Source organism: Riemerella columbina (assembly GCF_030517065.1).
Taxonomy (GTDB): domain Bacteria; phylum Bacteroidota; class Bacteroidia; order Flavobacteriales; family Weeksellaceae; genus Riemerella; species Riemerella columbina_A.
In genome coordinates this window covers 1,095,759-1,211,101 of record NZ_CP103950.1, presented here as the reverse complement: position 1 = coordinate 1,211,101, position 115,343 = coordinate 1,095,759, and the positions used below count along the sequence as shown (strand labels likewise).

General features: G+C 40.3%; 101 protein-coding genes, 1 tRNA gene, 1 other RNA gene, 1 pseudogene and 1 CRISPR repeat array (2 of these 105 cut by a window edge). Of the genes and pseudogenes, 47 read left to right on the top strand and 57 right to left on the bottom strand.

Translation table 11 applies throughout. The annotated features are described in order from the left end of the window. Positions 1-1,565, bottom strand: partial view of a DNA topoisomerase IV subunit B gene (locus NYR17_RS05770; RefSeq protein ID WP_302504784.1) — the 5' portion only. It extends 289 nt beyond the left edge of the window; the window shows 1,565 of its 1,854 coding nt (coding positions 1-1,565); it begins with the start codon at positions 1,563-1,565; the stop codon falls past the left edge of the window. A 179-nt stretch (positions 1,566-1,744) separates the two neighbouring features. Between NYR17_RS05770 and NYR17_RS05765 the strand changes: the two genes are divergently transcribed. Beyond that, on the top strand, positions 1,745-2,764 hold the full coding sequence (locus tag NYR17_RS05765) for an asparaginase (RefSeq protein ID WP_302504783.1): 1,020 nt from the start codon (positions 1,745-1,747) through the stop codon (positions 2,762-2,764). Between the two features lie 114 nt (positions 2,765-2,878). Beyond that, positions 2,879-3,523 (top strand): pyridoxamine 5'-phosphate oxidase, encoded by a 645-nt coding sequence (pdxH, locus tag NYR17_RS05760; RefSeq protein WP_302504782.1) that lies wholly within the window; start codon positions 2,879-2,881, stop codon positions 3,521-3,523. Between the two features lie 44 nt (positions 3,524-3,567). Here the strand turns inward: pdxH and NYR17_RS05755 are convergent, their stop codons facing one another. Continuing rightward, entirely contained in the window at positions 3,568-3,852 is a 285-nt protein-coding gene (locus NYR17_RS05755) for a rhodanese-like domain-containing protein (RefSeq protein ID WP_302504781.1), read from the bottom strand. Positions 3,853-3,934: 82 nt separating this feature from the next. On the opposite strand from NYR17_RS05755, the gene queG reads away from it, so the two are divergent. Next, positions 3,935-4,885: a tRNA epoxyqueuosine(34) reductase QueG gene (queG, locus tag NYR17_RS05750; protein WP_302504780.1), complete on the top strand. Its 951-nt coding sequence runs from the start codon at positions 3,935-3,937 to the stop codon at positions 4,883-4,885. Positions 4,886-4,901: 16 nt separating this feature from the next. Further along, on the top strand, positions 4,902-5,582 hold the full coding sequence (locus tag NYR17_RS05745) for a TIGR02117 family protein (RefSeq protein WP_302507010.1): 681 nt from the start codon (positions 4,902-4,904) through the stop codon (positions 5,580-5,582). Here NYR17_RS05745 and NYR17_RS05740 read toward each other — a convergent pair whose 3' ends face one another. After that, the gene (locus NYR17_RS05740) at positions 5,583-6,548 is read right to left on the bottom strand and encodes a Gfo/Idh/MocA family protein (RefSeq protein ID WP_302504779.1); all 966 of its coding nucleotides are present in this window, start codon (positions 6,546-6,548) and stop codon (positions 5,583-5,585) included. A 120-nt stretch (positions 6,549-6,668) separates the two neighbouring features. On the opposite strand from NYR17_RS05740, the gene NYR17_RS05735 reads away from it, so the two are divergent. Beyond that, the gene (locus NYR17_RS05735; protein WP_302504778.1) at positions 6,669-7,316 is read left to right on the top strand and encodes a protein-L-isoaspartate(D-aspartate) O-methyltransferase; all 648 of its coding nucleotides are present in this window, start codon (positions 6,669-6,671) and stop codon (positions 7,314-7,316) included. 98 nt (positions 7,317-7,414) lie between these two features. Here the strand turns inward: NYR17_RS05735 and NYR17_RS05730 are convergent, their stop codons facing one another. The 3 genes from NYR17_RS05730 to NYR17_RS05720 all read right to left on the bottom strand — a co-directional run bounded on the left by NYR17_RS05730 (position 7,415) and on the right by NYR17_RS05720 (position 11,372). Next, positions 7,415-9,424 carry a S9 family peptidase gene (locus NYR17_RS05730; protein WP_302504777.1) on the bottom strand — a complete coding sequence of 670 codons (2,010 nt, stop codon included), beginning with the start codon at positions 9,422-9,424 and terminating at the stop codon, positions 7,415-7,417. Between the two features lie 67 nt (positions 9,425-9,491). Next, on the bottom strand, positions 9,492-10,271 hold the full coding sequence (locus tag NYR17_RS05725) for a zinc ribbon domain-containing protein (protein WP_302504776.1): 780 nt from the start codon (positions 10,269-10,271) through the stop codon (positions 9,492-9,494). A gap of 3 nt (positions 10,272-10,274) precedes the next feature. Beyond that, a complete protein-coding gene (locus tag NYR17_RS05720; protein WP_302504775.1) occupies positions 10,275-11,372 on the bottom strand; it encodes a Nif3-like dinuclear metal center hexameric protein in 1,098 nt (365 codons plus the stop codon). A gap of 85 nt (positions 11,373-11,457) precedes the next feature. Here NYR17_RS05720 and NYR17_RS05715 point away from each other — a divergent pair, with 85 nt between their 5' ends. Then, entirely contained in the window at positions 11,458-12,291 is an 834-nt protein-coding gene (locus tag NYR17_RS05715; protein ID WP_302504774.1) for an ion transporter, read from the top strand. Positions 12,292-12,345: 54 nt separating this feature from the next. On the opposite strand, the gene NYR17_RS05710 is transcribed toward NYR17_RS05715, so the two are convergent. The 3 genes from NYR17_RS05710 to NYR17_RS05700 form a co-directional block, all read right to left on the bottom strand. Further along, on the bottom strand, positions 12,346-13,350 hold the full coding sequence (locus NYR17_RS05710) for a peptidylprolyl isomerase (RefSeq protein WP_302504773.1): 1,005 nt from the start codon (positions 13,348-13,350) through the stop codon (positions 12,346-12,348). A 90-nt stretch (positions 13,351-13,440) separates the two neighbouring features. Then, positions 13,441-13,956, bottom strand: coding sequence for a hypothetical protein (locus NYR17_RS05705; protein WP_302504772.1), 516 nt, complete (start codon positions 13,954-13,956; stop codon positions 13,441-13,443). An 82-nt stretch (positions 13,957-14,038) separates the two neighbouring features. Beyond that, on the bottom strand, positions 14,039-15,112 hold the full coding sequence (locus NYR17_RS05700; RefSeq protein ID WP_302504771.1) for a branched-chain amino acid aminotransferase: 1,074 nt from the start codon (positions 15,110-15,112) through the stop codon (positions 14,039-14,041). 84 nt (positions 15,113-15,196) lie between these two features. Between NYR17_RS05700 and mnmD the strand changes: the two genes are divergently transcribed. Next, positions 15,197-15,871, top strand: coding sequence for a tRNA (5-methylaminomethyl-2-thiouridine)(34)-methyltransferase MnmD (gene mnmD / locus NYR17_RS05695; protein ID WP_302504770.1), 675 nt, complete (start codon positions 15,197-15,199; stop codon positions 15,869-15,871). Here the strand turns inward: mnmD and rlmN are convergent, their stop codons facing one another. After that, entirely contained in the window at positions 15,872-16,900 is a 1,029-nt protein-coding gene (gene rlmN / locus NYR17_RS05690; RefSeq protein ID WP_302504769.1) for a 23S rRNA (adenine(2503)-C(2))-methyltransferase RlmN, read from the bottom strand. Between the two features lie 77 nt (positions 16,901-16,977). Beyond that, the gene (gene queA, locus NYR17_RS05685; protein WP_302504768.1) at positions 16,978-18,027 is read right to left on the bottom strand and encodes a tRNA preQ1(34) S-adenosylmethionine ribosyltransferase-isomerase QueA; all 1,050 of its coding nucleotides are present in this window, start codon (positions 18,025-18,027) and stop codon (positions 16,978-16,980) included. Positions 18,028-18,270: 243 nt separating this feature from the next. Here queA and NYR17_RS05680 point away from each other — a divergent pair, with 243 nt between their 5' ends. Then, positions 18,271-18,516 (top strand): YtxH domain-containing protein, encoded by a 246-nt coding sequence (locus tag NYR17_RS05680; RefSeq protein ID WP_302504767.1) that lies wholly within the window; start codon positions 18,271-18,273, stop codon positions 18,514-18,516. 84 nt (positions 18,517-18,600) lie between these two features. Here NYR17_RS05680 and NYR17_RS05675 read toward each other — a convergent pair whose 3' ends face one another. The 6 genes from NYR17_RS05675 to NYR17_RS05650 form a co-directional block, all read right to left on the bottom strand. Further along, positions 18,601-19,029 (bottom strand): hypothetical protein, encoded by a 429-nt coding sequence (locus tag NYR17_RS05675; RefSeq protein ID WP_302504766.1) that lies wholly within the window; start codon positions 19,027-19,029, stop codon positions 18,601-18,603. Positions 19,030-19,099: 70 nt separating this feature from the next. Then, positions 19,100-21,034 carry a DNA topoisomerase (ATP-hydrolyzing) subunit B gene (gene gyrB / locus NYR17_RS05670; protein WP_302504765.1) on the bottom strand — a complete coding sequence of 645 codons (1,935 nt, stop codon included), beginning with the start codon at positions 21,032-21,034 and terminating at the stop codon, positions 19,100-19,102. An 84-nt stretch (positions 21,035-21,118) separates the two neighbouring features. Beyond that, positions 21,119-21,799: a metal-dependent hydrolase gene (locus tag NYR17_RS05665; RefSeq protein ID WP_302507008.1), complete on the bottom strand. Its 681-nt coding sequence runs from the start codon at positions 21,797-21,799 to the stop codon at positions 21,119-21,121. A 32-nt stretch (positions 21,800-21,831) separates the two neighbouring features. Further along, positions 21,832-22,758, bottom strand: coding sequence for a 1,4-dihydroxy-2-naphthoate octaprenyltransferase (gene menA, locus NYR17_RS05660; RefSeq protein WP_302504764.1), 927 nt, complete (start codon positions 22,756-22,758; stop codon positions 21,832-21,834). A 318-nt stretch (positions 22,759-23,076) separates the two neighbouring features. After that, a complete protein-coding gene (locus NYR17_RS05655) occupies positions 23,077-23,913 on the bottom strand; it encodes a 1,4-dihydroxy-2-naphthoyl-CoA synthase (protein WP_302504763.1) in 837 nt (278 codons plus the stop codon). 111 nt (positions 23,914-24,024) lie between these two features. Further along, entirely contained in the window at positions 24,025-24,708 is a 684-nt protein-coding gene (locus NYR17_RS05650; RefSeq protein ID WP_302504762.1) for a PhzF family phenazine biosynthesis protein, read from the bottom strand. A 162-nt stretch (positions 24,709-24,870) separates the two neighbouring features. Here NYR17_RS05650 and NYR17_RS05645 point away from each other — a divergent pair, with 162 nt between their 5' ends. Then, positions 24,871-25,206 (top strand): DUF2752 domain-containing protein, encoded by a 336-nt coding sequence (locus NYR17_RS05645; RefSeq protein WP_438826599.1) that lies wholly within the window; start codon positions 24,871-24,873, stop codon positions 25,204-25,206. Between the two features lie 12 nt (positions 25,207-25,218). Further along, on the top strand, positions 25,219-25,554 hold the full coding sequence (locus NYR17_RS05640; RefSeq protein WP_302504761.1) for a CCC motif membrane protein: 336 nt from the start codon (positions 25,219-25,221) through the stop codon (positions 25,552-25,554). A 41-nt stretch (positions 25,555-25,595) separates the two neighbouring features. Here the strand turns inward: NYR17_RS05640 and NYR17_RS05635 are convergent, their stop codons facing one another. Further along, positions 25,596-26,822 carry a hypothetical protein gene (locus tag NYR17_RS05635; protein ID WP_302504760.1) on the bottom strand — a complete coding sequence of 409 codons (1,227 nt, stop codon included), beginning with the start codon at positions 26,820-26,822 and terminating at the stop codon, positions 25,596-25,598. Positions 26,823-26,824: 2 nt separating this feature from the next. Then, positions 26,825-27,406 carry a Crp/Fnr family transcriptional regulator gene (locus NYR17_RS05630; protein ID WP_302504759.1) on the bottom strand — a complete coding sequence of 194 codons (582 nt, stop codon included), beginning with the start codon at positions 27,404-27,406 and terminating at the stop codon, positions 26,825-26,827. Positions 27,407-27,578: 172 nt separating this feature from the next. On the opposite strand from NYR17_RS05630, the gene ppk1 reads away from it, so the two are divergent. The 4 genes from ppk1 to NYR17_RS05610 all read left to right on the top strand — a co-directional run bounded on the left by ppk1 (position 27,579) and on the right by NYR17_RS05610 (position 31,279). Further along, positions 27,579-29,642 (top strand): polyphosphate kinase 1, encoded by a 2,064-nt coding sequence (gene ppk1, locus NYR17_RS05625; protein WP_302504758.1) that lies wholly within the window; start codon positions 27,579-27,581, stop codon positions 29,640-29,642. Between the two features lie 6 nt (positions 29,643-29,648). After that, a complete protein-coding gene (locus NYR17_RS05620) occupies positions 29,649-30,536 on the top strand; it encodes a Ppx/GppA phosphatase family protein (RefSeq protein ID WP_302504757.1) in 888 nt (295 codons plus the stop codon). Positions 30,537-30,716: 180 nt separating this feature from the next. Beyond that, positions 30,717-30,968: an AbrB/MazE/SpoVT family DNA-binding domain-containing protein gene (locus NYR17_RS05615; RefSeq protein ID WP_302504756.1), complete on the top strand. Its 252-nt coding sequence runs from the start codon at positions 30,717-30,719 to the stop codon at positions 30,966-30,968. Next, entirely contained in the window at positions 30,956-31,279 is a 324-nt protein-coding gene (locus NYR17_RS05610; protein WP_302504755.1) for a type II toxin-antitoxin system PemK/MazF family toxin, read from the top strand. Before NYR17_RS05615 ends, NYR17_RS05610 begins: the two co-directional genes overlap by 13 nt. Before the next feature lie 175 nt (positions 31,280-31,454). Here the strand turns inward: NYR17_RS05610 and NYR17_RS05605 are convergent, their stop codons facing one another. The 3 genes from NYR17_RS05605 to NYR17_RS05595 all read right to left on the bottom strand — a co-directional run bounded on the left by NYR17_RS05605 (position 31,455) and on the right by NYR17_RS05595 (position 33,704). Continuing rightward, positions 31,455-32,276, bottom strand: a complete 822-nt coding sequence (locus tag NYR17_RS05605) for an aminotransferase class IV (protein ID WP_302504754.1) — start codon at positions 32,274-32,276, stop codon at positions 31,455-31,457. Between the two features lie 88 nt (positions 32,277-32,364). After that, positions 32,365-32,751: an START-like domain-containing protein gene (locus tag NYR17_RS05600; RefSeq protein WP_302504753.1), complete on the bottom strand. Its 387-nt coding sequence runs from the start codon at positions 32,749-32,751 to the stop codon at positions 32,365-32,367. A gap of 92 nt (positions 32,752-32,843) precedes the next feature. Continuing rightward, the gene (locus NYR17_RS05595) at positions 32,844-33,704 is read right to left on the bottom strand and encodes a GH25 family lysozyme (RefSeq protein WP_302504752.1); all 861 of its coding nucleotides are present in this window, start codon (positions 33,702-33,704) and stop codon (positions 32,844-32,846) included. 63 nt (positions 33,705-33,767) lie between these two features. Between NYR17_RS05595 and NYR17_RS05590 the strand changes: the two genes are divergently transcribed. Together NYR17_RS05590 and NYR17_RS05585 are read left to right on the top strand one after the other, a co-directional pair. Next, entirely contained in the window at positions 33,768-34,238 is a 471-nt protein-coding gene (locus tag NYR17_RS05590; protein WP_302504751.1) for a BON domain-containing protein, read from the top strand. Between the two features lie 6 nt (positions 34,239-34,244). Then, on the top strand, positions 34,245-34,667 hold the full coding sequence (locus tag NYR17_RS05585) for an SH3 domain-containing protein (protein ID WP_302504750.1): 423 nt from the start codon (positions 34,245-34,247) through the stop codon (positions 34,665-34,667). Between the two features lie 172 nt (positions 34,668-34,839). On the opposite strand, the gene rsmG is transcribed toward NYR17_RS05585, so the two are convergent. The 9 genes from rsmG to NYR17_RS05540 form a co-directional block, all read right to left on the bottom strand. Continuing rightward, positions 34,840-35,466: a 16S rRNA (guanine(527)-N(7))-methyltransferase RsmG gene (rsmG, locus tag NYR17_RS05580; protein ID WP_302504749.1), complete on the bottom strand. Its 627-nt coding sequence runs from the start codon at positions 35,464-35,466 to the stop codon at positions 34,840-34,842. Between the two features lies 1 nt (position 35,467). Further along, positions 35,468-36,490 (bottom strand): UDP-glucose 4-epimerase GalE, encoded by a 1,023-nt coding sequence (galE, locus tag NYR17_RS05575; protein ID WP_302504748.1) that lies wholly within the window; start codon positions 36,488-36,490, stop codon positions 35,468-35,470. An 18-nt stretch (positions 36,491-36,508) separates the two neighbouring features. After that, complete coding sequence (locus NYR17_RS05570) at positions 36,509-37,636, bottom strand: DegT/DnrJ/EryC1/StrS family aminotransferase (RefSeq protein WP_302504747.1); 1,128 nt, start codon at positions 37,634-37,636, stop codon at positions 36,509-36,511. Between the two features lie 61 nt (positions 37,637-37,697). Then, positions 37,698-40,130, bottom strand: coding sequence for an alpha-ketoacid dehydrogenase subunit alpha/beta (locus NYR17_RS05565; protein ID WP_302504746.1), 2,433 nt, complete (start codon positions 40,128-40,130; stop codon positions 37,698-37,700). Between the two features lie 110 nt (positions 40,131-40,240). Continuing rightward, positions 40,241-40,912 carry a (d)CMP kinase gene (cmk, locus tag NYR17_RS05560; RefSeq protein WP_302504745.1) on the bottom strand — a complete coding sequence of 224 codons (672 nt, stop codon included), beginning with the start codon at positions 40,910-40,912 and terminating at the stop codon, positions 40,241-40,243. Positions 40,913-40,942: 30 nt separating this feature from the next. Next, the gene (porQ, locus tag NYR17_RS05555) at positions 40,943-41,938 is read right to left on the bottom strand and encodes a type IX secretion system protein PorQ (RefSeq protein WP_302504744.1); all 996 of its coding nucleotides are present in this window, start codon (positions 41,936-41,938) and stop codon (positions 40,943-40,945) included. Positions 41,939-42,272: 334 nt separating this feature from the next. Continuing rightward, positions 42,273-42,593: a hypothetical protein gene (locus NYR17_RS05550; protein ID WP_302504743.1), complete on the bottom strand. Its 321-nt coding sequence runs from the start codon at positions 42,591-42,593 to the stop codon at positions 42,273-42,275. Between the two features lie 387 nt (positions 42,594-42,980). Next, complete coding sequence (gene rclC / locus NYR17_RS05545; protein ID WP_302504742.1) at positions 42,981-43,583, bottom strand: reactive chlorine resistance membrane protein RclC; 603 nt, start codon at positions 43,581-43,583, stop codon at positions 42,981-42,983. 105 nt (positions 43,584-43,688) lie between these two features. Then, positions 43,689-44,501 carry a helix-turn-helix domain-containing protein gene (locus NYR17_RS05540; RefSeq protein ID WP_302504741.1) on the bottom strand — a complete coding sequence of 271 codons (813 nt, stop codon included), beginning with the start codon at positions 44,499-44,501 and terminating at the stop codon, positions 43,689-43,691. A 205-nt stretch (positions 44,502-44,706) separates the two neighbouring features. Here NYR17_RS05540 and pyrH point away from each other — a divergent pair, with 205 nt between their 5' ends. The 4 genes from pyrH to NYR17_RS05520 all read left to right on the top strand — a co-directional run bounded on the left by pyrH (position 44,707) and on the right by NYR17_RS05520 (position 48,375). After that, entirely contained in the window at positions 44,707-45,414 is a 708-nt protein-coding gene (gene pyrH / locus NYR17_RS05535) for a UMP kinase (RefSeq protein ID WP_302504740.1), read from the top strand. 51 nt (positions 45,415-45,465) lie between these two features. Beyond that, on the top strand, positions 45,466-46,020 hold the full coding sequence (gene frr / locus NYR17_RS05530) for a ribosome recycling factor (protein WP_302504739.1): 555 nt from the start codon (positions 45,466-45,468) through the stop codon (positions 46,018-46,020). Positions 46,021-46,199: 179 nt separating this feature from the next. After that, complete coding sequence (locus NYR17_RS05525) at positions 46,200-47,363, top strand: THUMP domain-containing class I SAM-dependent RNA methyltransferase (RefSeq protein WP_302507003.1); 1,164 nt, start codon at positions 46,200-46,202, stop codon at positions 47,361-47,363. 10 nt (positions 47,364-47,373) lie between these two features. Next, complete coding sequence (locus tag NYR17_RS05520) at positions 47,374-48,375, top strand: glycosyltransferase (protein ID WP_302504738.1); 1,002 nt, start codon at positions 47,374-47,376, stop codon at positions 48,373-48,375. A 4-nt stretch (positions 48,376-48,379) separates the two neighbouring features. Here the strand turns inward: NYR17_RS05520 and NYR17_RS05515 are convergent, their stop codons facing one another. From NYR17_RS05515 to nadE, 4 genes are all read right to left on the bottom strand, one after another. Further along, entirely contained in the window at positions 48,380-48,661 is a 282-nt protein-coding gene (locus NYR17_RS05515) for a barstar family protein (RefSeq protein WP_302507002.1), read from the bottom strand. Positions 48,662-48,682: 21 nt separating this feature from the next. After that, a complete protein-coding gene (locus NYR17_RS05510) occupies positions 48,683-49,156 on the bottom strand; it encodes a ribonuclease domain-containing protein (RefSeq protein WP_302504737.1) in 474 nt (157 codons plus the stop codon). A 1-nt stretch (position 49,157) separates the two neighbouring features. Then, a complete protein-coding gene (locus tag NYR17_RS05505) occupies positions 49,158-50,420 on the bottom strand; it encodes a porin (RefSeq protein ID WP_302504736.1) in 1,263 nt (420 codons plus the stop codon). 85 nt (positions 50,421-50,505) lie between these two features. Further along, entirely contained in the window at positions 50,506-51,300 is a 795-nt protein-coding gene (gene nadE, locus NYR17_RS05500) for an NAD(+) synthase (protein ID WP_302504735.1), read from the bottom strand. Positions 51,301-51,408: 108 nt separating this feature from the next. On the opposite strand from nadE, the gene NYR17_RS05495 reads away from it, so the two are divergent. Genes NYR17_RS05495 through NYR17_RS05475 form a run of 5 tightly spaced genes read left to right on the top strand, consistent with a single transcriptional unit; the run spans position 51,409 to position 56,021 of the window. Next, positions 51,409-52,383, top strand: coding sequence for a gliding motility protein GldB (locus NYR17_RS05495; protein WP_302504734.1), 975 nt, complete (start codon positions 51,409-51,411; stop codon positions 52,381-52,383). Positions 52,384-52,407: 24 nt separating this feature from the next. Continuing rightward, positions 52,408-52,734 (top strand): gliding motility protein GldC, encoded by a 327-nt coding sequence (gene gldC, locus NYR17_RS05490; RefSeq protein WP_302504733.1) that lies wholly within the window; start codon positions 52,408-52,410, stop codon positions 52,732-52,734. 11 nt (positions 52,735-52,745) lie between these two features. Then, positions 52,746-53,309 (top strand): L-threonylcarbamoyladenylate synthase, encoded by a 564-nt coding sequence (locus tag NYR17_RS05485; protein WP_302504732.1) that lies wholly within the window; start codon positions 52,746-52,748, stop codon positions 53,307-53,309. A gap of 1 nt (position 53,310) precedes the next feature. Next, complete coding sequence (locus NYR17_RS05480; protein ID WP_302504731.1) at positions 53,311-53,868, top strand: GNAT family N-acetyltransferase; 558 nt, start codon at positions 53,311-53,313, stop codon at positions 53,866-53,868. Positions 53,869-53,900: 32 nt separating this feature from the next. Next, positions 53,901-56,021, top strand: coding sequence for a S46 family peptidase (locus NYR17_RS05475; RefSeq protein WP_302504730.1), 2,121 nt, complete (start codon positions 53,901-53,903; stop codon positions 56,019-56,021). A gap of 54 nt (positions 56,022-56,075) precedes the next feature. On the opposite strand, the gene NYR17_RS05470 is transcribed toward NYR17_RS05475, so the two are convergent. After that, positions 56,076-56,678, bottom strand: coding sequence for a SanA/YdcF family protein (locus NYR17_RS05470; RefSeq protein WP_438826611.1), 603 nt, complete (start codon positions 56,676-56,678; stop codon positions 56,076-56,078). Positions 56,679-56,683: 5 nt separating this feature from the next. After that, on the bottom strand, positions 56,684-57,787 hold the full coding sequence (locus NYR17_RS05465; protein ID WP_302504728.1) for a 2Fe-2S iron-sulfur cluster-binding protein: 1,104 nt from the start codon (positions 57,785-57,787) through the stop codon (positions 56,684-56,686). Between the two features lie 25 nt (positions 57,788-57,812). On the opposite strand from NYR17_RS05465, the gene NYR17_RS05460 reads away from it, so the two are divergent. From NYR17_RS05460 to NYR17_RS05430, 7 genes are all read left to right on the top strand, one after another. After that, positions 57,813-58,361 (top strand): TlpA family protein disulfide reductase, encoded by a 549-nt coding sequence (locus tag NYR17_RS05460; protein WP_302504727.1) that lies wholly within the window; start codon positions 57,813-57,815, stop codon positions 58,359-58,361. A gap of 61 nt (positions 58,362-58,422) precedes the next feature. Then, complete coding sequence (locus NYR17_RS05455) at positions 58,423-59,346, top strand: FecCD family ABC transporter permease (protein ID WP_302504726.1); 924 nt, start codon at positions 58,423-58,425, stop codon at positions 59,344-59,346. Positions 59,347-59,350: 4 nt separating this feature from the next. Then, positions 59,351-60,292, top strand: a complete 942-nt coding sequence (locus tag NYR17_RS05450) for an ABC transporter ATP-binding protein (protein WP_302504725.1) — start codon at positions 59,351-59,353, stop codon at positions 60,290-60,292. 149 nt (positions 60,293-60,441) lie between these two features. Continuing rightward, the gene (locus tag NYR17_RS05445) at positions 60,442-60,888 is read left to right on the top strand and encodes a MarR family winged helix-turn-helix transcriptional regulator (protein ID WP_302504724.1); all 447 of its coding nucleotides are present in this window, start codon (positions 60,442-60,444) and stop codon (positions 60,886-60,888) included. 15 nt (positions 60,889-60,903) lie between these two features. Beyond that, positions 60,904-63,303, top strand: coding sequence for a 3-hydroxyacyl-CoA dehydrogenase/enoyl-CoA hydratase family protein (locus NYR17_RS05440; protein WP_302504723.1), 2,400 nt, complete (start codon positions 60,904-60,906; stop codon positions 63,301-63,303). Between the two features lie 63 nt (positions 63,304-63,366). After that, positions 63,367-64,545, top strand: a complete 1,179-nt coding sequence (locus tag NYR17_RS05435) for a thiolase family protein (protein ID WP_302504722.1) — start codon at positions 63,367-63,369, stop codon at positions 64,543-64,545. 25 nt (positions 64,546-64,570) lie between these two features. Beyond that, positions 64,571-66,343, top strand: coding sequence for an acyl-CoA dehydrogenase family protein (locus NYR17_RS05430; protein WP_302504721.1), 1,773 nt, complete (start codon positions 64,571-64,573; stop codon positions 66,341-66,343). Between the two features lie 157 nt (positions 66,344-66,500). Here the strand turns inward: NYR17_RS05430 and purF are convergent, their stop codons facing one another. From purF to NYR17_RS05405, 5 genes are all read right to left on the bottom strand, one after another. Continuing rightward, on the bottom strand, positions 66,501-67,982 hold the full coding sequence (purF, locus tag NYR17_RS05425) for an amidophosphoribosyltransferase (protein WP_302504720.1): 1,482 nt from the start codon (positions 67,980-67,982) through the stop codon (positions 66,501-66,503). 16 nt (positions 67,983-67,998) lie between these two features. Then, positions 67,999-68,721, bottom strand: a complete 723-nt coding sequence (gene purC, locus NYR17_RS05420; protein WP_302504719.1) for a phosphoribosylaminoimidazolesuccinocarboxamide synthase — start codon at positions 68,719-68,721, stop codon at positions 67,999-68,001. 22 nt (positions 68,722-68,743) lie between these two features. Then, the gene (locus NYR17_RS05415; protein WP_302504718.1) at positions 68,744-72,433 is read right to left on the bottom strand and encodes a phosphoribosylformylglycinamidine synthase; all 3,690 of its coding nucleotides are present in this window, start codon (positions 72,431-72,433) and stop codon (positions 68,744-68,746) included. Between the two features lie 67 nt (positions 72,434-72,500). Then, entirely contained in the window at positions 72,501-73,928 is a 1,428-nt protein-coding gene (gene purB, locus NYR17_RS05410) for an adenylosuccinate lyase (RefSeq protein WP_302504717.1), read from the bottom strand. Positions 73,929-73,999: 71 nt separating this feature from the next. Then, on the bottom strand, positions 74,000-75,049 hold the full coding sequence (locus NYR17_RS05405) for an ABC transporter substrate-binding protein (protein WP_302504716.1): 1,050 nt from the start codon (positions 75,047-75,049) through the stop codon (positions 74,000-74,002). A 43-nt stretch (positions 75,050-75,092) separates the two neighbouring features. Here NYR17_RS05405 and NYR17_RS05400 point away from each other — a divergent pair. Then, a tRNA-Arg gene (locus NYR17_RS05400) sits at positions 75,093-75,166 on the top strand. A gap of 396 nt (positions 75,167-75,562) precedes the next feature. Beyond that, positions 75,563-75,660: signal recognition particle sRNA small type (ffs, locus tag NYR17_RS05395), an RNA gene on the top strand. Between the two features lie 152 nt (positions 75,661-75,812). Here the strand turns inward: ffs and NYR17_RS05390 are convergent. The 9 genes from NYR17_RS05390 to NYR17_RS05350 all read right to left on the bottom strand — a co-directional run bounded on the left by NYR17_RS05390 (position 75,813) and on the right by NYR17_RS05350 (position 85,739). Further along, the gene (locus NYR17_RS05390) at positions 75,813-76,736 is read right to left on the bottom strand and encodes a mechanosensitive ion channel family protein (protein ID WP_302504715.1); all 924 of its coding nucleotides are present in this window, start codon (positions 76,734-76,736) and stop codon (positions 75,813-75,815) included. Positions 76,737-76,795: 59 nt separating this feature from the next. Further along, positions 76,796-78,325 carry a glutamine-hydrolyzing GMP synthase gene (guaA, locus tag NYR17_RS05385; RefSeq protein WP_302504714.1) on the bottom strand — a complete coding sequence of 510 codons (1,530 nt, stop codon included), beginning with the start codon at positions 78,323-78,325 and terminating at the stop codon, positions 76,796-76,798. Between the two features lie 99 nt (positions 78,326-78,424). After that, the gene (gene purD / locus NYR17_RS05380; RefSeq protein WP_302504713.1) at positions 78,425-79,663 is read right to left on the bottom strand and encodes a phosphoribosylamine--glycine ligase; all 1,239 of its coding nucleotides are present in this window, start codon (positions 79,661-79,663) and stop codon (positions 78,425-78,427) included. Between the two features lie 188 nt (positions 79,664-79,851). Further along, a complete protein-coding gene (locus NYR17_RS05375) occupies positions 79,852-81,231 on the bottom strand; it encodes a nucleoside permease (protein WP_302504712.1) in 1,380 nt (459 codons plus the stop codon). 11 nt (positions 81,232-81,242) lie between these two features. Then, entirely contained in the window at positions 81,243-81,830 is a 588-nt protein-coding gene (locus tag NYR17_RS05370; RefSeq protein ID WP_302504711.1) for a bifunctional nuclease family protein, read from the bottom strand. A gap of 73 nt (positions 81,831-81,903) precedes the next feature. After that, complete coding sequence (locus NYR17_RS05365) at positions 81,904-82,854, bottom strand: electron transfer flavoprotein subunit alpha/FixB family protein (RefSeq protein WP_302504710.1); 951 nt, start codon at positions 82,852-82,854, stop codon at positions 81,904-81,906. A 36-nt stretch (positions 82,855-82,890) separates the two neighbouring features. After that, entirely contained in the window at positions 82,891-83,637 is a 747-nt protein-coding gene (locus NYR17_RS05360; protein ID WP_302504709.1) for an electron transfer flavoprotein subunit beta/FixA family protein, read from the bottom strand. Between the two features lie 98 nt (positions 83,638-83,735). Next, a complete protein-coding gene (locus NYR17_RS05355; protein WP_302507001.1) occupies positions 83,736-84,443 on the bottom strand; it encodes an SDR family oxidoreductase in 708 nt (235 codons plus the stop codon). Between the two features lie 24 nt (positions 84,444-84,467). Continuing rightward, positions 84,468-85,739: a replication-associated recombination protein A gene (locus NYR17_RS05350; RefSeq protein ID WP_302504708.1), complete on the bottom strand. Its 1,272-nt coding sequence runs from the start codon at positions 85,737-85,739 to the stop codon at positions 84,468-84,470. A gap of 201 nt (positions 85,740-85,940) precedes the next feature. Here NYR17_RS05350 and yidD point away from each other — a divergent pair, with 201 nt between their 5' ends. The 3 genes from yidD to pruA all read left to right on the top strand — a co-directional run bounded on the left by yidD (position 85,941) and on the right by pruA (position 88,806). Continuing rightward, a complete protein-coding gene (yidD, locus tag NYR17_RS05345) occupies positions 85,941-86,198 on the top strand; it encodes a membrane protein insertion efficiency factor YidD (RefSeq protein WP_302504707.1) in 258 nt (85 codons plus the stop codon). Positions 86,199-86,201: 3 nt separating this feature from the next. After that, on the top strand, positions 86,202-87,053 hold the full coding sequence (gene lgt, locus NYR17_RS05340) for a prolipoprotein diacylglyceryl transferase (protein ID WP_302504706.1): 852 nt from the start codon (positions 86,202-86,204) through the stop codon (positions 87,051-87,053). 127 nt (positions 87,054-87,180) lie between these two features. Next, the gene (gene pruA, locus NYR17_RS05335) at positions 87,181-88,806 is read left to right on the top strand and encodes an L-glutamate gamma-semialdehyde dehydrogenase (RefSeq protein WP_302504705.1); all 1,626 of its coding nucleotides are present in this window, start codon (positions 87,181-87,183) and stop codon (positions 88,804-88,806) included. 60 nt (positions 88,807-88,866) lie between these two features. Here the strand turns inward: pruA and NYR17_RS05330 are convergent, their stop codons facing one another. The 5 genes from NYR17_RS05330 to NYR17_RS05310 all read right to left on the bottom strand — a co-directional run bounded on the left by NYR17_RS05330 (position 88,867) and on the right by NYR17_RS05310 (position 97,403). Further along, on the bottom strand, positions 88,867-89,406 hold the full coding sequence (locus tag NYR17_RS05330) for a hypothetical protein (protein ID WP_302504704.1): 540 nt from the start codon (positions 89,404-89,406) through the stop codon (positions 88,867-88,869). A 158-nt stretch (positions 89,407-89,564) separates the two neighbouring features. Continuing rightward, complete coding sequence (gene typA / locus NYR17_RS05325; RefSeq protein WP_302504703.1) at positions 89,565-91,370, bottom strand: translational GTPase TypA; 1,806 nt, start codon at positions 91,368-91,370, stop codon at positions 89,565-89,567. Between the two features lie 115 nt (positions 91,371-91,485). Next, the gene (locus tag NYR17_RS05320) at positions 91,486-91,722 is read right to left on the bottom strand and encodes a YdcH family protein (RefSeq protein ID WP_302504702.1); all 237 of its coding nucleotides are present in this window, start codon (positions 91,720-91,722) and stop codon (positions 91,486-91,488) included. A gap of 86 nt (positions 91,723-91,808) precedes the next feature. Beyond that, the gene (gene uvrA / locus NYR17_RS05315; protein ID WP_302504701.1) at positions 91,809-94,649 is read right to left on the bottom strand and encodes an excinuclease ABC subunit UvrA; all 2,841 of its coding nucleotides are present in this window, start codon (positions 94,647-94,649) and stop codon (positions 91,809-91,811) included. 87 nt (positions 94,650-94,736) lie between these two features. After that, entirely contained in the window at positions 94,737-97,403 is a 2,667-nt protein-coding gene (locus NYR17_RS05310) for a PD-(D/E)XK nuclease family protein (protein ID WP_302504700.1), read from the bottom strand. A 335-nt stretch (positions 97,404-97,738) separates the two neighbouring features. On the opposite strand from NYR17_RS05310, the gene cas9 reads away from it, so the two are divergent. The 3 genes from cas9 to cas2 (NYR17_RS05295) are packed head-to-tail and all read left to right on the top strand — an operon-like array spanning position 97,739 to position 103,618. After that, positions 97,739-102,370: a type II CRISPR RNA-guided endonuclease Cas9 gene (gene cas9, locus NYR17_RS05305; RefSeq protein WP_302504699.1), complete on the top strand. Its 4,632-nt coding sequence runs from the start codon at positions 97,739-97,741 to the stop codon at positions 102,368-102,370. Positions 102,371-102,387: 17 nt separating this feature from the next. Beyond that, entirely contained in the window at positions 102,388-103,299 is a 912-nt protein-coding gene (gene cas1 / locus NYR17_RS05300; protein ID WP_302506999.1) for a type II CRISPR-associated endonuclease Cas1, read from the top strand. Next, positions 103,280-103,618 (top strand): CRISPR-associated endonuclease Cas2, encoded by a 339-nt coding sequence (gene cas2 / locus NYR17_RS05295; RefSeq protein ID WP_302506998.1) that lies wholly within the window; start codon positions 103,280-103,282, stop codon positions 103,616-103,618. Before cas1 ends, cas2 (NYR17_RS05295) begins: the two co-directional genes overlap by 20 nt. 116 nt (positions 103,619-103,734) lie before the next feature. Continuing rightward, a CRISPR array of direct repeats spans positions 103,735-105,245; the repeat unit is 47 nt; unit sequence GTTGCGAACTATCCGCAAAAATAATAAAATTGAAAGCAATTCACAAC. A gap of 101 nt (positions 105,246-105,346) precedes the next feature. On the opposite strand, the gene NYR17_RS05290 is transcribed toward cas2 (NYR17_RS05295), so the two are convergent. Beyond that, complete coding sequence (locus tag NYR17_RS05290) at positions 105,347-107,128, bottom strand: AMP-dependent synthetase/ligase (protein WP_302504698.1); 1,782 nt, start codon at positions 107,126-107,128, stop codon at positions 105,347-105,349. A gap of 124 nt (positions 107,129-107,252) precedes the next feature. On the opposite strand from NYR17_RS05290, the gene NYR17_RS05285 reads away from it, so the two are divergent. From NYR17_RS05285 to ychF, 7 genes and pseudogenes are all read left to right on the top strand, one after another. Beyond that, complete coding sequence (locus tag NYR17_RS05285; protein WP_302504697.1) at positions 107,253-108,395, top strand: acyl-CoA dehydrogenase; 1,143 nt, start codon at positions 107,253-107,255, stop codon at positions 108,393-108,395. A 189-nt stretch (positions 108,396-108,584) separates the two neighbouring features. After that, positions 108,585-109,748 (top strand): iron-containing alcohol dehydrogenase, encoded by a 1,164-nt coding sequence (locus tag NYR17_RS05280; RefSeq protein ID WP_302504696.1) that lies wholly within the window; start codon positions 108,585-108,587, stop codon positions 109,746-109,748. A gap of 81 nt (positions 109,749-109,829) precedes the next feature. Further along, complete coding sequence (locus NYR17_RS05275) at positions 109,830-110,597, top strand: TatD family hydrolase (RefSeq protein ID WP_302504695.1); 768 nt, start codon at positions 109,830-109,832, stop codon at positions 110,595-110,597. A 181-nt stretch (positions 110,598-110,778) separates the two neighbouring features. Next, positions 110,779-112,191 (top strand): CCA tRNA nucleotidyltransferase, encoded by a 1,413-nt coding sequence (locus tag NYR17_RS05270; RefSeq protein ID WP_302504694.1) that lies wholly within the window; start codon positions 110,779-110,781, stop codon positions 112,189-112,191. 83 nt (positions 112,192-112,274) lie between these two features. Further along, positions 112,275-112,547: pseudogene (cas2, locus tag NYR17_RS05265) on the top strand (CRISPR-associated endonuclease Cas2); the annotation flags it as partial. Between the two features lie 519 nt (positions 112,548-113,066). After that, positions 113,067-114,347: a M64 family metallopeptidase gene (locus tag NYR17_RS05260; RefSeq protein WP_302504693.1), complete on the top strand. Its 1,281-nt coding sequence runs from the start codon at positions 113,067-113,069 to the stop codon at positions 114,345-114,347. A 176-nt stretch (positions 114,348-114,523) separates the two neighbouring features. Next, positions 114,524-115,343, top strand: partial view of a redox-regulated ATPase YchF gene (gene ychF / locus NYR17_RS05255; RefSeq protein ID WP_302504692.1) — the 5' portion only. Its footprint extends 272 nt past the window's final position; 820 of the gene's 1,092 nt are visible here — the first part of the coding sequence; its start codon is at positions 114,524-114,526; its stop codon lies off the right edge, out of view.

Sequence of the window (115,343 nt, the reverse complement as noted above, 5' to 3'; positions counted from 1 at the left end):
AACAAAGGCGTTTGCAGGATATAAAGGTGTCCATTTTTAATTAAATCTGGGAAAAACTGAAGGAAGAAAGTAATCATCAGCAAGCGGATATGCATACCATCCACATCGGCATCGGTAGCGATAATCACTTGGTTGTATCTTAAATCTTCTAAACTTTCCTCAATGTTGAGCGCCGCTTGTAATAGGTTAAATTCCTCGTTCTCATAAACCACTTTTTTAGTTAGTCCATAGCAATTCAGGGGTTTTCCTTTGAGCGAGAATACGGCTTGGGTCTCCACATCTCGGGACTTGGTAATGGAGCCAGAAGCGGAATCGCCCTCGGTGATGAAAATCTGTGTTTCCGACTTTCGTTCGGCTTTTTGCTCGTTATAATGCTGGCGACAGTCCCTCAGTTTTTTGTTATGTAGAGAAACTTTTTTGGCTCGCTCTCGCGCTAATTTCTGGATGCCAGAAAGTTCCTTCCGCTCCCGCTCAGAAACCAATATTTTCTTATGAATAGCCTCGGCTATTTCTGGATTTTTATGGAGGAAGTTGTCCAATTTGGTCTTTAAAAAATCAATCACAAAAGTCCGCACCGTTGGGCCCTCAGGACCTACATCATTAGAGCCTAATTTGGTTTTGGTTTGAGATTCAAAAACGGGTTCTTCCACATTGATCGAGATGGCAGCAATGATAGATTTTCGGATATCCGAAGCATCAAAATTTTTATTAAAAAACTCTCTGATGGTTTTCACATAAGCCTCCCTAAACGCATTGAGGTGCGTGCCGCCCTGCGTGGTATTTTGCCCATTAACAAAGGAAAAATAGGTCTCCGTTTGAGATTTATCCGAGTGGGTAATCGCCACTTCTATATCTTCGCCTTTAAGGTGGATAATGGGGTAAAGCGCCTCGGTTTCCATCTCTTCTTCGAGAAGGTCTTTTAGTCCATTTTCGGAATAATAAGTCTCGCCGTTGAAGATGATTTTAAGCCCTGGATTAAGGTAAGCATAATTGCGCAACATCCGCTCTATATACTCCTTTCGGAACTTAAAATTGAGGAAAATCTCTTGGTCAGGGATAAAGACAATCTCGGTACCATTGCGGTCAGAAGATGGCTCTTCGGGGTGATTTTCAATGATGTTTCCACGCGAAAATTCTGCCGTTTTGGACTGTCCATCTCTCACGGATTTCACTCTAAAATAGTCGGAAAGGGCGTTCACCGCCTTGGTCCCCACACCGTTAAGCCCCACCGATTTTTTGAAGGCTTTGCTATCGTATTTACCGCCGGTATTCATTTTAGAAACCGCATCTACCACCTTGCCGAGCGGAATGCCTCGCCCATAATCTCGGACGGTCATTTTCTTATCATCTAACTTAATTTCTATGCGTTTTCCGGCTTTCATTCGGAACTCGTCGATAGAGTTGTCCAAGATTTCCTTCAGGAGGATATAAATACCATCATCCGCAGAAGAGCCATCTCCCAATTTTCCAATATACATCCCCGGACGAAGGCGTATGTGCTCCTGCCAATCTAATGTTCTGATGTTGTCCTCAGAATAGTTTACTTGTTGCGATGCGTTACTCATAAAAATAAAGAATGCTTATATAAAAACAATAACCCACAAATTTACGCAAACCTATTTTAAGATAAAAATTTTTGGGTAAATTTGTTTGTGGCGACTGATTTTTTGGGTGTATTTCCTCTCGATAAGGGTTCGTATTAAAATTATTATGTAAGTTTGTGCCAGTCAAAAAACCACTTTAAATGAAAAGAAGCGTATTAGCCATTTATACGGGCGGCACGATCGGTATGGAAAAAAACTACCAGACAGGAAGTTTAGAGCCTTTTGATTTTGAAAATATCTTCAATAAAATCCCTGAAATTAAACTCTTAGACTGCGAGGTAGTGGTTTCTTCATTTGAAAAACCTGTAGACTCCTCCGATATGGGACCGCACGAATGGAAAAAAATTGCAGAAGAGATAGAAAAACACTACACCCAGTTTGATGGTTTTCTTATTCTACACGGTACGGATACGATGTCTTATACTGCATCTGCCCTTAGTTTTATGCTCAAAAATCTGGAAAAACCCGTGATTTTAACAGGCTCTCAACTGCCCATCGGCGATTTAAGAACCGATGCCAAAGAAAACCTCTTGACCAGCCTCTACTACGCCAGTTTGTATGAAAATAACGAAGCGGTGATTCAAGAAGTGGCTATTTATTTTGAATATAAATTGTTGCGTGGCAACCGTACTTTAAAGTATTCCGCAGAGTATTTTGATGCCTACCAAAGTCCCAATTATCCCATATTAGGGCAGTCTGGCGTTCATCTCAATTATGATAAAGAAGTCTTGCTGAGACCTAAAAAAGCAGCTGATTTCCATATAGATACCCACCTTTCTGAACAGGTTTTTCTATTGAGAATTTTCCCTGGGATGAGCTGGCACACTCTCCCCGATTTATCCAATACCCGAGTGCTGATATTACAAGTTTTCGGCTCAGGGACCATTTTCAATTCCCAAGAAACGGCAAAAACTTTGAAAAAAATACGAGAAAACAACACCGAAATTGTGGTCATCAGCCAGTGTATTTCTGGAGAAATCACCATTGGGAAGTATGAAAATAGCAATATATTCCACGCTGTGAGGGCAATTAGTGGCAAAGACCTCACCGCCGAAGCCGCCATTACTAAAGCAATGCACCTGATAGACAACCCTAATTATCAACAAGATTTTAGAACACTATTTTCCGAAAATTTATGTGGCGAAATAAGCACACATTAGAAATATTAACCCAAATCCTTTCATCAAAATTGAAAAAATAAGCTATAAAAAACACGAATTTACATCATTAAAGAATCAATTTTGATAAAATAACAAAATAGAAGTTTAAAATTTATGGAAGACCTACACGATAAAAGACAAGTTTATGAAAAAGGCTGTTTGTTAGAATCTCAAGCCAAAGAAAATCCGATAGAGCAATTTAGAGATTGGCTTTTGGAGGCGGAAGCCCACCCAGCCATTGCTGAAGCCAATGCGATGGCGGTTTCCACGATAGATGCTGATGGCTGCCCACGCACTCGGATGGTGCTACTAAAAGCCTACACTTGGGAAGGTTTTATTTTCTACACCAACTATCTGAGCCAAAAAGGAAAGGCGATAGAGCGCCTGCCTATGGTGTGTTTGCATTTTTTCTACCCTGCATTAGAGCGACAAATCATCATCAAAGCTAAGGTGGAAAAAATCCCAGAAAATTTGAGTGATGGCTATTTTGCTTCTCGCCCAAGAGGAAGCCAGCTCGGTGCGGTGGTCTCGCCTCAAAGTGAAGAAATTCCCAACCGAGATTATCTGGAACAAAAACTCAATGCTTTAGAGAAATCCTACGAAGGGCAGGAAATTCCACGCCCTGAGCATTGGGGTGGCTACATCGCAAAGCCTTATGAAATAGAGTTTTGGCAAGGGCGCCCCAACCGACTGCACGACCGCCTAAGGTACCGCTTAGATGAGGATTACCAATGGCAGTTGTCACGGCTGGCACCATAAAATTAAAACCGTTTCAATCTTTGGGTTGAAACGGTTTTTAAGGTTTAAATGGTATCCAAAAGCGCTTGTAAATCGGCGTAGCCACCACCATTATGCACTTTTTCTACCCCTTCGGACTGAAGAAATTCTACCGCTTTGCCGCTTCTATTACCGCTTCGGCAGAAAAAAATTTTATCGCCATCCAAAGCGATGATTTCCGCCTTTCTATCCTCCAAACTTCCCAACGGAATGTTGATAGCGCCCTCTATTTCGCCATCCATCATCAGTTCCATTTCTTCTCTCACATCAATCAGATGGTATTGCCCTGATTTTAAAATATCTTTTATCATATTTAATTTTTTAAATCTGTAAAGATAAACGAGAAATAATGAATATCAAAATTTTTAATAATTAAATTTCTATTTTTGCAAAATGAATCTCAGAGAGCAACATACGCAACTGATAAAAACCAAAGCCAAAGCAATGGGGTTCCAGAATTGTGGCATTTCTAAAGCCGAATTTTTGGAGTCCGAGGCTCGCCCTTTGGAAGAATGGCTGGCGAAAGGCTACCACGGGCAGATGAGCTATATGGAGAATTATTTTGATAAACGCTTAGACCCTCGGCTGTTGGTGGAAGGCGCCCGCTCTGTGATTTCGTTATCTTACAATTATTTCCCAGAGGAAGAGCTTCCGACTTTGGACAACTATAAAATCTCCAAATACGCCTATGGCAAGGACTACCACGATGTGATTAAAGCTATATTAAAAGACTTGGTGGAAGAGCTACAGCAAGAAATTGGAGCGTTTGGATGTCGTGTTTTTGTAGATTCTGCTCCTGTTTTGGAGCGCGCGTGGGCGAGGAAATCGGGCATCGGTTGGGTTGGAAAAAATGCCAATCTCATCACCAAAAAAAGTGGCTCTTTCTTTTTCCTTTCCGAAATTATCTGTGATTTAGACTTAGAACCCGACCACCCCACCACCGATCATTGCGGCAAATGCACCCGATGCATAGATGCCTGCCCCACCAACGCTATCGTTTCCGATAGAATTATTGATGGCAGCAAATGCATTTCCTACGCCACGATAGAACTTCGGGATAGCCTACCCCATTCGTTTCAAGATAAAATGGAAGATTGGATGTTTGGCTGTGATATTTGTCAAGATGTATGCCCTTGGAACCGCTTTTCTAAGCCACACCAGCAACCACTTTTTAAACCCAATGATTACCTGATGACTTACCAGAAAAAAGATTGGGAAGAGCTTACACAAGAGTTGTTTTCGGAGATTTTTAGAAAATCACCTGTCAAGCGGACTAAATTTGCAGGGCTCCAGCGGAATATTCAATTTCTAAGTGAAGAAGTTGCCGAAAAAATAGTATTTTAGCCCTAAATTTTTTATGATGAAAAGCATTTTTCGTTTTCTCCTCAAAGCTTTAGGTGTCTTGCTCGGTATAGTGGGCATTTACATTTTGCTGAGCTTATTACTGCCGTTGATTCCTGTTGCGCCAGAAAAAACTGCAGAACCTAAGCCGATTTCAATTTATATTCTGACCAACGGCGTACATACCGATTTGGTGGTGCCTACCCAAACGCCCATCATTGATTGGAGCCAATATATTCCTTATGAAAATACCATTGCTCAGCAAAAAAATATGCCTTATTTAGGTATCGGCTGGGGCGATAAAGGTTTTTATTTAGACACGCCAGAATGGTCAGATTTAAAGTTTTCCACCGCGTTTAGCGCCACTTTTGGGTTGGGAGGCTCCGCGATGCACTGCACTTATTATCCCACGATGACGCCCAGCAAAGATTGTGTACAAATCCGCTTGACCAATGCACAATATCAGCGTTTGGTTCATTATATTCAAAATCAATTTAAAACCGATGCTTCTGAGCGCTATATTCCCATTAAAACCGATGCCGTTTATGGCAAAGATGATGCGTTCTATGAAGCTAAAGGGCGATACAACTTCACGCAAACTTGCAATACTTGGGCAAACAATGGGCTGAAAGCCTGCGGACAAACAGCGGCGCTATGGACACCTACAGATTTCGGGATTTTTAGGCATTACCGAGAATAATTAGGCGCCGATTTTTTCCATAATCTCTAACGCCACTTTGAGCGCCTCCGTGCCATCTTCTAACGAAACTTCCACATTTTTGTCTTCTGCAATGGCAGTGGCGAATGAATTAAGTTCATCTAAAATAGCGTTATTAGGCTGTATATTAGGATATTCAAAGATGATTTGAGATTTTTCGCCCTCTGCATTTTCAATAATCATATCAAAATCAGAAGGGTGCTCTGGTGCTTCTTTTAGTCTAATTACTTCGGCTTTTTTCTCTAAAAAATCTACGGAAATATAGGCATCTTTTTGGAAAAAACGGCTCTTGCGCATCGCTTTCATTGAAATCCGTGAGGTGGTCAAATTGGCCACACAACCATTTTCAAATTCTATTCTGGCATTGGCAATATCAGGCGTTTTAGAGACCACACAAACCCCCGAAGCGTGGATATTTTTCACTTTGGATTTGACCAAACTCAGCAAAATATCCAAATCGTGAATCATCAAATCTAAAACCACAGAAACATCGGTGCCACGCGGGTTAAACTCCGCCAAACGATGGATTTCTATAAACATAGGATTCTTGATGAACGATTTTGTGGCGATAAATGCAGGGTTGTAGCGCTCCACATGCCCCACTTGGGCTTTAATATTTTTCTCCCTACACAGGCGGATAATGTCTTCCGCTTGCGCCAAAGTCTGCGTGATTGGCTTTTCAATAAAGAAATGTTTGCCGTTTAAAATGGCTTTTTTAGCATAGTCATAATGAAAAAGCGTAGGCGTAACAATGTCTAACATTTCAATTTTTGATAATAAAACATCAAAATCTTCATAAAAAGTACAACCTAATTCTTCGGCTATTTTCTTGCCATTTTCCACATCGGCATCGTAGAAACCGACCAAATCATAGCGTTCCGATTGTTGTAATAATTTAAGGTGTATTTTTCCGAGATGCCCTGCACCTACCAAGCCAGCTTTAATCATTATGGTTCTTTTTTCAGCCTTCAAAGATAATCAAGAATTCTTAAATAGTCAATTTTAAATGGTAATTTTTTGCGTATTCACCTCTTGTTTATCTCAAATCTAATGTTTATTTTTGCTGTAATGCAAGACACATTTGTACACCAAGGCAAACGGCGAATTTTAGTGAACTACTTGAGGGAAAAAGTAGGCATTTCTGATGAGCGCGTGCTATCCGCCATCAACCAAGTGCCTCGGCATTTCTTTATGGAAAGTATTTTTGAGGATTACGCCTATGAAGACCGAGCTTTCCCTATTGCCGCACAGCAAACCATTTCGCACCCTTCTACCGTGGCGGAACAAACCGAATTGCTCCAACTAAAACCCAAAGAAAAAGTTTTAGAAATAGGGACAGGCAGCGGCTATCAGACGGCGGTGCTCATCGCAATGGCAGCACAGGTTTATACCATTGAACGGCAGCAAGATTTGGTGCATTTTTCTAAACAAATGTTCCAAAAACTCAACCTCAGACCGTGGTACCAAACCTTAGGTGATGGCTTTAAAGGGCTTCCTAATTTGGCTCCTTTTGATAAAATTATCGTGACTTGTGGCGCCGAAATACTCCCTGTGGAACTTCTAAAACAGCTCAAAATAGGTGGTAAAATGGTCATTCCCTTAGGTCCCACCGAAGAGCAAACGCTTTACCGCTTTACCAAAATATCTCCTACCGAAATAGAAAAAGAGAGCTTTGGCAAGTATAAATTTGTACCGATGCTCGGGCGTACGGAATAATGAATGAAAGTTCATCTTTTTTACGATTTTAATAATACAAAAATAAAACCCTCATTATCTAACGATAGCGAGGGTTTTGCTTATGAAAAATTAAGGCTTTACAAGGTCTCTTTCAACCATTGGAAAAACTCCCGTTGCCATACCAAACCATTTTGAGGCTGCAGCACCCAGTGGTTTTCATTTGGAAAATAGAGAAATTTAGACTTTAAACCTTTTAGCTGTGCCGCTTGGAAGGCTTCTTGCCCCTGTTCATACCCCACACGGAAGTCTTTGCCACCTTGGATAATCATAATAGGTTTGTTCCAACGGTTCACAAAATTGCTCGGATTGTAGTCTGTATAAGATTTCGGAAGTGGTGTATCATACGGAGAACCGCCCAAATCCCAATTGGCAAACCACAATTCTTCGGTGGTCAAGTACCAAGATTTCATATCAAACAAGCCATCATGAGCGATGAATGTTTTGAAACGATTTTCGTGAATTCCTGCCAACATCAGCACGCTATAACCGCCATAGCTGGCGCCCACCGCCGCCATACGCTCGCCATCTACATAAGGTAGCGTTTTAGCAAAATCGGCAGCGGCTAAATAATCTCGCATAGGTTGTCCGCCCCAATCTTTGGAAATCGCAGCGTTCCACTCCGTTCCCCAACCAGGCATTCCTCGGCGGTTAGGAGCGACCACGATATAGCCTTGAGCCGCCATCAGTGCAAAATTCCAGCGGGTAGAGAAAAATAAAGTCAATGCCGACTGCGGTCCACCTTGGCAATACAACAAGGTTGGATATTTTTTTGTTGGGTCAAAATCTGGCGGATAATGGAACCACACGCCCATCTCCTTACCATCGGAGGTTTTGACCATTTTCAATTCTGATTGAGAAGGCTTTATTTTCGCATAAACTTCTTGATTTACAGCTGTTAATGGTTTCATTTCGCCATTTTTAGGCTGAACGGAAAATAAATCGGTGTTGTGGTTGATATCCGTACGCCCCACGATGATTTGGCTTTTATCCACCGTGATAATTTCGTTGACATCAAACTGCCCTTGGGTGAGTTGTTTGACTTTTTTCGTACTTATCGGCAAGGCAAAAAGTTGCTTTGTCCCTCGGTAAGCAGCGGTAAAATAAAGCGTTTTAGCATCTTGCGACCAGTAGAAATTGCCATCCACCGTTTCATCCCAATGTTTCGTTAAATTGGTGATCGCACCCGTTTTCCAATCCATTATTTTGAGGTCGTTTTTGTCCGCCTCATAGCCGTCTGTAGTCATACTTTGCCATGTGAGATAACGCCCATCAGGACTAAATTTTGGATTGACATCATAACCTTTATTGTCTTGGGTTAGATTTTTGGTCTCGCCAGTGCCAATGTGGTAAGCAAAAATATCGGTATTGGTGGAAATGGCGTACGCCTTACCACTCAAAGGTTTCATCACAAAGAGCAATTGCGAAGAGTCGGGGCTGAAGATAAAATCCTCTCCGCCACCAAATGGACGCTGTGGGCTATCCCAGGCTTTGCCTTCTTGCAAGTCTTTTGGCGCTTGGCTACTGCCTACTTCCACTAAGAAAATATGGTTGTACTTCCCTTCGTTAAAGTAATCCCAATGGCGATGGTTCAGGTCGGTATAAACATAGCCCGTGGTTTTCGGTAAATCTGGATATTTATCCTTAGCTTGCACTTTTTCCACTAAAACTTCCTTACTAAACGCTATTTTTTTAGCATCTGGCGAAATCATAATATTATCAGCATCGGCATCTTCTAATTTATAAAAAGTTGTCCAAGTTTCACCTTGATCTTTTGAACAATAAATCGTTTGATTTTCAATAGCATAAATGCCATTACGATCCCATTGTATCAATTTTTTATCGCCCCACGCTACGGGTGTGCTCGCTGCCGAGCGGAGGTTGAGGAAATACTGTTGTGCATTGGTTTTCTCGGTTTTTAAGTCTACCTGTCCTACCTTATAAACCAAAGCCGAATGGTCTGGAGCCACGGCTTTCACGCTGAGTTTTTTCAAAGTCCAGAGTTGCTCTGGCGTCATCACTTGTTGTTGTGCATTCATTAACCATGTGGTGCCTACCGCCAAGGTAAGTCCTATTTTTTTTAAATTCATAGTTGTTTAATTTATGGGCTAAAATAAAAAAATCCGCTCAATAAGGCGGACTTTTTTGATATTTTTTTTAAAATTTGATGATGTCTTTCATTTTTTCATTTTCTTCCATCACCAAATCATCATCTACTAAAATTTTCCCAGAATGTTCATCAATAATGATTTTCTTTCTTTGGGCAATTTCCATTTGTTTTTGTGGTGGAATGGTAAAATAAGACCCCTTAGGCGCGCCTCTTTCTATGCCTACCACAGCCAAACCGTTAGATGAACCTTTTCTGATTCTTTGGTAAGAAGCCAAAAGTCTTTGGTCTATTTTGCTTGCAAATTCTTCAGATTTCTGAGTTAAGAACTCTTCTTCTTTTTGCGTTTCTGCAATCAGATTTTCTAACTCTTCTTTTTTATAATTAAGGTGGTTCTGGAGTTCTTCTATTTTGGCTTTCAGCTGGTTAAGGTTCTCCGTTTTGAAGTCTTTTTTAGCTCCAAATTCTTTGATTTTCTTCTCCGCCAATTGAATTTCTAAATCTTGATATTCAATTTCTTTGGCAAGCGCTTCAAACTCTTTGTTATTTCTTACATTATCTTGCTGAGATTTATATTTCTCCATCAGCCCTTGGGCGTGGTTAATAAGTTCTTTTTTATTTTTAATCTCAACTTCTTGATCTTTAATATCTTGAGCAAATTTTTCGGCTCTTTTGTTAAGCCCTTCTATTTCATTTTCCAAATCTTCTACCTCAATTGGGAGCTCGCCTCTGGTATTTCTTATTTCATCTAAACGCGAATCTATAAACTGTAAGTCATAGAGCGCTCTTAGTTTCTCTTCTACAGAAATGTCATTTACTTTCTTAGCCATATTTTATATAAAATAGTTTACTGGGTTAGTATTTTGGGTTGTCTTTGAAATTGCAAATTTAGTAAAATTTTCTGATAAAATTTCAAATAATTGTTGAACAACAAATTGTTCAGATTCAAAATGACCGATGTCGCATAATAAGATTTGGTTTTCGGCTTGGTAGAAGTCGTGGTATTTGAGGTCTGCAGTGATATAAGCATCACAATTCTGAGCCATAGCCGCCTTGATGCCATCTGCGCCACTCCCCCCCAACATAGCCACGCGCTGGATCGTTTTCCCCAAGGTTGGAGAGTGTTTAATGACTTTCAAATTAAACTTTTCTTTGAGCAAATTCAAAAAATCAGGTTCCGAAAGTGGTGTTTGCCATTCACCATATTGCCCTAAGCCCAAATACTGATTTTCGTTTTCTAAGGCGTAGATTTGATAGGCTACTTCTTCGTAAGGGTGGGCTTGTTTCATCGCGGTGATGATGTTACTTTTCTTATATTTTTCAAAGATGACCGAGAGCATTATTTCTTCCACCTCTGTTCTTTCATTTACACTGCCAATATAAGGCTGAGCGCCCTGTTTTGGGCGAAAAGTACCCTGCCCCGAAATACTGAAACGGCATTCATCATAAAACCCAATTTGCCCTGCTCCAGCCTCAAAAAGTGCTTGCTCCACGGCAGCGGCATTGTCCTTAGGCACATAAACCGACAATTGATATAAATCTTGCGTTTTCGGCATTAAAGTTTTTAAATTCTGCAAGCCCAGCACCTGCCCTATTCTATAATTAACACCCAAGAAATCATTATCTAAAGCCGTGTGTATGGCAATGATGGCTATCTTATTTTCCAGCGCTTTCATCACGCTCCGTTCCACATAATTTTTGCCCGTGATAGACTTGAGCCCAGAGAAAATAATCGGATGAAAAACCACCACCACATTGGCTTTTATGTTTATGGCTTCCTCAATCACGGTTTCCAAGGCGTCGTGGGCGATTAGGATGCTCTCCACCTCTCGGTTTGGGTTGCCACAGAGCAAACCTACATTGTCAAAACTTTCCGCCTGTGCCAGCGGTACCAAAGTGTTCAGTTGAGATAAAAATTCTTTAATATTCATCGCGGTAAATCCTATAAATAAGCCACGAATTTAAGCATTATTATTTAATTTTCTTATTTTCGCCTTTTGTATAAAACACCAAAAGATGTCAAAACAAGAGAGTAGACTGCACCCTGCCCAAGGTTGGCGGAGGAAATTATTTAGAATCATCTATGCGGCAGATACGCCTATGGGTAAGACTTTTGATATTGTTTTGCTCATTCTTATCATCATCAGTACGCTCACCATTATTTTAGAAAGTTTGAGCGCTGTAGACCGAAAATACCACGCTATTTTTCTCTGCATAGAATGGATTATTTCCATTTTGTTTAGTATAGAATACATCCTGAGAATCATCACGGTAAGGAATAAGCGGGCGTATATTCTGAGCTTTATGGGGATTATAGATTTCCTCTCCATTGTGCCGTTTTTTCTGAGTTTGCTGTTTCCTTTCGTTAAATTCTTTATGATTATCCGCTTGCTTAGGATTTTGAGGGTTTTTAGAATTCTCAACCTGATGGATTATATGAAAGATGGACGGTATATTGTTTTGGCTTTGAAAAGAAGCTCTCGGAAGATTTATATTTTTATGCTGTTCATCATCGTGATTGTGGTGCTGGTGGGCTCTCTGATGTATGTGGTGGAAGGCGGCAAAAATGGCTTTGTGGACATCCCAACCAGTATTTATTGGGCAGTGGTTACGCTGACGACAGTGGGCTATGGCGATATTTCTCCCGTAACGCCGCTCGGGCAATTTCTTTCTGTGGTGCTGATGCTCTGCGGTTACAGCATTATTGCCGTGCCGACAGGGATTGTCACTTCCGAATTTAAAACCAAAGCTTCTCATCATAACGAATGCCCCAGATGTGGCAATAACGACCACGATGCCGATGCCAGATATTGCAAACAATGCGGCGAGCGCATCCATCTTCAGCCTTAAATAAGAAAAGCCTCCGTTGATACAGAGGCTTTTTTACTATCAATTATGATATTTTTATTTGATTTTGACTAATTCCACATCAAAAATAAGGGTGGCATTTGGTGGAATAACGCCACCAGCACCTCTCTGTCCATACGCCAAATCTGATGGAATTAAAAGGGTGGCTTTTTCACCTTCTTTAAGGAGCATAATACCTTCATCCCAACCTTTAATCACGCGCCCTGTTCCCACTGGAAACTCAATAGGCTCGCCTCTTTTGAATGAATTATCAAACTCTTGACCGGTTACCAATCTGCCAGCGTAGTGTACCGCTACCATATCGCCAGCCTTTGGTGAAGCACCGTTGGTAGACTGCGTTATTTTGTACATTAAACCGCTATTGGTAGTGGTCATTCCTTCTTTTAGAGCTTCTAATTTTTTAGCTTCTTCGGCTGCCTTTTTGGCTTCGTAGGCTTTATTTTGCTCTTGGATTTTCACTTTACCTTCGTTGAAAATCTTAGCGGCATCGTAGTGTTTGTAAACCTCTCCTTTGGTAAAGATTTCAATGTTTTTAATCACTACATCTTCTTTCGGTTTATCCTGAGCACCTTTTTCTACATTGGCAATGGCATCAATAACTTCTAAACCTTTTACCACTTTACCGAAAATGGTGTGTTTGCCGTCTAACCACGGTGTAGCCACTTCTGTGATGAAAAACTGAGAACCATTGGTGTTAGGTCCAGAGTTTGCCATAGATAAGAAGCCTTTGCCCTCGTGTTTTAGATTGTTTTTTTCATCATCAAATTTGTAGCCAGGGTCGCCCATACCCGTTCCAGTAGGGTCGCCACCTTGGATCATAAAATCTTTAATCACCCTGTGGAAAATAATGCCGTTATAATAAGGTTCTCCTTTTTTCTTGGCTTTGTTGTCTATAGTCCCCTGTGCTAAGCCCACGAAATTGGCTACTGTAACTGGAGATTCTTGGTCAAAAAACTGGATAATCATATCCCCTTTTGAGGTTTCCATTTTAGCATAAACGCCATCTGGTAAGGCATTGTAAAATTCTTTGTCTAAGTTCATTTTTTTGTATATTGGATTACAATTGGTTAGTGAAATCAGTGCGCCAAACGCAAGGCACAAAAATAAGATTTTTTTCATTGTTTATCAAGTTTAATTCATTTTAAGTTTAATGATCATCGGCATATCGCCAGAGATTTTATCGCCATCGCCATAAGTCCCAAACGCTAAAACCGAAGGTATTAAAAGTGTGGCTTTTTCTTGTGGTTTTAGGTATCTCACGGCATCTTCTACGGCTTTTAATTCTTGGTATTTCCCTAAAATTTGCTGTGTGACTACCTTTGGTTTGGAGTAAATTTTACCCTCCTCAAAGTCATAAATTTCATATTCGTAAGAGACCGGCGTGTTGAGCGGCTTTTGCGCTCTCTCAGAAAGTTGAGGAACATCTATCCAATAGTTAAGCCCCATAGGATAAAACGGCTGATTTTGTTGTTTTATCCACGCTTCTATTTGCTGTCGCTCTATTTCGTTCTGATGTTTGGAACGCTTTTGAGAGCGGATTATATCTTGGTTTTCAGTGGGTGTATTCATTGGTAAATGCACTTCGGGCTGGTGCTGACAGTGGAGCATCATCCCTAAAATTATCCAACTATAAAACCTCAATTTCATCTCAACTATCGCCTTTTATATTAAAACAAAACCGAGAATGACCGCCTCGGTTTTGCTGTTTATATTTGACCAAAAATACGATTTATAAAGTATCTACAAAGCCTTTTTCCACTTTTTGGCGCCATCCGAAAGGATCCTCCAACTGATTGGTTTGGATGCCCACCAATTGATTTTTGAGTTTTACGGCAAAGCTTTCCTCATCGCTCAATTGTGGTAATTGCAACTTTTCATCTTTGTAACCCAATGCTTGGAATACGCTAAGCACCACGGCAGTTCCCACGCCCCAAACTTCCTTCAGCGTGCCTTGGCGGTGCGCTTCTACCACTGCCTTCACACTAACAGGCTCTACTTTCACTTCTATGCTGTTGTTTTTCGCCAATTGGATAAAGCTGTCGCGGGTAACGCCATCTAAAATTTTATCCGAAGTTGGCGGCGTAAAAATGGTATCATTGATTCTTACAAAGACATTCATCGTTCCACTTTCTTCAAAATATTCGTGGGTGGCATCATCTGTCCAAATGATTTGCTCATAGCCTTCCTCATTGGCTAATTTGGTAGGATAAAAAGAGGCTGCATAGTTCCCCGCCGCCTTGGCAGAACCCACGCCACCACTGGCTGCGCGAGAGTAATAATCTGCAATTTTAACCGAAACAGGTTCATTATAATAAGACTTGGCAGGTGTTGCCACAATAGCGAACATATATTGGTTGGCAATCCGTGCTTTTAGCGCCTCTTCTGTCGCAAATAGCACAGGGCGAATGTATAGCGAAGTGTCTTTACCATTAGGGATCCAATCTCTATCCATATCTATCAAGGCTTTCAGTCCGTTCATAAACACCGATTCTGGAAGCTCTGGAATAGCCAATCTCTTCGCTGATTTATTCATCCTTGCAAAGTTTTTTTCTGGACGAAATAAAAAGACCTCGCCCTGAGCATCTTTATAAGCTTTCATCCCTTCAAAACAAGCTTGTCCATAATTAACGCCCATCATAGCTGGGGTAAAGCCCAACGGACCGTAAGGCATCAATTCTGGCTCGCCCCAAGCGCCGTTTTCGTACCGACAAATTACCATATGGTCTATAAAGGTATTCCCAAAACCGAAGTTGTTAGGGTCAAAGCTTTTAATGCGAGGATCTTCTGATTTTTTAATTTTCATTTTTAAAATTTTTATCGTTGTTTACAAAGATAATATAATTTTTGGAAATCGCAATTTTTAATTTATCTTCGCCAAAAAATTACGATGCATAGAGAAATAAAAACCACCTCAGACGGCTCTAAAACACTATTTATCAATGAATTAAATGAAGGCTACCACTCTCATCATGGGGCTATGCAAGAGGCTTATCATGTTTTTATAAAAAACGGAATAGAAAAGATACAAAAATCAGAAATCAATATTTTAGAATTGGGTTTCGGTACAGGGCTTAATGCCTTAGTAACACTGGATTATTTATTGAAAAATCAAAATATAAAGCAAGTTAATTACTTTACATTAGAAAAATACCCTATAAATTCCGAAGAGATAAAACATTTAGCCTATTACGAGTTATTTAATGATTCTCGTTTTGAGGCTATAAATAACGCAATTCATCAATCGGAATGGGAAAAAGCGGTGGAAATCCTCCCCTCTTTCAATCTCACAAAAATCAATACCGATTTTTATGAATTAGAAAACCTACAACTCCCCCCTATTGATTTGGTTTATTTTGATTGTTTTGGCGCTCGTGTACAACCTGATTTATGGGAAGAGCCTTTGGCAAAAATGGTCGCTAACAAAATGACAACCAATGGATTGCTCACCACCTATTCTTCTAAAGGAAGTTTCCAACGGGTGCTAAAATCTTTAAATTTTAAAGTGGAAAAAGTGGAAGGTCCAAAAGGTAAAAGAGAGATGCTCAACGCGTGGAAATTATAATTAAGACTTATTTGCCAACTGTCCACAAGCGGCATCAATATCGCTGCCTCGGCTGCGGCGAATCATCACAGTAATGCCATTTTTCTCCAATTGGCGCACATAATTCTGCGTTGCCTGAGGGTTGGAACGGTCGTATTTCCCCTCGCCAATAGAATTATACTCAATAAGGTTGACTTTGGTGGGTACTTTTTTGCAAAATTTAATCAGTGCTTTTATGTCTTCATCGGTATCGTTAATGCCCTTCCATATGCAATATTCCAAAGTGATGATGCTGCCCGTTTTTTGATACCAATACTGCAGCGCCTCCAAAATATCCGTTAATGGAAACTTGGTGGAAAAAGGCATAATTTCATTCCTTTTGGCTTCTATTGCAGAGTGAAGAGACAGGGCTAACTTAACTTTTAAATCCTCATCCGCTAGCATTTTTATCATTTTCGGAATGCCTGATGTGGAAACCGTGATGCGCCTTGCGGACATCCCCAAACCTTCGGGCTGCGTGATTTTTCTGATGGCTTCTACTACATTTTTATAGTTCATCATCGGCTCGCCCATACCCATAAACACGATGTTAGAAAGCGGTCGGTCAAAATATTCTTGGCTCTGTTGGTCTATCAGTGCCACTTGGTCTATAATCTCTGCCACTTCTAAATTTCTCATCCGCTTCAGCTTTGCCGTTGCGCAAAATTCGCAGTTGAGAGAACAGCCTACTTGCGAGGACACACACGCTGTGGTTCGGCTTTCGGTAGGAATCAGAACGCTCTCCACCATCAGTCCATCGTGGAGCTTTACGCCGTTTTTGATGGTGCCATCTTTACTTTTTTGAAAAACATCTACCGCCACTGGCTTTATGTTAAAATCCTGAGCTATTTTCTCTCTTAGCGCTTTAGAGAGGTTGGTCATATCCTCTATGCTATGCTCGTTTTTGCTCCATAGCCAATCATAAACTTGCTTGGCACGAAAGGGTTTTTCGCCAATGGAAACAAAATAGTCTTTTAACTCCTCTAAACTGAGCGTGCGGATGTCTTTCATTGTTTGTTTGATAAAATAAAAATAGATTTGGTAACAATTTTCATCATTACCAAATCTTCATTATAAAGGGTTATTTTTTAGAGAATAAGCATCGCATCTCCATACGAATAGAATTTGTATTTTTCTTTTACCGCTTCTTCGTAGGCGTGCATTACAAAATCTTTACCTGCAAAGGCGGCAATCATCATAATCAGTGTAGATTTAGGCGTGTGGAAGTTGGTAATCATCGCATTAGCAATACCGAAATCATACGGCGGATAGATGAATTTATTGGTCCATCCATGGTAAGGGCTCAGCCTTCTATTGGAAGATACGGAAGTCTCTATGGTCCGCATAGTGGTGGTTCCCACGGCACAAATTCTGCGATCCTCCTCTATCGCTTTATTGATGATATCCACATTTTTTTGGTCAATGATGGCTTCCTCACATTCCATTTTGTGCTTAGATAAGTCTTCCACTTCTATCGGGTTAAAAGTCCCTAAGCCCACATGCAAAGTCACTTCAGCAAAGTTGATACCTTTGATTTCCAGACGCTTCATCAAGTGTTTAGAAAAGTGCAAACCTGCCGTAGGAGCTGCCACAGCGCCTTCATATTTTGCATAAATGGTTTGATAGCGCTCCGCATCTTCTGGCTCTACTTCTCTTTTAATGTATTTAGGCAGTGGTGTTTCGCCCAATTCTTTGAGCTTTGCACGAAATTCTTCATAACTGCCATCGTACAAAAATCTTAGTGTTCTTCCACGAGAAGTGGTGTTATCAATCACTTCGGCAACGAGGGATTCGTTTTCATCAAAGAATAATTTATTGCCAATTCTTATTTTTCTTGCGGGGTCTACCAAAACATCCCAAACACGGGTTTCCTTATCCAACTCTCTTAAAAGGAAAACTTCTATTTTAGCGCCAGTTTTTTCTTTATTTCCGTATAACCTTGCTGGGAATACCTTGGTATTATTAAAGATAAATAAATCATTTTCATCAAAATAATCTACCACATCTTTGAATAGTTTATGCTCTATGGTTTGGTCTTTTCTGTTGAGAACCATCAGCCTTGCTTCATCTCTGTGTTCAGAAGGATGCTCGGCTAAAAGTTCTGCAGGTAAGTCAAAATTAAAATCAGAAGTTTTCATTCAAAATATTTAATGTTAAAAAATATAAAAATTAGTAAAAATGAATTAAAATCATTTTTTATTTTGCAAATATACGATTTAGAATACCCCTTTGTCAAGTTTTTATTTCAATGAAAAACTAAGTCTATTATTATCAAATAGTTATAATGTAAAATCGGTGTAATTATTTTCATCAATCATACGATTGGATAGATTGGCACGATTTTTTCCTCTCATTCTTATATAACTCAAAAACATCTAATTATGAACAAGACAAAAAGAAACGGACTTTTAGCATTACTTGGTTTGGGCGCTTTTGCTTTTTGGAAATGTAAAAAATCAGCTCCTAAAAATACATTAGACAGCAAATTGGACGAAGCGAAAGACCAATTGTCTCGCTTAGGAAATGAGGCGAAAGCCAAAGCCAGCGATTTAGCCGACCAAGCACAAGAAAAAGCCCAAGAACTAAAATCTAAAGTGGAAGATTTTACTAAAGACCACTTGAAATAGTTCTCTATTTCTGCTTTATTTTTTCCAAAAAGACCGCCACTCGCTAAGCGAGTGGCGGCTCTTTGTTACATAAGATTGAATTTCTTATTTTACAGCTTTTTTAATTTCTTTAGCCGCTTCTTCTATATTGTCGGTTTGGGCTTCTGCCGATTTCACGGTGTTGTCCAAAACCTTATCAGCATTTTCAGCGGCGCCATTAACCCCTCTGATTTTTTTTCCTGCTCTGGCTTGGATTTCATCTAACTTCCACTGCAACTCATCTACTTTTTTCTGAGCCACATCAACCAAAGTTGGGTTGCCTTCTTTTTTGGCTTTGTCTAAAGCGTTTTGAGCCTCGTTTAATGCATTTTGTGCATCAATCACTTCTTGATTTAAATCCTGCTGTGCATCAGCAACATTTTCGCCTTTTACTGTGGTTACTTCGCTGGTTACGGCATGTTTTTCTGAATTTTTATCGCAAGAAACTGCCAGTAATCCTAAAATCCCACAAGTTAAGAATAATTTCTTCATCATTTTAAATTTTTAAGTTACTATTGTTATGAATTGCTGTGAGATTTGCTAAAACTATGCCAAAACAAGGCCTTTAAGCATCAATATTGGCATAAACGGCATTTTTCTCGATAAATTCTCTCCTTGGTGGCACTTCATCGCCCATTAACATAGAGAAAATTCTATCCGCCTCGCCAGCGTTATCAATATTCACTTGCTTTAAAATTCTATTTTCTGGGTTGAGGGTGGTTTCCCACAACTGCTCAGGGTTCATTTCCCCAAGACCTTTATAGCGCTGCACCTCTACCCCTCTACCATCGGCAGACATTTCTAAAGTTTTTTCCTCGCGTTCTTTTTCGTTCCACGCATATACTTTTTTGTTGCCTTTTTTCAATTGATATAATGGTGGCGATGCAATATACACATAGCCTTGCTCTATCAACTCCTTCATATAACGGAAGAAGAAGGTCAAAATTAAGGTAGAAATATGCGAGCCATCAATATCGGCATCGGTCATAATCACAATTTTATGATATCTTAACTTACTTAAGTTCAACGCTTTACTATCTTCTTCTGTCCCCACGCTTACGCCCAATGCGGTGTAGATATTTTTAATCTCTTCATTATCATAGACTTTGTGGATCATAGATTTTTCCACATTGAGGATTTTCCCTCGTAAAGGAAAAATGGCTTGGAAGTGTCTGTCTCGCCCTTGTTTGGCGGTTCCACCTGCGGAATCCCCCTCCACTAAGAAGATTTCGGAGATTTCTGGATCTTTAGAAGAACAATCCGAAAGTTTACCAGGCAATCCCACACCTCCCATCGGAGATTTGCGCTGTACCATTTCTCGGGCTTTCTTCGCGGCTTGTCTTGCCTTGGCTGCCAATACCACTTTTTGAACGATTTGTTTAGCTTCGTTAGGGTTTTCTTCAAGGAAGTTGGTCAGCATTTCGCCCACGATTTTATCCACAGCACCAGAAACTTCAGAGTTTCCTAATTTCGTTTTGGTCTGTCCTTCAAACTGAGGCTCCATTACTTTAACGGAAATCACGGCGGTTAAACCTTCGCGGAAGTCGTCTCCCGTTACTTCCACTTTTTCCTTTTGAGGAATGCCTAAATCATCGGCGTATTTTTTAAGCGTTCGCGTTAAAGCCCTTCTAAAGCCCGTTAGGTGCGTACCGCCTTCGTGGGTATTGATGTTATTGACATAGGAATGTAGATTTTCGGTGAAGGAAGTATTGTATCTCATCGCCACTTCCACAGGGATATCGTCACGCTCGCCCTCCATAAAAATCACATTGCCCATAATGGCTTCTCTATTGCCGTCTATAAATTCTACAAATTCCTTGAGACCGCCTTCGGAGTGGAAAGTTTCTTGCAAAAACTGACCGTTTTCATCTTTTTCTCTTTCATCAATAATGGTAATCGTAATACCTTTATTAAGGTATGCCAATTCTCTCAACCTCGCTGAAAGTGTGCTGTAATTATACACCAATTCATTAAAAATGGTATCATCAGGTTGGAAGAAAACTTCCGTACCTCTATCTTCTGTGATGCCTAATTCCTGCACATCTTCTAAGGCTTTACCTTTAGAATATCTTTGTTGATAGATTTTACCATCTCTATAAACGGTCGCTATTGTACTGGTAGATAGCGCATTAACACACGAAACCCCCACACCGTGGAGCCCCCCAGAAACTTTATAAGAGTCTTTATCAAATTTACCACCAGCACCGATTTTGGTCATTACCACCTCCAACGCTGATTTTTGTTCCTTTTCGTGAAAATCCACAGGAATACCACGCCCATTATCTCTCACACTGATGGAATTTCCCTCGTGAATGGTTACGGTAATGGTGTCACAAAAACCGGCTAAAGCCTCATCAATAGAGTTATCCACCACCTCATAAACCAAATGATGCAAACCTCTTACGCCCACATCTCCAATGTACATTGACGGTCTTAACCTCACATGTTCTATCCCTTCCAAAGACTGGATACTACTGGCTGTATATTGTTTATTACTCATAATTTTTTCGTATTTTAAAAAGAATACAAATGTACGATTTTATATTGTAAAATCCAAGATTTCTCCTGTCGATATGGCGTAATTTTAAAACTCAAAAACCTCGCCCAATTTAGGAAGAACCAGCGTTACATCTCGGTCTTCAAAGTATTGTTTGGCATTCTGATGGTCTATGCTAATCGGTGGAAACGTATCAAAATGACAGCCGATGACTTTCTTGGTTTTTAGGAGTTCGGCGGCGGCAAAACTGGCTCTATTAGGACACATTGTATAATGTCCGCCAATCGGTAAAATGGAAAGCTGAATCTCGCCAAAGATTTTGGGAAACAACGCCATATCCGCCATTACGCTTGTATCGCCTGCCAAATAAAGGGTTTGGTCGCCCAGTTGGAACATATATCCTGCAGGTTCGCCACCATACACACCATCAGGAAAAGAGCTGGTATGCGAGGCAGGCACCATGGAAATTCTAAGGTTATCAATCGTGGTAGAACCGCCAAAATTGAGATCTATATTGTGGGAATGTCCATAATAGCCGCAAATTTCTGGTTGGGCAATGAGTACCGCTTCGGGGTGATGTTTGAGGACTTCCTGCACATCGGCAGTGTGGTCGCCATGAGCGTGGGTAATCAACACATAATCAATCTTTTGCGCTGAAATATCAAAGCCTGATTGTTCTTTCTGAAAGTTGTAAAAAGGGTCGGTAAGAATGGTTTTTCCATTGTGGTTGAATAGAAAACAGTTTTGTCCGAGAAATTGTATTGTCATCATTATATTTTTAAGGTTAATGGATTTAAATTTTAAAAATAATTCAATCCGAAAGCCAACAATATCGCCATCATCAGCGTGATGATGCCCACTTGTTTTAGAAAGGGATCTAAGGCTTTTGGATCTTGAGTTTGGAGGATTCTACGGCGAAGCGCCATCATTGGGAAGAGCAAAATCATCACGATAAAAGGGTAATAGTTGCCCGTTTTGAAAAAGCCTTTGAGTCCCAAAAATAGCAAAATCAAAATCAGAGGCAATTGCATTAAAACCATTTGATAAATCATTGCTTTGCGAAATCCTAAACGCAGAGCCAAGGTTTTTTTTCCGCTCATTCTATCGCTCTCGATGTCCCGCATATTATTAAGGTTGAGCACCGCAGCACTCATCATTCCGACCGCTGTGGCAGGGAGCAAAATCGCCCAATCCCAAGTTTTGGTAAAGAGAAAATAGCTGCCACCCACCGATACCCAGCCGAAAAATAGAAACACCATCGCATCGCCCAAACCGAGGTAACCATAGGGTTTTTTGCCCACCGTGTAGCCAATGGCTGCCAAAATACACGCTACGCCCAAGCCAATAAACACGAAAAACGCCTGCATATCATCAGGGTAAAAAGCCGACCAGAGCAATGCCACTGTCGCCACGAAGGACAAGGCCGCCGTGATGCCCATCGCCAACTTCATTTGCTGTGCCGTAACCTTTCCTGATGCCACCGCTCGAGCCTCCGCTTCGGTGCTGCGTTGGGCATCGGTACCTTTGATGCCATCGCCGTAATCATTGGCAAAATTGGACAAAATCTGATACAATAAAGTAACGATAATCGCCAAAATAAAGGTGCTGAGTTGCCAAGTTTTGCCTTCCTGCACGAGCTGCCACCGAGCGATGAAAGCGCCCATAATAATGCCACTCATCGAGAGCGGGAGTGTACGCAAGCGTGCGGCTTGTATCCAAGTTTTCATTCTGTTTATCTTTTTTTGATTTAAAGATTCAATGATTAAAAAATTTAATGATTGGAAGTATTAAATCTCCAACTTATTTTGTTTTTTTTTATTGTTTTGTTAAAATTGATTTCGGCGAAAATCAACTTTCAATGAACTCAATTCGTTTTATCAAATTATCAAATAATAATACTTTATTTTGATTTTTTACTTATCAATATCCTATGGATTTTTTAGAGTTTGCTCGGCATCAATTTTCCACCAACGCTCTATTTTTATGTTGAAGCGTGGCAAGGATAAAAGCGTTATGCTCTCTTGTTCTAAACGCGGTTTATAGCGTTACGAAATCCATTGATTTTCCCCAAAATCGGGTTTTCTTTTTTCCAAAAAGGCATTGCGACCTTCCTTGGCTTCGTCGGTCATATAAGCGAGGCGCGTGGCTTCTCCAGCAAAAACTTGCTGTCCCACCATACCATCGTCGGTGAGGTTCATCGCAAATTTGAGCATCCGAATAGAGGTCGGTGATTTGGCTAAAATCTCTTGTGCCCACTCGTAAGCGGTGTCTTCCAGCTCGGCGTGTGGCACCACTTTATTGACCATTCCCATCTCAAACGCCTCTTGTGCCGAGTAATTTCTACCTAAGAAAAAGATCTCTCGGGCTTTTTTCTGCCCCACCATTTTGGCTAAATACGCCGAACCATAACCGCCATCAAAGCTGGTTACATCGGCATCGGTTTGTTTAAAAATAGCGTGTTCTTGGCTCGCCAAAGTGAGGTCGCAAACCACATGCAACGAGTGCCCGCCACCCACTGCCCAGCCTGGCACCACGGCAATCACCACCTTCGGCATAAAGCGAATGAGGCGCTGCACCTCCAAAATATTGAGGCGATGCCTGCCATCTTCCCCCACATACCCCTGATGTCCACGGGCTTTCTGGTCGCCACCGCTACAAAATGCCCAACCGCCATCTTTGGAACTCGGACCCTCGCCAGAGAGCAAAACCACGCCGATGGAGGGATCTTCGTACGCATCATAAAACGCATCGTAGAGTTCTGAGGTGGTTTTGGGGCGAAAAGCATTGCGCACTTCGGGTCTATTAAAGGCAATCCGAGCCACGCCATTGCATTTTTTATAAGTGATATCTTCGTATTCTTTTGCGATTTTCCAATCAATCATAATTCTAAAATTTGCGGTAAAGTTACGGATATTTTTTGATTTTGGCATTATGAAACCTCAGCACTTAGACTGTGCCAAGCTCCGTTTTTCCATCTCCCAATTTAACTTTTTTTAAATAAAAATTTCTCCTTTAAGATAAAGGCGTGCTTCACCGCTTAGCGCTACCCTATCGCCCAAGTTTTTCCATTTTAAAAAGCCTTGTCGCTGAGAAAGTTGCAGAGCCGTAAGTTCATTTTTACCCAAGCACTTCGCCCAAAATGGCGTTAGCAAAGTATGAGCCGATCCGCACACAGGGTCTTCATTTACACCCACTCGAGGCGCAAAAAAACGAGATACAAAATCTGTATTTTCACCCTTGGCAGTTACAATAACCCCTCGTGTTTTCAATTTTGAAACTTGTTGAAAATCAAGGAATAAATCTTTTATTTGACCTTCATTTTCGTATAAAAATAGATAATCATCTTTACCTCTATAAGCCGCTATTGGCGCTATGTTAAAGCCTGCAATCAGCTCATTGGTCAGCGGTACTTTGTGGTAGTGGTCAGTAGGAAAATCAAGCGTTAAGCCATCTTCCGTTTTTGTAACCGCCAACGCTCCAGACCTCGGCGACTGAAACTGAATGAAGTCTGCCGTATGATTTTCGCATTCCCAAAGCACAAAAGCCGTTGCCAAAGTGGCGTGCCCACACAAATCCACCTCCGTAGTTGGCGTGAACCATCGGATTTGATAATGGTCTTTTTCTTTGGTATAAAATGCCGTTTCGGAGAGGTTATTTTCGGCGGCTATATTTTGCAATAGCCTATCGGACAGACTGCCGCAGGATTTCCTTAAAATACACGATTGGTAAAGGCATCAGCCTGATAGATTTTAAGTTTCATATTTTTAAAATAATTGAGGTTATTGGTCCATATTTTCACAAAAGTACATCAAAAATAAGCGTTTGGATTATACAAACTTATGAAAAATAATGATAAGTATTGGTCACAAATTTTTATCTTTGTGGCAAAAACCATGGCGATAGAAGATTATATGCTCCCCTGCCCCACCAAAAAATTATTCGGGCTTGATTGCTTGGGATGTGGCTCCCAGCGGGCATTTGTTTTATTATTAAAAGGCGATTTTTCGGCGGCTTTTCAGATATTTCCTGCCATTTATACTTTGGTGCTTTTTGCGGTATTTGGCGGCATCAGTTTGATTGACAGAAAGCGAAAATATGGCAATATTTTAACTTTTTTAGCCATTATCAATGTGATGATTATGTTAATTTCCTATATTTACAAACATTATTATTAAAATTTTAAATTTATGCAAAAACAAAATTTACCCAATGCTACAGCGGTTCTCATTTTGGGAATTCTGTCTATTTTAGGCTGTTGTTTTTATATTTTTCCTGGAATTATCTGTGGTGTGATTGCCCTTAGATTGTACAAAAAAGATATTCAACTCTACCAAACCTCGCCTGAACTTTATCAAAATTATGAACTTCTCAACACGGGGCGCATCCTCTCTATTATTGGGATTACCTTGAGTGTTCTAAATTTGATTTTCATACTCTATGCCATTTCATTAGTGGGTGTAGATGTTCTTTTCAATCAAGAATTAATGAAAGAACACCTCAACGATTTAACAAGAAGTTATTAAAATCATTTATTTTACATCAAGAGGCTGGCTTTTTTATGAAGTCAGTCTCTTTTGTTGAGGTGATAAGTACTCTTTAAAATCATTAAAACCGATAGCAATATCCCCAAAGATATGATAACCAAAGCCTCGGCGGCATAAGGAATGCTGACATAACGGATAGAAAAAATGCCCATACTTCCTAAAATCAATTCGTTTAAAAAGACAAAAATTAAAAAGGAAATAATGCTATAACGCTGCAGTTGGGTCGCTTTAAAATAGCCTTTAGAGAATATTTGTGCCAATAAAAATACGGAAATACACATCAGCAATATCAAATGCAAATAAGCAATCACAATATTTCTAAAACCAAATGCAAACTGGCTTATCGCAGGGCTGTTAGAACCTAATTGAAGCCCTATTTTTATGGCGAAAGCCACGCCTGCATAGCACAGCATCCAGCGGTATAATGGGGAAAAATGCTTTTTTACTAAATGCCAATTTCTCCTCACCCAAGTTAAAATTTGAAAAGCTCCCAAGGTTTGGGTCAAGCTCGCTATTAGCACGATGATGAATAGCCACCACGGCAAATCCAGCCACAGCACCGAGAGCCCATACCCCAATAAACAACCCCAAAACATCAGCCTAAACAAGCGCCGATTTTGCTTTGGAGTGAGCGAAATCCCCTTGCTGGTCAGTTGCGCAATAAGCCAACCAATACAAGACATCAAGAAAAACCCATTATACTGAAAATGAAGATAATAATAAGTAGAAGCCAAATACCATTGCTGGTGGATGTGCCCGCTCGCCATCATATAACTGAGTGAAAAAATACCAAGCGCAGAGAACATCGCGAAGAATAACCCACCCAAAAGCCAAGGTTTCGCTAAATCTTTTATGCCTTTTAAATCTCGGTAAACCAAGAAAAACATCACAAAACTCAACGATAGCGACAGCGTAGAAATACCAATAGTCAGCCAAAAATAACCGCCCCACAAAAATCCCACAAGCATCATCAAGGCTAAAATATAGTTTAGATTGATGATTTTAGGGTAAATCTGAAGTGCCGTTTGAGGTTTAAATTTGAGGAGATACTGATAGATTAAAAGATAGAGCATTTGGGTAATCCAACCATAAAAAGCGAAATGAGAATGCGCTTCTTGCATATGTTTTTGATCTAAAAAAGGTAATGAAAAAGCCATTTTATACCGCATAAGTACCCCAAAAAACGCCACTAAACTAAGGCTCACCAGCGCCCTGCGAAACCATTGTATTTCATGCCGCTGCATCATTATCAAAAATGTATTTTTCGGTTAATAATTTTCAATTTTCCATCTTTTTCCATTTTTTTAACGGTTCTAATGACCGTTTCTGTGCAAAGCCCTGTAATCTGCGCCAATTCTTTTCGGGTGTGCGGAATTTCTACATCCTCCACCGCGTCACCTTTAAAGTGTTCTAACGCTGAGAGCAACTTTTCTTCTGGTGTGCCGTAGATTAGATTTTTTAATTTCATTGACTTTTCTACCGCTTTTTGGGCAATTTCTTTGGTTAATTGCAATAAATCTTCTGGATATTGGCGGATATAAGCCATAAATTGCGCCCTACCGATTCTAAAAATTTCGGAAGGCTTGGTCACGAGTGCAGAGGCAGGATAAACCGCTTCCAATATAAAAGGTGCCTCGCCGAAAAAATGTTTTTCTAAGACCTGAAGCTGGATAAAATCTCGCCCTTCCGCATCAGAATTAACGATGCTCACACCGCCCTCTATCAAGTAATGAAAATGCTGAGAGCGGTCGCCTTCGTGGTAAACATAGTCGCCTTCTTCTAATTTTATAATGTTGCCATACGCCATCATATTATCTATTAGTGCACTCATCTCTATTTTTTTTACAAAAGTAATGTTTTAAATTGATATAATATATAAATCTTGTATGATAAAAATTTTATTAAAGACTGAAATATCTTATTTTTTTAAACTTAATGCCCTAAGCATAAGGTTTTCTCACTTATTTTTTTTTATTTTTGAAACATCAAGCCAATATAACCTTATGCCACAGTTTAACCCCAGAGATATCACTTGGTTAGCCTTTAACGAAAGGGTCATGCAAGAAGCGATGGATCCCAAAGTGCCCCTCCACCTCAGAATCAAATTTTTAGGTATTTTTTCTAATAACTTAGACGAATTTTTTAGAGTGCGCGTGGCTGGACTTAAAAGAACTTTGGACTTTAAAGCCAAACACCGTAGCACTTCTTTTTTTGAAGACCCTCAAAAAATACTGGATAAAATTAACAAAATCGTTATTAGACAACAAAACCACTTCAACACCGCTTGGCAACAGATCCAAAAAGAGATGGCGGAAGAGCGCATTTTCATAAAAACCGCTCGTGACCTCTCGGAAGCGCAAAAAAAGTTTGTAGAGCAATATTTTGATGAAGAAGTGGAAGCCAATGTCATTCCCATTCTACTAAGAGAAGACACACCAATGCCCTATTTAAGGGATAAAAGCCTCTATTTAGGCATCGCGATGCGAAAAAAATCTTGGCAATACGAGAGCCGCTATGCCATTATAGAAGTACCCTCAAAACTCAACGGACGGTTTGTGCTCTTGCCCTCGGAGAAGGACGGAACTTGCGTAATGCTTTTAGAAGATGTGATCACTTATAACTTGCCTCATATTTTTTCTTATTTCGGTTATAATGTCTTTGAAGCCCACGCTTTTAAGGTGACCAAAGATGCCGAGTTTGACCTTGATAACGATATAAAAACCACGCTGGCAGACAAAATTAAAAAAGGAGTAAAAAGCCGCAGAAAAGGCAAACCCACGCGCTTTGTTTTTGACCAAGATATGGACAAAGCCCTATTAGAACTCTTGATTAGGAAACTCAATCTGAGCAAAAAAGATAGCATTATCCCTGGGCAGAAAATCCATAATTTTAAACACTTTATGGACTTCCCCAATGTTTTTAAAGCCTACCAAACGCCCATAGAACGGACTTCGTTTTTACATCCTCATTTTGTAGGGCGACAGCGCATCACGGAGGTCATTACCAAAAAAGATGTATTGCTCACTTTTCCGTACCACAGCTATATGCCCGTGATAGACCTACTGCGAGAAGCAGCGATGGACCCAGATGTGAAATCCATCCAAATTACCGCTTACCGCTTGGCTTCTAACTCCAAAATTGCCAATGCCCTGATTAACGCCGCGAGGAACGGCAAAGAGGTAACCGTGATGATAGAGCTGAGGGCTCGTTTTGATGAAGAAGCCAACCTAAAATGGAAAGAAAAACTGGAGTTAGAAGGCATCAAAATACTGGTGGGCATTCCTGATAAAAAGGTGCACGCCAAGCTCTGCGTAATCAAAAAACGCGCTGATAATAAGACCATTCAGTATGGTTTTGTGAGCACAGGGAACTTCAACGAGAAAACCGCCCGTGTCTATGGCGACCACCTCCTGATGACCAGCAATCGTGCCATTATGGCTGATATTAACAAGGTGTTTAATTATTTCCGAAAGCCGACCTTGGACCCTGTAGCAGCCCTCAAAAATTGCAAAACCCTGATGGTCTGTCCGCACTTTATGCGAGAGAAAATAGAACAGCATATCGATAGGGAAATAGCGGAAGCCAAGGCAGGGCGAAAAGCCAAAATCATCTTAAAAGTCAACTCCTTGAGTGATAAAGAACTCATCAAAAAACTCTACCAAGCGGCAGAAGCGGGCGTGGAAATTCAAGCCATTGTGCGGGGAATTTTCTGCGCTGTACAACAGAAAAAATTCAAGAAACCAATACACGCTATCAGCATTGTTGATGAATATCTGGAACACGCCCGCGTGATGTATTTCTACAACAAAGGCAGCGAGGATGTTTACATCTCTTCCGCCGATTGGATGACGCGCAATTTGGACTACCGCGTGGAGGCTGCCGTAAAAATTACCGCTCAGGAACTTAAGCAAGAACTCATCGACTTGCTCCACATCCAGCTTAAAGACAATGTGAAAGCCAGAATCTTAGACAACGAGATGAAAAATCACTATGTAAAAGGTTCCAAGAAGGAAAAAATCCGTTCACAAATAGAAATTTACCATTACCTAAAAAATAAAACCTACTAAAATATTATGAGATTAGCCGCAATAGACATTGGGAGTAACGCCGCCAGATTACTCATCAACGAAGTGAAAACCAACCCGAATAACGAGCCCGAATTTACCAAACTCAACCTCCTTAGGATTCCGCTACGGCTGGGGATGGATGTTTTTACCAAAGGAAAAATCGGTAAAGAGCGGAGCCAAATGATGCTGGATTCCATTAAAATCTTCAGCGATCTGATGAAGGTTTATCAAGTGGAACATTACCGCGCCTGTGCCACCAGTGCAATGCGCGATGCCAAAAACGGCGCAGAACTCATCAAGAAAATAGAGCAAACCTCAGGGATAAAAATAGACATCATCTCTGGGAATGAAGAAGCCAATTTGGTCTATGAAAACCACATTGCCGAAGGTTTGGATGATCAATTTGATTACCTTTATATTGATGTGGGCGGCGGCTCCACGGAGCTTACTTTCTACGAAAATGGCAAGGTGAAATATGAACATTCCTTTAACATCGGTACAATCCGACTACTGAATAATCTGGTGACAGAAGCCCATTGGCGCGAAATGAAAGAGGCGATAAAAACCCACATCAACAGTAAAAAACCAATTTTAGCTATTGGCTCTGGTGGCAACATCAACAAGGTGTTCTCTATAAGCAAAACCAAAGATGGCAAAGCCTTGCCCGCCTCCACGCTGAAGAAATATTATAAAGAATTTTCTAAACTCTCGGTGCCAGAGCGGATGGCAAAATATAAAATCCGAGAAGACCGTGCCGATGTTTTGGTGCCTGCCCTCCAAGTCTTTAATAATGTGCTCCAATGGGCGGATATTGATAAAATCTTAGTTCCAAAAATTTCTGTGGCAGACGGACTTATCCACCAGATTTATGAAAGGGTAACCCAGAAAAAATAATCGGTTGAAGTACTGGAATTTCATTCAACAAAGAGGCTTTTTTACATTAAAAAATGATAAAATAATGCAAAGAAAGCCTCTTCATCATTAAAAATAAAAAAGCCAATGAGCACAACAGAAAAATCCAATTGACTGTAATAAAAAATTGCGAATGTTATAATTTTGTTATAATTTTGTCTTATGATTACAAAAGTGAGAAAAATAGGAAATTCTTATGGTATCATCCTCGGTAAGAAACTATTAGAACAAGCTAAAATGGAAAATGAGGTGATCTTATCTCTCTCAGATAACAAAATCATTATAGAAGCTGTGAATAAAAATCCACGAAAAGGTTGGGAAGAAATGCTTTTAAAAGCGGGTTCATTGGAAGATCAGGAACAGCCTTATGTAGATTTTAACAACCAGTTTGATGAAGAGGAATGGACGTGGTAAATAGATTTGATGTATTTTTTATTGATTTAAACCCTACCATTGGGAGCGAAATCAATAAAATAAGACCTTGTGTGGTCATATCGCCTAAAGAGATGAACCGCGCTCTAAATACGGTCATCATTGCACCATTGACTTCCACCATAAAAAATTATCCAATGCGAGTGAATTGCATCGTTCAAGAAAAACAAGGTCAAATCGCTCTTGACCATTTAAGGTCAGTGGATAAAACAAGATTAAAAAATAAAATCGCTTGTTTAGATGAGCAGGCGCAAAATAAAGTGGTAGAAACTTTAATCGCAATGTTTTCTTAAATGATTTTAACCTTTTATTATTCAGTACTTTATTGGAAATAAAAACTCTAATGCAAGAAAAATTTTTCCCAAGATTGAAAAATATCTAAGTGAGTATTTTTTCTTTATATGAAACTTTGCCCCCTCTATTTTAACAAAAAAATAAACCGCTTATATGATGATAAGCGGTTTTTTGTTATAAAGAATTAAGATGTTCTGCCCATTGGGAAACCATTTCTTGTATCCGAAGGTTGGGGAAGGTTTTGTTCCTAATTTGTGCCACAGAAAACAGCCCTTTTTGGTCAGAAATCATTAAAATTTCTTCGGCTTTTTGGCTCTCAAAGGCAATCATCTCTGCCTGATCTATCTCTGCCAATCGGTTTTTATAAACGAAAGTGATAAAATGTTCCATCAGCGGCGATATATAGGCACCCTCGGTTTGTTTAGGCACCTTCAATGTGTTGTTTTCCAGAAATAATAAATTTCCGAAAATACTTCTGGCAATTCGTTTTTGTGGATTGAGCAAAATCACATCATCTAAATCGTTTTCGTAGGCATAGATTTCGGCATAAGTATTTTCTGGGCCATGGGTATAAATATTACTCAACAAATGGGTATTTACCGAAATTTCTTTAATAATATCTAAATTAATGCCTTTTTTTATACGATACCAATATTCATCTTCCTCCACCTGATACCAAAAATGAACAGGCGTTTTGGCGGTCAGATTTTCGGTCGTATCTCGGAAAACAACCACAGCAATGCGCCCTGTGTTGGCCTCTTGCTCTTGGATGGCTTTTGTGAACAAATCAACAAAAAATTCTAAGGTAAAAGTGAGCGGTATATTCATCCTCATCTTCCTCATAGAAGACATTAGAAAGAAATAAACCTCTTCCGCCAGTAGGATTTTTTTATCCTTAAAGAAGAAATACACGCGCACGGCATCTCCATTTAAAAACGCTCTATTATTATAGATTTCAGATTCTTCATTAGATAATAAAACACCATCTAAATACATAAATATCTGTTTTTTATAAGAAAAAATGAACGATATACCAATAACCGCTCATTATTATTCAATTTAAATTAAGTGACTGAAAATCAATTTAGGCTGCCCCTAATTTTATTCTCAAATTTTCTATTAAATTTTCCCAATATAGTTTGTTTTCCTCCTCGTCTCCTGGCTCGCAAAAGTCGGTGATGTTAAGAGAAAGGTCGTCCGTAATCTCATCAATCACGATGGACATTTCAAAATAGTTTTTTGTGCCCTCATCTTCTTCCCATCTAAATCTAACAAAAGATTCTGGCTTATAGCGAATTAGCGTGGCTTTCTCAGCGGGACCTCCGCCCCAACTAAAATAAAAATCGTCGCCTTTTTCTTCTACTTCATCTGCAAACCACTCTCCCAATCCTTCTTCCGTAGCCATATATTCATACAATATCTCTGATAAACAGTGCATTGGAAACTCATAAGTTACTTTATGTTTTGCCATAATTTTTGATATTAAATATAGTCCTGCAATATAGAAATTATTTTTTGATAACCAATCATTTTCGGTTATAATTTTTTAAATACTGATTTATATTAGTCTAATTTCATTTTTTGAAAATCCCGAGCTTCACCATTAAAGACATCAAGGTCTACTTTAACATCTACGCCTTTTACAATGCCTTGTTCTGTAAACTGCCAAAAATGCCAATCATCAATAGGACTCGGCTTCAGCACGGGGTTGTAATTGGCGAGCCATAGTGGATATGTGCTAAAATGACCTTTCAAATAATCTTTATAAAAATGATAATAAGTATAGATAATCGGCTTAGTGCCATAGGCTTTTTCCACAATTTTGAGCCAAACTTTTATGTCTTCTATATATTTTTTACGGGGTTTTCTTTTCGGAACTTTCTCCAAATCCAAAATAGGGCGAAGATCCCCCTTTTCTAATCGGACGCTGGCCAAGAAGTTATTAGCCTGATAAACAGGATCTTCATCTGGGCGATAAAAATGATAAGCACCCCTTGTGTAGCCGTGTTTTTTAGACTGTTGCCAAAACTCATTAAAATGTCGGTCTTTGGCGGCGTTGCCCATTGTCGCGCGAAGCACCACAAAATCCAAAGGAATATCCCCATTCACAATGCTTAGACTATCCCAAACGATGTCTTCCTTCCTTTGATAATGAGAAATATCCATTCCAAAAATTTTTCCCTGATGTTCCACCATAATGGCATTGATGCGCTGCGTTTCATAAACGCTATTGGTCAGGGTTTTATGTGACTTTCCCCACAATAACGCATAGTAAAAAGTCAGTTTGTTTTTGAGGTAAAACCCCGTGCCCACCATAGCGACCAATAACACTGCAAACAAAATCCAACGGCGCAAGTGGTTCCTCTTGGCTCGCTTCTGGTGTCTTTTTTTATTGATTTTTCTCGGGTTCCTTTTCTTTGGCATAGCAATTGCAAAACTAAGAATAATTATGATGTTAAAACATACTAACTTAAAAAATAAAATTCTATGAAAAAATTGTTTCAAACTATGGCATTAGCCGCTATGGTGTCTTTAACTTTGGCCTCTTGCAAGAAAAAGCCTAACGATGCAGAATTAACCACACAAGCGACCCAAGTGGTGCAAGCCAATCCTCAAGCTTCTGTAGAGGTAAAAGATGGACAAGCGCATCTTTCGGGAACTTTTGCTTCTCAAGAAGAGAAAGACCAAATGATCGCTTCGCTAAAAGCGATCCCAGGGATTAAAGAGGTTCACGATATGGCAAGCGTAGAAGCGCCAGTTGTAGTGAATGCGGTAGATGCGGAGGTTCTACAAAAAGTAAAAGATGCCACCAAAGATTTCCCAAGCGTAAAAGTGGAAGATACTAATGGCGAAATTACCTTAACTGGTGAGGTTTCTCCTACACAAGCCAGAAAAATTAAAGAGTCTATAGATGCTCTTAAAATCGGAAAATACAACAATCAACTTACTGTAAAATAAGAAATTATGTCACAACTTACTGATAAATATGCTGCCGTAATTGCAGCGGCACAAAATGCTAATATTGACAACCTTTCGGTGCAAGAGCAAGATGGTATTCTCTACATTTCTGGAACGACTAACTCTACCGACACTAAAGATTTGGTTTGGAACGCTTTAGAGACTGTAGATGCTACTTTTACCGCGACAGATATCAATGTAGACATCCAAGTAACGGGAATTCCTGCGGGGACTAATCTCACTGTGGTTACTGAGCAATCTAACCTGAATATCCGCAAAGAACCTTCTACGGAAGCAGATGTTGTGGGCAAAGCTGGGAAAGGCGAAATCGTGACTTTGGTAGAGGTTGCCACTGGCGATTGGTGGAAAATTAAAACCAAAGATGGCGAGGAAGGCTACGCTTATGCCAGATATTTGAAAGTCAACTAAAATTTGATAAAATATAATGCAAATCTCCGCCGCACCGAAGGTGCGGCGGAGATTTTTTGTGCTATCTTTTTTGAGCTATCTTATTAAATTAAAACTTTCATTTTGATTTGTTAAATGCTTTCATTTTGATTTGTTAAATGCTTCATTTTGACTTGCGTGATTTTGCTAAGCATTATTTAATTTCTCGCTGTGGGAGATATACCACTTTCTTAGTTTCAAAAAATGGAGAAGAAAAATAATCTTTTAGCTCAAATATTTCGCAGTTTAAGCCTGCCAACTCTTCGGATAAATCGCCGCCTTTGAGGTAGAGCACTCCATTGGACTTAGCATTCCATTCTTCTTTTTCAAACTTGCCTTTTATCCATTTTAAAAATACAGGCATCTGAGTCACAGCCCTACTCACCACAAAGTGATAACGCGCTTTCAATTGCTCTGCACGCCCATGGATAGGCGTTACATTCTTCAAGTCTAAAGCCTCAGCCACCGCTTGAACCACCTTGATTTTCTTCCCAATAGAATCAATTAAAGTCCACTGCACTTCTGGAAACAATATCGCTAACGGAATCCCAGGGAAACCGCCGCCAGTGCCAACATCTAAAACTTTGGTTCCTGCAGCAAACGGCATTACTTTGGCAATCCCCAACGAGTGCAAGATGTGTTTTTCATACAAACTGTCCATATCTTTACGAGAAATCACATTGATTTTCTCATTCCAATCTTGATACAGCGGCGCCAATTGTTCGAACTGTTGTTTCTGCCTTTCTGTCAGTTCAAAATGTTGGGAAATCATCTCTACCATACTACGCCTTTTTTCTACTATCCAAATATTGTTGCCATTGCCAAGTGGTACGAAGCGCCTCTTTCAACGGAGTGCGAGATTTCCAACCGAGTTCTCTTTCGGCTTTATCTGCATTGGCATACGCTATGGTAATATCGCCAGCACGGCGGTCACAAATTTGATAAGGTACCGCTACACCATTGGCTTCCTCAAAAGCCTTCACCACTTCTAAAACCGAAGAACCTTGCCCTGTGCCTAAGTTATACACCTCAACCACGCGGCTTTCTTTGGCGTTGAGTAATTGTTTTAAGGCGGCTAAATGGGCTTTAGCTAAGTCCACCACATAGATATAATCCCTTATGGCGGTGCCGTCTGGCGTAGGATAATCATCGCCCCAAATACTCAATTTCTCCCGAATGCCTGCAGCGGTTTGCATAACATAAGGCACCAAATTATTCGGAATGCCTATCGGTAACTCGCCAATTTTCCCTGATGGATGCGCTCCAATAGGATTAAAATAACGAAGTAACGCCACCTTTTTGTCGTGTGCCATCGCGAAATCTCTGAGGATTTCTTCGCCCATTTGTTTGGTTTTGCCATAAGAAGATTCTGGCGTTTTCAGCGGGGTATTTTCATCAATTGGCATCTGGTCTGCCTGCCCATACACGGTGCAAGATGATGAAAATATAAAGTTAGAAATCTGGCGTTCCTTAAACTCTTGCAAAAGGTTGATCAGCGAAAAAAGGTTGTTTTCGTAATAGTCTATTGGTTTTATTTGGCTCTCTCCCACCGCTTTAAAAGCCGCAAAATTGATACATCCCTCAATGTTATGCGCATCTAAAACTTGGGCTAAAAGTTCTCTTCGTTTTAAATCAAAAGGGTAATAGATGGGCTTTTTGCCTGTAATTTCTTCAATATTTTCTAATACAAATTTCTCCGAATTAGACATATCATCAATAATCACCACCTCAAAGCCATCATTGAGAAGCTCCACCACCGTATGCGAGCCAATATACCCCAAACCGCCAGTTACTAATATCGCCATTGTGCTTTTATTTAAAAATTATTGGTTCATAAATTCTAAAACCGAATCTGTAATGTATTTAAGCTGTTCATCATCAAGCTCGGTATGCATTGGTAAAGAAATCACTTGCTCCAAAAGTCGGTCTGTGTTGATAAAATCAGCATCTTGGCTGTCTTGGTAGTAGGCTTTTTGCTTTCTAAGCGCTACGGGATAATAGATCATCGCTGGAATTTCCTTTTCCGCTAAAAACTGTTGCAGCTCGTTTCTTTTACCATTGAGAATTCTCAAGGTGTATTGATGAAACACATGCGTGGAGGTCGCCTCTCGCTTCGGGATTAGAATCTGAGGGTGCTGCCCCAAAGCCTCATCATAATATTGTGCGGCTTTTCTTCGGGCTTCGTTATAAGCATCTAAATGGGGTAACTTTTTCCTAAGTACCGCCGCCTGTATGCTGTCTAATCTGGAATTTACGCCTACCTCATCGTGGTAATATCTTTCGTACATTCCGTGGTTCACAATCCCTCTGATGATGTAATCTAAGCGCTCATCATTCGTGAAAATAGCGCCACCATCGCCATAACAACCCAAATTTTTAGACGGGAAGAAAGAAGTGGTGCCAATGGTGCCCATCGTTCCTGATTTTTTAACCGTACCGTCTGAGAAGGTATACTCGGCACCGATGGCTTGGGCGTTGTCTTCAATCACATAAAGCTGATGTTCTTTTGCAATTTTCAAAATTTCTTCCATATTGGCACATTGCCCAAACAAATGCACAGGAATAATGGCTTTGGTTTTCGGCGTGATGGCTTTTCTTATTTTCTCTGGATCTATGGTAAAGGTATCATAATCCACATCTACCAAAACGGCTTTGAGCTTTAAAAGATGAATCACCTCCACCGTGGCGGCAAAGGTAAAATCTGCAGTAATCACCTCATCGCCTTCTTGTAAACCCAATGCCATAAGGGCTATCTGCAAAGCATCTGTACCGTTGGCACAAGGAATTACATACTTTACATCTAAATAATCCTCCATTTCTTTTTGGAAAGATTTCACTTCTGGACCGTTGATAAAAGCTGCCGACTCCATCACATTGAGCACCGCATTATCAACTTCGTTTTTTATCTTGTAGTACTGCGTTTGCAGGTCTACCATTTGAATTTTCTTCATTTTTATCTTATTTAAAGCCGAGGCACGCGATGAAAACCACCGTAGCACCTTGCCTATTGTCTTATATTTCAGGGTATTTTTTAGGATTAACCTCGTGGAAAAGTTGGTAAATTTTCTCCACCATATCATCTGCCGATGGTTTGCTAAAATAGTCGCCATCACTGGCATACGCAGGGCGATGGTCATTAGCGGTAATGGTAATCGGATCGCTATCCAAATATCTGAACGCTTTCTGTTTTTCCAAAATCTGTTGAAGGATAAACGCCGAAGCACCGCCTTCAACATCCTCATCTATTACCACCAAACGGTTGGTTTTCTTAACGCTTTTTGCAATATCTTCGGATAAATCAAAAGGAATTAACGACTGGATATCAATCACTTCAGCAGAAATGCCTAATTTTTCTAACTCTTGCGCCGCTTCCATCACGATGCGCCAAGTAGAGCCATAAGTGACCAAAGTGACATCTGTGCCCTCTCTGGTGATCTCCACCTGCCCCACAGGCACGGTAAATTCGCCTAAGTTATCAGGCTGTTTTTCCTTTAATCTATAACCATTAAGGCATTCCACAATCACGGCTGGCTCATCGCTTTGGAGCATGGTATTATAAAAACCTGCCGCTTTGGTTAAACTCCTCGGCACCAAAACTAAAATCCCTTTGGAAAGGTTGAGAATCCCTGCCATAGGCGACCCTGAATGCCAAATACCTTCCAAACGATGCCCTCTGGTTCTGATGATCACTGGCGCCTTCTGTCCGCCTTTGGTTCTATATTGTACGGTGGCTAAATCATCGCTCATCCCTTGCAAACAGTAGAGAATATAATCCAAATACTGAATTTCTGCAATCGGGCGGAGCCCTCTCATCGCCATACCGATGCCTTGACCTAAAATCGTTGCCTCACGGATGCCTGTATCTGCCACTCGGGTAGCGCCGTATTTTTCTTGCATCCCTTCTAAACCTTGGTTAACATCGCCAATGTTCCCTGTATCTTCGCCGAAAACTAAGGTTTGTGGGTATTTTTCAAAAATTTTGTCAAAGTTATTTCTCACCACCACTCTGCCATCTACCTCTTCGGAAGCTTCGGAGAATACAGGTTTTACCTCTTTAACATTGGTGGCTTTCCATTGAGATTGAGAATACAAATGCGATGAATAATGGTCTTGCTCTTGTGCCAATAGTTCTTGATAAACCTTCTGTAATTGGGTTCTCTCCGATGATTTTTGATCTCTGGTGAGCCAAAGTGCCTTTCTCATCAAATGGAAAATATCGCGTTTGCCTACAGAAATAATTTTCTGAAATTGCTCTAATAATGGCGCGATCTCTTGGCTTTGGTTTTGCAAAGCTTCTACCGCTGGGAGGGCTTTATTTTTAACCTCGCTGATGGCGTTTTGGTAGACTTCCCAAGCGGCTTTTTGTCCTGCTTTCACCTCTTTTTTAGCTTCTTTATCTATGGCATCTAATTCTTCCTCTGTAGCGATTTTTACCGTAGTGCCATTGATGTTGTTTTCATAATTAAGAATCCAATTTCTAAACTGTTTTAAGCCATCAAACTCGGCTTCCCAGTTCAATCGTTCTTCGGATTTGTAACGCTCGTGAGAGCCAGATGTAGAGTGCCCTTGTGGCTGTGTCACCTCCTTTACATGCACCACCACAGGAATACTTTGATTTCTGGCAAAATCTTCCGCCTTGGCATAGGCGTTGAGCAATGCAGGATAATCCCAAGCCTTAACGGTGATAATCTCGCAGCCTTCATTTTTTTCACCAGCTTTTCTTTGGAAACCAGAAAGCATTTCGGAAATATCCGCCTTAGCTCTTTGGTTGTAAGTGGGTACGGAAATGCCATAGCCATCATCCCAAATGCTAATAATCATTGGGACTTGCAGGGCACACGCGGCATTAAGAGTTTCCCAAAAATGGCCCTCCGCTGTGGAGGCATCACCAATAGTTCCGAATGCAACCTCACGCCCATTTTTAGAGAATTTCTCAGAACCTTCAAACTGGATTTCTTTATAAATTTTAGACGCTTGTGCCAAGCCTAACAATCGTGGCATTTGCCCTGCCGTTGGCGAGATGTCTGAAGAGATGTTTTTTTGTGCGGTCAAATCTTTCCAACTGCCGTCTTCATTAAGACTTCGTGTGGCGTAGTGGCCGTTCATTTGGCGCCCTGCCGATGCTGGCTCCCGCTCTACGCTGGTATCGGCATAAAGCTGAGCAAAGAAACTTTGGATAGATACGGCATCTATCGCTAAGGCAAAAGTTTGGTCACGGTAGTAACCAGAGCGGAAGTCTCCATTTTTGAAGACTTTAGCCATTGCCAATTGTGGGAGTTCCTTACCATCGCCAAAGATTCCGAATTTTGCTTTTCCTGTGAGCACCTCTCTCCTACCGAGGTAAGCCATTTCTCGGGAAATTCTGCCTAATTTATAATCTCTAAGGATGCTTTTTTTAAAATCCTCAAAGGAAACCTCTTGATTGGGGGTATACGTGGTTTGCATAACTTAAATTTGAATTTTGACAAATATAATGTTTTTTACTGATCTGCACACATTTTAAAGCGCAGAAAAAAATGATTTTTGTAAGCTGGTGCCCATTTTAATTTCAAAAATTAACCTTGAATGTAGCTGAGTATTTTTTCTATGGTCTGTTCTTTATCCATATTAGAATTATCAATCAAAATGGCATCTGGGGCTTGTATCAGTGGGGCTACCGCTCTTTGGGAATCTTTTAAATCCCGCTCTATCAGGTTGGCTCTCACCTCTTCCATTGTGGTTTCTACCCCTGATGCTTTCAGTTCTAAATAACGGCGTTTGGTGCGCTCTTCTACACTGGCGGTCAGGAAGAATTTAAAATCGGCATTAGGGAGCACCACGCTGCCAATATCTCTGCCATCCATAATCACACCGCCTTGTTCCGCCATAGCCCTTTGGGTGTGGAGTAGGTATTCTCTCACTTCAGGTTGCTTGGCTACATCGCTTACATTTTGGCTGACTTGCATACTTCTAATCGGTGTGGAAACATCTTCGCCATTCATCAATAAAATCAGGGCGTGGTCTTGGGTTTTAAACTCCAATTTAATTTGATCCAACCGAGAAAATAGACATTTAAAATCAATGCTGTTGCCCTCGGCACAATGCTGTAATGCATCATAAGTAATGGCTCTGTACAAAGCGCCTGTGTCCATATGGATGATGCCCAAACGCTGGGCTATTTCTTTTGAGATAGAACTCTTACCGGTAGAAGAATAGCCATCTACGGCTATCACGGGTTGTTTTTTCATAAATCAAGCGTTATTCTTGTATTTTTATTATTATCTTCTGTAGCCTCTCACTTCTATTAAATCTAAGGCGATCCCAATCTGATTGAGGTTTGAGGCATTATGGTAACGGCTGTGGGTATAATCAAAACGGAGGTAAGACCATTTAAAGCCAAAGCCAAACGACAGCCCTGTGAAGCTTCTTTGGTCGGTAACACTCAGCTCACTGCCACGCTTCACATGATAGCCCACGCGGAGGTTAAATGCTTGCTCTGGAAACAGCTCTGCCCCGAAGGAAAAATGGTCTGCCAGCTGTTTGGTCCATTTGGTTTTTTGTCCGTTTTGGTTGTATTCTGGCGAGATGTTCCACTTCTGCAAATCGTGGGCGGTAATGGTGAGCGCCAGTGGGAATTCATCTAAAATTTTGGTATAGCCCAAATCTACCCTTACAGGCAGGGACTCCCGAGCGCCGTTATAAGTTTTGAACTGATAACCTAAATTCCGCACCACAAAACTGATGGTTTCCTTGGCTTTTTTACGATGATAGGCAGCCCCAATATTCCCTGCCACCGCCATAGATTGGTAATGTTCTATTTTAGAAGTGATGAGGTTCACTTGTGCGCCCACCGTCCAATCATCGGTGAACTGATAGGCATAGCCCACGCCCACTGCGGCATCTATCGCGGAGAAATCGCCGTGGATATTGCCGTATTCATCTGTTCTGGGGATGCTGCCATAATCTAAATATTTAGCCCCTGCGGTTAGGAAATGCCCATACTCCAAATCTTTAGCATAGCTAATGGTGCCGTAATGAGAGCCTGCCAGATAACTCGCGTAGTTTACAGAGAGGCGGTTATCCATTTCTATATTGAGCAATGCTGGGTTAACGGTGGCAAAATTCTGATCATAATCCCTTACCGATACCGCATCACCAAGGGCTGCCTGCCGTGCAGATACTGGAAGATTCAAAAAATGATACACCGTAGTGCCATCTTGCGCCCCCAACCAGCCACTCAAAAAAAAGCCTAATAAAAAGATTCCTTTTTTCAAAATTGAACTTATCATAGAGATTACAAAAGTAAGGTTTTTATAGTGAAATCAAAATTTTTAAAGTAGAGAATTGGGAAAGATACGAGAAGATACGAGGGGAAATCACAAAGCAGTGAAATACTAATATTCTGAAAGATGAAGCGGTAAAGGTGCGGAACAGCAAAAAGATAAAAGTACGAGAACCGAAAATAAATGAAAGCATTACCTCATAAAAAGTACAGGTTGGAGCCTCTGAATGAACCTCCAAGCCTGTAACTTAAACTTTAATTTTTAAATTTGAAATGAGAAACCTTAATATTAAAACCCTAAATTTCAAATCTAAAATAAGGAGCGTCTACCGTTTGTCCTCTATACCGAAACCTACCCATTGAGATTGTGGAAAATCTAACTTCACGATTTTCTTTGCCTCGCTATATTTGGCTTCCAGTTGATTCACTTTCTCGTTTAGAGCTTCGGTTTTGGCTTTCAGGGTGGCTTTTAGTTGCTCCTGTTCATCGTTCAGTTGGATAGACTCTGCGCGGAGTTGCTCCATTTCGGTAACAAACTCTGAGGTAATCCCTCTTTTGGCTACCTCGGTAGCATTTTGTTTTAGTGCCGTAGCCATCACTTGAGCTTTAGACACTGTTTCTGCGAATGATAATTTAGTGCGTCCCATAACTTTTGATTTTAATGATTGGTTAATATATTTTACTTTATCTTCCGTAACTCTTACCTTAGTTGGAGTAACCTTTACCTTATCTTGCGTAACTCTTACCTTAGTTGGGGTAACCTTTACCTTATCTTGTGTAACCCTTACCTTAGTTGAGGTAACCTTTACCTTATCTTGTGTAACCCTTACCTTAGTTGGGGTAACCTTTACCTTATCTTGTGTAATCCTTACCTTAGTTGGGGTAACCTTTACTCTAAGTGCTTCAATAAGGTCAACTGATTACCTTGACAAATGTAATGATTTTTATTGAAAATCATCATTTAAAACAAAAAATTTCGGTAGTAGGTACCACCGAAATTTTAATGAACAAGTCTCAAAAAGCGACTATACAACTTATCTTTTTAATAATTTTTTGGCGCTATCAGAGGCGACAATCAGTCCGCCTGCCATCATAATAATATCCTTCAGCACCAAGCGCCCCGCGCCAGAAAGGTAAGGAAATCCGAAGTTGGGCGTTGGCATATCGCCACCTAAATTCGGTACATAGACCTCTGGCGTAGTGATCAGGAACGAAAGCGTAACAATGGACATCCCAAAGGTGAGCAAACCGCCCCAAAGTCCAATTTTAGGCGACCAGATGCCCAATAACACCAACAGACCGATGCTCACAATCATCGTTCCTAAGCCATACGAAAAGGCATAAGTGCCGTTTTCTTTGTGCCATTCTATATTTTTAGCCACCATTTTCCCCTCTGGGTTGCGGTGTAGGCGGTACTGCGGTACCTCTTTGCCCTCTTCATCCAGCGCAGTTTTCCCTGAATTATGATAGAAAAAACTCATAAAAGGGCTGTTGGTTACAAAGGGCACAATGCCATCGGCTTCGTACTGAAAGGCTTTTAAACCACCGATCCACGCCATAACAATAAAAATGGCTACACGCATAAAGTTAATCAACTGAGACTGGCTACCTGCCAAAAATTGAAGTATTGGTTTCATTATTTTTTATTTTTAAGTTACACAAATACAGGTGCAAAAATAAAACCTTACCCCAGCCATCACAATAGATAAAAATGAATTTATAATGGACAATTTTTCTTCTACTTAGAGTGTTGCCACAATGGAAATGCCCACTTCTTTCCTAAAATGCGATGGCGAATAGCCCACCCATTTTTTAAAATATCGGCTGAAATAATACTCATCTTGGAAGTAGAGTTCTGCCGCAATTTCCTTCACGGTTTTTTCTGTTAGGTGGAGTTGCTTTTTGGCTTCTAAAATAATCCGTTCTTGGATGAGCGCCGTAGGCGTTTTGCCGAATACTTTTTTGGTTTTTTTGCTCAATGTAGCCACAGAAACCGCCAACGCATCAGCATAGAAAGCGGGGCTTCGCTGTTGGGCAAAGTGCTGTTCTATCAAATCTTGAAACCTTAACATTAAAGAATCCAAAGGTGGCGTTTCCTCTATTTCCAAAGATTTTTCTTGGCTGCATATGGCGAGCACCAGCTGAATATAAGTCTTTAAAATAGCATCTGCCATCGGAATTTGAGGTTTGAGCTCGTGTTGCATTTTATCAAAAATCAATTCTAATTCCGCAAAACGCCCTTCCGAAAGGTGGATATAAGGCTTGCTGAAAATATTATTGAACAACAACCCATTGCACGCTACTTCTTGCTTATGGTACTCTATGCAATAAAAATCACCGTGAAAAGAGAGCTGATGCACCTTCGCCGCAGATTGCCACACCATTTTTTGGTACGGCGATAGGAAGAGAACGCCTAATTTTGGTACTTCATAAAAGATATCATCAATAGAACATTGGACAGCCTCTAAGGTCAGGAATACCTCATAATCCTGAGACTGCACCACTGTATTGGGCGCCACATTTTGATTTTTAACAACAGCTATCGGTAAAGGCATCGTAGAGAATTAAGCCTCAAAACTAAGTAATTTTCTGGTATTTATTGACATTTTAATGGATTTTAATACCTAATGCGCATCAAAAATGAGAGTCACAGAACACAAAATCTTAAATGAGAATACCGCTTAATTATCACTTTATCCTTATATTTGCATCATTAAATAAAAAACCGAAGGGTTACGCCATAAGATAAAAAGTAAACCAATGAAATATAAAAGAATATTATTAAAATTAAGTGGAGAAGCCTTAATGGGCAACCTTCAATACGGCATTGATAACGAACGTCTGAAAGAATATGCCTCAGAAATTAAAAAAGTGGTAGACGCAGGCTGCGAAGTCGCCATCGTGATTGGTGGAGGTAATATTTTCCGAGGCTTGGCGGGTGCTGCCAAAGGTATGGACAGGGTGCAAGGCGATTATATGGGAATGCTCGCTACCGTGATCAATGGTATGGCACTGCAAGGTGCGTTAGAAGACCAAGGCGTGATGACCAGACTGCAATCTGCCATAGAAATGGATAAAGTGGCAGAACCCTTCATCAAAAGGAGAGCAACACGCCATTTAGAAAAAGGCCGCGTGGTGATCTTTGGCGCTGGTACAGGCAATCCTTATTTTACCACAGATACTGCTGCCACGCTTAGAGCGATAGAAATTGGTGCCGATGTGATCCTCAAAGGAACCCGTGTAGATGGCATCTATGATAGCGACCCCGAAAAGAACAAAGATGCCGTAAAATTCAACAGTCTTTCTTTTGAAGAAGTGTATGAGAAAAACCTCAAAGTGATGGATATGACGGCTTTCACCCTCAGCCACGAGAACCATTTGCCCATCATCGTTTTTGATATGAATAAAGAAGGAAACCTCCTTAAAGTTATTGAAGGCGAAGCCGTGGGTACCGTGGTTAAAGGCTAAAATCATCAATATTAAAATTTATCAACACCTTAAAAAGTATCATATAACAAAATGGAAGAATTACAGTTAATCTTAGACACCGCAAAACAAGAAATGGATGCGGCAATAAAACACTTAGAACACGCTTTCTTAAAAATCCGTGCTGGGCGCGCCTCTACCGCTATGGTGCAAGATGTGATGGTGGAATATTACGGCAGCCCTACTCCGCTCAACCAAGTAGCCAATGTCTCTATTCCAGATGCGATGACCATTGCTATACAGCCGTGGGACCGCACTGCCATTAAGGATATTGAAAAAGGCATCATTGTGGCTAATTTGGGTTTTGCACCGTCTAACAATGGCGATATCATTATCCTTAATGTACCACCACTAACGGAAGAACGCCGTAAAGAATTGGCAAAACAAGCCAAAGCTGAAAGCGAACAAACCAAAGTTACCGTAAGAAATGCCCGCCAAGAAGCTATGAAAAACTTGAAAAAGTTAGAAGGTATTTCCGAAGACATCATTAAAGATACCGAAGCTGATGTGCAGGAATTAACCGATAAATACATCGCGAAGGTAGAAGAACACCTTAAACATAAGGAAGCCGATATTATGAAAATCTAATCTCGGGGAAACTTTAAATATCACTCACTTAGCCTTTTGAAATTATTTTTCAGGAGGCTTTTTTTTGGCGTTAGCTTTGTTTGTTTTTTTCAAAATAAATGAGAAAAATCGCCGCTACGCCATTCCTCCATTTTAAAATCTCAAAAAAAAGATTATCTTTGTTCATCTTAAACAAGATTATGAAACTCAACTGGGAAGCACTCAACATCAGCATTAAAACTTTTTTTGGATTAGAAAACATCTTAGTCGAAGAGGTCAAAAAATTAGGCGGCAGAGAGGTGGAAACTAAAAACCGAGCCGTGAACTGCGTGGGCGATTTAGGTTTTCTCTACAAAATCAACTATGCCCTACGCACAGGAGTAAAAGTTTTGGTGCCTATTTTAGAATTTAAAGCCTTTAATGAACAGAAGTTCTACGAAAGGTTGTTGCGCTTTCCTTGGGATGATTTCATTGGCATTCATCAGAGTTTTGCCATAGATGCCACGGTGCATTCTGAGCGGTTCACGCATTCTTGGTTTATGACTTTGAAAATGAAAGATGCCATTGTTGATTTTTTTCAACACAAATACCGCAAACGCCCTAATGTAGAGCCTAAATCACCAGATATTAAACTCCACCTCCATATTGATAGAGAGCAGGTGACCATCTCTTTGGATTCCTCTGGCGATCCACTATTCAAGCGGGGTTACCGCGTGGAGCAAGGCAAAGCTCCCATTAACGAAGTCTTGGCTTCAGGATTATTGCACTTGGCGGGATGGGATGGCAAAGGCAACTTTTTAGACCCAATGTGTGGCAGTGGCACGCTCCTAATCGAAGCCGCTATGATGGCAATGGAACTGCCAGCACAAATTTTTCGGAAAAAATTTGCCTTCCAAAATTGGAAAAATTATGATGAAGATTTATTTTTCAAAATCAAAGAGTTTAGGATTAACCGAATTAAAGAATTTCAGGGGAAAATTGTGGGTTATGATATTGACCTTCAAGCCCTCAGCGCTGCCAGAGCCAACATCGCCACTGCTGAATTAGAAGAGGTGATAGAAGTTAAAAAACAAAACTTTTTTGAGTCTGAGAAAGATTTATTCCCACTCCTGATGGTGTTCAATCCGCCGTATGATGAGCGCCTTGCTATTTCTGATGAAGATTTTTATCGTAAGATTGGAGATACCTTTAAACAACACTATCCCAACACATTAGCGTGGCTCATCACCGCAGATTTAGAAGCTGTGAAAAAATTAGGTCTGCGACCAAGCCGAAAAATAAAGCTCTACAACGGTAAGTTAGAAACGCGCTTCCTCCAATACGAAATGTACGAAGGAAGCAAAAAAGCCAAATTTAACTCTTAGTTTTTCACTTATGCCTACCCTGTCCATCATCATTGCTATTTATAATCGTAAGAACGAGCTGTTTGAACTCCTTAGCTCGCTCTCCCACCAAACGGATAAAGATTTTGAAGTGATCGTGGTAGATGATGGCTCTGCGATAGACCTAAAACCTACCATCCAAATTTTTGAGCTGATGCTGAACCTTCGTTTTTTTAGAAAGGAAAACTCGGGGCCAGGGTTGAGTAGAAACTATGGCACCCGCCGTGCCCATGGGGATTGGCTCATCTTTGTGGATAGCGATGTGATTGTGGAAGAAGATTATATCGCCAATATTAAACAAGATATTTTAACCCAACCTTGTGATGCTTTTGGCGGCGCTGATAAAGCCCACAAAGGCTTCAACCTGATGCAGAAAGCCATTTCTTATGCGATGACTTCGCTGTTTACTACAGGCGGCATTCGCGGGAATAAAAAAATAGTGTCTAAATTTCAGCCTCGGAGTTTTAATATGGGCGTGAAGAAAACGGCTTTTGATGCCGTGGGTGGCTTTTCAGAACTTCGGATTGGGGAAGATCCAGACCTCTCAATGACACTTTGGGAACACGGCTACACCACCGCATTTTTCAGTAATATTGGGGTTTATCATAAACGCCGAACCGATTTTGGACGCTTCTCTAAACAAGTGTATCAATTCGGGGTGGCGCGCCCTATTCTCAACCAAAGGCATCCGCAATATACCAAACTGACTTTCTGGTTTCCCTCTCTATTCCTCATCGGTTATATTATTGGGATTTTCCATTATTTTATTTGGTATAATGGCATTGTGCTGGGGCTTTATGGGCTTTATACCCTCATCGTTTGGGGCGATGCACTGTGGAAAACCAAGAATATCAGCATCGCAACTATGGCGGTAATGGCGACTTATATTCAGTTATTTTCTTATGGCTATGGCTTCCTAAAATCGTGGATTTGTCTCAATGTGCTTCATCAAAAACCCGAAGAGGCGTTCCCATCACATTTTTATCAATCTTAGTCCGCTAATCCTCGTATTGCTCTAAATAATAGGTAAAAGTAAAGCCTTCGGTTTCTTCTTCGGCATCTTCTAAAGTGGTGAGTAAATCCTCAAAATGCTCCAATTGCTCCACACTCATATTCACAAATTCTATATGTAAAGGCATAGCCAAATCACCTGTAATCACATCATACAAGGCGTTTAAATTATCACCAAAATAATCTGGTAACGGTAATTTTTCTTTGAGTTGTGCGTAAAAATCTTCCTCATCTCCGATGGAAGCAAAATCAATATATACGGTCTTCATCAAAATAAATTTAAGTTTAAATTAGAGTTTTCTAAAACTTCTATAATGGTCTGTGCTGAGCCAAACCTCGCCCTGTTTGGTGAATATCAGGCGGTCTGCACCACGGTTGCCGCAGTGGTAATTCACATCTGCCTCATAATATTTTTTGCCCTTGGGCAGTTTTCTTTCTCTGTTGCCAAAAATATCTCCACCGATGGCTTTCCCTGGCAAAACCTCGCAAAGGTTGCCCTGTGCTGGCACCCAACCTTGGCGCTTCGCCTGATTTTTTGTGAGGTAATAAGGCGGCAACTGGTGGCGTTGCTTCACATATTCTGCCACGCGAGAAGTCTCGGTGAGCGCCTCTATACGCTCAATATTCTGATTTTCTGGCGATGCTGCCGATACCACTTCTGAAGCGTTGGGCTTCAATAAAAACCAAAAACCCAACACCAGAAGCACAACGGCTGCAATTGAAAACCACAGATTTTTATTCTGTTGCGCCTTCATTTTTTCCATTTTATATTCCTATTTCTATTTGAAATCTGGCATACCAACCGTCTTTTTGGCTGCCATCAATGTATTTCATATTATTTTTACTGACTTCAAACTGCGCTTTAAAGGCGTGTTCCCAAATGTATTTGGTCACCCCAAACGAAAACTGATTATGTATCGGCTCCAGATGCTGGATGGCTTTCGTTGGTTGGTTGTGAGAATAGCGCCCAATAATTTCCCAGTTTTTAGGAAAAAGATAACTCAGCTGCGCATCATAACCTTGTCCTGCCAATACTGCCACTTGCTGCGTTTGATCATCATTAAAAGTGATAGGATTTGGGGTATTTCGGTTCATATAGGCGAAGGTGGCAGTCCAGCCTTGGTATTTCATCATCGCATCAAAGAACACCGACTGCAAATCTCGGCTTTCCAGCAATTTTTTCCCTCTTTGTCCTTGTGAAAACTGCGCCCTTTGGTTATAATGATAAGTCCCACCTAAATAGAGTTTTGGAGTGGGCTCGCGCTGTAAATCGCCTTCAAAAAACTCACCATTTTTCTTAAATCTTCCGAAAGGATAGAGCTCCAACCTGCCTGTATACGCCAGCCCATCGGTTTTTTCATTGAAATTTCTACCTTCCCCAGTGCTAATGGCAGCTTTTAGATTATAGCCCCAAGATTTTTTGTTTTTAGGACTGGTATAAATGGCTTGGAAACCAAAATCGCGATCAATATTAAACATCGCGTTATTGATGGAGCGGTCGGTTAAATCTAAGGCACCAGAAGAGTTGGTTCTCTGTCTATTCCCTGGTAATTTGGTCTGTCCAAAGCCTAAACTCAGCTCATCCGTGGCGCGATAAAACACCATCGCATCTCTAATAATATTGAGGTAACCGCCATCTTTAACCTTACCCACATCATCTGGTGCAAAGGAAAGTTGGATGGCATACAAAAATTTAGGATTGCCCACATAACCATCAAAACGAAGCCTTAAACGGCGGATAGCGGCTTTATATTCTGTTTTTTCAGCATCGCTAAAATCAGCTTCCAATCGGTTTTGCATTCTAAAACGGATATTCAACTGAAATAAACTGTCTGGCGAGGTAATGCCCACACCTTTACCAAAACTGTAATAAGGCAGCGCATCTAAGTGGATAGGTCGCAAGTGGGCTTTCGGGATAATGGTATCTTTTTTCAAGACCATAATGGTATCTACCGTTTTGATTTCTTGAGCCTTAGCCGTAGTAGCAAGTCCAAAGAATAGCATAGCGCTTAGTAATAATTTTTTCATAAAACTTCCATTAAATTGATGGCAGCAAGGTAAAATTTTTAATATTAACGAAAAGTTAAATTTTTCAATTTCGCAGAAGTTGAGGTTAATCTCGCCATTCTTCAGGGATATCACAAATCGGAATCGGGTTGATTTTGTGCTGGGCGGCGGCATTCATTCTTTTAAAAATATGATAAACCTCTAAATCCCGTCCTGTATAGTCTTGCTCAGTTTTGGTACCCCATTCTTTCTGTATTTTTTCCAATTCTGGATAAGTTGCGCCAATCTGTTGCTCATCTGTCCGCTCCGCATCCCAAAGTCCATCGGTTGGAATGGCTTCTTGGATGCTTTTCACCAAGTTTAAAGCCTTAGAAAGTTCGTAAACCTCTGTTTTATAAAGGTCTGCAATAGGCGAAACATCTACGCCGCCATCGCCATATTTGGTATAAAACCCGATGCCAAAATCTTCCACCTTGTTGCCTGTGCCACAGACCAAAAGCCCGTTAATTTGTCCATAATAATAGAGTGTGAGCATCCGCAATCGGCTTCTGGTATTGGCAAACGCCAGTTGCTCGTTGGGGTAGCGTTCATCTTGAACATCAAAGATTTTATAAAGCTCCTCAAAGGCTGGCGTTAGGTTGATGGACATCGCCTCCACCTGCTCTGGGAACCGCTTTTTAAGGTCTTCTATATGTTCCCACGCGCGGTTCACTTGGTCTTGCTTTTGCCGAATGGGCATTTCTAAAAGTAGTGTTTTGAGCCCTGTCATAGCACATAGCGTAGAGACCACTGCAGAGTCTACACCGCCAGAAACCCCTATCACATAGCCTTTTACATTCGCCTTAGTGGCATAATCTCTGAGCCAGCCTACAATATGCTGAATTATTTTTTCTGTTTGCATCGGTTGTTCTGTTTTACAAGCCGTAAAATTACAGAAGTTTTTGGACTTATACCGCTAATTGCATTTAAAATTCATTATTTTTGCCTCCTAAAAAAGAGAAATCTCACAATGAAATCTTTACGATTATTTTTATTTTTGATAGTGCTCACGATTAGTTCTTGTCAAAAAGAGACTAAAAATTGGAATATAGAAATCTCCCAGCCACTACCCAAGGTTAAGATCACCGATATTTCGGCGGCGTTTTATAACCCTGAGGTGTCCTTGGCAGAGTTTCAGAAGGCATATCCGTGGTTCCAAGGCTCCGTGTCTGATGAGGATTATCTGAAAAGACGCTCTGACAGCACCGAAATCAACATTTATAAAAAAGCCAAAACCCTCATTAACCAACCTCAACTCAAGAAGGATTTAGCCCAGCTGTTTGCGCACATTCAGCACTATTTCCCTAAATTTTCTGCACCTCAAGTTTTCTTATATTCATCTGCGCTACAGGGAATTGATATGCCCATTTTTTACCGAGAAAAAGAGAACTGGCTGTTTATTGATATTGCCGCATTTATGGGCGAAGGCAACCCTTATTATCAAGGCATAGATACTTATTTGCAACACAGTATGAACCCACAAAACCTCGTTCCAAAAGTTTCCAAAACCTTAGCCGAACAGATCGTTCCGTGGGACAGAAACCATAGGAAATTTATTGATATGATGGCTTATGAAGGCAAATTGATGATCTTGCAAGACGCCTTTTTGCCACAGACTTCAGATGCTTTAAAAATCGGTTATACCCCAGAGCAAGAAGCGTGGGCAAAGGAAAATGAAGCCGAAATTTGGAACTATTTTGTAGAAAACGATTTAATTTTTAGTGATGATGCCCGCTTGGTAGACCGATTTTTATCACCAGCGCCATTTTCTAAATTTTATACCGAAATAGACAACCAATCGGCGCCACAAATTGGAATTTTTAGTGGTTGGCAGATGTGCCGAGCTTATTTTAAAGAAAAGCCAGAGACCTTGCTTTCTGATTTCATTTTTAAAACCGACGGCGCCACCATTTTAAAAGAATCCCACTACAAAGGCGAAAAATAATTTTTTAATATAAAATAGAATTCAATGAGAAAAACGCAAATTACCATCAATGTAGAATTAGATGAAAACCATATTCCAGAAAAAATCACTTGGAACGCCCAAGATGGCGGCATAGAAGCCCAAGAAACCAAAGCCACGATGATTTCCGTTTGGGATGACCAAGCTTTGGAAGCGCTAAGAATAGACCTCTGGACTAAAGAAATGCCCGTGGATCATATGAAACGCTTTTTTCATCAGATTTTAATTTCCTTAGGGCACACCTACCAAAGAGCCACTGGCGAAGATGATGTAGCCGCTTGGATGGAAGAAATGGCGGAAGAATTTGCCGTAAAATCAGCGATTAAAATGTAATTTCTACCCCTATGGATACTCTAAATTGGCACCAAATTACCGAGACCCTCAAATCTGGCGGCACCCTACTCTACCCTACGGATACCATCTGGGGCATCGGCTGTGATGCTACGAATGCCGACGCCATAGAGCGCGTTTATCAAATCAAAAATCGAGATTTACAAAAACCGATGATTATCCTCGTGGATACCGAAAAGCGCCTTCAAGATTTGGTGGAGGTTCCAGAAATGGCGTGGGAGATTATAGACCTCTCGGAAAAGCCTGTAACCATCATCTACGACCAGCCCAAAGGCTTGCCAGACAACCTATTGGCAGAAGATGGCAGCATCGGTATTCGGTTGGTTAAAAACCAGCTTTGTCAACAAATCATTAGGAAAATCAACGCACCGTTGGTCTCTACCTCCGCCAATTTTTCAGGAGAAAAAAGCCCATTGTCCTTTTCGGATATCAGCACAGATTTAAAAAATGCTGTAGATCTCATCATTCCAGAAACGCAAGCACAGCCCACACCGTGGCGTGGCTCCTCCATTATTAGAATATGGAACGACAACAGAATCAAAGTTTTAAGAGAATAAAATGAGTGAAAATAGCATAGAGATTAGTCGCGCTACCCTTTTGGATGTTCAAGATTTACAAATAATTGCACAAACCACATTTAAAGATACCTTTGGGCAAGAAAATTCAGAAGAAAATATGATAGAATATCTCCAAGAGCGATTTTCCATCAAACAACTCTCTTCTGAATTAGAAAATGAAAACTCAGAATTCTACTTTGCAAAAAAAGGAAAGCTCATTATTGGTTACCTCAAAGTAAATACAGGCACAGCACAAACCGAATTACAAGAAAATAATAGTTTAGAAATAGAGCGTATTTATGTAGCCTCTGACCATCAAGGGCAAAATGTGGGCAAACAGCTTTACGAAAAAGCCCTACACATTGCAAAGGAAAAAGAACTCCAAAGCCTTTGGTTAGGCGTATGGGAAGAGAATAAAAAAGCCATTGCTTTCTATGAAAAAAACGGATTTCAAAAGTTCAGCCAGCACACCTTCAAACTCGGAGGAGATGAACAAATCGACTGGCTAATGCGCAAAACTTTAAGTCAATCTTCCTTATTATTAACAGAAATTAGTTAAATTTACCCTCTAAAAAATACCACAGAACAGTTATGATCAAGAAACATTTTTTACTATCATCCCTTATTTTGCCTGCCGCTATGGCTTTCGCCCAGCAATATGGCGGTATGTGGATGCCTACGGAGCTCAACGAAAAAGAAATGAAAGAACTGGGAATGAAAATCTCAGCAAAGGATATTTTTAACCCAGAAAAGCCCAGTATAAAAGATGCCGTAGTGCAGTACGACGGCGGTTGTACAGCGGAAATCATCTCGCCAAAGGGACTCCTCCTCACCAACCACCACTGCGGCTATAGCGAAATCCAAGCCCACTCCACTTTAGAAAACGACTATCTGAAAAATGGATTTTGGGCAAGCAATATGAGCGAAGAACTGCCCAACCCTGGCGTAACGGTAGACTTCATCGTGGATATTAAAAATGTAACGCAAGAGGTGCTTCAGGGCAATCCCAACCTCTCCGAAGCTCAGATTAAACAAAATATAGAATCCGTAAAAAAATCGCTAAAAAAAGAAGATTATCAGCATATTATTATAAAATCTGTGTATTACGGCAACCAATATTACGCTTATATCATTGAAACCTTTAAAGACATCAGACTGGTAGGAGCACCGCCTTCCTCCATCGGAAAGTTTGGTAGCGATACCGACAATTGGGTGTGGCCAAGGCATACGGGCGACTTCTCTATGTTCAGAATTTATGCCGATAAAAACAACAAACCTGCCGAATATTCTAAGGACAATGTACCGTATCAACCTAAGCATTTCCTCCCTATTTCCATTAAGGATAAAAAGGAAAATGACTTCACTTTTGTCTTCGGTTTTCCTGGGAGAACGCAAGAATATCTGCCTGCTATTGCGGTAGAAAAGATTATGCAGGAGATAGACCCCGCAATGATTGCCGTGCGTGCCGTTGCCCTAAAAACTTTAGATGAAAAAATGCGCACCGATGATGCCACACGCATTAAATACGCCTCTAAATACGCTTCTGTAGCCAATTATTGGAAAAAATGGATCGGCGAAGTGGAAGGGCTTAAAAAATCTAAAGCCGTAGAGAAAAAGAAAAACTACGAGGCGCAATTGAGCCAGAAAAATCCAGCCATCAAAAACACCATAGACCAGCTGAACAAGCTCTACAACGCCCAAGCGCCTTATGCCCTTAACCGTGCCTACTTCAACGAATTGCTAAGAAATGCCGAAACGCTAAAATTAGCCGACTACTACCTCAACTATTTAGCGGCGGTAGAAAAAGGCGAAACCGTTTCTCCAAAGTTAACTAACCTACTCAAAGGCATTTACAAAAATTACGATGGCGAGTTAGATGCCAAAGTTACCGCTAAACTTTTAGCGCTCTACGCCAACAAAATTCCACAACAGTTTTTGCCATCGGAATTGGAAAGCTTTAAAAACGAAGAAAGCAACCTGACCACCATAGAAAATTGGAGCAAAAACTCCATCATCACAGGCAGAAAAGCCCTCAACAATGCCGATGCTGTGTCTAATTTAGACGCCTTATTTGCACAACCCGAAGCGTTAAAATCGGTGCTGGATCAGGATCCATTTATCCAACTTATTAAGGTAATCAAAGGAACTTATTTGGACAAAGTGGCACCACAATACACTCAGTATCAAACCCAAATTGATGCCCAGCTCAAAACCTTTATGGCAGAACTGATGGCGACCGACAAGGACCGAAAATTCTTCCCTGATGCCAACTCTACGCTCAGAGTAACTTATGGCAAAGTGGCAGGCTCCAACCCTCGAGATGCCGTGTATTACGGCTACCAAACCCACCTGCCAGGCATTATGGAGAAGTACATTCCAGGGGATTACGAATTTGATGTGCCTCAAAAACTCATCCAACTCTACAACACCAAAAACTACGGCGTTTATAAGGACAAAACCGGAGAAGTGCCCGTGAACTTCACGGCGACCAACCACACCACTGGGGGCAATTCTGGAAGTCCAGCGTTGGACGCCTACGGCAACTTGGTGGGACTCAACTTTGACCGACAGTGGGAAGGCACGATGAGCGACATCAACTACGATCCAAAATTCAGCCGTAATATTATGGTGGATACTAAGTATATTCTCTTCATCATCGATAAATACGCCAACGCCCAATGGCTCTTAGATGAAATGAAAATCGTGAAATAACTTCGGTAAAAATTAAAAAAAGTCCGCCGTTTCAAAATTGAAACGGCGGTTTTTTTATGCTTTGCCTAAAACAAAATACACCACCGCTTGTACGCGTGCTAAAAACTCTCGGAGGTGGTTGCGATAGTAGCTTTCGGGTTTGGTAACATCTTGTGCTTCAAAGGCTAAGGCGTTCATTTGAAGATTTCGTGCAAAAAACAATGCCCGCAGCGTGTGGAAACCTTGGGAGATAATGATAACCTCACGGTATTGGTAAATATTTTTGCATCGTTCTATGCTTTCCTTTGTGCTGTAGCCTTTGGGATCTTCTATAATAATATGCTCTGGAATACGCTCGGTATTAACCAAATAATCCTTCATAGCACGAGGCTCATCGTAATAGGGGCTTTTCTCGCCACTAACGATAATCGTTTCTATCTTGCCATAATGGTACAGCGCCGAAACGGCTTCCATCCGCTTGGTAAAATAAGGATTAGCCACCCCAGAACGCATCTTCGGCGAGGTGCCCAACACTAAGGCGGCGCGGCGCTCAGGGATTTTGCTGACTTTATTATAAGTGCGTCCATTGGTGAGCGCATACACCCAAACATTCGCAAAGAGCATCAGAAGAACCACCAGCTCTGCAAGGGTTATCGTGATTTTTAAAATAGGGCGCATTGCTTTCAAACCAAATCAAAATTAAGTTGTATATCATCTGACAACACCGTGGAGACGCAGGTCAAAATTTCCCCTTGCTGAATCTCTTTATCCGTAAGATATTCGTTATCAGACATCTCCACTTCGCCTTTTTCTAAAATGCATCGGCAGGCGCCACAAATCCCTGACTTACAAGAATAAGGCAACGCATAGCCTAAATCTAACAGCTGTTGCAGGAGTTTGGCTTTGTTGTTTTTTAAACGAACCACAGGGCTTTTTTCTTTGTTAAGCTGCCACTGCACACGGATGTTCTCCACCAAAGGATAGTGCTGGTCTTCTGGGAAAATGCTCTCGTTAAAACTCGCAAACAGTTCAAAATGAATATTTTTCTTCCTCATTCCATTATTGTAGCAAGCGGTAGCGATGTCCTTAATCATCGCGCCAGGACCGCAGATCAGGATTTCATCCACAGCATCCCAAATGGTAGATTCCTCGTCATCCTCATCTAAATGAAGCAATTGGTTGATGATGAGTTCTATTTTCTTCTCGTTAATTCGCCCAAAAAAGAAAGGATGCGTTTCTTCTTGAGAATAGAATTGATAAACTTCTAAACGCTCGCCATATTGAGCTTTCAGAGCGGTTAAATCTTCCACAAATACAGCATCAGCCTTGGTTTTATTGGCATAGAACAGAAAAAAACGCGTGCCGCTTTCCGTATAGAGGATGTGTTTAAGATGCGAGATAATCGGTGTAATGCCAATGCCGCCCGCAAAGCCTAAAATAGTGCGTTTTTCATTAGGTTTATCCGCCAGCACAAATCTCCCCATCGGCATCGTGCTCAAGATTTCATCGCCAACTTGGTAATTTCGGTTGATGTCTGCCGCAAAAGATGCCTCGTGATTGATTTTTAAAGCGATGTCCCAAGTGCCTTCATATGGCGCCGAAACCAAGCTATAATCCCGCTGAACGCCTCTATGCTGTAGTCTTAAATATTGCCCAGATTGGAAAGGATGTACCACGCCCTCAGGCGGTTGCAGCCCCAGCAAAAACACATTTTTGGATAATTGCCTTTTTTTGATTATTTTTAGCCCTTTAAAATCAGGTTCTATACTTTTGTTAATCTCACTCATAAGCGAACAAAAATAATAAAAATTTATGAAAAAATTAGTTTTAGGCATCGCCTTATCTTTAGCCGTATTAAGTTGTAACAAAAAAGAGGAAGCTGCGACCTCTGAACACACCAGCGTAGACACGCTAACCGTAGCGGAGCCCGCTGCTTCTGTGGCTTTAAAGGAAGTTAGTAAAGCGGAACTCAGCCAGCTCCTACAGCCTAAGGACAATGATACGCTCTATGTGACCAACTTTTTTGCCACTTGGTGCGGACCTTGTATGAAAGAAATTCCTCATTTTAAAGAGCAAATGAAGGCATTGAGCGGTAAGCCTGTGCGGTTTACCTTCATCAGCTTAGATGAAAAGGAAGATTGGGACACCAAGGTGAAAGCTTTTGGCGAAGAAAATGGGCTTTCATCACACATTTTACTATTTGATGGCAAGCAATTAGATGATGATTTTTTCAAAAATCACTTTAAAACTTGGAAAGGCGAAGGCATTCCGTTCACATTGATTCAGAAAGGCAAAAACAGTAGCGAAACCGAAGGCAGTATGAGTGCCGAAGAACTCGATAAAAAACTCAACGCTTTTTAAACCTCTGATGCTGCACCATCGCCAATTTAAAACTCTGATAACCTGTATTTTAATTACTGTAATGATTGTGATTATAGTCAATTTAAATACGGGTTATCTTGCGCTTAGCCTCCCTGATTTTCTGCAAGATACGCCACACCACACCATTGCGATGTTGCGTGTGCACCGCGTTTTAGCGATGTTGTTTGCAGGCGTTGCCATCCCCACTGCGGGCTTTTTATTGCAAGAATATTTTCAAAATCCACTGGCGGGACCTTCTGTTTTGGGCATTTCTTCTGTGGCGAGCCTTAGTGTGGCAGTTTTTATTTTTTTCTCGCACCAGTGGGTATTACCCGAGATTTTGCAAAGCGGTTTTATGAGCATTACCGCCATATTGGGCAGCTTGGGGCTTATGCTAATTTTGATCTTATACGCCCACCGATTTCAAGATGCTTCATTTCTGATTATTTTTGGCTTTTTGGTGTCGGCATTGGCGGGCGCTATCATTTCTTTTTTGCAATTGTATGCTGAGAATCAAAGTCTTAAAAATTATATTCTGTGGAGTTTTGGCGCTAATAATCAGCTGGATACTTACCAAATCATCATTTTATTCAGTTGTATGATGTTGGGGTTGGTTTTTGCGTTTAAAAGCATTAAACCGCTCATTGGCAATAGTTTAGGTACCGCTTATGCGCAGAGCTTTGGCGTTAATTTAAAGCGACTTAGGCTTTATATCATCATCGCTTCATCAGTACTTTCTGCCAGTGTTACCGCTTTTTTGGGACCTATTTTGTTCATCGGAATTGTGGTGCCTCATTTTAGCCGAATGGTGTTCAACCCTGCCTTACTTTGGCAACAGTGGCTCCTCAATATGCTGATTGGCATTTTGGTTTTGCAGATTTTTTCCATTATTTCCGAGTTGATGAGTATGCCGCTGAATGTAATCACTTCCCTTTTTGGCATTCCTGTGATTTTAACAATGATGATGAAGCGAAAAACCACCTAATCCGATGAGCAACGCCCCTTTTTTATCCATAAAAAATGCCAATATAGGCTACCAACAACCACTGATTGAGCAAGTGAACGCCCAAATCCATCAAGGCGAAGTGGTGCTGATGATTGGAGCAAACGGCATCGGCAAAACCACGCTTCTCAAATCTTTGCTGAAGCAAATACCATTTCTTAACGGGCAGGTTTATCTCAATCAAAATAACCTCAACAAACTGGATATAAAGACTTTGTCTAAAAACATAGCCGTAGTTTGGTCTAAATACCAACTGCCGCAACATTACACCGTGCGAGATTTGGTCGCCTTAGGGAAATATGTGCATTATCCTTATTATTTTAGCTTAAAACCAGCCGATGAGGCAGAAGTAATGCGCATTATCCAAAATTTAGGTTTAGAAATGTATGTCCAGCAAAAACTCAACACTTTATCTGATGGCAATCTTCAAAAAGCCTTTATCGGCAGGGCTTTGGCTCAAAATACCCCAATGATTATTTTAGATGAGCCCACCACTTATTTAGATGAAAATAATAAAATCAGCATTCTAAAATTATTGAGAAATCTGGCGCAGAAACACCACAAAACCATTTTATTTTCCTCCCACGATTGGCGCTTGGCTAAAGAATTTTCTGACCAAATATGGTTGATCAAAGAGAAAAAACTATACGCAGGGGTCGTGGAAGATGTATTAAAAGCCCACGCAGAACTTACCCACTTTCCGACTTTTCATTTCTCAGAAACCTTTAAAGCGCCCAACATTACCGCGCCAGATGAGGAACGCAGTCTATTACTCAGCTTACTTAGAAAAAATACAGCTCAAGATTGGTCTGCCTACCAGTTTCATTACCAAAATCACCACTGGCAACTGCATTCTTCAGATGGAAATTGGCGTAATTTCAAAAATTTTCAAGAAATAAAAACATTCTTTAATCATTTACAAAAATAAAAGTCTAAAAAAGAATTTATTTTAAATGGTATGTTTTGCATATCATTTAAAACACTGATTATCATTAAATTAACATTAAATTAACAAATATTTACTATGCATGCATAGTATTTTTGTTTATATTTGGCTTATTAAAAAGTAAATGAAAAATGGAAGCTCTCAACAAAGTAGAAAGCATTGATTTAATCCTAAAATCCACTTGGCTATCTGTGTCTAAAATGTACGCAGAGAAAGCCCAAGAACACCAATCTACCACGGTTCAGGCGCTCACCCTTTTGAAAATAGACCCTAAAAAAGGTACCCGAAGTACCAATTTGGGCCCCAAAATGGCGATAGAGCCTACATCTCTCACCAGAATTATCAAACTTTTGGAAGACAACGGCTATATTTATAAGGAAAAATCCGCCACGGATAAACGGGAAGTCATCATCAAACTTACCCCAAAAGGTATAGAGTCCAGAAATTTATCCAAAAAGATGGTATTGGCTTTTAATCAGTCTGTTATAGACCATATAGCGCCTGAGAAATTAGAAATTTTTAAAGAAGTGATGAAGGATATTTCCAGCATCGCTAACGAACTGAATTGTAAAAAATAAATAGTTGATTATCGTATGAAAAGACGCATTAAACACATTACCGTATTAGGCTCAGGGATTATGGGCGCGGGCATTGCTGCACATTTTGCCAACATTGGCGTAGAGGTGCTGATGCTGGACATTGTCCCTTTTGAGCTCACTGATGCCGAGCAAAAAAAAGGCATCACCAAAGAAGATCAAGCTTTTAGAAACCGTATTGCAACGGAAAATTTGGCTAAACTCAAAAAAGCCAGTCCTGCACTACTCTACTCGCCTCAGTTTGCAGACCGCATTAGCGTAGGAAATTTTGAGGATGATATGCCAAAAATTAAAAATACCGATTGGATTATAGAAGTGGTGGTAGAGCGCTTAGATATCAAAAAATCGGTGTACGAGCAGATTGAAAAATACCGCCAGCCTGGCACTTTGGTGTCTTCCAACACTTCGGGGATTCCTATCCACCTCCTTACCGAGGGCAGAAGCGAGGATTTCAAACACTATTTCGCTGGTACCCACTTCTTTAATCCTGTGCGCTATCTCCCTCTATTAGAGATTATTCCAACGGCAGACACCCTGCCAGAAGTGGTCAACTTCTATATGGAATACGGGGCTAAGTTTTTAGGAAAAACGACCGTATTAGCCAAAGATACGCCCGCTTTCATTGCGAACAGAATTGGCGTTTTCAGTATGATGGATTTACTCCATAATGTTAAAAAACTCGGACTTTCGGTGTCTGATGTGGATAAATTAACAGGTCCTGTTATTGGGCGCCCTAAGTCGGCAACTTTCCGTACGGCAGATGTGGTGGGCTTAGACACCTTAGTCCATGTAGCCAATGGCATTCGAGAAAGTGGCACCGAAACCAATGATTTTAATGATGTTTTCCAACTGCCAGACTACATCCAAACGATGATGGATAACCAGTGGTTAGGCTCTAAATCTGGACAAGGCTTCTTCAAAAAAGTGAAAAACGCCGATGGAAAATCTGAAATTTTAGGTTTAAATCTGGAAACCCTCACCTATGAAGCTCAAGAGAAAACCGCCTTCCCAACTTTAGAATTGACCAAAAATATAGACCAACCGATTAGGCGTTTTAAAGTTCTTATTGATGGCAAAGACAAAGCTGGCGAGCTCTATAGCCTTTCATTAGGGGCGCTTTTTGCGTATGTGTCTCATAAAGTACCTGAGATTTCTGATGAAATTTATAAAATTGATGATGCTATGCGCGCAGGTTTCGGCTGGGAAAATGGACCTTTTGAAATTTGGGATGCCGTGGGCGTTCAGCGTGGTATAGAGTTAGCCAAAGAGGCTGGCTATGAAGTTTCCGATTGGGTAAAACAACTGGCAAGCGAAGGCAAAACTTTCTACCAAATCAATAATGAAGGGCATTCTACCTTCTTCCATCAGAACGAATATCAGCCTATTCCAGGGCAAGAGGCTTTCATCATTTTGGATAACATCCGAAAAAATAAAACCTTATGGAGCAACTCCGGCTCTGCCATTCAAGATTTAGGCGATGGCATTATCAACTTTGAAATTCGCTCTAAAATGAACTCCCTCGGTGGCGAAGTTTTAGATGGCTTAAACCGTGCGATAGACCTTGCAGAAAAGGAATATGATGGTTTAGTGGTTGCCAACCAAGGGGCTAATTTCTCCGTAGGAGCTAATTTAGCAATGATTCTGATGATGGCAATTGAGCAAGATTGGGATGACCTCAATATGGCAATTGCTTACTTCCAAAAATCAATGATGAGACTCCGTTATTCCTCTATCCCTACCGTGGTGGCGCCGTTTGGAATGACCCTTGGTGGCGGCTGCGAGATGACCCTCCACGCCGATCGTGTGGTGGCGGCGGCAGAGACTTATATCGGATTGGTAGAAGTAGGTGTGGGCGTGATCCCTGGCGGCGGCGGTACTAAGGAGATGACCCTAAGAACCATGCAACAAGTCCACAAAGATGATGTTAAAAACAACCGCTTGCGCGATGCCTTTATGAACATCGCAATGGGGAAAGTCGCTACTTCTGCCTACGAAGCCTTTGATATGGGCATCCTTCAGCACGGTAAAGATTTTGTAGTCGTAAATAAAAATAGACAAATTGCCGAAGCCAAAAAAGTAGCAAAACTAATGGCAGAACAAGGCTACACACAGCCTATTCCTCAGAAGGTTAAAGTAGTCGGCAAAGATGCATTAGGGATGTTCTATGTAGGCACAGACCAGATGTTGGCAGGAAACTACATCTCTGAACACGATAAAAAAATAGCGGATAAACTCGCTTATGTGATGGCTGGTGGTGCCCTCTCCGAGGAAACTTGGGTAACGGAACAGTACCTCCTCAACTTGGAGCGAGAGACCTTCCTTCAACTCTGTGGCGAGAGAAAAACCTTAGAGCGTATTCAGTATATGTTACAAAAAGGAAAACCACTAAGAAACTAAGATTTAAACCATTAACCTGCCAATCTGGTACCCAGTACTATTTGGCATAATATCGTAAAAAGAATGAAAACAGCATATATTATTAAAGGTTTCAGAACTGCGGTGGGCAAAGCTCCCAAAGGAAGCCTGCGTTTTACAAGACCTGATGTGATGGCGGCTACCGTAATAGAACACCTGATGAAAGCCGTACCTCAGTTGGATAAAAACAGAATAGACGACCTTATCGTAGGCAATGCGATGCCCGAAGCCGAACAAGGGCTCAATGTGGCAAGGCTCATTTCCCTAATGGGGCTACAGACGGATAAAGTGCCTGGCGTTACCGTGAACCGTTATTGCGCTTCAGGCTCGGAGGCTATTGCTATTGCCTCGGCTAAAATACAAGCAGGAATGGCGGATTGCATCATCGCAGGAGGAACAGAATCCATGAGTTACATCCCTATGGGAGGCTATAAACCTGTGCCAGAAACAGAAGTTGCCAAATCTAACCCAGATTATTATTGGGGTATGGGCTACACTGCCGAGGCGGTTGCCAAAGAATATCAAATCAGCCGTGAGCAACAAGATGAATTCGCCTTTGCATCGCATCAAAAAGCACTAAAAGCCTTAGCCGAAAACCGTTTTGCGGATCAGATTGTGCCAATCCCTGTGGAATACACCTATTTAGATGAGCAACAAAAACTCCAGACCAAAACTTTTGATTTTAAACAAGATGAAGGCCCAAGAAAAGACACCTCGTTAGAAGGTTTGGCTAAACTTCGCCCTGTATTTGCCAATGGTGGCAGTGTAACGGCAGGAAACTCATCGCAAATGTCTGATGGCGCGGCTTTCGTTATCGTGATGTCAGAAGAGATGGTCAAGGAGCTGGGCTTAGAGCCAGAAGCACGCTTGGTTTCTTATGCTACGGCAGGTTTGGAACCTCGCATTATGGGGATGGGACCTGTTTATGCTATTCCAAAAGCGTTAAAACAAGCGGGCTTACAACTGAATGACATTGAACTTATTGAACTCAATGAAGCCTTTGCCTCACAGTCCGTTGCCATTCGTAACGAACTCAACCTCAATCCAGAAATTTTAAATGTGAATGGTGGAGCCATCGCTCTGGGGCATCCTCTGGGCTGTACAGGAACAAAACTCACCGTGCAACTCTTAGATGAAATGCGCAAACGCGACAACAAATACGGTATGGTAACCATGTGCGTGGGAACAGGACAAGGTGCTGCCAGCATTTTTGAATTATTATAATGTTTAATCTAAAATCTATAAAATTATGAATACTAAAGGAGGAGAATTTCTCATCAAAGAAACTCCAGCAACCCAAATCTTCTCTATGGAAGATTTCTCAGAAGAACAAAAAATGCTCCGCGACTCTGCCAAGGAGTTTATCGATAGAAAAATAGTCCCTAACAGAGAACGCTTTGAGAATAAAGACTATGCCTTCACCGAAGAGTGTATGAAGGAAATCGGCGAAATGGGCTTTTTAGGCATTGCCGTTCCAGAAGCCTATGGCGGCTTAGGAATGGGCTTTGTTACCACTATGTTAGCGTGTGATTATCTTTCAGGCGCTACAGGCTCCCTCGCTACAGCTTATGGCGCTCATACGGGCATCGGTACGCTGCCCATCCTACTCTACGGTACAGAGGAGCAAAAACAAAAATACCTACCAGACCTCGCTGCAGGGACTAAATTTGGGGCATACTGCCTAACCGAGCCAGATGCTGGTTCTGATGCCAACAGTGGTAAAACCCGCGCTAAACTCAGCGAAGATGGGCAACACTACATCATCAATGGACAAAAAATGTGGATTTCTAACGCTGGTTTTGCGGACACCTTCACTTTCTTTGCCAAAATAGATGATGATAAAAACATCACGGGCTTTGTGGTTAACCGCTCGGAGTTAGAAAATCCTGAGAGTTTAAGTTTCGGTGAGGAAGAGCACAAACTGGGCATTAGAGCTTCCTCTACGCGCCAAGTGTTCTTCAATGATATGAAAGTGCCTGTGAGTAGCCTCTTAGGTGAGAGAAATAACGGTTTTAAAATTGCACTCAACGCCCTTAATGTAGGGAGAATCAAACTTGCAGCCGCTTGTTTAGATGCTCAGCGCCGTATTTTAGACCACGCCATTCAGTACGCTAATGAGAGAAAACAATTCGGAGTTTCTATCTCAACTTTTGGTGCTATTCGTAAAAAAATTGCTGAAATGGCGACCAATACTTTCGTGAGTGAAGCGGGAGCTTATCGCGCTGCCAAAGATGTTCAAGATAAAATAGATGCCTTAGTGGCAGAAGGGATGAACCACCAAGAAGCCGAGCTCAAAGGTGTGGAGGAGTTTGCCGTGGAATGTTCTATTTTAAAAGTTTTCGTTTCTGATATTCTACAGCAAGCGGCAGATGAAGGCATCCAAATTTTTGGTGGAATGGGCTTCTCAGAAGATACCCCTATGGAAGCTGCGTGGCGAGATGCCAGAATTTCTCGTATCTATGAAGGCACTAACGAAATCAACCGCTTGTTATCGGTAGGAATGCTCATCAAAAAAACGATGAAAGGACAAATAGACCTGATGAGCCCCGCTATGGCTGTGGGCAAAGAGTTGATGTCTATCCCATCTTTTGAAACTCCTGACTATTCCGAATATATGAGCGAGGAAAAAGCCATCATCGCGAATTTGAAAAAGGTCTTTTTGATGGTTTCTGGTGCTGCCCTTCAAAAATATATGATGGAAATTGAGAAACAACAGCATTTATTACTCAACGCTTCGGAAATTCTCAACCAAATCTATATGGCAGAATCCGCCGTGCTAAGAGCCGAGAAGCACTTTGCCGCAGATTCCGTGGAAGCCGCGATGGCACAGCTCAACCTTTATAAAGCGGTGGAGAAAATCATTACCGCAGCTAAAGAAGGCATTGTGTCCTTTGCAGAAGGTGATGAACAGCGGATGATGCTTTCTGGGCTAAGACGCTTCACCAAGTACACCAATACCCCAAATGTGATTGCGCTAACAGAGAAAATCGCAAAGCATTTTGTTGACAAAGGGAGTTATTAAGCCCCTGATTTTTCCATAGTTTGATAAAAAAAGCGTTACAATTTTTAGGATTGTAACGCTTTTTGATATTTTAGACTTGCCTCATTGAAATCGGAATGGAAAAAATCCAATTCGCAAATGGGTAGACTATTCTATTCTCTTTTAAGCGGCTTTTATTTTATGCCTTGGGTGTATTTGGAACAGGATAGCGCTCGGTAAAACAGCCAAAACAATGCTGATCCGAACCTAAAATTTCCTTTAAATTTTCTAAACTCAAAAACTCCAAAGAATCAACGCCTAAATACTCTCTTAGCTCCTCTACCGACATATTTGCAGAGATTAAATCGTCTTTTGTTGGGGTGTCAATCCCGAGGTAACAAGGGGCAATAATCGGCGGAGAGACGCTCCGAAAATGGATTTCCTTAACGCCAGCATCTTTCAAAATTTTAACCAAACGCTTAGAAGTGGTGCCTCGCACAATAGAATCATCAATGATGACCACCCTTTTGCCCTTAATTTCGGAGATAATTGGGTTAAGTTTAAGATTGACAATGCGCTCCCTCATCTCCTGAGTTGGTACGATAAAAGACCGCCCAATATATCGGTTTTTAATCAACACAGGGCGAAACGGAATGCCAGAAGCTTTAGAAAAACCAATAGCGGCAGGCACGCCAGAATCTGGCACACCAATGACCATATCTGCCTCCACAGGGGCTTGCTCCCAAATTTTCTCACCCGATTTTTCTCGCACTTCGTGAACATTGATGTGCTCCATTTCGGAATCTGGGCGTGCAAAATAAATGTACTCAAAAGAGCAAATATGCCGCTGACAGTCTTTCTTCACGAGGTAAGATTTTAAGCCTTCTTCATTCTCGCCCGTGTAGATAATTTCGCCAGGTTTGATGTCTCTGATGTAGCGTGCACTCACAGCATCTAAGGCGCAACTTTCTGATGCCACCACATAACCCTGACCTTCCATTTCGCCCAATACCAAAGGGCGAATGCCATTAAAATCTCTAAAAGCAAAGAACTTATTGCGCGTCATCCCCACCACAGAATACGCCCCTTGGATGCGCTCCATCGTGGCTTTTATCGCGCCTCTTAAACCTAAATCTAAATTTTTCTGAATCAACCGAAGAATGACCTCAGAATCCGAAGTGGCTCTGAAAACTACGCCTTCCGCTTCCAGCTCTTGTTTTAACTCTATCGCATTGGTTAAGTTGCCATTATGCGCGATAGAAAGGATGATTTGGTCATATTCATTTTTGGCAAAAAAAGGCTGAAAGTTGTATTTTTTCTTATCGCCAGCCGTGGTGTATCGGGTGTGTCCAATCACGCTGTTTCCCATAAAAGCCTCAGGTTCATGGATTTCCTTATAGACATCCAGCACCAAGCCTTCATCTTTAAGGTTGAGGATTTTACCATTATGGCTCACCGAAATGCCGCACGCCTCCTGCCCACGGTGCTGCAAGGCAAACAACCCAAACTGCGAAAGCGAAAAAGTATCCAGATTGTCGCCAGAATAGAGCCCAAAAATGCCGCATTCTTCTTGTGGCGCATCCATGGCTTCTTCCTCCTTCGTTCTGAAAAGGTTTCTGCCGTACGCTCGATTTTTAAACTGTTTAAGGTAGTCTTCCCTATGTTGTGCTAAACTTTTCATTGACATTTTTAGCCTTTTATGATGCTAATACTTTTTTTAGTCTGTCGTAAATTTCTTCGTAGGCCTCTGTGACCTCGCCTAAATCCCTTCTGAAACGGTCTTTATCCAATTTTTTCATGGTATCTTTATCCCATAATCGGCAGGTGTCAGGAGAGATTTCATCAGCTAAAATGATCTTGCCATCTTGGGTTTTTCCTAATTCAATTTTAAAATCTACCAAGATGATATTCATTTTATCAAACAAATCAATTAGAATATCGTTAATTTTTCCTGTCAGTTGATACATTTCTTCTAATTCTCCCTTAGTGGCTGCCCCTAAGAAAATCGCATGATAATCATTGATGAGTGGGTCTCCTAATTCATCTTTTTTATAGCAAATATCAAAAATGGTCACTGGTGATTTGATACCTTCTTCCACGCCTAAACGCTGTGCCATACTGCCTGCAGCGTAGTTTCTGACCACCATTTCTAACGGAATAATATTCACTTTTTTAACCAATTGCTCGCGTTCATCCAGCTGTTGTATAAAATGTGTTGGAATGCCTTTTTCATTCAAATATTGAAAAATCAGCGTGGTAATCGCATTGTTGATGGCACCTTTTTTATCCACTTGTCCCTTTTTTTGGGCGTTAAATGCTGTAGCATCATCTTTAAATCTTACAATCACTTCGTCGGCTTTGTCCGTAGCGAAAACTTGTTTTGCTTTACCTTCATAAAGCATCTCTTTTTTTTGTATCATTTTTATTACTTTTTATCAATTTTTATTTTTTGAAATAATCTACTCCATTTTTGAATACATTATGATAATTGGCATTAGGCATATTTTTAAACAAACCTGCCGCATAGCGCTCAGGATGCCCCATTCTACCAAAAATCTTACCACAAGGACTAGTCACCCCCTCAATTCCAAATAGAGAATTATTAGGATTGAACGGCATTCCGTGGGCTATATTACCCTCTAAATCTATATATTGTGTTGCAATTTGCCCTTGCTCATACAGCGATTGGAGGACTTTTTTTGATGCCATAAAACGCCCCTCACCGTGAGAAATTGGAATGGTGTAAGTTTGATTTTTCATTCCTGCAAGCCACGGCGAATGGTCATTAACCACCTTAATATGAACCATTTGCGAAATATGTCGCCCAATGGCATTATGCGCCAGTGTAGGCGATTGTTCATCTAAATCTCTGATTTCTCCATAAGGCAACAGCCCAGATTTAACCAAAGCTTGGAAACCATTACAAATCCCAATGATCATCCCATCTCTTTCCAAAAATTTCTGAATGGCAGTTCTTATGGTTTCATTTTTAAGAACATTGACCATAAATTTAGCCGAGCCATCAGGCTCATCACCTGCAGAAAAACCTCCTGAAAATGCCAATATTTGGGCTTGCTCTATTTCTTTCGCCCACACCTGCATACTCTCTTGGAGCGCTGTGGGGTTGAGATTTATTATCGGTTTCATCGCTACCTCTGCCCCTTCTTTTCGGAAAGCATTTAGGGTTTCATACTCGCAGTTGGTCCCTGGAAATACTGGCGTGAACACCCGCGGTTTAGCGATGTGATGCTTCTTAATGGTAATCTCTTTATAGCGATTTCCGTTAAGAGATTCATCAAATTCTACCACTATTTTTTCTGGCTCTTGGGTTGGAAATAAGTTCTCAAAAGTAGAAGTATAGGCTGAAAGTAATTCTTTAATTGAAAATTCTAAATTATTTATTTTCATAATTTTATTTCCTTTGACTTTACCCACTACTTTAATTAAAGGATGTTGTAATTCTTTCGTGCTTTCAATGATAAGGCCACCGATGTTTTTACGCAATGCTTGCGCCTCATCCAAAGTCACCTCTGCACCTAAGCTGTTACCGAAACACATTTTTGCCAATGCCACGGCAACACCGCCTTCTTTAATGGTTTTTACGGAAACAATGGCGCCTTCTTTAATCTGTTGGTGGATAAAATCATAAACCGAAATAAGCGCTTCGTAATTTGGAAGTCCGTTCTCTTGCATTTGGTGCTCAAAATGGTAGATATAGTTTCCAGCTTTCTTAAACTCTGGCGAAATGATATGCGATTTTTGCCCTGGAGCACACGCAAAAGAAATAAGCGTAGGTGGCACATTAAGCTCTTGATAAGTCCCTGACATCGAGTCTTTGCCTCCAATAGCTGCCAAACCTAAATGCATCTGCGCATCATACGCACCCAACAACGAAGCCAAGGGTTTGCCCCATTTTTCTGGATTTTGCCCTAATTTTTCAAAATATTCTTGAAAACTTAGCCTAATTTCTCTAAAATTACCGCCCATTGCTACAATTTTAGACACACTCTCTACCACCGCCATACTGGCACCCACCATAGAGTTTTGCTGAGAAAGATCCGCATCAAATCCCCAGCTCGCTAAGGACACAGTTTCTATATCTCGTGCCTCCAAAATCGGGAGTGTTTGCACGCTGCCCTCCATAGGCGTTTGTTGATGAATTCCACCCAATGGCAATGCCACCGTAGTAGCGCCCACAGTGGAGTCAAACATCTCCAACAATCCTTTTTGAGAGGCTATATTTTTATCCGAAAGTAATTTTTTAAAATTCGTAAGTGTCAGTGGATGTAACTCTTGCGTTGTGTTTTCTAAATGAGTTACCGTGGCTTTTTGGGTTTTAGCACAGCCATTGGTATCCAAGAAATCTCGGCTTAAATCCACGATTTTATTGCCTTTCCAAAACATCTGCATTCGCCCAGTATCCGTGACTTTTGCTACCGCAACAGCCTTAATATTTTCAGCCTCGCAAAGTTGTATAAACTGTGCTTGGTCTTTGGCATCCACAACCACCGCCATCCGCTCTTGAGATTCCGAAATGGCTAATTCAGTGCCGTTCAAGCCTTCATATTTAAGCGGTAAAGTGTCCAAATTGATATCTAAACTCTCGGCAATCTCGCCAATAGCCACCGATACGCCCCCTGCACCAAAATCATTGGATTTTTTAATCAACTGTGTTACCTCAGGGTTTCTAAACAAGCGTTGGATTTTCCGTTCTTCCACCGCGTTACCTTTCTGAACCTCAGTAGATAGCGTATGGATAGCGGTTTCATCTTGCTCCTTGGAACTTCCCGTAGCGCCACCGACGCCATCTCGCCCTGTTGCTCCGCCCAAAACAATCACCACATCGCCAGCTTTAGGTTGCTCTCTTTTAACCCAATCCACAGGCACAGCCCCCACCACAAATCCGACTTCCATACGCTTGGCACGGTAGCCTTCGTGGTAAATTTCTGATACTTGCGTGGTTGCCAACCCAATTTGATTTCCATATGAAGAATAGCCGTTGGCCGCCTGTTTGGTAATGGTTCTCTGAGGGAGTTTCCCCGCTAAAGTCTTCTCTATCGGCTCTAAAACATCCGCAGCGCCAGACAATCTCATCGCTTGATAAACGAACGAACGCCCAGATAAAGGGTCTCTAATGGCTCCCCCCAAACATGTGGAAGCCCCACCAAAAGGCTCTATTTCCGTTGGGTGGTTGTGGGTTTCATTTTTAAATAAAAGGTACCAAGGTTCTTTTTTACCATCGTATTCAGCGTCAATTTTAATAGTACAAGCGTTGATTTCATCAGAAATTACTAAATTGTCCAATTTTCCTGTTTTATGGAAATATCTTGCACAAACGGTTGCCAAATCCATTAAAGTCAGTGGCTTATTTTCACGACCTAAAAATGCTCTTTTTTCGAGGTAATCCTTAAAAATACGCTCCAAAGTGGCTTTAAATTGCCCTTCAAATTGAATATCCGTCAGCTCGGTTTCAAAAGTGGTATGGCGGCAATGGTCGCTCCAATAAGTGTCCAACACCTTGAGTTCCGTTTCTGTAGGATTTCTATTTTCAGATTTGAAATAATCTTGAATAAACTCCAAATCATCTAAGCCAAAAGCGAAGCCTTGCTCGTGGTAAAATGCCGACAGTTGCGCTTTGTCCCAATGGATAAAATCGGTATAAATTTTCACTTCATCTGGAGCTTCTTCCTCAGGAATGGCTAACACGGACAAATCTTTTTCTTGAGACTCTACTTTATTGATTAACAGATCTTTAACCTTATCTAAATCTTGTAGTGTAGCCCCTTGAATTTCAATCAGTTTACCACTACGAACGGTGGCTTTTTCATTGGTGAGTAACGTGATGCATTGCTGCGCAGAATCCGCCCTTTGATCGTACTGCCCAGGGAGAAATTCCGTAGCGAAATAAGTGGCTTTTGCAGGATTTTCCGTATGCAAAACATCGGTTACAGGGTCTGCAAAAATATTGTGCACCACTTTGGAAAACTGCGCTTCATCCAGCCCAAAAATATCATAGATATTATAGACTTTTACGCCTTGAATGGTTGGAACTGCCGTTTTGATTTCGTTAAAAACCGCAGGGCTTTCTACATCAAAAATGCCTTTTTTTTCTATATAAATTCGTTGATTCATTTCTTTTTTCAAACTTACTTATTATCTTTATTATCACAAAAAAACAGCCCTCGCGGACTGCATTAGTTTATACTTTTAGCTCAACCTCTAAGCCGATTAAATCTGCGTACTGGTCCAAGATAGGCTGGGCTTCGTTTTGAATAAATTCTTCGGTCTGGATAGGTGCAAATCCGATAAAGTTCTTTGGTGATAGCACTTCCGCGATTTTAGATTTATCCATTTTTAGCGAAGTATCGTTCATTATGCGCTCTATCAAGTCGTTTTCCTTGCCCTCTACTTTCACTTTTTTGCTGGCTTCCATAGAATGTTGGCGGATGGTTTCGTGGATTTCCTGTCGGTCGCCGCCCGCTTTTACTTCTTCCATAATGATGTATTCTGTTGCCATAAAAGGCAATTCTTCCATAATATGCTTGTTGATGCGGTTCTCATAAACCACCAATCCATTGAGGATATTGTTCCAAATCAGGAGGATGGCATCCACCGCTAAAAACGCCTGTGGAATGGTCAAACGCTTGTTGGCAGAGTCGTCCAAAGTTCGCTCAAACCACTGCGTAGCCGCTACCATAGCGGAACTTGAAGAGAGCGACATCACATATTTTGACAATGCGCCAATCCGCTCCGAGCGCATAGGATTTCGTTTATAAGCCATCGCCGAAGATCCAATTTGGTTTTTCTCAAACGGCTCTTCCACTTCTTTAAGGTTCTGGAGCAAGCGCAAATCATTAGTAAACTTATGTGCAGATTGTGCAATATTGGACAATAAAGACACTACTTTTGCATCTATTTTCCTATCATAAGTTTGCCCCGAAACGCCAAAAACTTTATCAAATCCGAAGCGTTTAGAGAGTTCTCTATCCAGTGTTTTAACCTTGTTATAATCGCCGTTAAAGAGTTCTAAAAAGCTGGCTGCCGTCCCCGTAGTACCTTTAACCCCACGAAAACGCAGCGTTTCTAAGAAAAATTCTAATTCTTCAAAATCCAAAATTAAAGATTGAAGCCAAAGTGTAGCGCGCTTGCCCACCGTGGTCAGTTGTGCTGGCTGAAAATGGGTAAAACCCAACGTTGGCACATCCTTATATTTCAAGGCGAAATCCGAAAGCCCTTTGATCACATTGACCAACTTTTTTCTTAAAATGATTAAGCCATCACGGATCTGAATTAAATCGGTGTTGTCTCCTACAAACGCCGATGTAGCGCCCAAATGAATGATACCCTTGGCTGAAGGTGCCACATCGCCATAAGTATGCACATGCGCCATTACATCGTGGCGGAATTTCTTCTCATACTCGGCGGCTTTGGCGTAGTCAATGTCTTCAATATGGGCTTTGAGTTCGGCAATTTGTGCATCGGAAATATCTAAACCCAAGTCTTTTTCAATCTCCGCTAAGGCAACCCACAGCTTTCGCCAAGTTTGGAATTTATTATCGTGAGAGAAATTAAACAACATCTCTGGACTGGAATAGCGCTCCTCCAAAGGATTTTTGTAGGTGTTCATTTTTACTTTTTATTTTTTTATGATGCACAAAAATAAGCATTTTAACAGAAATTCAAAACAATATATCAGATTTATTTTAATTGATTGAGATAGAACAAAGTGTCCTGCGGTAGCAAGTCTGGATAAAAAACCTTGATGTAATCCCGAAGCACCCAATCTGCCCGCACAGTACCGCTTTCAAAGTAATCATTAGCGCTGCCTTTTTCGCGTTTTGCCATACCGTAGAGCTGCCCTGTTTGGAAAACTTTCATTTTAGCATAAGCTGGATTGACTGCCAAAAGTTCCTTTTTAAACCGATGATTAGAAAGATTCATCCAATATTCTGCCGACGCTGCTTTGGTATAAACCTCCTCAAAACTTAAAGGTTCCGCCTTGGCAGATTCGAGGTTTTTAAAAATATAATCCGCACCTGCGTCTTGGTAATATTGCGCCACAAAAGTCGCTCCCCCTGGCACAAACCACTGATTCCCATACATTTCATTAGACAAAACACGGGGGTTATTTTGTTGATTTTGCACCATTTTTTTCAATTGATTGTAATTTTGTTCTATTTCAAGGTAATGCTGATGCGCCTCTGCCTCTACCCCAAACAATTTTCCAAATACTTTTAAATATGCCGATTTCTCTAATGGCGTCGCCTCTAAATATTCATCTAAAAAAATCACTTTGATGCCATTATTTTTAAAAATAGTATAAACATTTTCAAAATTAGGGATATAATTAGTAAAAATAGCGTCTGGTTTTAGCGTTATTATTTTTTCTACATCGTATTTTTGGTCATTGCCTACCACTTGTATTTTTCCTGACTCTATCATCGTATGGATTTTATCGGAATAAATGTATTCTGGACTTGCCACCCCTACGATCTGATGTTCTAAACCCAACTCCAAAAGATAGCCCAATATCGTGTCGTTAAGCAAAACTACCCGATTAAACGGCAGCTCATTTTTGGGAAATTGATAGGTAAACTTCCCTGATTGGAGCACCAATTCTGAAGAATCTTCTTGATAATTGACATTTTTAGAGACTACAACTACCCTACCAACTTTCTGATTATCAGATTTTTTACAAGCATAAAGCAAAAATAAAAGACAAAAAAAGTGTAAAAAATTAGTTTTCATATTCATATTATTAAAAATTTTTATATATTTGCAATCTCAAAACGGACGCGTAGCTCAATTGGATAGAGCGTCAGATTACGGCTCTGAAGGTTGAGGGTTCGACTCCTTCCGCGTTCACTTGAAAAACCTCTCTTCGTGAGAGGTTTTTTCCTTAAAGCAAGAATAACAGACACTTACGGTTATCCTGATTGCGGTTTGCAAATATACTAAATGCAGATTAAATGCAATTTTGGTCACTATAATGGTCACTCACTTTTTTCACAGTGACCGAAACCTGTTTTTTTAACCAAAAAAACAGAACGGCGATGCTTTTAAATTCTTACCATTTCAACAATTTACATCGTAGCGAAAATAATTTTGCTTCAATGAAATATTCTTTTTTCTTAAAAAGGATTACAAAAATAAGGATGGAAAAAGTCCTCTTTATCTTAGACTTGGTCTATGCACCTTCGTAAAAATCCAACAAGTATTCTAATTATTTTGCTATTTCTAAGAAATGTTATATCTTTGCAACGGCAAGTCCTAAACAACCAGCTCCTGAAAATCCTCCAGGGTGGGAACGCAGCAAAGGTAATCGGTTGTAGCGGTGTGATTTAGGTAGCTTGCCATTTTTTATTGGACTACTTTCACTCGCTTTTATTTTACTCAAAACTTAGCCTAAATCGGAATAGATGACTTAATTTTGGTTTCATACCAAACTGAGCTTCATAAAAAAACCGCTCATCTTTTAGATCAGCGGCTCTTTATTTTTAAGCATTTAAATTTAAGCATTGGTTGATTTCCCTGAAGCCACGCTAATTTCCGGCAATTGATCAATTTGCAAAGTTCTAATAGGGAACGGAATATTGATATTATGGGCATCGTAAGCCTTTTTGAGAGCGATGATCAGGTTGCTTTTTTGCATCGCTACTTCTAAACCAGAATTGGTATCTATAGCGCATCTCAACTCAAAATTGATAGAGCTATCCCCAAATTCTTGGTACATAAATACAATATCTGGATTTTCGGACAAATTCTGCACTGTATTGGTTATTGTCTCTATGGTTATTTTTTTAACCAACTCTAAATCAGACTCATAACCCACTCCGCATTTAAGCACCAACTTTCTTCTGTTGGTAAGTGATGAATTTTTAATTGGACCATCTAACACCAATTTATTCGGAAGTAGTACAATATTATGCTCCACATCTCTGATCGTGGTCATCCTAAAATCAATATCGATAATCTCGCCAGAATAGCCGTTGGAAGTAATCCAGTCACCGATTTTAACATTTTTAATGAGTGAAAGCACAATTCCAGAAAAAGTATTGGATAGCGTGCCTTGGAGCGCCAAACCGACCGCTAAACCCATAACCCCAGCACCTGCCAAAATGGTTTTCAGAATACCGTTAAGGTTAAGCACCATCAGCACTAAGAAAATCCCCAAAGTAATCACACCTCCTGCTACTGCTCTCGCAATTACATTTTTAGCAGAATCTTGCAAATTGGTCTTAAAAAGTAGTTTTTTCGTCAGTTTACTAATCACTCTGGATAAGAAAAAACAAATAACAAAGACAATAATTGCAACAATAATATTAGGAATATTAGAAAATAATGTTCTTTGCCAAGATTCTAATTTATCGTAAGTTTTATCCCACGCCGAGTCTATCCCTATCGTAAAACTACGATTTACATCGATTAAAAACATAAATTATATATTTCTTTTTTTAACAGTTAATTTTTTAATAAATTGATTATTGAGGTAAATTATTCCCACTCAATAGTAGCGGGCGGTTTACTGGAAATATCGTAAGCCACGCGGTTGATGCCTTGCACCTCATTGATAATTCTATTGGACACCTTTTCTAAAAATGCCCAAGGGAAATGGCTAAAAGTCGCCGTCATAAAATCTATCGTGTTGGCAGAGCGCATCACAGCGGTATATTCATAAGTCCGCTCATCGCCCATTACGCCCACAGATTTTACAGGAAGTAACACCACAAACGCCTGCGAAACCTTTTCGTAAAGGTCATTTTTATAAAGTTCTTCAATAAAAATATCATCGGCATCTTGTAGAATTCGTACTTTTTCGGCATCTACTTCGCCTAAAACCCGAATGCCCAAACCTGGACCAGGGAAAGGATGACGGTACACCAAATGGTGCGGAATGCCTAACTCCTCGCCCACTTTTCGCACCTCATCTTTAAAGAGTTCCCGAAGTGGCTCCAACAACTCAAACGCCATTTCTTCTGGCAAACCTCCCACATTATGGTGGGATTTTATCACCGCCGAAGGTCCGTTAACTGACTGAGACTCTATCACATCAGGATAAATGGTGCCTTGCGCCAAGAATTTCGCGCCTTCTATTTTATGCGACTCTTCATCAAACACCGCCACAAATTCATTGCCGATAATTTTTCGTTTTTCCTCTGGATCAGAAACGCCTTTTAACTTTGATAAAAACCTTTCCGAAGCATCTATCAGCTTGATATTGAGGTTAAAATGAGAACCATAATTCTCCATTACCTTTTGAGCTTCATCTTTTCTGAGCAAGCCTGTATCCACAAAAATGCAAGTCAGCTGATCGCCGATCGCCTTATGGATAAGCACCGCAGCCACGGAAGAATCCACACCGCCAGAAAGCCCTAAAATCACCTTTTGATCACCCACCTTAGCCTTAATATCTGCAATGGTGCGGTCTATATAATTGGTTAATTTCCAGTTTTTTTCCGCTTTACAAATGTTAAAAACAAAATTTTCTAACATCTTCGTCCCCTCCTCTGTATGAGATACTTCGGGGTGAAACTGAACGCAATAAATGGCTTTATCCTCGTTAGAAATGGCGGAAATCACATCGGTTTTTGCATTGACAACAAAGCCCTCTGGCACGGTTTCCACCTCATCAAAATGACTCATCCAAACCGTTGATTTTTCAGCAACGCCATCAAATAAACGAGACGATTGCTGAATTTCTAATTCCGCTTTTCCGTACTCGCCTTTTTCGCCTTTTTTTACTTTACCGCCCAAAAGATGCGTGGTGAGCTGCATTCCGTAGCAAATCCCAAACACAGGAATGGACTGTTCGAACAGGACTTTATCCACCAAATGCGCTTCTTCGGCATTAACGGAACTCGGTCCTCCTGAAAGGATAATCCCCTTAGGTTTTTTGGCTAAAATGGTTTCCAAAGGCGTATTGTAGGGTAAAATTTCGGTGTAAACGCCCATTTCTCGGATACGCCGCCCAATGAGTTGGTTGTACTGTGAACCAAAATCTAATATGATAATTCCGTTTTGCATAAAAAAAGCTTATTATTGATGTATAGATGATAAAAAACAATTAGGAATAAGAAATTGTAAATTCTCATTTCTACTTCCTAATTGCTGATATTTTGTTAATTAAAATTTCGCGATGTCTTCTCTATAAAATGCGTAATCAAATTTTACAGGTAAGGCATCTGCATATACGCTTTCTCTCGCTTCCTCATAAGTAGGTGCCGTAGCGACTAAATTAAGCACACGCCCACCATTGGTTACAATTCTGTCCCCTTGTCTGGTAGCGCCAGCAAAGAGAATTTGGCTATGGGTGACTTTATCTAAGCCTGTGATTTCAAAGCCTGTTTCAATATTTCTTGGATAACCGCCAGAACACATCACCAAACATACTGCTTTTTCATCTTTAAATTGAAGCTCTATATTCTTGCCTTCTAAGCAATCTTCAATTAAATCGCAGAGGTTATTTTCTAATAATGGCATAATCACCTGCGTTTCTGGATCGCCCAATCTCATATTGTATTCCAAACAATAACAGCCCTCTGCCGTTACCATCAATCCGAAGAAAATAAAGCCTTGGAATTCTAAATTTTCCGCTTTGAGCCCCGCCATTGTAGGTTCTAACACATTGATTTTGAAGTCTTCCATATGGGCTTCTGTAAATTCTGGGCTCGGTGCTACGCTCCCCATTCCGCCAGTATTAGCGCCTGTATCTCCATTACCTACTTTTTTATAATCTTTAACAGGAATACACGGGAACAAAGTTTTTCCATTAGAAAACGCAATGATAGAAGCTTCAAAACCTTTCAAATATTCCTCAATAATCACGCGAATACCAGCATCTCCATAGATTTGTCTGATCATAAAATCATAGATTACCGCTTCCGCTTCCTCTTGGTCTTCGCAAATGATAACGCCTTTGCCGCCTGCCAATCCGCTGGCTTTAATCACCACTGGATAATTGCGATCTTGTAAATAAGCTTTGGCATTTTCATAAGAGTCAAATATCTGAGCTTCAGCGGTTTTCACATTATAAGTTTGCATAAACTTCTTAGAGAATGCCTTGCTGCCTTCCAAAGATGCCGCTTTTTGGTTAGGACCGAACACTTTTAAATCGTGTTTTCTAAACTCATCTACCAAACCGTCTACCAATGGCGCTTCTGGCCCCACAATGGTAAGATCTATTTTCTCTTTAATCGCAAAGTTTCTCAATGAAACAATATCGGTTTCGTGGCAAGTTTTCCCCATCGTTTGGGTGGTAGCATTGCCTTTTGCAAAATACATTTCTGTTATGCGGTGGTCTTCTTTCAGTTTGATGGCTAAGGCAGACTCTCTACCTCCGTTTCCTACAATTAGTATTCTCATTATGTTGCTTATTTTCTATTTTTAATATATGAAAAAGATGTATTGGACAAAAATACAAATTAGATTTTAAACTTGAAATTATTTTTTATAAAGTTTTTTCGGTGGTCATCTCTCGGTATAATCCTAAAATTTTTATCGTGCTTTTAAATAAAAAAGCTGCCCTAATGTAAGGACAGCTTTATTGGGTTTTAATGTTTAAAATCTGCGACATCTTTTGGATGGTGTTTGTGCTTAAACATCACTGCAAAAAGCACCGCTACCACCAAGGCATACAGAGCAAAAGTAAGCCAAATGTGATGCCAATCTTTAACCTCCACAAGGGCAGAAAGGCGGCCATCAGGCAAAATACTCGTATGAAATTCATTTTTTAATATTTCAATAAATGAAGCATCTTGTGGCGTGGTTTCTAAATGTTGCGCCAAAGCTGCCGCGGTATCGTATTTCTTGGTAAAAAAACTATCAATAATCCAACCAGCGGTATAACTACCGATAATTGCGCCAAAGCCGTTGGTCATCATCATAAAAAGCCCTTGCGCCGAGGAGCGAATCTTCTTATCCGTGGTGGTCTCCACAAACAAAGACCCCGAAATATTGAAGAAATCAAACGCCATACCGTAAACAATACAAGAGAGGATAATCATCCAAATGCCTGGACCTGGGTTCCCATACGCAAACAATCCAAAACGAAGCACCCACGCCAACATACTCATCAGCATCACTTTTTTAATTCCAAATTTTCTAAGGAAAAATGGAATAGCCAAGATAAAAAGCGTTTCCGAAATTTGCGAAATGGACATAATAATGGTTGATTTCTCCACAAATATAGATTTCGCGTATTTAGGATAAAACGCAAATTCACTCAAATAAACATCGCCATAGGCATTGGTTAATTGGAGTGCGGCGCCCAACAACATTGAAAACATAAAAAACAGCGCCATCTTATAATGTCCAAACAATTTAAAGGCGTTAAGTCCCAATTGCTCTGCCAAAGAAGCGGATTTATCAATCAACTTTTGAGGTGGCGAGGCAGGTAGCGTAAATGCATAAAGCCCCAAAACGACCGCTACTGCACCAGCGATATAAAATTGACCCTCCGTCGCTTTGTTGCCCGTAAGGTTGGTAATCCACATCGCTACGATGAAACCTATGGTCCCCCAAACTCTAAGACTTGGGAAAACCTTGACCACATCATAACCTTTATCATTGAGAATGTGATAGTTAACCGAGTTAGAAAGCGCAATGGTTGGCATATAGAACACCATTGCTAAAAGCATCAGCCAGAAAAATACCGTCGGCGATTCTGCATGAGGCAGGTAAAACAAAGTAACCGCATAGGCAATTTGTAACACGCCATAGAGTTTTTCGGCGTTTATCCAGCGGTCTGCCACGATCCCTGCCAGCGTAGGCATAAAAATAGAGGCAATCCCCATAGTGCCAAATACCGCACCAAACTGCGTGCTATCCCAATGTTTCGTTCCGAACCAAAAATTCGCCATTGTAATCAACCAAGCGCCCCAAACAAAATATTGTAAAAAATTGAGGATGGTGAGTCGTAATTTTATATCCATTTTCAATAATATTAGTCTATTTTCTTTTGTTTTTTCTTAATTTTATCTTGTAATTCTACCGCTAAATCAAAATCTTCATTTTTCACGGCTTCTTCTAACCTCAGCTGGAGTTCCTCCAAAGATTCTTCCTCCATCAGTAGTTCCAACATCTCTTCCTCGGTATTCACTTGATGAATTTCCAGTAAAATTCCCGCTTCCTCCAGCACCTCTACAGTTGAAAAAATATCAGCATCATAGCGCACCGCCAAGGCTACCGCATCCGAAGTGCGTGCATCTAAAATCACCGTTTCGTGGGTTTCTTTGCTTTTTAAATGAATATTGGAGAAGAACACGCCATCAATAATTTTGTAGATTACCACATATTCAAAATAGTAATGTGCGGCATCGATAAACTGGCTAAACAAATCGTGGGTGAGCGGTCTGGAAGGCTGTTTGATAGCCTCTCTCTCCAAACCTAAAGAAATCGCCTGTGCGCCATAATAGTCTATCACAATGGGCAATTTAATCCCGCTATCTTCCTCTTCTAACAGCAAAGCATAAGCCCCCGTCTGCGTTTGGCTGGGCGATATTCCTCTTATGATTAACTTTTTGTAATTCATAAGCACAAATATATAAAAAAAACACTATCTACATTGAGGCTGATAGTGTTTTTATTCAAAAATATGATTTATATTATACGCCTTTGAGCGCTTTTATTTTCTCTGTTAAGGCTGGTACAATCTGGAAGGCATCTCCCACCACACCATAATCCGCTGATTTAAAGAACGGTGCCTCTGGATCATTATTGATGACCACAATGGTTTTTGAAGAGTTAACCCCTGCCAAATGTTGGATTGCCCCTGAAATTCCTACTGCTATATAAAGGTTAGGCGCAATGGCTTTTCCAGTTTGCCCCACATGCTCAGAGTGTGGTCTCCAACCGATGTCTGACACAGGCTTAGAACACGCCGTAGCAGCGCCAAGCACTTGTGCCAAGTCTTCTATCATCCCCCAATTTTCAGGTCCTTTCATCCCTCTACCTGCCGAAACCACAATTTCTGCTTCTTTGAGGTCTAATTTTCCTGAAGATTGCTCGTGGCTAACCACTTTGATATCGTCATTGCTCACGCTTAAATCCCGAGTCTCAACTGTTCCAGCCACTGGATTTTCTTTCACGCCAAAAGCATTTTGAGATACGGTCACGATCACGCCATTTCCCTCCGCTTTTGCTACCATAAAGGCTTTTCCTGAGAACGCCTTGCGCTTTACTTCAAAAGGAGAAACGCTGGTTGGTTTTTCCACTGCATTGGTAATTAAAGCATAGTTTTTAATCACCGCCAACATAGGCGCTATAGCGGCGGCATCTGTGGTGTGCGGAAATACGATCACCTGACCATCAACCACCTCTGAAAGGGCTTGGGCATAAGCTTTAGCGCTGAATGATTTTAAACCTTCATCTTTAATGTGGATAACCTTTTCTGCGCCATATTGGTAAAGCGCTTCTGCGGCATCCGTTGGGTTAATGCTTACAGCCACTACGCTGTCCCCCACTGCCTCCGCGATGGATTTAGCATAAGACACGGCTTCAAAAGCGGCTTTTTTATAAGTTCCGTTAATTGTTTCTGTATATACGAATATTGCCATTTTTTAGTTTGTTTAAAGTTAAAATAAATACTAAAATTAAATCACTTTAGCCTCTTCGTGGAGGGCTTTCACCAATCCGTCTAAATCATCAGGAGAGAATAGTTTAACCGCCGCTCTTGGTGGTACGCTATCAAAAGATACCGCTTTCACTTTTACCTCTGCTGCTGTAGACTCTTGTACATTTAAAGGTTTGGTTCTTGCCGACATAATGCCTCGCATATTAGGGATAATGAGTTCTTTTTCATCCACCAAGCCTTTCTGACCTGCAACCACCAAAGGTAATGACACGGCAACCGTTTCTTTACCGCCGTCAATCTCTCTAACCGCCGTAGCTTCGGTACCATTCACTTCTAAACCAACACAAGCATTCACAAAAGAATGTTCCAATAACTGAGCAACCATTCCTGGTACTGCACCGCCGTTATAATCAATAGATTCTTTACCACAAAGGATTAAATCATAACCGCCTGTTTTAGCCACATTCGCGATTTCTTGGGCTACAGAAAAACTATCCTGAGGCTCAGCATTCACACGAATTGCCTCATCAGCACCTATGGCTAAAGCCTTTCTAATAACGGCTTCGGTGCCTGCATCTCCCACATTAACCACAGTGACTTTAGCGCCTGCAGATTGTTGTAATTTTACAGCTTTGGTGAGTGCAAATTCATCTAATGGATTAATGACCCACTGGATTCCGTTTTTATCAAATGCAGAATGGTCTGCGGTAAAGTTAATTTTAGAAGTAGTATCTGGTACACTACTGATACAAACTAATATCTTCATATCGTTCTAATTTTTAATTGTTTTATAGGTGGCTAATATACTAAAAAATATTATGCGTGCATAAGATTTTTTCAAGTAAATTTATTTATCGCATAATTTTATTTGGGCAAAGTAGGTCTTAGCTCTATTTTACTCGGCAAAGTCCTTGGGTTAAGTTTGAGAAGGTCTAATACCACTTGCCCGATGTCCTCTGGTTGTATTTTCCAATGATCTTCTTCGGAAGGTTGGTGCTGGTCAAAATGGCTGGCTACCGAGCCTGGCATAATGGTCGTGACTTTAATATTGTATTTCCTAAGGTCTAACATTGCGGCTTGGGTAAAGCCCACCACCCCGAATTTAGAAGCGTTATACCCTGCTCCTTTTTCAAAAAAATTGATCCCTGCCAAACTGGAAATACTGATGAAATAGCCTTGCGACTGTTTAAGCGCCTCCACCGAGGCTTTGAGGGTGTAAAAAACTCCGCTCAGATTGGTGTCTATCATCTCTTGCCACTCCTCCACGCTCAGCTCATCTACGGGTTTAAAGTGCCCTAAGCCAGCATTAGCCACCACCACATCTAACCGCCCAAAATGGGCTTTAATCTTTTCTACCGCCGCTATTTCATCTTGAATATTTTTGACATTAGAACCTAAGCCCAAAACCTTGCTTTCATCATCAGATAGGGCTTTTGCTGCTTGTATGGCATCGGCTTCATTTCTGCCACTTATCGCGATTTTCATTCCTGCCGACAGCAATATTTTGGCAATGCCGAAACCTATGCCTTTGGTGCCTCCTGTAATGTAGGCTACTTTTCCTTGTAAATCCATCATTTATTTCATTTTTAATATTGATTACCGACCCCATTTTTTATCTTGGTCGGCTTTTATTTTTTGTTCTGTTGCGTTGTTCCCCGCTTGATAAAACACCTGCCCTCGCAATTCTTCGGGTAAAAATTCTTGCTTTACAAAATTGCCCTCATAGGCGTGGGCATAGCGGTAATCTTTGCCATAATCCAAATTTTTCATCAGTTTGGTTGGGGCATTTCTAAGATGCAAAGGCACGGGAAGGTGCGAAGTTTTTTTTGCTATCGCCATCGCTTCATTGATGGCTCTATATGCAGAATTGCTCTTCGGCGATACGGCTAAATAAATGGCACATTCGCTGAGGATAATCCGTGCTTCGGGGTTCCCAATCACATTGACCGCTTGGAAACAGTTGTTCGCTATCGTTAAAGCATTAGGATTGGCTAAACCTATATCTTCCGATGCCAAAATAAGCAAGCGTCGCGCGATGAATTTCACATCCTCACCACCGACCAACATTCTGCCCAGCCAATACACCGCCGCATCTGGATCACTCCCTCTAATCGACTTGATAAACGCCGAAATAATATCATAATGCTGCTCGCCATTTTTATCATAAATCGCCATATTTTCCTGAAGTACTTGCAAGACATCGGCGGTTAGAATTTCCGTTTTAGAAGTGTTTTTATACTGATTAAGCACCCATTCTACCGCGTTGATGAGCTTTCTGGCATCGCCCCCTGAATATTGAATAAACGCTTCTTTATCGATGATCTTAAAGTCTTTTTTTTCATCTTGGTTAAAGCGCTCTAATGCCACCTCAATCAAGCTTTCCAACTTCTCATAAGACAATGATTTTAAGACATAAACCTGCGCTCGAGATAGCAAGGCTGGCACCACCTCAAAGCTCGGATTTTCTGTAGTTGCACCGATGAGGACAATCCAGCCTTTCTCTACAGCGTGGAGCAATGAGTCTTGCTGAGATTTATTAAACCGATGGATTTCATCAATAAATAAAATAGGCGGTTTTCCAGAAAATAAATGCTGTTTTTTGGCATCATCAATCACCTCTCGGACTTCCTTAACGCCGCTGGAAACCGCCGAGAGCTTAAAAAACTTCCGTCCAGATTTCTCCGAAATAATCTCTGCCAAAGTGGTCTTCCCTGTCCCTGGCGGTCCCCAAAGAATGATAGAGCTCAGTGTATCGTTTTCTATCATTTTTCTTATCGGTCCGTTCTCGTTGGTCAGGTGCTCCTGCCCTATCACTTGGTCCAAAGTTTTGGGTCTCAGTTTTTCCGCTAAAGGTGTGTTTGTATTCAAAATTTTGTTCGTTTATAACCAATTCTACATTCTCTATCGCAGACAAAGTTACCAATAAAAAAGGAAAAATAGCGTGTTAAATTTTTATTTTTTTCTTCATTTCTAAGACACAGCGTTTTCCTTCATCAAAACGAAAATAACACCGCCAAAACCTGACTTTCTACGGTATTTTTAAAAATTTTAATCTATATTTGCAGTGTTTTGAAATCTCGCATCAACCATATTTTCATATTGCCGCTGGTGGCACTCATCAAGTTTTACCAATACGCCATTTCGCCGTGGTTAGGTAAAAACTGCAGGTATGAGCCCACTTGCTCTCATTATATGCTGGAGGCGCTGCGCCGCCATGGTTTATGGCGAGGTTTTGGGTTGGGCATCAAAAGAATTAGCCGATGCCATCCTTGGGGCGGTAGTGGCTACGACCCTGTGCCAAAGAACATTAAAAATACAGACGTTTAAGATATGAATACATTGTTATACATCACTTGGAACCCGCCTAAGGGCATAGAATTGGGACCTTTTACGCTTCATTTTTATAGCCTTATGTTCGTTATTGCGTTCAGTTTGGGGTATATGATTATGAAAAAAATCTATAAAACCGATGGTGTTAGTGAAAAATATTTAGAACCGCTACTCACTTGGACTGTGGTTGGGACTATTTTGGGTGCCAGATTGGGGCATGTTATTTTCTACCAACCCGAATTATTTAAAGAAGATTTTTGGTCGGTATTTTTGCCTATCCGCACAAAACCTCATTTTGAATTCACAGGTTTTTCTGGTTTAGCCAGCCATGGCGCCGCTATTGCCTTGGTGCTGACTACGCTCTATTATAGTTACAACATCATCAAAAAAAATCCATTTTGGGTTTATGACCGCATTGGGATTGTCGTGGCTTTGGGCGGTGGCTTTGTCCGAATTGGCAACTTTTTCAACTCTGAAATCATCGGTAAACCAGCGCCTGAACATTCACCATTTGCGATTTTATTTCCGCAACAAAGTTTTGAATATGGTCCCGTAGTGCCGCGCTATCCCACCCAACTTTTTGAGGCTTTTGGGTATTTCTGTCTGTTTATTTTGCTTTGGTATCTTTATAGAAAAACCAAAGTGAAATACCAGCAAGGTTGGCTTTTTGGGCTATTTTTATTGTTGCTGTGGGCTATTCGTTTTGTGGTAGAATTTTGGAAAGAACCCCAAGGCGATGAGTTTATCCAATGGGGCGGGCTCAATACGGGGCAAGTACTGTCCATTCCTTTTATGCTGGCTGGCGTCACTATTATGCTGATTTCCAAAAAATTCAAAACCACTGAAAACTAAGCCTTTCTCTTTTAATATTAGGGTGCTGGGCTTATCATAGGTTAAGAAAGGGGACAATCGTTTTGACTTTAAAATTTATTATCGTATTTTTGTAGAAAATGAAATGATAATTTAAAATTTTAATCATATGTCAAAAGCAATTTCACAAGTTCCTCTTGCGGTTAATGAGCCTGTAAGAGCCTATGAGCCACAATCTCCAGAAGTTAACTCCCTCATCAGCACTTATAAAAAAATGTGGGCGGAGAAAGTGGAAATCCCAATGGTGATCAACGGAAAAGCCGTTACTTCTAACGAAAAAGTGAACATCACCTCGCCACAAGACCACCAGCACAGCCTCGGTTTTTACTACAAAGGCGATATGAATACCGTAGATGAAGCCATCAATGCAGCATTAGCTGCCAAAGCTCAATGGAACGCCTTGGGTTGGGAACAGCGCGCTTCTATCTTCTTAAAAGCGGCAGATCTCATCGCTGGACCATACCGCGACAAACTGAATGCTGCCACTATGATTGGACAATCTAAAAATGTACACCAAGCCGAAATAGACTCCGCCTGCGAGTTTATAGATTTCCTAAGATTCAATGTGGAATTTATGACGGAAATGTATGCCGAGCAACCCGTGTCTGATTCAGGCATCTGGAATCGCTCAGAGTATCGTCCATTAGAGGGCTTCTGTTTCGCTGTTACGCCGTTTAACTTTACCGCCATCTCTGGAAACTTGCCAACTTGTATGGCGATGATGGGCAATGTGGTGGTTTGGAAACCTTCTGACAAACAAGTTTATTCCGCAAAAGTGATTATGGAAGTCTTGCAAGAGGCAGGATTGCCAGATGGCGTGATCAATATGATTTTTACCGATGGTAAAGAAACGGCAGAAAAAGTCCTTGCTCACCCAGATTTCGCAGGGTTGCACTTTACGGGTTCTACCAAAGTGTTCCAAGGGATGTGGAAAATGATTGGCGACAACATCCACAAATACAAATCTTACCCAAGAATAGTGGGCGAAACAGGCGGTAAAGACTTCGTTATGGTTCACCCTTCCGCTAAAACCGATGCCGTAGCCACTGCGTTGGTTAGAGGTGCGTTTGAGTACCAAGGTCAAAAATGTTCGGCAGCGTCCAGAGCGTATATCCCGAAATCGCTTTGGCAAGAGGTTAAAGCCAAAATGGAAGCGCAATTGGCAACGGTAAAAGTAGGTTCTCCAGAAGATCCATCTAACTTTGTGAATGCCGTTATCGACCAAAATTCATTTGAAAAATGCAAAGGCTACATTGAAAGAGCCGAAAAATCTTCAGAAGCGCAAGTGATCATCGGTGGAAAAACAGACGACAGCAAAGGTTGGTTTGTTCACCCAACGGTGATAGAGACTTCTAACCCTCATTACGAAAGTATGGTGGAAGAGATTTTTGGTCCTATCTTAACGGTTTATGTTTATGAAGATGCCGACTGGAAAGAAACGCTAAAATTGGTAGACAGCACCTCGCCATACTCGCTTACAGGATCTATATTTTCACAATGTAGATATGCGATAGATGAGGCATACCACGCGTTAGAAAATGCCGCTGGTAACTTCTACATCAACGATAAGCCAACGGGCGCCGTAGTGGGTCAACAGCCATTTGGTGGCTCCAGAGCTTCTGGTACGAACGACAAAGCGGGCTCTAAAATGAACCTTCTGCGTTGGGTTTCTGTACGCAGCATCAAGGAGACTTTTGTACCGCCAACAGATTATAAATACCCTTATTTAGGATAAAAAATAGAAACCGCCCTCAGTTTTGAAGGCGGTTTTTTATTGAGGATTATTGATTTCGTCTTAAAAACGCCAATCTATACCAAAATTAACGGAGGCTAAATTTAGCGAACCTGGATTGATTAAAGTATTCCCTATCATATTAAACTTATACGAGCTCATAGTATTTTTGTACCCCACATAAAGTTTAGCATTTTCACCAAGTCTATAGCCCATTTTCGGATAGAGATACAATCCGCCTTTAAAAGCCTCATTTGTTGTAAAAGAATACCCAAAATCTAAATCTACATAAAGTGGAGCACTACTAAAAAAGCCTTGTGCCTTAAGCGCCAAAGGTATGGTTCCCAGATCTTTGTTATTGGCTTTCATCAAATAGTGTGAATATCCCGTGGTTAAACCTAAGGAAAATTTTTCCGATATACTTTGAGTATAGGCGATCCCCACCCCTACATTAGCCGAGGTATGTGGGCTATTTTTCCTGTTGGAAATCCGAAATCTGTACTTGCAGAAAACTCCTGAGAATACAGCATAGAAGTCATCACTAAACTGATTGAGAATAGAAGTATTTTTTTCATTTTTAATTGATTTATAGTTATCGCACAAAGCTATCAATTTATTTTAATTCTAAATAAAAGCAATAGTATTTTTACTATGTATAGCATAATAAAATACTCAATTTTATCCCTTATTATATGTAGAAATTTTGAGAAAAAAATCGCTTAAGTAAAGTAACCTAAGCGATTTTTTCAATTGATATATTTTTAAGATTTTGCCATTCTTTCGGCGCGTTTTCTATCTTCTTCGGAAAGGATTTTCTTTCTCATACGGATAAAGTTAGGCGTTACCTCTATCGCCTCATCAGCTTGAATGTATTCCATACATTCCTCTAAGGTCATCAGCACTTTTGGAGCGATGCTGCCATCTTTATCTTTCCCTGCTGCACGCATATTGTTCAGCTGTTTGCCTTCCACGATGTTCACCACCAAATCTCCAGGTTTATTCTGTTCGCCTACAATCATTCCCACATAAACCTCTTCTCCTGGATCCACGAAGAAACGCCCTCTATCTTGCAGTTTTTCAATAGAATAAGCCGTTGCAGAGCCTTGATTTTTAGAAATTAAAACCCCATTATTTCGCCCTGGTATTTGTCCTTTAAAAGGTTTATAATCGATGAAGCGGTGTGCCATAATCGCCTCGCCCGCCGTAGCGGTAAGCATCTGAGAACGCAAACCGATTAACCCTCTGGATGGAATTTCAAACTCCAAATGTTGCATCTCTCCTTTGGTTTCCATAATGTGAAGATCGCCCTTTCGCTGCGTTGCCAAATCAATAACCCTTGATGCGTATTCCTCTGGAACATCTACCACCAAAGATTCGTAAGGCTCGCATTGTTCGCCATCAATCTCTCTTAAAATCACTTGTGGCTGCCCAATGGTCATCTCATAACCCTCTCTACGCATAGTTTCTATTAATACCGATAAGTGCAAAATCCCTCTACCGAACACCAAGAAAGTGTTGGCATCTTCTGTCTGTTCTACTCTAAGGGCTAAGTTTTTCTCTAACTCTTTTTCTAACCTGTCTTTCAGGTGGTTAGAGGTTACATATTTCCCATCTTTCCCAAAAAATGGTGAGTTGTTAATGGAGAAAGTCATATTAAGCGTTGGCTCGTCTATGCTCAATCTCGGCAACGGCTCTGGGTTTTCTAAATCCACAAAGGTATCACCAATTTGGAACTGGTCAAAGCCAACAATGGCACAAATATCGCCGGCGAAAACTTCGCTCACTTTCTTTTTGCCTAAGCCTTCAAAAACATAAAGTTCTTTTACTTTGCCTTTAATTATTTTGCCATCTTCTTGTGCCAAACCGATCCACTGGGCTTCTTTCACGGAGCCTCTCGTGACTTTACCAATGGCTATTCTCCCCAAAAATGAAGAGTAATCCAAAGAGGTAATCTGCATCTGTAAGCTTCCTTCCGATACTTTTGGCGCTGGTACATATTCCAAAATACCATCTAAAATTGGGAGGATATTATCCGTAGGTTCTAAACTCGTGTTGAACCAGCCTTGTTTAGAAGAGCCGTAGAAAGTCGGGAAATCCAACTGTTCTTCTGTGGCATCTAAGTTGAAAAATAAATCAAAAACTTGGTCGTGTACCTCTTCTGGGCGACAGTTCGGCTTGTCTACTTTGTTGATGACTACAATGGGTTTCAGCCCTAATTCTAAAGCTTTGTGCAGTACAAATCTGGTCTGCGGCATAGGTCCTTCAAAGGCATCTACCAAAAGAAGTACCCCATCTGCCATTTTGAGCACCCGCTCTACCTCACCACCGAAATCGGCGTGCCCAGGGGTGTCTATAACATTGATTTTGGTATCTTTATAAGTAACTGATATATTTTTAGATAGGATGGTAATGCCTCGTTCTCTCTCCAAGTCATTGTTATCCATAATGAGCTCTCCGCTTTCTTGGTTTTCTCTAAAGATGTTGGTAGCGTGGATAATTTTATCTACCAAAGTGGTTTTTCCATGGTCAACATGGGCGATAATCGCAATGTTTCTAATGTTTTGCATACTTGTTTTTTACGCGTGCAAAAATAATGAAAAAAAATGGATTAACCTGCACCACAACAAAGCAAGACCACAAAATAAATGTAGCCTTGCTTTATTTTTAATGAAAAGAACGCTTCTATTTGCTTTTCAGATAATTATAAATTTCATCTTTTAGGTGGAGGCGCTCTTTTCTCAGTTCGGTAAGGAACTCATCTGTGGTGTGGTTTTGCTCGCCGGCTTCGTAGTGTTTTATTTTGCCATTCACCTCATCATAATCTTCAAATAATCTTTTGAAATGATTGTCCGAAGTTTTGAGCGTTGTCATCAATTGTACGAATTCTGGGAATTCATTAGCTAAAATGTGATTTTCCATTGTTTTGATTTTTTAATCTGTTTTAACGATATAAAGGTACGATTTTTACCCCATATCTGTCAATATGAAAAAAATCATTCTCAAAACTAAAACAGCTGTTCCATTTCCTTTTTCAGGAACTTCCCTGTGATGGATTTTTTATTTTTGATGATGTCCTCTGGCATGCCTTCCGCTACTATTTCGCCGCCATTTTTGCCGCCCTCAGGACCTACATCTATGATGTGGTCTGCCAGCTTGATCACATCCATATTATGCTCAATAATGATGAATGAATTGCCCAAATCTACCAAACGCTCTATCACTTCCATCAAAATTTTCACATCCTCGAAATGGAGCCCCGTTGTGGGTTCATCTAAGATATAAAGCGTATTTCCAGTTTGTTTTTTCGCTAATTCTGTCGCCAGTTTTATCCGTTGTGCCTCGCCGCCAGAAAGCGTGGTAGACTGTTGCCCTAAAGTAATATAGCCCAAACCGACATCTTGCAAAGTTTTGACTTTATTATAAATTTTAGGTATGGGTTGAAAAAACGCCGCCGCCTCATCTATGGTCATTTCTAAAACATCAGAAATGGATTTCCCCTTATACCTAACCTCCAAAGTTTCCCTATTGAAGCGCTTGCCGTGGCAGGTTTCGCAGTGTACATAGACATCTGGTAAGAAATTCATTTCTATCACTTTAAGCCCTCCACCTTGACAAGTTTCGCACCTTCCGCCTTTTACATTGAAGGAAAATCGCCCTGGTTTGTAGCCTCGGATTTTGCTTTCTGGCAAATCTGCAAAGAGATTTCTAATATCCGAAAATACGCCAGTATAAGTGGCTGGATTAGAGCGCGGCGTACGCCCAATAGGCGTTTGATCTACATCTACAATTTTATCGATGTGCTCTATGCCCTCTAATTTTTTGTACGGCAGCGGCTCTTGCACCGAGCGGTAAAAATGCCGATTGAGAATGGGATACAGCGTACCATTGATTAACGATGATTTTCCGCTACCCGAAATCCCTGTAACCACCACCAATTTGCCCAACGGGATTTTAAGGGTTACATTTTTCAAATTATTGCCCTTCGCACCTTTCAGCACCAAGGCATTGCCATTGCCCTCTCGCCTACTTTTAGGAATTTCTATGTGACGTTTCCCTGTAAGGTAATCCGCAGTGATGGTATCTGCATTGATCAAATCCTTGGGTGTGCCCTGCCAGAGGACTTTTCCTCCAAATTTCCCTGCTCGTGGCCCAATATCCAGCACTTCATCTGCCTCCAAAATCATATCCTTGTCGTGCTCTACCACCAGCACAGAATTGCCTAAATCTCGGAGGTTTTTCAGCGAGTTGATTAGCCGTTCGTTATCGCGCTGATGAAGCCCAATGGAGGGTTCATCTAAAATATAAAGCACATTGACCAACTGCGAGCCAATCTGTGTTGCCAGCCTAATCCGCTGCGACTCCCCACCAGAAAGGGTTTTGCTACTTCGGTTGAGGCTTAAATATTCCAAACCAACATCCAGCAAAAACGACAATCGTGTTTCTATTTCTTTGAGGATTTCCTGAGCGATGATACGTTTTTTCTCGCTGAAAGCATCCTTAATTTCGGATAGCCATTGCTTTAAATCTAAGAGGCTCATCGCATTCACTTCTGCAATATTTTTGCCTTTTATTTTGAACGCCAAACTCTCTGGTCTTAGGCGTGCGCCTTTGCAGTCTGGGCATTGTTCTTCGGTGGTGAACTGCCGCTCTATCATCACGGCATCATAATTCTCGCGGTCTTCCACCAATTGCTCTAAATAGGCTATCAATCCATCAAAATTGATCTTGGTTTTCTTGGTGATTCCTGCATATTTTAAATCCTTTGTAAACTCCTTGTGGCAGCCGTTATAGATATAATCTAAAGCTTCTTTTGGAATCTCACGATAAGGCGTTTTTAAATCTAAACCAAAAATTTCTAAAATGTGCTTAATCTGCGTAACCAGCCATTTGCTACTTTTGAGAACTTCCAAAGGTTTTAATGCGCCTTTTTGTATGGACAGCGCCTCGTCTTCCACCAAATAGTCTAAATTGATTTTTTTAACCGTTCCCAAGCCCTTGCAAGTTGGGCAATTGCCCTTTGGAGAGTTAAATGAAAAGGTGTTGGGCTCTGGCAGCGGCAAGGCGTGCCCTGTGGTGGCATCCATCAGGTTTTTAGAGAAATATTGCACTTCTGTTTCGCCTAAACGCTGGAGCATAATGACGCCCTCACCCATTTGTAGAGCCGTAGCAAGGGACTTCTCCATCCGCTGTTCTGTGGCATTCTCGCCGATAATCCAACGGTCTACCACCACTTCTATATCGTGGGTTTTGTAGCGGTCTAATTTTAAATCGTATTCTATATCCTGAAGTTCGCCATCAATCCGCGCTTGGGAATAGCCTTTCTTCGCCAACTGAACGAAAAGCTCGTGGTAGTGCCCTTTTCTGGAACGCACCAAAGGCGCCAATAGAAGCACTTTCTGCCCTTGGTATTGTTTTTTTATGGTTTCTAAAATCTGTTCTTCTGTATAACTCTGGAGTTTTTGCCCTGTTTCCACGGAATAAGCGTCTGCCACTCTGGCGTAGAGCAATCGTAGGAAATCATATAGCTCTGTAACGGTGCCCACGGTAGAGCGCGGATTCTTGTTCGTAGTTTTTTGCTCAATGGCAATCACTGGCGAGAGCCCTTCTATTTTGTCCACATCAGGGCGTTCTAAACCGCCAAGAAATTGTCTGGCGTAAGCCGAAAAAGTTTCAATATAACGCCGCTGTCCCTCGGCAAAAATGGTATCAAAAGCCAACGAGGATTTACCACTTCCTGACAAACCTGTGATCACAACCAACTCATTACGAGGGATTTTAACATCAATATTTTTTAAATTATGCTCCCGAGCACCATAGATTTCTATGAATTCTTTCGTTTCGTTCATAGTGCAAAGTTAATGATGATATATGAAACACGAAAAATAAAATCAAGGTGTTCTTCTATTTTCAAAAAATGGCAAGGGTAAAGCGCTTTATTTCTCTACGAAATCTACCTCTGGATTAAGAATTTCTTTGATGATATTCGCAATAGATTCCATAGCTTCTTCTGGCGTGCCTTCCATCAATTGAAGCGGCTGAACGCCCTTGGTCACCTCGGCAAAACTCCAAATGCCACACTGCATATTTTGTTGAGAAAAAGCGGGCTCTTGAGCCAAAGCATACTGATAAATACTCAACTGCAAGGCTTGCTTATAGTCGGTATTCATCATCAAAGTTTCTCTGTTTTTATCGTTAATTTTGAGGTTTAGATTTTTGGTTTTAGCCGTTTTGTAATCTATCACGCGCAGTTGCCCATTCAGGCGGTCTATTCTATCAACAAAACCTTTAAGCTCAACCGTATTTTGCTCATCAACCTGAAAAGGAACATCCGTTATTTTTTTCTCTAACTCTATAATTTCCAAAGCATTACCTGCTTTAACTAAATCTAAATCTACCTTTAAAATTTCTGCAATCACCTTTTTCGCCATCGCTTGGTGTACATAGTTCATTCCGCGCTGGTAAAACTCTGGTTGGTGTTTTAAAGTCGTGATGGCATAGGCGATGCTCTGATCTATCTCCGACATAACTCCCTCAAAATCTGCCTCTTTCAAAATCCGACCCTTTAGTTTTTCGTAAAGGTATTGCAAAGCGTAATGCACCAGATTACCGTAGTTTCGTACGGAGAGTTCCTCCTCTATTTCCTCCACTTCCTTCACACCCAAAACGATTTTCAAATAAAAATCAACAGGGTTATAAAGATAAGTGACCAAATGTGATGCCGCAACGCCTTTTTTCCAGTCTGCCAAGCGCTTCATCACCAAATCACTCTTTGTAAATTTCATCGGCGATTGCTCAATAGGCTCAGATGGATTTTCTATAACAATTTGCTCTATTTTATGCGGACTTTCTATTTTAATCTGCTCTATAAAACGGCTCTTTTCTCCAGTATTAACGCCTGATGAAAGTCCATTATAAAGCAAATGTACCGTGCTGCTTTCTTGCAATAAACGGTAGAAATGATAGGCGTAAATACCATCATTTTCAATAAAAGTGTTCAATCCGAATTTTTGCCTTACATCAAAAGGGAGATAGGTATTTTGAGAGTTCCCCAAGGGCAACTTACCCTCGTTGGTGGAGAGCAAAATCACGGTATCAAAATTGAGCAAACGCGTTTCTAAAAGCCCCATAACCTGCAATCCTGCCAATGGTTCACCTTGGAAATCTATGGTTTCGGAATTGAGTAACTGCTGGATTAAAAGTTCCAAATTTTCTACCTTAATTTCAAAATGATACGGCGCCATCTGATTTTTGATGATTTGGAAATTTTTCTCAAAATAAGCGATGGTTTCGTATTGAACATCATCTAAATCTCGGAATTTTAGCTGTTCGCAATATTCAATCAGCAAATCTAACAGCGCCAATGCTGGCTGAGGTTCTAATATTTTATAAAAACTTAAACCGCCTAAATTATTCTTAAGAAAAGCCTCGGAAAGGTAGACAATATTATGCTGAATGATGTCGTTTTTAAAAGACTGTATCGCCTGCTGTTCCAGCTCATCTGTGGGCAAAGCTTCCAAAATAGTCAGCACATCTCGGTAATAATAGCTGCCTTTTTTCTTCTCCAACTGGTGCTGCAAGTAGAAAATTTGCTTTATTGCCAAGCTGAAAGAAAGATTTTTAAGTGGCAAGCCCATCGTGATATTGAGTTGCGGCACATTGGAGAGCGCATCCAGCGTGGCAGGGAGCAAATTTTCATCTAATAAAATCACTGCCGTTTTGGAGTAATCCTCGGCTTGATAATCCTTGAATAGAGTGCTAAGCACCTGCGTTTGCGTTACATTGCCTGCCACCTCGTACACCTTAATATTTTTAGGTTCGGAAAAGTGGTCTTCCACCCAATTAAACGGTCTCTGCTGATGAAAAATCTGCCATTTTCGGTATTTTCGGAGAAATTGCCCTGCTTCCTGCCTTTCATCATTCATATAATAGGCATCCGCTTGGAAAAAACACTGGGCTTTATCTTGCTCCAAAAGCTTTTTCACTAAAAACTCTTCAACGGGCGTTAAGGCATTAAAACCGCAAAAAACAAAATTTTCCGATGTATTTTTTGCAAAATCCTCAATATATAATTTCGCCGCTTGATGAATCATCCCTGCTGTGGCGTAGCCTCTGGCTTCTAACTCGGATTTTAGCATGGGTAGAAAAGTTTTCATCTTCAACCAAAAATCAAGGTGTCGGCGGCGTGCTTTCCCTTCTTCTCCCAGCTGCTCTCCCCAGTTTTTAATTCGCTCTTCATCAAACATATAGCTAATCACTTCATCATCATTGGTCGTGAATTTAAGGATGTCATCCCAATCTTTAAGCAAAGTGGGAAACCATTTTAAAAATTGCCCGAAATCTTCGTTAGGATGTAATTTTTGGTACACTTCATACCCCAATAGCCAGAGCGAGACACCTTTAATTTCTTGTTTTTCAGCGATTTGAACGATTAAATCTTCAATAGTCACAAAGCGTGGCAAAAAACCTGAATAGTTTTTATCGTTTTTGAGAATATCTTTAATGAATACCACAGGGCGCTTACCCGGAAGCACGATGCTCAGCGTGGATAAATCTGAATTTTGGCTTAACAATTCATCTAAAATTTGATTAAGAAATCTCATAGCACGCGGTTGATCCAGAGTTTTAAAAGGTTTTTAAATAAAAAAGGCGAGTTACCCCGCCTTGAATGTTTTCACAACGGAATCATCCTTATTGTGAATTGCTTTCAATTTTATTTGGCACAAATATAAAAACTATTTTCCAATTATCCAAATTAGAGGTGGCAAATAGCTGAATATTTTTAACCTGATTTATCTTTTAATTATAACTAAGGTATAGGTTTCACATCCATTTTCATACAGACATTTTGGCTTATCAAACAAAAATCATTCATTAAAATTGCTTTAATTTTTATTTTTTTTATATATTTGTAGGCATTCATTTAATTATTTTTATTATGAAAAGAATTTTAGGATTAGATTTGGGCACTAATAGCATTGGCTGGGCGTTGATTGAACAAGATTTTGAGAATAAAAAAGGGAGAATTATAGATTTAGGGGTACGCATCATCCCAATGTCACAAGATATCCTCGGGAAGTTTAGTCAAGGCCAATCTCTTTCTCAAACAGCACAAAGAACTAATGACAGAGGCAGAAGAAGGCTATATGAAAGACATATACTCCGCAGAGAGCGACTACATAGAGTGCTAAATATCCTAAAATTCTTACCCCAACATTATGCTCAACAAATTGATTTTGAACAAAGAAAAGGAAAATTCTTTACCGAAATAAAACTCAACTACAAACCCCAGCCTGATGGCACTCATTCTTTTCTTTTTGAAGCATCTTACCAAGAAATGCTCTCATACTTTCAAGAACGGGGCTATAGCGATGCCATTCCAAAGGATTGGACTCTATACTACCTTAGAAAGAAAGCTTTAAATACAAAAATTAGCCGTGAAGAATTGGCTTGGATTATTCTTAATTTCAATAAAAAAAGAGGCTATTATGAACTACGAGATTCCGAAGAAAATCAAGATGATACAAACCAAAATTCCAAAACAGAAGAGTTTTATGCCCTAAAAGTGGTTTCTGTAGAAAAATCGGAAGATAAAGAGAATTTTTATGATATTCATCTGGATAATGGCTTTGTTTATGCCCAGAAAAGCAATCGCCCTTTATATGATTGGGTGGGAATGACCAAAGAATTTATTGTAACGACAAAAATTCAAAATGACGGAATGCCTAAAACCGACAATGAAGCCAATGTGGAAAGAAGTTTCCGTATGGTAGATTCAAAACAAGATTGGATTGCGATAAAAAAGAAAACGGAACAAGAGATGCAACAGTCGCACCAACACTTGGGGGCTTATATTTTTGATAAATTACTCGAAAATCCTACCCAGAAAATCAAGGGAAAACTAATCCAAACGATAGAGCGAAAATTCTATAAGCAAGAGCTAAATGCCATTTTAGAAAAGCAAAAAGAATTTCATCCCGAGCTGAACGACAGAGACCTATATCTCGCTTGTGTTGAAGAATTATATCCTCTTAATGAAGCTCATAAACAAAACCTTATTGAGAGAGATTTCACTCATCTTTTCGTAGAAGACATCATTTTTTATCAGCGGCCATTAAAAAGTAAAAAATCAACCATTGCAACCTGCGACTACGAACGAAGAGGCTATTATGTAAAAGGTGAAAAACATATTGAAGCACTAAAAGGTATCCCAAAATCGCATCCATTATTCCAAGAGTTTAGACTTTGGCAATTCTTACAAAACCTAAAAATATACAAAAAAGAAGGGACTGACCAAGATGGAAAAATAGAATTTAACCAAGATGTCACTCACCTATTACTCCCTGATGAAGAGGCATATACCCAATTATTTGATTTTCTAAAAGAACAAAAAGAAATAGAACAAAAAAGATTATTAAGGTATTTTAATTCCCCTATTTCTGAATACACTTGGAATTATTCCGAAGACAAAAAATATCCTCTCTGCCCTACTCGGCATATGTTGATTTCTAAACTAAAACAAGTTACTGGTGTTACGCCTCAACAATTCCTCACCAAAGAAATAGAACAGCACCTATGGCACATTATCTACTCTGTAAAAGACGCTAAAGAATACCAAAAAGCCTTAATTTCTTTCGCTCAAAAACATCATATTAACGAAGAGAGTTTTGTAGAAAATTTCAAAAAAATCCCTTCCTTTCCTAATGAATATGGGGCTTATTCAGAAAAAGCAATCAAAAAACTTCTCCCTTTGATGCGTATGGGTAAATATTGGAATGAAAATGATATTACTCCTGAAACGAAAGAAAACATCAAGCTGAGCATGGAGCGCTTAACTTCTATCAATTATGATAAGGATAGGATTCCTGAAGTATCTGATGATTATTTTAGCCAAGCTATGCTTAAATGTATCTTAACTCTACATGGGAAAAATCCGCTAAAAGGGCTTAACACCTATCAAGCTTGTTACGCTGTGTATAGAAGGCATTCTGAGCCTTCGGAAATTTCCCATTGGAAACACCCCGATGATATTGCTTACTATTTAAAACATACTTTTAAACAACATCAATTAAAAAATCCTATCGTGGAGCAGGTCGTTACAGAAACCTTTCGGGTAGTACACGATATTTGGAAACATTACGGCAATGGTGCCCCCAATTTCTTTTCCGAAATTCATTTAGAATTGGGTAGAGATATTAAAAATACCAACGAGCAAAAAAACAAAATCAATAAAAAATATACAGAAAATGCCAATCGTAATCAATTGATTATTTCACTTTTAGAGGAATTATCTAATGATGACCAAATGGAACGCAAACCCAGACCGTCGTCCATTAGCCACCAAGAATTACTAAAAGTGTATGAAGAAGGCGTATTTTATAGTCAATCTACCGTAGATAAAGAGATAGAAAGTATTAGAAAAACCTCTACTCCTACCAAAAACCAGATTATTAAATATAAATTATGGCTGGAACAAGGCTATATTTCTCCTTATACACTAAAGCCCATACCGCTGTCTAAACTATTTACTGATGAGTATGAAATAGAACACATTATCCCCCAATCTCGTTATTTTGATAATTCATTAAACAATAAAGTCATTTGTGAAAGTGTTGTCAATAGAATCAAAGATAATACTATCGCAACTCAATTCATCAATAGTAAAGGCGGCGATCTGATCGATTTAGGCAAAAATAATAAAGTGCGTTTGGCAACATTTGAAGCATACGAAGCCCACTGTATGGCGTATTTTAGAAAAAATCCAGCCAAATTAAAAAATTTATTAGCGGAGGAAGTCCCTTCTGGTTTTATAAAACGACAGCTCAACGATAGCCGCTACATTAGCAAGTTTATTAAAGGAATTTTGAGCAACATCGTACGAGAAGAAGGCGAAAAAGAAGCCACAGCAAAACGATTGGTGCCTGTATTTGGTGCCATTACAGCAAGACTTCGTAAAGATTGGGGATTACAAAATAAATGGAATGCCATTGTACAGCCAAGGTTTGAACGCCTTAATGAACTCAATAATAATAACCTCTTTGGAGCTTGGGATCCCGTGCTCAATCGTTTTATCTTAAAAGTGCCCCAAAAGGATGCTAAAGATTTTAGTGTAAAGCGTATAGACCACCGCCACCACGCCTTAGATGCACTCATCATTGCTTGTACCACCAAAGGACATATAGAATACATTACACACCTCGAAACAGCAAGAAAAAGTCCGCTCGTTTCTCGCTTCAGAAAAATGGAAACTCAGATAAAAAAAGATCCTATTTCTAATGAGACAAAAAAAATATCAGTCGCCAAAGAATTTCTAAAACCTTGGGACAAATTTACTACCGATGCCTATGAAAAACTGCGAAAAATCATCATCAGTTTCAAACAAAACAATCGTATCATCAATAGGACCAACAACTATTATCAAAAATGGGAGCGACAAGCTTCTGGAGAATACAAAAAAACATGGAAACGCCAAGGTGCAGAAGAAGGAAAAGAAAAGAAGAACTTTGCAGTAAGAAAATCAATGCACAAAGAAAGCACTTTTGGTCAAATAAAAATAAAACGCATAAAAAAAGGACAGGTAAGCCTCAATACAGCACTACAAGATTGGACAATGATCGTAGATGATACATTGAGAAAATCAATAGGCAAAATCGTAAAAAAACACAATGGAAATATCCCCGCCGTCAAAAATGAGTTAAAAAATCATCCAATTACTCAACAGACCAAATTCACAATCTATGAAGAGGTAGACGTTTACGCATCTCGAAAAAAACTTGATGATAGTTTTACCCAAAAACAACTTAATTCAGTAACAGATTCTGGCATACAGACTATCCTACAAAACCATGTTAATCAATATCTTAACGACAAAGGAGAGCTCGATTTCGCTACAGCATTTAGCCCCGAAGGGATCAAGGCGATGAATGATTCCATACAAACCTTAAATATCAATAAGAAAAACAAATCGCGCCCCCATCAGCCTATTTACAGCGTGCGAATCTATGAAGAAAGTGATAAAAAATTCTCTATTGGTGAGACTTTCAATAAAGATAAAAAATATGCAGAAGCCGACAAAGGAACCAATCTATTTTATGCGATCTATTGGAACGATGAAAGCAACAGACGCACCTACGAAACCGTGCCACTTTATGAAGTCATAGAACATCAAAAACAATGTTCTGAATTACCTCTCAATCAAAAATTACCACTACAGACCAATCCAGAAAAAGGACAATTTTTATTTAGTCTCTCTCCAAATGATTTGGTTTATATTCCTACAAAAGAAGAGAGAGAAATGCCCCAATCTGTAGATTTTCAAAACCTTACAAAAGAACAGCACGATAGAATCTATCGCTTTGTGAGTTGTACTGAAAATACTGCCTATTTTGTTCCAATGCCTAATGCAAAGGAGATTATAAAAAATGAAAATGGAACCAATAATAAAAGTGAACGCGTACAACTACAACATTTAGATGAGTTAGACTCTAATGGAAAGCCTCTAATGATCAAAGATGTTTGTTGGAAAATAGAAGTAAACAGAGTAGGAAATATAACAAAAGTAAATCGCTAATAATCAGAACGCCAGCTATGCTCTATCGCTCTATTTATATAGGAAATCCTGCTTATCTCCAGCTCAAAAATCAACAGATGAAAATCATTTGTCCAGAGACCAAAACCGAGAAAGGCAGCATTCCTGTGGAGGATATAGGGTTGGTAATGCTTGACCATTTTCAGATCACCCTTTCGCACCAGTTGATCCAGCGGTTGATGGGGAATAATGTGGTGATCATCAGTTGCGATGCCCACCATCTTCCGCACGGAATGATGTTGCCGATTTATGGACATTCTGAGCATTCCGAACGCAGTAAATACCAACTGGAAGCCAGCGAACCGCTGAAAAAAAACCTTTGGAAACAGATTGTAGAAGCCAAAATTGAAAATCAAACGGAGGTTTTACGGCAATTGGACACCTATTTTGAGCCGATGTTGGCATATAAAAATCAGGTAAAAAGTGGCGACAGTAGCAATATGGAAGGCATTGCGGCACAGCATTATTGGAAATACCTCATCGCCCCAGATTTCCTAAGAGAGCGGTACGGAGACTCGCCCAATTCATTCTTTAATTTTGGATACGCCGTGTTGCGGAGCATCGTTGCTCGGAGCCTTGTAGAAACAGGATTGCTGCCCGTTTTGGGGATTTTTCATCGCAATAAATACAACCCCTATTGTTTGGCTGATGATATGATGGAACCCTATCGCCCATTTGTGGATAAATTGGTGATGCAATGGCTCTCACAAAACCCAGATTCCGAAGAACTTAGCAAAGAATTTAAAGCTTTTATGCTCCAAATTGCCACGATGGACACTTGCATTGAAGACAAAAAACGACCGCTCATCGTGGCGATAAAAACCAGCACGGTCTCCCTCTACAAATGCTATACCGGCGAAAAACGACAACTCTCAATGCCTCAATTTTATGATGCCCTCCGACCGATTTAACGCCTACCGAGTCATGTGGATTATGGTACTTTACGATCTCCCCACGGAGACAAAAACGATGCGAAAAGCAGCGCAACTCTTCCGAAAACGCTTAGAAAACGACGGTTTCAGTCTGTTTCAGTTTTCCATTTACATCCGCCATTGTCCCAGTAGAGAAAACGCCGAAGTCCACATCAAGCGGGTAAAATCCATCCTTCCCAAATACGGCAAAGTCGCCATTATGCACATCACCGACAAGCAATTTAGCGACATTGAGATTTTCTTTTCCCAAAAGAAAGAAGACCCACCACCCACCTACCAGCAATTGGAATTGTTTTGATAGCGAATAGGATTAGAAAATTGAAAAATTGAAGGATGAAAGAATTTTAAAAACATCAAAAATAGAATCCTAAAAATAAAAATAACCTACTGAAAATAAGTAGGTTATTTTTTGAGGTTGCGAACTATCCGCAAAAATAATAAAATTGAAAGCAATTCACAACAAGCAAACGCCAGGCATTTCAGTTTTTAGGGTTGCGAACTATCCGCAAAAATAATAAAATTGAAAGCAATTCACAACCCTATACGAACAGAAGACATCGGCAGGCGCGTTGCGAACTATCCGCAAAAATAATAAAATTGAAAGCAATTCACAACTGATATAAAGGCTCGGCATATAGAGGATTGGTTGCGAACTATCCGCAAAAATAATAAAATTGAAAGCAATTCACAACTCTGTATAATTTATAGAAATGAATAGCGCTGTTGCGAACTATCCGCAAAAATAATAAAATTGAAAGCAATTCACAACGCTTCCATCTTTCTTATATAGATACCACTGGTTGCGAACTATCCGCAAAAATAATAAAATTGAAAGCAATTCACAACTCAATTTGGTGGTGGCGTATTCCACCGCAAGTTGCGAACTATCCGCAAAAATAATAAAATTGAAAGCAATTCACAACGTCTTTAAATTCCTCCTTGTTTTGTAGCGAGTTGCGAACTATCCGCAAAAATAATAAAATTGAAAGCAATTCACAACCCTTTACTCGTAAGAGAGTATTAGAAAGGTGTTGCGAACTATCCGCAAAAATAATAAAATTGAAAGCAATTCACAACTACTTTGGAAATGATGAGCTGGGCAAATCAGTTGCGAACTATCCGCAAAAATAATAAAATTGAAAGCAATTCACAACCTATATGCGTAATGTTCACGCGCCAGAATTGTTGCGAACTATCCGCAAAAATAATAAAATTGAAAGCAATTCACAACGAGGCGTTCCATTTGCCACCGATGGCTTTAGTTGCGAACTATCCGCAAAAATAATAAAATTGAAAGCAATTCACAACAAACTGTGGGATATCCATTTTTTGATTGAAGTTGCGAACTATCCGCAAAAATAATAAAATTGAAAGCAATTCACAACGAGGCGTTCCATTTGCCACCGATGGCTTTAGTTGCGAACTATCCGCAAAAATAATAAAATTGAAAGCAATTCACAACAGAGCTTCCACATCAAGTTTTTTGGAGAAAGTTGCGAACTATCCGCAAAAATAATAAAATTGAAAGCAATTCACAACACCTCAATGGGCAAGGTGTGAACAGCGTAGGTTGCGAACTATCCGCAAAAATAATAAAATTGAAAGCAATTCACAACTATTTTTATATGATAAATTATTTTATCTTTGTTGCGAACTATCCGCAAAAATAATAAAATTGAAAGCAATTCACAACCCCTAAGAAAGAATACACCGCCATTCTGATGTTGCGAACTATCCGCAAAAATAATAAAATTGAAAGCAATTCACAACGCTTTATTTGAAGGAATGCGAATGGCGTTTGTTGCGAACTATCCGCAAAAATAATAAAATTGAAAGCAATTCACAACCGCCTGTAATGATTTTTTTCATAATAAAAACGTTGTGAACTATCCGAAAAATAATAAAATTGAAAAGCAATTCACAACTTTTAACCTTAAATATAACAAAGTCTACGAGTTGCGAACTATCTGCAAAAGTAATAAAAACCTATAAAATTAAAAAACTGCTAGATTTAGCGGTTTTTGTTTTAATCTTCCTCGTTATGGTTATACATTTTGTTATAGAGTGGGAGGAATTTCTGTTTGATAATTTTTCTTTTGAGTTTTAGCGTTGGCGTGAGTAAGCCAGATTCTACCGACCACACTTCAGGGGTAAGTTCTATTTTTTTAATCTTCTCCCAGTTGCCTAATTTGGTGTTGAGATAATCTATTTCTTTCTCTATTCTCGCCTTAAATTCAGGGTTGGAAGCAATTTCTTGCGGTGTAGTACCGATGTTGATATGGTGGCGCTCCGCCCAGTGAATCGCGAAATTAAAATCAGGTTGCACCAAGGCACAAGGCATTTTTTCACCTTCGCCAACAACCATAATTTGCTCAATGAATTTGGACGCTTTCGCCATATTTTCAATGATTTGAGGCGCAATATATTTACCGCCAGAAGTCTTGAACATTTCCTTTTTTCTATCGGTAATATGTAAAAATCCTTCATCATCGATATGTCCAATATCGCCAGTTTTAAAATAGCCATCTTCCGTAAACGCCTCTTTCGTTTTTTCCTCATCTTTATAGTAGCCCTTCGTTACAGATAGACCTTTCACGGAAATTTCGCCATCGCCTTGGATTTTAACATCTAAATTCGGCAACACAGGACCTACAGTGCCTATTTTCATTTTCTCAAAAGTATTAACGGCAATCACAGGCGAAGTTTCGGTAAGTCCATAGCCTTCTAAAATCGGAATACCTGCATTTTGAAACAGCTTATTAAGCCTTGGCGAAAGCGCTGCCGAGCCCGAAATCAGCGTGATGATGTTACCGCCCAAACCTTCTCTCCACTTTTTAAACACCAGTTTATCGGCGATGATTTCCTTTAAAGTTTTAGGCTGTCCAATTTGCTTTTTCGCTTTATTAACTCCAAGCGCCCAGAGGAATATTTTTGATTTTAAACCACCAGCATTCACGCCTTTGTCGTAGATTTTATCGTAAACCTTTTCTATCAAACGTGGCACCACGGTCATATAATGAGGCTTAACTTCTTTAATGTTATCGCCCATTTTCTCAATACTTTCTGCGAAATAAATAGAAATACCGCTATTGATATAGAAATAAAATAACATTCGCTCAAAAATATGACATATTGGCAAAAAGCTCAAACTTCTAACCTCTTCATTTTTAGGATTTTTACTGATGATAATCGGGGTGGAAGCCTGCACATTGGCTACGATATTTTCGTGAGAAAGCATCACACCTTTGGGTCTTCCTGTGGTTCCAGAAGTGTAGATGATGGTGGCTAAATCTTCCGTTCTTATGCCGTCTTTTAGCGCTTCCACTTCCATTTGAGTGGCATCATCTTCACCCAAATCTAAAATTTCTGTCCAGTGTGCCGCTTTCTCTATTTTATCAAAAGTAAACACGCTGACTAAGCTTTCCACATGGGGTTTCACTTGGTTGATTTTCTCATAAAGCGCCTCATCAGAAACAAAGCAATATTTGATCTCCGCATTATTAAAAATATAAATATAATCCTCTACCGAAATGGTTGGGTACACAGGGACATTAACGGAGCCTATCTGCAAAATTCCCAAATCCATAACCGCCCACTCTGTACGATTATTGGAAGAAATTAGGGCGATTTTATCCCCTGGTTTTATACCTAATTTGAGTAAACCTCGGGACACTTTATTCCCCATATTGATAAACTCCAAAGTAGAGGTTTTTCGCCATTCTCCATTATATTTGGTCACTAATGCATCTTTTTTAGGGCTTTTTTCTAAAGCTTTATAGGCAAAATCGAATAATCTGGATACCGTCATAATCTTATATTTTTTAATCCTTAACTAATTCCCAAATATAAAACTATTTTTATGAAGACCAAAAATTTTTTGATTTTACCCAGAAAAATCTTATTTTTACCACCCTATAAAAAATCAAAACACAATGGATTTTAATTTAACAGAAGAGCAGCTTATGATACAGCAAGCTGCCAGAGATTTTGCACAAAATGAACTCCTTCCAGGCGTTATAGAAAGAGATAAAACCCAGACCTTCCCCACAGAACAAGTAAAAAAAATGGGCGAAATGGGCTTCTTGGGGATGATGGTAGACCCTAAATATGGCGGCGCAGGCTTAGATAGTATTTCCTATGTTTTAGCCATGGAGGAAATCTCAAAAATAGACGCTTCCGCGGCGGTGGTTATGTCGGTCAACAACTCTTTAGTGTGTGCAGGCTTAGAAAAGTACGCGTCCGAGGCGCAGAAGCAGAAATATTTAGTCCCTTTAGCCAGCGGCGAGGTCATTGGTGCATTTGCCCTCTCTGAACCCGAGGCAGGTTCTGATGCCACTTCCCAAAAAACAACCGCAGAAGACAAAGGCGATTATTACCTCCTCAACGGCACTAAAAACTGGATTACCAACGGCGGCAATGCCACTTATTACATCGTGATTGCACAAACGCACCCCGAGAAGGGGCACAAGGGCATCAACGCTTTTATAGTAGAAAAAGGCTGGGAAGGCTTTGATATTGGTCCTAAGGAGGACAAAATGGGAATTCGTGGTAGTGACACCCACTCCTTGCTCTTCACCGATGTTAAAGTCCCGAAGGAAAACCGCATTGGTGAAGATGGCTTTGGTTTTACCTTTGCAATGTCTGTGCTGAACGGTGGTCGTATTGGGATTGCCTCCCAAGCATTGGGGATTGCCAGCGGCGCCTATGAATTGGCATTAAAATACGCCAAGGAGCGCAAAGCCTTCGGCAAGGAAATCATTCAACATCAAGCCGTTGCGTTCAAATTAGCCGATATGGCAACCCAAATTACGGCGGCAAGAATGCTTTGTTTTAAAGCCGCTGCCGAGAAAGACCAAGGCTTAGACATCTCCGAAAGCGGTGCTATGGCGAAGTTATTTGCTTCCAAAACCGCGATGGATACGACGATAGAGGCGGTTCAAGTCCACGGTGGCTACGGCTATGTTAAAGAGTACCATGTGGAAAGACTGATGCGTGATGCCAAAATTACCCAAATCTACGAAGGCACTTCCGAAATCCAAAAAATCGTGATTTCCAGAAGCATTGCAAAAAAATAACACACCATTGCCTTGCCTTTACAATCGGAGGTGAGGCGCTTTTTTCATTAACATTAGGGCGTATCCCCCGCCAGCGCTCAGGCAGCTGCAGGGGTCGGGCTTTCGGCTTTATCTTTTTTCGTCGTTCCTCCTCAAAAAGGATATCGCCTCTATCCCTTACGCACCCAACTAACTTTTGACAATATTATTATGCTCAATTTTGAATTTAAAAACCCTACAAAAATCATTTTTGGCAAAGGCGAAATAGCCAAACTTAACCAAGAAATCCCACAAGATGCCCGTATTCTGGTGCTTTACGGCGGTGGGAGCATCAAAAAAAATGGTGTTTATGACCAAGTTAAAACCGCATTACAAGGCTTTAATGTCACCGAATTTTCAGGTATTCCTGCCAACCCAGAATACGAAGTTTTATTGCAAGCCCTTGAGGTCATTAAAAAGGAAAACATCAATTTTCTATTAGCCGTAGGCGGTGGCTCCGTGATTGATGGCACCAAATTTTTAGCCGCTGCAGCCAATTACAACGGAGAGCCTTGGGATATTTTAACCCAACCGTTTCGCCCTAACGAAGGTGAAGCGCTTCCTATCGGAACCGTCCTCACAATGCCTGCCACAGGCTCCGAGATGAATTCTGGCTATGTGATTTCTCGCCAAGAGACTCGGCAAAAGTTAGGTGGCGGCGGTCCAGGTTTGTTTCCGCAATTTTCTATTTTAGACCCTGCCGTTATTCAGAGTATTCCTAAACGCCAGATCGCCAATGGTATTACAGATGCCTACACGCATGTTTTGGAGCAATACATCACCTTCCCGAGTGCTGCCACGCTGCAAGAGCGTATGGCGGAGAGCATTCTCATCACGCTGCAAGAGGTTGCTCCAAAAATGATGAACGACCAATTTGATATAGATGCTGCTGGCAATTATATGTGGTGTTGCACCATGGCGCTCAATGGATTGCTGCGTTTGGGCGTTGCTACGGATTGGGCGGTACACGCTATGGGACACGAACTGACGGCATATTTTGGAATAGACCACGCCCGCACTTTAGCCATCATTGCCCCGCAACATTACCGCTATAATTTTGAAAGTAAAAAGGAAAAATTAGCCCAATATGCCTCTCGCGTTTGGAATATCCAAGAGGGTACCATCGAAGAAAAAGCACAAAAAGGAATTGCAAAAATGGAAGAATTTTTCCATTCATTGGGAATTAAAACCCGCTTGTCAGAATACACCGAAGATTATGAAGGTACTGCCGAAAAGGTTGAAAAAGCCTTTATAGAACGAGGTTTAGAGGGCATCGGCGAGCATAGAAACCTAACGCCACAAGATGCCAAAGCGATTGTAAAAATGACATACTAATTTCTAAAAAATAGGCATCATAATGGTGCTCATTTTTACACTTTTCACTGATTTCATTCATTTAAAAAATGCATCAATATTATGATTGATACCCATACACACCTCTATTCTGAGGCGTTTAACGAAGACCGCACCGAAATGATCCAACGAGCAAAAGATAAGGGCGTGACTCATTTTTTTCTCCCTGCCATCAACTCAGAATATCACCAAAATATGCTGGATTTAGAAGCGCAATATCCCAATGAAATATTTGCGATGATGGGGCTTCACCCTACTTATATAAAGCCTGAAACTTATCAAGAAGAAATGGCAATGGTCAAGAATTTCTTGCAACAAAGGTTTTTTTGCGCCATAGGAGAAATCGGCATAGATCTTTACTGGGACAAGAGCCATCTTGATCTCCAGCAACAGTGTTTCCGTGAACAAATCGACTGGGCGATAGAACTTGACCGCCCTATTGTGATCCATTCCAGAGATAGTTTTGATGAAACTTTTGAGGTTTTGGAAGAGAAAAAACATTCGCGTTTGCGAGGGATTTTTCATTGTTTCACTGGGACATTAGAACATGCTAAACACGCAATAGATCTCAATTTTGCCTTAGGTATTGGTGGTGTGGTAACTTTCAAAAATGGAAAAATAGACCAATTTCTCAATGAAATTCCTTTGGAACATATTGTTTTAGAAACCGATGCACCTTACCTCGCCCCCGTACCATTCAGAAGCAAAAGAAATGAATCTTCTTATTTAGAGTATGTTGCTGGTAAATTGGTGGATATTTATCAACTTCCTTATGAAACGATAAATCAAATAACCACCCAAAACGCCAAGTCTATTTTTGGAATTTCTTAATTTTTAAGGTTATTTTCGGTCTATTATACATTTAAGATAAAATATTGAATTGTAATTTAAAAACCATATGATTATAAATTTGATAAAACCAATTTAGAGAAACCTTAGCGATATTTTTTAGTATTATCCTAAGGTTTTACTTTGTGTTTTTTATCTTTGCAGAATATTCTAAAATACAGTAATGCACATCAATCTTAGTCAAAATAAACACCTTAAACTTTTTAAAATCATCTCAAAAGTGGCAGCCGATCGCGGACAATCGGTCTATGTGGTTGGGGGCTATGTTCGGGATTTACTGATGAAGAGAGCCGTGCCCACGGATATTGATTTTGTAACCGAACAAAGCGGCATCGATTTAGCAAAAGCTGTGGCTAACGCACTTTCTCCTGATTTGAAAGTCTCCATTTTCAAAAATTATGGTACCGCAATGTTTAAATGGAAAGGGGTAGAATTGGAGTTTGTAGGTGCAAGAAAGGAAAGTTATACCGAAAATAGCCGAAACCCCGAGGTGGAAGCTGGCAGTTTGGAAGACGACCAAAAAAGGAGAGATTTTACTGTAAATGCCATGGCGATTTCTCTTAATTCGGAGGATTTTGGTGCCTTGATAGACCCTTTTAACGGCAAAGAAGATTTGCAAAATAAAACACTGAGAACGCCTTTAGAACCTGTAAAAACCTACACCGATGACCCTCTAAGAATGATGCGTGCTATTCGCTTTGCCTCTACTCTTCAGTTTCAGATTGAGCCATCATCTTTAGCTGCGATTTCCCAAGAAGCCGAGCGGATTAAAATTGTTTCTGTAGAGCGGATTATGGTGGAATTTAATAAAATTATGAGTTCTGAAAAGCCTTCTATTGGCTTAAAGTTAATGGAGCAAACAGGACTGATGGCACTCATCATCCCAGAACTTACCGCCCTTAAAGGCATTGATGAAATTGATGGACAAACTCATAAAGACAATTTTTACCACACTTTGGAAGTGGTGGACAATATCTCCCAATACACTGATAATCTGTGGTTAAGGTGGGCAGCACTTCTCCACGACATCGGCAAAGCACCAACGAAAAAATTTGTTGAATCTACAGGTTGGACTTTCCACGGACACGAATTTATCGGTTCTAAAATGGTAAAACCACTGTTCCAACGCTTGAAACTTCCCTTAGGCAACGATTTAAAGTATGTGCAAAAAATGGTTAAACTTTCCTCCAGACCTATCGCCTTAATCACCGATGACACCTCTGATGCTGCGCTAAGACGCCTTTTATTTGATGCTGGAGAAGATTTGGAAGACCTTTTCACACTATGCAAAGCCGACATTACCACTAAAAACGCAAAAAAACAAGAGCGTTACAAGAAAAATTTTGAATATGTTGCTAAAAAAATAAAAGAAGTGGAAGAAAAAGACCATATTAGAAATTTTCAACCGCCTGTTTCTGGCGAGGAAATTATGCTATGGTTTGGGCTAAAGCCAGGTCGAGAAATCGGCATTTTAAAGGAAAAAGTAAAAGAAGCCATCTTGGAAGGCGAGATCCCCAATGATCCCATAGCCGCCAAAAATTTAGTATTCAAAGAAGCCGAGAAATTAGGGCTTTGAGGTGCGAGGAAAGCTGGTTATCAATTGATTAACCCCAATAACAGAATACCTTTTATGCTCCAAACTAAGCTTTGAAAGCAAAAAACGGTTTTTATCTGTTCCAGTTTTCCATTTACATCCACCATTGTCCCAGTAGAGAGAATGCCGAAGTCTACATCAAGCGGGTAAAATCCGTCATTACCAAATACGGAAAAGTCGCCATTATGCACATCACCGACAAGCAATTGAGCGACATTGAGTTTTTTTCCAAAAAGAAAGAAGATCCATTACCCACCAATTACTTTTTGATAGCATTAAAAAAAATTGAAAAGTTTAGGAGTAGGAGAATTTTTAAATCATTAAAAATAAAATCCTAAAAACAAAAACAACCTGCTTATTTTCAGTAGGTTATTTTTTGAGGTTGCGAACTATCGCAAAAGTAATAAAATTCAAAAGCCAGAGCGTAGAATTGGCGTTTTGTTATAAGTTGCGAACTATCGCAAAAGTAATAAAATTCAAAAGAGTTTTAAGTAAAAACTTTACCCCAAAATATAAAATAATTCCAATTTTTTTTATTATATTTACGAACTATAAAAAAAACAGAATAATTCACAAAATTAAAAATAATTTTAAATAATCATGGATACAATATTTTGGTATGCGTAAAAATTATGCAAGTTATGAATAATATGTTGGACATTACTTATCAACGGCTGAATGTCATTTTATTTGTAATTTGACACCCACTCATTACCAATTATTTTATTTTTAAGTATAGAAAATATAAAAAACTATATGAAAATTTGAAAAATAATAAATAAATCCATCAGCATTTAAAAATCAATTTTCCCTTAAAATAATAAATATTTTTATTAAATTTGCTACATAATTTTAATATGATGATAAAAAGATTTTTATTTACCTTAAGTTTCTGTTGTATCGCTTTGAGTTATGCCCAGAATATCAAATATGATGATTTTTTCGATGAAGGCAGTTTGAGGATTGACTTAATCCTTAGTGGAAACTATGAAAATGAGCAAGTTACACTCTACCAACTCAAACACGAACCTTATTATGGTGGAGGCACTGTTCACCAATTATTTTTCCCAGATTATGGCAATTATCGAATTTTAGCCAAAGATGAAACCACAGGACAATTGATTTTTTCGAAAGGTTTTAGCCCTATTTTTAAAGAATGGCAATCTACGGAAGAGGCTAAGCATCGCTATCGGACTTTTGAAAACACCATACAAATGCCTTATCCTAAGCATAATATTATTGTAGAAGTGCAGGCAAGAAACCGAGATGGAAAATTCGTTAATCTGTTTTCTGAAAAGATTTCGCCACAGGATATGCGTATTATCAACGAAAAGCCAACACCTTATAAAAGTTTGCGATACGGCAATCAACATCCTAAAAACGCAGTAGATATTGCAATTATTTCCGAAGGTTATACCGAAGCCGAAATAGAGAAATTTAACCAAGATGCTAAAAAATTCATCGATTATATGATGAAAATTCCGCCTTTTAATGCGCATCGCCAAGATTTCAATATTTACACCATCCAAGCACCTTCGGTAGAGTCTGGAACGGATATTCCTGGAGAAAATATTTATAAAAACACCGTGTTAAATTCTACATTTTACACCTTTGGAACACCGCGTTATTTGACTACACTTTCTCTTTTTAAAATTGCGGATATCGCAGCAAATGTACCTTATGATCAAATTTTCGTCATTGTGAATACTGATAGATATGGTGGCGGTGGCTTTTATAATGTGATGAACTTGGTTTCGGCTGATGATAGCACTTCGGATAAAGTTTTTGTCCACGAATTTGGGCATGGTTTCGTAGGTTTAGGTGATGAATATTATAATAATTCTGGAGGTACTGAAGATTTTTACAATCTAAAAGTAGAGCCTTGGGAACCCAACCTCACCACATTGGTTAATTTCAAGTCTAAATGGGCAAAACACATCGACAAAAACACGCCCATCCCTACTCCAAGAATTCCGATGTACAAAGACAAGGTAGGCGTTTTTGAAGGTGGAGGCTACACGCCAAAAGGCATTTATAGCCCTGCCTTAGATTGCAGAATGGCATCTAATGTGCCGCATGGTTTTTGCCCTGTTTGTACGGAGGCTATTGAAAAAACGATTGAATTTTATAAGCGATGATAAAACCCTAAAAAAGGAGCAAAAAAAATATTTTTTTTAATAAAAATAGTGTTTTAATAATAATTTAAAATTGATTTAATCTCTACCAAGTAAAAAACCAGCACAATTTAAAACTTTCATCCCTAAAAATAGTTTTAACTTATGTATATTTGCAAAATATAAGAGATAACAACAATATGAAATGTGGAATTGTAGGATTGCCCAATGTAGGGAAATCAACGCTGTTTAACTGCCTAAGTAACGCCAAAGCACAGAGTGCCAACTATCCTTTTTGTACCATAGAACCCAATTTAGGAACCGTGTCTGTGCCTGATCAGCGCTTATTTGAATTAGAAAAACTAGTCAATCCAGAGCGTGTGCTGCCTGCCGTGGTGGAGATTGTAGACATCGCAGGATTAGTAAAAGGTGCCAGCCGTGGCGAAGGTTTAGGCAACCAATTTTTGGCTAACATCCGTGAGTGTGAGGCGATTATCCATGTATTACGATGCTTTGAAAACGGAAACATCGTCCATGTAGAAGGCTCCGTAGATCCTGTAAGAGATAAGGAGATTATTGATATAGAACTTCAGCTTAAAGATATTGAAACACTAACCAAAGCAGTTGAAAAAGCTAAAAAATTCATTAAATCGGGTAAAAAAGAAGATATTCAGAAATACGAAACGCTAAAAAATATTTTAGAATTCGTAGAAAATGGCAGAAATGCTCGAGAATTTGAAACCGATGATATCACGCGTCCTATCATTGACGAAGTTCAATTGTTGACCAAAAAACCCGTGCTTTATGTTTGCAATGTGGATGAAAATTCAATAAAAAACGGCAACGAATGGGTAGCCAAAGTGGAAGAAATCGCTCAAAAAGAAGGTGCCGAAGTGGTCGTTTTAGCTGCACAAATAGAAGCCGACATCAATGAATTAGAAACCTTTGAGGAACGCCAAATGTTCTTAGAAGAATTGGGATTAGAGGAACCTGGCGTTAACCGTTTGATCAGAAAAGCCT

Bases quoted from the DNA above. Each gene is read 5' to 3' on its own strand.
- NYR17_RS05605 (WP_302504754.1), bottom strand. From the start codon at position 32,276: ATGTATTTAGATGGTGTTTTATTATCTAATGAAGAATCTGAAATCTAT.
- NYR17_RS05635 (WP_302504760.1), bottom strand. From the start codon at position 26,822: ATGATGCAGCGGCATGAAATACAATGGTTTCGCAGGGCGCTGGTGAGC.
- queA (WP_302504768.1), bottom strand. From the start codon at position 18,027: ATGAAAACTTCTGATTTTAATTTTGACTTACCTGCAGAACTTTTAGCC.
- NYR17_RS05675 (WP_302504766.1), bottom strand. From the start codon at position 19,029: ATGATGAAGAAATTATTCTTAACTTGTGGGATTTTAGGATTACTGGCA.
- NYR17_RS05510 (WP_302504737.1), bottom strand. From the start codon at position 49,156: ATGGAAAAAATGAAGGCGCAACAGAATAAAAATCTGTGGTTTTCAATT.
- NYR17_RS05495 (WP_302504734.1), top strand. From the start codon at position 51,409: ATGAAATCTTTACGATTATTTTTATTTTTGATAGTGCTCACGATTAGT.
- NYR17_RS05595 (WP_302504752.1), bottom strand. From the start codon at position 33,704: ATGCCAAAGAAAAGGAACCCGAGAAAAATCAATAAAAAAAGACACCAG.
- NYR17_RS05610 (WP_302504755.1), top strand. From the start codon at position 30,956: ATGGACGTGGTAAATAGATTTGATGTATTTTTTATTGATTTAAACCCT.
- NYR17_RS05480 (WP_302504731.1), top strand. From the start codon at position 53,311: ATGAGTGAAAATAGCATAGAGATTAGTCGCGCTACCCTTTTGGATGTT.
- queG (WP_302504780.1), top strand. From the start codon at position 3,935: ATGAATCTCAGAGAGCAACATACGCAACTGATAAAAACCAAAGCCAAA.
- NYR17_RS05630 (WP_302504759.1), bottom strand. From the start codon at position 27,406: ATGAGTGCACTAATAGATAATATGATGGCGTATGGCAACATTATAAAA.
- NYR17_RS05360 (WP_302504709.1), bottom strand. From the start codon at position 83,637: ATGAAGATATTAGTTTGTATCAGTAGTGTACCAGATACTACTTCTAAA.
- frr (WP_302504739.1), top strand. From the start codon at position 45,466: ATGGAAGAATTACAGTTAATCTTAGACACCGCAAAACAAGAAATGGAT.
- NYR17_RS05515 (WP_302507002.1), bottom strand. From the start codon at position 48,661: ATGAAGACCGTATATATTGATTTTGCTTCCATCGGAGATGAGGAAGAT.
- NYR17_RS05450 (WP_302504725.1), top strand. From the start codon at position 59,351: ATGAGCAACGCCCCTTTTTTATCCATAAAAAATGCCAATATAGGCTAC.
- NYR17_RS05285 (WP_302504697.1), top strand. From the start codon at position 107,253: ATGGATTTTAATTTAACAGAAGAGCAGCTTATGATACAGCAAGCTGCC.
- NYR17_RS05590 (WP_302504751.1), top strand. From the start codon at position 33,768: ATGAAAAAATTGTTTCAAACTATGGCATTAGCCGCTATGGTGTCTTTA.
- NYR17_RS05620 (WP_302504757.1), top strand. From the start codon at position 29,649: ATGAGATTAGCCGCAATAGACATTGGGAGTAACGCCGCCAGATTACTC.
- NYR17_RS05755 (WP_302504781.1), bottom strand. From the start codon at position 3,852: ATGATAAAAGATATTTTAAAATCAGGGCAATACCATCTGATTGATGTG.
- NYR17_RS05765 (WP_302504783.1), top strand. From the start codon at position 1,745: ATGAAAAGAAGCGTATTAGCCATTTATACGGGCGGCACGATCGGTATG.
- NYR17_RS05745 (WP_302507010.1), top strand. From the start codon at position 4,902: ATGAAAAGCATTTTTCGTTTTCTCCTCAAAGCTTTAGGTGTCTTGCTC.
- NYR17_RS05700 (WP_302504771.1), bottom strand. From the start codon at position 15,112: ATGAAAATTAAAAAATCAGAAGATCCTCGCATTAAAAGCTTTGACCCT.
- NYR17_RS05550 (WP_302504743.1), bottom strand. From the start codon at position 42,593: ATGGGACGCACTAAATTATCATTCGCAGAAACAGTGTCTAAAGCTCAA.
- mnmD (WP_302504770.1), top strand. From the start codon at position 15,197: ATGCATAGAGAAATAAAAACCACCTCAGACGGCTCTAAAACACTATTT.
- NYR17_RS05645 (WP_438826599.1), top strand. From the start codon at position 24,871: ATGAAAAATAATGATAAGTATTGGTCACAAATTTTTATCTTTGTGGCA.
- NYR17_RS05275 (WP_302504695.1), top strand. From the start codon at position 109,830: ATGATTGATACCCATACACACCTCTATTCTGAGGCGTTTAACGAAGAC.
- uvrA (WP_302504701.1), bottom strand. From the start codon at position 94,649: ATGAACGAAACGAAAGAATTCATAGAAATCTATGGTGCTCGGGAGCAT.
- NYR17_RS05430 (WP_302504721.1), top strand. From the start codon at position 64,571: ATGAATACTAAAGGAGGAGAATTTCTCATCAAAGAAACTCCAGCAACC.
- NYR17_RS05435 (WP_302504722.1), top strand. From the start codon at position 63,367: ATGAAAACAGCATATATTATTAAAGGTTTCAGAACTGCGGTGGGCAAA.
- pruA (WP_302504705.1), top strand. From the start codon at position 87,181: ATGTCAAAAGCAATTTCACAAGTTCCTCTTGCGGTTAATGAGCCTGTA.
- purF (WP_302504720.1), bottom strand. From the start codon at position 67,982: ATGAAAAGTTTAGCACAACATAGGGAAGACTACCTTAAACAGTTTAAA.
- NYR17_RS05705 (WP_302504772.1), bottom strand. From the start codon at position 13,956: ATGAAATTGAGGTTTTATAGTTGGATAATTTTAGGGATGATGCTCCAC.
- purB (WP_302504717.1), bottom strand. From the start codon at position 73,928: ATGAACACCTACAAAAATCCTTTGGAGGAGCGCTATTCCAGTCCAGAG.
- NYR17_RS05520 (WP_302504738.1), top strand. From the start codon at position 47,374: ATGCCTACCCTGTCCATCATCATTGCTATTTATAATCGTAAGAACGAG.
- NYR17_RS05655 (WP_302504763.1), bottom strand. From the start codon at position 23,913: ATGATTGATTGGAAAATCGCAAAAGAATACGAAGATATCACTTATAAA.
- NYR17_RS05710 (WP_302504773.1), bottom strand. From the start codon at position 13,350: ATGAACTTAGACAAAGAATTTTACAATGCCTTACCAGATGGCGTTTAT.
- NYR17_RS05565 (WP_302504746.1), bottom strand. From the start codon at position 40,130: ATGCAAACCACGTATACCCCCAATCAAGAGGTTTCCTTTGAGGATTTT.
- NYR17_RS05405 (WP_302504716.1), bottom strand. From the start codon at position 75,049: ATGAAAACTAATTTTTTACACTTTTTTTGTCTTTTATTTTTGCTTTAT.
- ppk1 (WP_302504758.1), top strand. From the start codon at position 27,579: ATGCCACAGTTTAACCCCAGAGATATCACTTGGTTAGCCTTTAACGAA.
- NYR17_RS05280 (WP_302504696.1), top strand. From the start codon at position 108,585: ATGCTCAATTTTGAATTTAAAAACCCTACAAAAATCATTTTTGGCAAA.
- gyrB (WP_302504765.1), bottom strand. From the start codon at position 21,034: ATGAGTAATAAACAATATACAGCCAGTAGTATCCAGTCTTTGGAAGGG.
- NYR17_RS05730 (WP_302504777.1), bottom strand. From the start codon at position 9,424: ATGAATTTAAAAAAAATAGGACTTACCTTGGCGGTAGGCACCACATGG.
- cas9 (WP_302504699.1), top strand. From the start codon at position 97,739: ATGAAAAGAATTTTAGGATTAGATTTGGGCACTAATAGCATTGGCTGG.
- NYR17_RS05365 (WP_302504710.1), bottom strand. From the start codon at position 82,854: ATGGCAATATTCGTATATACAGAAACAATTAACGGAACTTATAAAAAA.
- NYR17_RS05720 (WP_302504775.1), bottom strand. From the start codon at position 11,372: ATGAATATTAAAGAATTTTTATCTCAACTGAACACTTTGGTACCGCTG.
- NYR17_RS05465 (WP_302504728.1), bottom strand. From the start codon at position 57,787: ATGAGTGAGATTAACAAAAGTATAGAACCTGATTTTAAAGGGCTAAAA.
- guaA (WP_302504714.1), bottom strand. From the start codon at position 78,325: ATGCAAAACGGAATTATCATATTAGATTTTGGTTCACAGTACAACCAA.
- galE (WP_302504748.1), bottom strand. From the start codon at position 36,490: ATGGCGATATTAGTAACTGGCGGTTTGGGGTATATTGGCTCGCATACG.
- NYR17_RS05715 (WP_302504774.1), top strand. From the start codon at position 11,458: ATGTCAAAACAAGAGAGTAGACTGCACCCTGCCCAAGGTTGGCGGAGG.
- menA (WP_302504764.1), bottom strand. From the start codon at position 22,758: ATGAAAACTTGGATACAAGCCGCACGCTTGCGTACACTCCCGCTCTCG.
- NYR17_RS05615 (WP_302504756.1), top strand. From the start codon at position 30,717: ATGATTACAAAAGTGAGAAAAATAGGAAATTCTTATGGTATCATCCTC.
- gldC (WP_302504733.1), top strand. From the start codon at position 52,408: ATGAGAAAAACGCAAATTACCATCAATGTAGAATTAGATGAAAACCAT.
- NYR17_RS05290 (WP_302504698.1), bottom strand. From the start codon at position 107,128: ATGACGGTATCCAGATTATTCGATTTTGCCTATAAAGCTTTAGAAAAA.
- NYR17_RS05260 (WP_302504693.1), top strand. From the start codon at position 113,067: ATGATGATAAAAAGATTTTTATTTACCTTAAGTTTCTGTTGTATCGCT.
- rsmG (WP_302504749.1), bottom strand. From the start codon at position 35,466: ATGGTAGAGATGATTTCCCAACATTTTGAACTGACAGAAAGGCAGAAA.
- NYR17_RS05570 (WP_302504747.1), bottom strand. From the start codon at position 37,636: ATGAAGAAAATTCAAATGGTAGACCTGCAAACGCAGTACTACAAGATA.
- NYR17_RS05505 (WP_302504736.1), bottom strand. From the start codon at position 50,420: ATGAAAAAATTATTACTAAGCGCTATGCTATTCTTTGGACTTGCTACT.
- NYR17_RS05470 (WP_438826611.1), bottom strand. From the start codon at position 56,678: ATGCGCCCTATTTTAAAAATCACGATAACCCTTGCAGAGCTGGTGGTT.
- nadE (WP_302504735.1), bottom strand. From the start codon at position 51,300: ATGCAAACAGAAAAAATAATTCAGCATATTGTAGGCTGGCTCAGAGAT.
- NYR17_RS05735 (WP_302504778.1), top strand. From the start codon at position 6,669: ATGCAAGACACATTTGTACACCAAGGCAAACGGCGAATTTTAGTGAAC.
- NYR17_RS05525 (WP_302507003.1), top strand. From the start codon at position 46,200: ATGAAACTCAACTGGGAAGCACTCAACATCAGCATTAAAACTTTTTTT.
- NYR17_RS05665 (WP_302507008.1), bottom strand. From the start codon at position 21,799: ATGACAATACAATTTCTCGGACAAAACTGTTTTCTATTCAACCACAAT.
- purC (WP_302504719.1), bottom strand. From the start codon at position 68,721: ATGATACAAAAAAAAGAGATGCTTTATGAAGGTAAAGCAAAACAAGTT.
- NYR17_RS05370 (WP_302504711.1), bottom strand. From the start codon at position 81,830: ATGAATTACAAAAAGTTAATCATAAGAGGAATATCGCCCAGCCAAACG.
- NYR17_RS05310 (WP_302504700.1), bottom strand. From the start codon at position 97,403: ATGAGATTTCTTAATCAAATTTTAGATGAATTGTTAAGCCAAAATTCA.
- pdxH (WP_302504782.1), top strand. From the start codon at position 2,879: ATGGAAGACCTACACGATAAAAGACAAGTTTATGAAAAAGGCTGTTTG.
- NYR17_RS05740 (WP_302504779.1), bottom strand. From the start codon at position 6,548: ATGATTAAAGCTGGCTTGGTAGGTGCAGGGCATCTCGGAAAAATACAC.
- cas2 (WP_302506998.1), top strand. From the start codon at position 103,280: ATGCCCTCCGACCGATTTAACGCCTACCGAGTCATGTGGATTATGGTA.
- rclC (WP_302504742.1), bottom strand. From the start codon at position 43,583: ATGAAACCAATACTTCAATTTTTGGCAGGTAGCCAGTCTCAGTTGATT.
- NYR17_RS05680 (WP_302504767.1), top strand. From the start codon at position 18,271: ATGAACAAGACAAAAAGAAACGGACTTTTAGCATTACTTGGTTTGGGC.
- NYR17_RS05455 (WP_302504726.1), top strand. From the start codon at position 58,423: ATGATTGTGATTATAGTCAATTTAAATACGGGTTATCTTGCGCTTAGC.
- cmk (WP_302504745.1), bottom strand. From the start codon at position 40,912: ATGAAAAAACAACCCGTGATAGCCGTAGATGGCTATTCTTCTACCGGT.
- NYR17_RS05320 (WP_302504702.1), bottom strand. From the start codon at position 91,722: ATGGAAAATCACATTTTAGCTAATGAATTCCCAGAATTCGTACAATTG.
- NYR17_RS05415 (WP_302504718.1), bottom strand. From the start codon at position 72,433: ATGAATCAACGAATTTATATAGAAAAAAAAGGCATTTTTGATGTAGAA.
- NYR17_RS05485 (WP_302504732.1), top strand. From the start codon at position 52,746: ATGGATACTCTAAATTGGCACCAAATTACCGAGACCCTCAAATCTGGC.
- NYR17_RS05355 (WP_302507001.1), bottom strand. From the start codon at position 84,443: ATGGATTTACAAGGAAAAGTAGCCTACATTACAGGAGGCACCAAAGGC.
- typA (WP_302504703.1), bottom strand. From the start codon at position 91,370: ATGCAAAACATTAGAAACATTGCGATTATCGCCCATGTTGACCATGGA.
- NYR17_RS05585 (WP_302504750.1), top strand. From the start codon at position 34,245: ATGTCACAACTTACTGATAAATATGCTGCCGTAATTGCAGCGGCACAA.
- NYR17_RS05725 (WP_302504776.1), bottom strand. From the start codon at position 10,271: ATGGCTAAGAAAGTAAATGACATTTCTGTAGAAGAGAAACTAAGAGCG.
- purD (WP_302504713.1), bottom strand. From the start codon at position 79,663: ATGAGAATACTAATTGTAGGAAACGGAGGTAGAGAGTCTGCCTTAGCC.
- rlmN (WP_302504769.1), bottom strand. From the start codon at position 16,900: ATGAAAGACATCCGCACGCTCAGTTTAGAGGAGTTAAAAGACTATTTT.
- NYR17_RS05475 (WP_302504730.1), top strand. From the start codon at position 53,901: ATGATCAAGAAACATTTTTTACTATCATCCCTTATTTTGCCTGCCGCT.
- NYR17_RS05440 (WP_302504723.1), top strand. From the start codon at position 60,904: ATGAAAAGACGCATTAAACACATTACCGTATTAGGCTCAGGGATTATG.
- NYR17_RS05375 (WP_302504712.1), bottom strand. From the start codon at position 81,231: ATGGATATAAAATTACGACTCACCATCCTCAATTTTTTACAATATTTT.
- NYR17_RS05540 (WP_302504741.1), bottom strand. From the start codon at position 44,501: ATGCCTTTACCGATAGCTGTTGTTAAAAATCAAAATGTGGCGCCCAAT.
- NYR17_RS05460 (WP_302504727.1), top strand. From the start codon at position 57,813: ATGAAAAAATTAGTTTTAGGCATCGCCTTATCTTTAGCCGTATTAAGT.
- NYR17_RS05270 (WP_302504694.1), top strand. From the start codon at position 110,779: ATGCACATCAATCTTAGTCAAAATAAACACCTTAAACTTTTTAAAATC.
- NYR17_RS05390 (WP_302504715.1), bottom strand. From the start codon at position 76,736: ATGTTTTTAATCGATGTAAATCGTAGTTTTACGATAGGGATAGACTCG.
- lgt (WP_302504706.1), top strand. From the start codon at position 86,202: ATGAATACATTGTTATACATCACTTGGAACCCGCCTAAGGGCATAGAA.
- cas1 (WP_302506999.1), top strand. From the start codon at position 102,388: ATGCTCTATCGCTCTATTTATATAGGAAATCCTGCTTATCTCCAGCTC.
- NYR17_RS05640 (WP_302504761.1), top strand. From the start codon at position 25,219: ATGCAAAAACAAAATTTACCCAATGCTACAGCGGTTCTCATTTTGGGA.
- NYR17_RS05445 (WP_302504724.1), top strand. From the start codon at position 60,442: ATGGAAGCTCTCAACAAAGTAGAAAGCATTGATTTAATCCTAAAATCC.
- NYR17_RS05600 (WP_302504753.1), bottom strand. From the start codon at position 32,751: ATGGCAAAACATAAAGTAACTTATGAGTTTCCAATGCACTGTTTATCA.
- pyrH (WP_302504740.1), top strand. From the start codon at position 44,707: ATGAAATATAAAAGAATATTATTAAAATTAAGTGGAGAAGCCTTAATG.